The 115,343-nt window shown below is 45.3% G+C and carries 110 protein-coding genes, 4 pseudogenes and 1 riboswitch (1 of these 115 running past the window's edge); of the genes and pseudogenes, 55 read left to right on the forward strand and 59 right to left on the reverse strand.

Annotated elements, in window-relative coordinates; all coding sequences use genetic code 11:
- The 4 genes from NSQ16_RS05260 to yhaL form a co-directional block, all read left to right on the forward strand.
- Positions 1–771, forward strand: the 3' portion of a protein-coding gene (locus tag NSQ16_RS05260) for an exonuclease SbcCD subunit D (protein WP_327837783.1). 456 nt of this gene lie to the left of the window's left edge; 771 of the gene's 1,227 nt are visible here — the last part of the coding sequence; its start codon lies beyond the left edge, outside the window; the stop codon is at positions 769–771.
- A 4-nt stretch (positions 772–775) separates the two neighbouring features.
- Positions 776–3,667: a DNA repair/recombination ATPase SbcE gene (gene sbcE, locus NSQ16_RS05265; RefSeq protein ID WP_230488432.1), complete on the forward strand. Its 2,892-nt coding sequence runs from the start codon at positions 776–778 to the stop codon at positions 3,665–3,667.
- Positions 3,668–3,740: 73 nt separating this feature from the next.
- The gene (yhaM, locus tag NSQ16_RS05270; protein ID WP_003245698.1) at positions 3,741–4,685 is read left to right on the forward strand and encodes a 3'-5' exoribonuclease YhaM; all 945 of its coding nucleotides are present in this window, start codon (positions 3,741–3,743) and stop codon (positions 4,683–4,685) included.
- 124 nt (positions 4,686–4,809) lie between these two features.
- Positions 4,810–5,022 carry a sporulation protein YhaL gene (gene yhaL / locus NSQ16_RS05275; protein ID WP_003233252.1) on the forward strand — a complete coding sequence of 71 codons (213 nt, stop codon included), beginning with the start codon at positions 4,810–4,812 and terminating at the stop codon, positions 5,020–5,022.
- A gap of 40 nt (positions 5,023–5,062) precedes the next feature.
- Here yhaL and NSQ16_RS05280 read toward each other — a convergent pair whose 3' ends face one another.
- A complete protein-coding gene (locus NSQ16_RS05280) occupies positions 5,063–5,947 on the reverse strand; it encodes a peptidylprolyl isomerase (protein WP_230488433.1) in 885 nt (294 codons plus the stop codon).
- A 159-nt stretch (positions 5,948–6,106) separates the two neighbouring features.
- On the opposite strand from NSQ16_RS05280, the gene yhzE1 reads away from it, so the two are divergent.
- Both yhzE1 and yhzE2 read left to right on the forward strand, forming a co-directional pair.
- Complete coding sequence (gene yhzE1 / locus NSQ16_RS05285; RefSeq protein WP_003327753.1) at positions 6,107–6,193, forward strand: sporulation protein YhzE1; 87 nt, start codon at positions 6,107–6,109, stop codon at positions 6,191–6,193.
- Positions 6,194–6,317: 124 nt separating this feature from the next.
- Positions 6,318–6,404: a sporulation protein YhzE2 gene (yhzE2, locus tag NSQ16_RS05290; protein WP_003155248.1), complete on the forward strand. Its 87-nt coding sequence runs from the start codon at positions 6,318–6,320 to the stop codon at positions 6,402–6,404.
- Positions 6,405–6,456: 52 nt separating this feature from the next.
- Here the strand turns inward: yhzE2 and NSQ16_RS05295 are convergent, their stop codons facing one another.
- Together NSQ16_RS05295 and NSQ16_RS05300 are read right to left on the reverse strand one after the other, a co-directional pair.
- Positions 6,457–6,639 carry a hypothetical protein gene (locus NSQ16_RS05295; RefSeq protein WP_024571667.1) on the reverse strand — a complete coding sequence of 61 codons (183 nt, stop codon included), beginning with the start codon at positions 6,637–6,639 and terminating at the stop codon, positions 6,457–6,459.
- Positions 6,640–6,746: 107 nt separating this feature from the next.
- Complete coding sequence (locus NSQ16_RS05300) at positions 6,747–7,265, reverse strand: DUF3267 domain-containing protein (protein WP_003245590.1); 519 nt, start codon at positions 7,263–7,265, stop codon at positions 6,747–6,749.
- A gap of 207 nt (positions 7,266–7,472) precedes the next feature.
- Here NSQ16_RS05300 and NSQ16_RS05305 point away from each other — a divergent pair, with 207 nt between their 5' ends.
- Positions 7,473–7,814 carry a YhaI family protein gene (locus NSQ16_RS05305; RefSeq protein WP_009966921.1) on the forward strand — a complete coding sequence of 114 codons (342 nt, stop codon included), beginning with the start codon at positions 7,473–7,475 and terminating at the stop codon, positions 7,812–7,814.
- On the opposite strand, the gene NSQ16_RS05310 is transcribed toward NSQ16_RS05305, so the two are convergent.
- Entirely contained in the window at positions 7,811–8,422 is a 612-nt protein-coding gene (locus NSQ16_RS05310) for an HTH-type transcriptional regulator Hpr (RefSeq protein WP_003239501.1), read from the reverse strand. The genes NSQ16_RS05305 and NSQ16_RS05310 overlap by 4 nt on opposite strands.
- Positions 8,423–8,599: 177 nt before the next feature.
- On the reverse strand, positions 8,600–8,956 hold the full coding sequence (locus tag NSQ16_RS05315; protein ID WP_003245875.1) for a YtxH domain-containing protein: 357 nt from the start codon (positions 8,954–8,956) through the stop codon (positions 8,600–8,602).
- 118 nt (positions 8,957–9,074) lie between these two features.
- Between NSQ16_RS05315 and NSQ16_RS05320 the strand changes: the two genes are divergently transcribed.
- Complete coding sequence (locus NSQ16_RS05320) at positions 9,075–9,266, forward strand: hypothetical protein (RefSeq protein ID WP_230488434.1); 192 nt, start codon at positions 9,075–9,077, stop codon at positions 9,264–9,266.
- A gap of 73 nt (positions 9,267–9,339) precedes the next feature.
- Here NSQ16_RS05320 and trpP read toward each other — a convergent pair whose 3' ends face one another.
- The 3 genes from trpP to NSQ16_RS05335 all read right to left on the reverse strand — a co-directional run bounded on the left by trpP (position 9,340) and on the right by NSQ16_RS05335 (position 11,646).
- Positions 9,340–9,858 carry a tryptophan transporter TrpP gene (trpP, locus tag NSQ16_RS05325; RefSeq protein WP_003233236.1) on the reverse strand — a complete coding sequence of 173 codons (519 nt, stop codon included), beginning with the start codon at positions 9,856–9,858 and terminating at the stop codon, positions 9,340–9,342.
- A 124-nt stretch (positions 9,859–9,982) separates the two neighbouring features.
- Positions 9,983–11,062, reverse strand: a complete 1,080-nt coding sequence (gene serC, locus NSQ16_RS05330; RefSeq protein ID WP_327837778.1) for a 3-phosphoserine/phosphohydroxythreonine transaminase — start codon at positions 11,060–11,062, stop codon at positions 9,983–9,985.
- Between the two features lie 146 nt (positions 11,063–11,208).
- On the reverse strand, positions 11,209–11,646 hold the full coding sequence (locus NSQ16_RS05335; protein ID WP_003233231.1) for an HIT family protein: 438 nt from the start codon (positions 11,644–11,646) through the stop codon (positions 11,209–11,211).
- Positions 11,647–12,133: 487 nt separating this feature from the next.
- On the opposite strand from NSQ16_RS05335, the gene ecsA reads away from it, so the two are divergent.
- Genes ecsA through NSQ16_RS05350 form a run of 3 tightly spaced genes read left to right on the forward strand, consistent with a single transcriptional unit; the run spans position 12,134 to position 14,826 of the window.
- The gene (gene ecsA / locus NSQ16_RS05340) at positions 12,134–12,877 is read left to right on the forward strand and encodes an ABC transporter ATP-binding protein EcsA (protein WP_003233230.1); all 744 of its coding nucleotides are present in this window, start codon (positions 12,134–12,136) and stop codon (positions 12,875–12,877) included.
- A complete protein-coding gene (gene ecsB / locus NSQ16_RS05345; protein ID WP_327837776.1) occupies positions 12,870–14,096 on the forward strand; it encodes an ABC transporter permease EcsB in 1,227 nt (408 codons plus the stop codon). The genes ecsA and ecsB overlap by 8 nt, the downstream gene beginning before the upstream one ends.
- A gap of 19 nt (positions 14,097–14,115) precedes the next feature.
- Complete coding sequence (locus NSQ16_RS05350; protein ID WP_327837774.1) at positions 14,116–14,826, forward strand: EcsC family protein; 711 nt, start codon at positions 14,116–14,118, stop codon at positions 14,824–14,826.
- A gap of 17 nt (positions 14,827–14,843) precedes the next feature.
- Here NSQ16_RS05350 and sndC read toward each other — a convergent pair whose 3' ends face one another.
- The 4 genes and pseudogenes from sndC to hmoB form a co-directional block, all read right to left on the reverse strand.
- Positions 14,844–16,034, reverse strand: a complete 1,191-nt coding sequence (sndC, locus tag NSQ16_RS05355) for an N-acetyl amino acid acetylase SndC (RefSeq protein WP_230488436.1) — start codon at positions 16,032–16,034, stop codon at positions 14,844–14,846.
- Positions 16,035–16,105: 71 nt separating this feature from the next.
- Entirely contained in the window at positions 16,106–17,497 is a 1,392-nt protein-coding gene (locus NSQ16_RS05360; RefSeq protein WP_101172518.1) for a hypothetical protein, read from the reverse strand.
- Positions 17,498–17,562: 65 nt separating this feature from the next.
- Positions 17,563–17,879: pseudogene (locus NSQ16_RS05365) on the reverse strand (hypothetical protein).
- 44 nt (positions 17,880–17,923) lie between these two features.
- Complete coding sequence (hmoB, locus tag NSQ16_RS05370) at positions 17,924–18,424, reverse strand: heme-degrading oxygenase HmoB (RefSeq protein WP_024572544.1); 501 nt, start codon at positions 18,422–18,424, stop codon at positions 17,924–17,926.
- 121 nt (positions 18,425–18,545) lie between these two features.
- On the opposite strand from hmoB, the gene NSQ16_RS05375 reads away from it, so the two are divergent.
- The 6 genes from NSQ16_RS05375 (at position 18,546) to NSQ16_RS05400 (ending at position 27,424) form a co-directional block, all read left to right on the forward strand.
- Positions 18,546–20,690: a transglycosylase domain-containing protein gene (locus NSQ16_RS05375; protein ID WP_230488437.1), complete on the forward strand. Its 2,145-nt coding sequence runs from the start codon at positions 18,546–18,548 to the stop codon at positions 20,688–20,690.
- Between the two features lie 121 nt (positions 20,691–20,811).
- Positions 20,812–21,873: a uroporphyrinogen decarboxylase gene (hemE, locus tag NSQ16_RS05380; RefSeq protein ID WP_230488438.1), complete on the forward strand. Its 1,062-nt coding sequence runs from the start codon at positions 20,812–20,814 to the stop codon at positions 21,871–21,873.
- A 71-nt stretch (positions 21,874–21,944) separates the two neighbouring features.
- On the forward strand, positions 21,945–22,877 hold the full coding sequence (gene hemH, locus NSQ16_RS05385) for a ferrochelatase (protein ID WP_230488439.1): 933 nt from the start codon (positions 21,945–21,947) through the stop codon (positions 22,875–22,877).
- A gap of 14 nt (positions 22,878–22,891) precedes the next feature.
- Positions 22,892–24,304, forward strand: a complete 1,413-nt coding sequence (gene hemY / locus NSQ16_RS05390; RefSeq protein WP_003245394.1) for a protoporphyrinogen oxidase — start codon at positions 22,892–22,894, stop codon at positions 24,302–24,304.
- Between the two features lie 146 nt (positions 24,305–24,450).
- Positions 24,451–25,026, forward strand: a complete 576-nt coding sequence (locus NSQ16_RS05395) for a TetR/AcrR family transcriptional regulator (protein ID WP_014479348.1) — start codon at positions 24,451–24,453, stop codon at positions 25,024–25,026.
- A gap of 70 nt (positions 25,027–25,096) precedes the next feature.
- The gene (locus NSQ16_RS05400) at positions 25,097–27,424 is read left to right on the forward strand and encodes a YhgE/Pip domain-containing protein (protein WP_227057348.1); all 2,328 of its coding nucleotides are present in this window, start codon (positions 25,097–25,099) and stop codon (positions 27,422–27,424) included.
- A 41-nt stretch (positions 27,425–27,465) separates the two neighbouring features.
- On the opposite strand, the gene fabHB is transcribed toward NSQ16_RS05400, so the two are convergent.
- Positions 27,466–28,443 (reverse strand): beta-ketoacyl-ACP synthase III FabHB, encoded by a 978-nt coding sequence (fabHB, locus tag NSQ16_RS05405; RefSeq protein ID WP_033883065.1) that lies wholly within the window; start codon positions 28,441–28,443, stop codon positions 27,466–27,468.
- A 128-nt stretch (positions 28,444–28,571) separates the two neighbouring features.
- Here fabHB and NSQ16_RS05410 point away from each other — a divergent pair, with 128 nt between their 5' ends.
- From NSQ16_RS05410 to NSQ16_RS05425, 4 genes are all read left to right on the forward strand, one after another.
- Positions 28,572–29,348, forward strand: coding sequence for a YhfC family intramembrane metalloprotease (locus tag NSQ16_RS05410; protein WP_230488440.1), 777 nt, complete (start codon positions 28,572–28,574; stop codon positions 29,346–29,348).
- A gap of 138 nt (positions 29,349–29,486) precedes the next feature.
- The gene (locus tag NSQ16_RS05415) at positions 29,487–29,627 is read left to right on the forward strand and encodes a hypothetical protein (protein WP_172635042.1); all 141 of its coding nucleotides are present in this window, start codon (positions 29,487–29,489) and stop codon (positions 29,625–29,627) included.
- Positions 29,628–29,760: 133 nt separating this feature from the next.
- Positions 29,761–30,801 carry a M42 family metallopeptidase gene (locus NSQ16_RS05420; protein ID WP_009966936.1) on the forward strand — a complete coding sequence of 347 codons (1,041 nt, stop codon included), beginning with the start codon at positions 29,761–29,763 and terminating at the stop codon, positions 30,799–30,801.
- Between the two features lie 12 nt (positions 30,802–30,813).
- Entirely contained in the window at positions 30,814–31,221 is a 408-nt protein-coding gene (locus NSQ16_RS05425; RefSeq protein ID WP_015252434.1) for an ASCH domain-containing protein, read from the forward strand.
- A gap of 36 nt (positions 31,222–31,257) precedes the next feature.
- Here NSQ16_RS05425 and gltT read toward each other — a convergent pair whose 3' ends face one another.
- The gene (gltT, locus tag NSQ16_RS05430) at positions 31,258–32,547 is read right to left on the reverse strand and encodes a glutamate/proton symporter GltT (protein WP_003245579.1); all 1,290 of its coding nucleotides are present in this window, start codon (positions 32,545–32,547) and stop codon (positions 31,258–31,260) included.
- Positions 32,548–32,817: 270 nt separating this feature from the next.
- Positions 32,818–32,952 (reverse strand): protein YhfH, encoded by a 135-nt coding sequence (yhfH, locus tag NSQ16_RS05435; protein ID WP_003244802.1) that lies wholly within the window; start codon positions 32,950–32,952, stop codon positions 32,818–32,820.
- A gap of 158 nt (positions 32,953–33,110) precedes the next feature.
- Here yhfH and NSQ16_RS05440 point away from each other — a divergent pair, with 158 nt between their 5' ends.
- The 4 genes from NSQ16_RS05440 (at position 33,111) to lcfB (ending at position 37,221) form a co-directional block, all read left to right on the forward strand.
- Positions 33,111–33,845 carry an MBL fold metallo-hydrolase gene (locus NSQ16_RS05440; protein WP_029726303.1) on the forward strand — a complete coding sequence of 245 codons (735 nt, stop codon included), beginning with the start codon at positions 33,111–33,113 and terminating at the stop codon, positions 33,843–33,845.
- Between the two features lie 12 nt (positions 33,846–33,857).
- Positions 33,858–34,853 carry a lipoate--protein ligase LplJ gene (gene lplJ, locus NSQ16_RS05445; protein WP_029726302.1) on the forward strand — a complete coding sequence of 332 codons (996 nt, stop codon included), beginning with the start codon at positions 33,858–33,860 and terminating at the stop codon, positions 34,851–34,853.
- 64 nt (positions 34,854–34,917) lie between these two features.
- The gene (locus tag NSQ16_RS05450; protein ID WP_029726301.1) at positions 34,918–35,562 is read left to right on the forward strand and encodes an SDR family oxidoreductase; all 645 of its coding nucleotides are present in this window, start codon (positions 34,918–34,920) and stop codon (positions 35,560–35,562) included.
- A 117-nt stretch (positions 35,563–35,679) separates the two neighbouring features.
- Positions 35,680–37,221 (forward strand): long-chain-fatty-acid--CoA ligase LcfB, encoded by a 1,542-nt coding sequence (gene lcfB / locus NSQ16_RS05455; RefSeq protein WP_088467607.1) that lies wholly within the window; start codon positions 35,680–35,682, stop codon positions 37,219–37,221.
- A gap of 38 nt (positions 37,222–37,259) precedes the next feature.
- Here the strand turns inward: lcfB and NSQ16_RS05460 are convergent, their stop codons facing one another.
- Positions 37,260–37,655: a hypothetical protein gene (locus NSQ16_RS05460; RefSeq protein WP_014479359.1), complete on the reverse strand. Its 396-nt coding sequence runs from the start codon at positions 37,653–37,655 to the stop codon at positions 37,260–37,262.
- A gap of 148 nt (positions 37,656–37,803) precedes the next feature.
- Between NSQ16_RS05460 and NSQ16_RS05465 the strand changes: the two genes are divergently transcribed.
- Positions 37,804–39,084 (forward strand): M48 family metallopeptidase, encoded by a 1,281-nt coding sequence (locus NSQ16_RS05465; protein WP_160221470.1) that lies wholly within the window; start codon positions 37,804–37,806, stop codon positions 39,082–39,084.
- Positions 39,085–39,122: 38 nt separating this feature from the next.
- Here NSQ16_RS05465 and aprE read toward each other — a convergent pair whose 3' ends face one another.
- Positions 39,123–40,268 carry a subtilisin AprE gene (aprE, locus tag NSQ16_RS05470; protein ID WP_029726299.1) on the reverse strand — a complete coding sequence of 382 codons (1,146 nt, stop codon included), beginning with the start codon at positions 40,266–40,268 and terminating at the stop codon, positions 39,123–39,125.
- A 433-nt stretch (positions 40,269–40,701) separates the two neighbouring features.
- Between aprE and NSQ16_RS05475 the strand changes: the two genes are divergently transcribed.
- The 3 genes from NSQ16_RS05475 (at position 40,702) to NSQ16_RS05485 (ending at position 43,403) form a co-directional block, all read left to right on the forward strand.
- Positions 40,702–41,151 carry a GNAT family N-acetyltransferase gene (locus NSQ16_RS05475; protein WP_160221471.1) on the forward strand — a complete coding sequence of 150 codons (450 nt, stop codon included), beginning with the start codon at positions 40,702–40,704 and terminating at the stop codon, positions 41,149–41,151.
- A 71-nt stretch (positions 41,152–41,222) separates the two neighbouring features.
- Entirely contained in the window at positions 41,223–42,215 is a 993-nt protein-coding gene (locus NSQ16_RS05480; RefSeq protein ID WP_085186346.1) for an acryloyl-CoA reductase, read from the forward strand.
- Positions 42,216–42,431: 216 nt separating this feature from the next.
- On the forward strand, positions 42,432–43,403 hold the full coding sequence (locus NSQ16_RS05485; protein WP_003233159.1) for an ABC transporter substrate-binding protein: 972 nt from the start codon (positions 42,432–42,434) through the stop codon (positions 43,401–43,403).
- Between the two features lie 31 nt (positions 43,404–43,434).
- Here NSQ16_RS05485 and phoE read toward each other — a convergent pair whose 3' ends face one another.
- The 6 genes and pseudogenes from phoE to NSQ16_RS05515 form a co-directional block, all read right to left on the reverse strand.
- Complete coding sequence (gene phoE, locus NSQ16_RS05490; protein WP_088325529.1) at positions 43,435–44,016, reverse strand: phosphatase PhoE; 582 nt, start codon at positions 44,014–44,016, stop codon at positions 43,435–43,437.
- Between the two features lie 69 nt (positions 44,017–44,085).
- Positions 44,086–45,180: pseudogene (locus NSQ16_RS05495) on the reverse strand (acetyl-CoA C-acyltransferase).
- Positions 45,177–46,616, reverse strand: a complete 1,440-nt coding sequence (locus tag NSQ16_RS05500) for an acyl-CoA synthetase (RefSeq protein ID WP_327837764.1) — start codon at positions 46,614–46,616, stop codon at positions 45,177–45,179. The pseudogene NSQ16_RS05495 and the gene NSQ16_RS05500 overlap by 4 nt, the downstream one beginning before the upstream one ends.
- 6 nt (positions 46,617–46,622) lie before the next feature.
- A complete protein-coding gene (locus NSQ16_RS05505) occupies positions 46,623–47,183 on the reverse strand; it encodes a biotin transporter BioY (protein ID WP_327837762.1) in 561 nt (186 codons plus the stop codon).
- Between the two features lie 134 nt (positions 47,184–47,317).
- Positions 47,318–48,616: a heme-based aerotactic transducer HemAT gene (gene hemAT / locus NSQ16_RS05510; RefSeq protein ID WP_003245216.1), complete on the reverse strand. Its 1,299-nt coding sequence runs from the start codon at positions 48,614–48,616 to the stop codon at positions 47,318–47,320.
- 138 nt (positions 48,617–48,754) lie between these two features.
- Positions 48,755–50,284, reverse strand: a complete 1,530-nt coding sequence (locus tag NSQ16_RS05515) for an FAD-dependent oxidoreductase (RefSeq protein WP_327837760.1) — start codon at positions 50,282–50,284, stop codon at positions 48,755–48,757.
- 111 nt (positions 50,285–50,395) lie between these two features.
- Between NSQ16_RS05515 and NSQ16_RS05520 the strand changes: the two genes are divergently transcribed.
- Positions 50,396–51,253, forward strand: coding sequence for an SDR family oxidoreductase (locus NSQ16_RS05520; RefSeq protein ID WP_003245662.1), 858 nt, complete (start codon positions 50,396–50,398; stop codon positions 51,251–51,253).
- A gap of 27 nt (positions 51,254–51,280) precedes the next feature.
- Here NSQ16_RS05520 and NSQ16_RS05525 read toward each other — a convergent pair whose 3' ends face one another.
- On the reverse strand, positions 51,281–51,514 hold the full coding sequence (locus NSQ16_RS05525; RefSeq protein WP_003233142.1) for an IDEAL domain-containing protein: 234 nt from the start codon (positions 51,512–51,514) through the stop codon (positions 51,281–51,283).
- A gap of 292 nt (positions 51,515–51,806) precedes the next feature.
- Here NSQ16_RS05525 and comK point away from each other — a divergent pair, with 292 nt between their 5' ends.
- Positions 51,807–52,385 carry a competence transcription factor ComK gene (gene comK / locus NSQ16_RS05530; protein ID WP_003245329.1) on the forward strand — a complete coding sequence of 193 codons (579 nt, stop codon included), beginning with the start codon at positions 51,807–51,809 and terminating at the stop codon, positions 52,383–52,385.
- A gap of 46 nt (positions 52,386–52,431) precedes the next feature.
- Here comK and NSQ16_RS05535 read toward each other — a convergent pair whose 3' ends face one another.
- Positions 52,432–53,331 (reverse strand): SDR family oxidoreductase, encoded by a 900-nt coding sequence (locus tag NSQ16_RS05535; RefSeq protein WP_076457899.1) that lies wholly within the window; start codon positions 53,329–53,331, stop codon positions 52,432–52,434.
- Positions 53,332–53,547: 216 nt separating this feature from the next.
- Here NSQ16_RS05535 and NSQ16_RS05540 point away from each other — a divergent pair, with 216 nt between their 5' ends.
- Positions 53,548–53,817: an excalibur calcium-binding domain-containing protein gene (locus NSQ16_RS05540; protein ID WP_160221475.1), complete on the forward strand. Its 270-nt coding sequence runs from the start codon at positions 53,548–53,550 to the stop codon at positions 53,815–53,817.
- A 42-nt stretch (positions 53,818–53,859) separates the two neighbouring features.
- Here NSQ16_RS05540 and NSQ16_RS05545 read toward each other — a convergent pair whose 3' ends face one another.
- From NSQ16_RS05545 to NSQ16_RS05555, 3 genes are all read right to left on the reverse strand, one after another.
- Positions 53,860–55,329: a sodium:solute symporter gene (locus NSQ16_RS05545; RefSeq protein ID WP_122895185.1), complete on the reverse strand. Its 1,470-nt coding sequence runs from the start codon at positions 55,327–55,329 to the stop codon at positions 53,860–53,862.
- Positions 55,326–55,526, reverse strand: a complete 201-nt coding sequence (locus tag NSQ16_RS05550; RefSeq protein WP_003224377.1) for a DUF3311 domain-containing protein — start codon at positions 55,524–55,526, stop codon at positions 55,326–55,328. Before NSQ16_RS05550 ends, NSQ16_RS05545 begins: the two co-directional genes overlap by 4 nt.
- A 198-nt stretch (positions 55,527–55,724) precedes the next feature.
- Positions 55,725–56,096 (reverse strand): hypothetical protein, encoded by a 372-nt coding sequence (locus NSQ16_RS05555; RefSeq protein WP_160221476.1) that lies wholly within the window; start codon positions 56,094–56,096, stop codon positions 55,725–55,727.
- A gap of 151 nt (positions 56,097–56,247) precedes the next feature.
- Here NSQ16_RS05555 and NSQ16_RS05560 point away from each other — a divergent pair, with 151 nt between their 5' ends.
- From NSQ16_RS05560 to NSQ16_RS05575, 4 genes are all read left to right on the forward strand, one after another.
- The gene (locus tag NSQ16_RS05560) at positions 56,248–56,871 is read left to right on the forward strand and encodes a VTT domain-containing protein (protein WP_010886465.1); all 624 of its coding nucleotides are present in this window, start codon (positions 56,248–56,250) and stop codon (positions 56,869–56,871) included.
- 1 nt (position 56,872) lies between these two features.
- Positions 56,873–57,379, forward strand: a complete 507-nt coding sequence (gene lepB / locus NSQ16_RS05565) for a signal peptidase I (protein WP_003233128.1) — start codon at positions 56,873–56,875, stop codon at positions 57,377–57,379.
- A gap of 179 nt (positions 57,380–57,558) precedes the next feature.
- The gene (locus NSQ16_RS05570; RefSeq protein WP_160221477.1) at positions 57,559–59,058 is read left to right on the forward strand and encodes a monooxygenase; all 1,500 of its coding nucleotides are present in this window, start codon (positions 57,559–57,561) and stop codon (positions 59,056–59,058) included.
- Between the two features lie 76 nt (positions 59,059–59,134).
- Positions 59,135–59,662, forward strand: a complete 528-nt coding sequence (locus NSQ16_RS05575) for a MarR family transcriptional regulator (protein WP_160221478.1) — start codon at positions 59,135–59,137, stop codon at positions 59,660–59,662.
- A gap of 157 nt (positions 59,663–59,819) precedes the next feature.
- On the opposite strand, the gene glcP is transcribed toward NSQ16_RS05575, so the two are convergent.
- The 4 genes from glcP to ntdA form a co-directional block, all read right to left on the reverse strand.
- A complete protein-coding gene (glcP, locus tag NSQ16_RS05580; protein WP_327837756.1) occupies positions 59,820–61,025 on the reverse strand; it encodes a glucose/mannose transporter GlcP in 1,206 nt (401 codons plus the stop codon).
- Between the two features lie 71 nt (positions 61,026–61,096).
- Entirely contained in the window at positions 61,097–62,149 is a 1,053-nt protein-coding gene (gene ntdC / locus NSQ16_RS05585; protein WP_204551445.1) for a Gfo/Idh/MocA family oxidoreductase, read from the reverse strand.
- 13 nt (positions 62,150–62,162) lie between these two features.
- Positions 62,163–63,011, reverse strand: coding sequence for a kanosamine-6-phosphate phosphatase (gene ntdB / locus NSQ16_RS05590; RefSeq protein ID WP_038428748.1), 849 nt, complete (start codon positions 63,009–63,011; stop codon positions 62,163–62,165).
- Positions 62,983–64,308, reverse strand: a complete 1,326-nt coding sequence (ntdA, locus tag NSQ16_RS05595; protein WP_327837753.1) for a 3-dehydro-glucose-6-phosphate--glutamate transaminase — start codon at positions 64,306–64,308, stop codon at positions 62,983–62,985. Before ntdA ends, ntdB begins: the two co-directional genes overlap by 29 nt.
- 103 nt (positions 64,309–64,411) lie before the next feature.
- Here ntdA and ntdR point away from each other — a divergent pair, with 103 nt between their 5' ends.
- Complete coding sequence (gene ntdR, locus NSQ16_RS05600) at positions 64,412–65,401, forward strand: NTD biosynthesis operon transcriptional regulator NtdR (RefSeq protein ID WP_029317580.1); 990 nt, start codon at positions 64,412–64,414, stop codon at positions 65,399–65,401.
- A 213-nt stretch (positions 65,402–65,614) separates the two neighbouring features.
- Here the strand turns inward: ntdR and NSQ16_RS05605 are convergent, their stop codons facing one another.
- Both NSQ16_RS05605 and NSQ16_RS05610 read right to left on the reverse strand, forming a co-directional pair.
- Positions 65,615–66,769, reverse strand: a complete 1,155-nt coding sequence (locus NSQ16_RS05605; RefSeq protein ID WP_015383286.1) for an AbrB family transcriptional regulator — start codon at positions 66,767–66,769, stop codon at positions 65,615–65,617.
- A 106-nt stretch (positions 66,770–66,875) separates the two neighbouring features.
- Entirely contained in the window at positions 66,876–68,081 is a 1,206-nt protein-coding gene (locus tag NSQ16_RS05610) for an MFS transporter (protein WP_167560012.1), read from the reverse strand.
- Between the two features lie 113 nt (positions 68,082–68,194).
- Between NSQ16_RS05610 and NSQ16_RS05615 the strand changes: the two genes are divergently transcribed.
- A complete protein-coding gene (locus NSQ16_RS05615) occupies positions 68,195–69,922 on the forward strand; it encodes an SgrR family transcriptional regulator (RefSeq protein WP_129010185.1) in 1,728 nt (575 codons plus the stop codon).
- Between the two features lie 29 nt (positions 69,923–69,951).
- On the opposite strand, the gene NSQ16_RS05620 is transcribed toward NSQ16_RS05615, so the two are convergent.
- Together NSQ16_RS05620 and NSQ16_RS05625 are read right to left on the reverse strand one after the other, a co-directional pair.
- Positions 69,952–70,278: a four-helix bundle copper-binding protein gene (locus NSQ16_RS05620; RefSeq protein ID WP_129010186.1), complete on the reverse strand. Its 327-nt coding sequence runs from the start codon at positions 70,276–70,278 to the stop codon at positions 69,952–69,954.
- Between the two features lie 117 nt (positions 70,279–70,395).
- Complete coding sequence (locus NSQ16_RS05625; protein WP_327837817.1) at positions 70,396–70,833, reverse strand: ferritin family protein; 438 nt, start codon at positions 70,831–70,833, stop codon at positions 70,396–70,398.
- Between the two features lie 182 nt (positions 70,834–71,015).
- On the opposite strand from NSQ16_RS05625, the gene addB reads away from it, so the two are divergent.
- From addB to hlpB, 5 genes are all read left to right on the forward strand, one after another.
- Positions 71,016–74,516 (forward strand): helicase-exonuclease AddAB subunit AddB, encoded by a 3,501-nt coding sequence (addB, locus tag NSQ16_RS05630; RefSeq protein ID WP_327837747.1) that lies wholly within the window; start codon positions 71,016–71,018, stop codon positions 74,514–74,516.
- Positions 74,503–78,201 (forward strand): helicase-exonuclease AddAB subunit AddA, encoded by a 3,699-nt coding sequence (gene addA / locus NSQ16_RS05635; protein ID WP_230488445.1) that lies wholly within the window; start codon positions 74,503–74,505, stop codon positions 78,199–78,201. Before addB ends, addA begins: the two co-directional genes overlap by 14 nt.
- Positions 78,202–78,272: 71 nt before the next feature.
- Positions 78,273–79,448 carry an exonuclease subunit SbcD gene (gene sbcD, locus NSQ16_RS05640; protein WP_230488446.1) on the forward strand — a complete coding sequence of 392 codons (1,176 nt, stop codon included), beginning with the start codon at positions 78,273–78,275 and terminating at the stop codon, positions 79,446–79,448.
- A complete protein-coding gene (gene sbcC / locus NSQ16_RS05645) occupies positions 79,445–82,837 on the forward strand; it encodes an exonuclease subunit SbcC (RefSeq protein ID WP_230488447.1) in 3,393 nt (1,130 codons plus the stop codon). Before sbcD ends, sbcC begins: the two co-directional genes overlap by 4 nt.
- A 13-nt stretch (positions 82,838–82,850) precedes the next feature.
- Positions 82,851–83,153: an HNH nuclease-like protein HlpB gene (gene hlpB / locus NSQ16_RS05650; RefSeq protein ID WP_213414398.1), complete on the forward strand. Its 303-nt coding sequence runs from the start codon at positions 82,851–82,853 to the stop codon at positions 83,151–83,153.
- A 36-nt stretch (positions 83,154–83,189) separates the two neighbouring features.
- Here hlpB and NSQ16_RS05655 read toward each other — a convergent pair whose 3' ends face one another.
- The 8 genes from NSQ16_RS05655 to NSQ16_RS05690 form a co-directional block, all read right to left on the reverse strand.
- Positions 83,190–83,408: a spore germination protein gene (locus tag NSQ16_RS05655; protein WP_003233096.1), complete on the reverse strand. Its 219-nt coding sequence runs from the start codon at positions 83,406–83,408 to the stop codon at positions 83,190–83,192.
- A gap of 31 nt (positions 83,409–83,439) precedes the next feature.
- Positions 83,440–83,841, reverse strand: coding sequence for a spore germination protein GerPE (locus NSQ16_RS05660; protein WP_010886467.1), 402 nt, complete (start codon positions 83,839–83,841; stop codon positions 83,440–83,442).
- On the reverse strand, positions 83,841–84,017 hold the full coding sequence (gene gerPD, locus NSQ16_RS05665; protein ID WP_003233093.1) for a spore germination protein GerPD: 177 nt from the start codon (positions 84,015–84,017) through the stop codon (positions 83,841–83,843). The genes NSQ16_RS05660 and gerPD overlap by 1 nt, the downstream gene beginning before the upstream one ends.
- Complete coding sequence (locus NSQ16_RS05670) at positions 84,014–84,631, reverse strand: spore germination protein GerPC (RefSeq protein ID WP_003245548.1); 618 nt, start codon at positions 84,629–84,631, stop codon at positions 84,014–84,016. Before NSQ16_RS05670 ends, gerPD begins: the two co-directional genes overlap by 4 nt.
- 22 nt (positions 84,632–84,653) lie before the next feature.
- Positions 84,654–84,887, reverse strand: coding sequence for a spore germination protein GerPB (gerPB, locus tag NSQ16_RS05675; RefSeq protein WP_003233090.1), 234 nt, complete (start codon positions 84,885–84,887; stop codon positions 84,654–84,656).
- 14 nt (positions 84,888–84,901) lie between these two features.
- On the reverse strand, positions 84,902–85,123 hold the full coding sequence (locus NSQ16_RS05680; protein WP_003233088.1) for a spore germination protein: 222 nt from the start codon (positions 85,121–85,123) through the stop codon (positions 84,902–84,904).
- A gap of 423 nt (positions 85,124–85,546) precedes the next feature.
- Positions 85,547–85,717, reverse strand: a complete 171-nt coding sequence (gene yisI, locus NSQ16_RS05685; RefSeq protein WP_003233086.1) for an aspartyl-phosphate phosphatase YisI — start codon at positions 85,715–85,717, stop codon at positions 85,547–85,549.
- 144 nt (positions 85,718–85,861) lie between these two features.
- Positions 85,862–86,785: a CotH kinase family protein gene (locus NSQ16_RS05690; RefSeq protein ID WP_080529155.1), complete on the reverse strand. Its 924-nt coding sequence runs from the start codon at positions 86,783–86,785 to the stop codon at positions 85,862–85,864.
- Positions 86,786–86,939: 154 nt separating this feature from the next.
- Here NSQ16_RS05690 and NSQ16_RS05695 point away from each other — a divergent pair, with 154 nt between their 5' ends.
- The 3 genes from NSQ16_RS05695 (at position 86,940) to wprA (ending at position 91,169) form a co-directional block, all read left to right on the forward strand.
- Positions 86,940–87,845, forward strand: coding sequence for a fumarylacetoacetate hydrolase family protein (locus NSQ16_RS05695; protein WP_003233084.1), 906 nt, complete (start codon positions 86,940–86,942; stop codon positions 87,843–87,845).
- A gap of 115 nt (positions 87,846–87,960) precedes the next feature.
- Complete coding sequence (locus NSQ16_RS05700) at positions 87,961–88,317, forward strand: YisL family protein (protein ID WP_003244937.1); 357 nt, start codon at positions 87,961–87,963, stop codon at positions 88,315–88,317.
- 167 nt (positions 88,318–88,484) lie between these two features.
- Entirely contained in the window at positions 88,485–91,169 is a 2,685-nt protein-coding gene (wprA, locus tag NSQ16_RS05705; protein WP_216995886.1) for a peptidase S8, read from the forward strand.
- Positions 91,170–91,200: 31 nt separating this feature from the next.
- Here wprA and NSQ16_RS05710 read toward each other — a convergent pair whose 3' ends face one another.
- Complete coding sequence (locus NSQ16_RS05710) at positions 91,201–91,782, reverse strand: DUF2777 domain-containing protein (protein WP_230488477.1); 582 nt, start codon at positions 91,780–91,782, stop codon at positions 91,201–91,203.
- Positions 91,783–91,927: 145 nt separating this feature from the next.
- Here NSQ16_RS05710 and asnB point away from each other — a divergent pair, with 145 nt between their 5' ends.
- Complete coding sequence (gene asnB / locus NSQ16_RS05715) at positions 91,928–93,772, forward strand: asparagine synthase (glutamine-hydrolyzing) (RefSeq protein ID WP_230488449.1); 1,845 nt, start codon at positions 91,928–91,930, stop codon at positions 93,770–93,772.
- Positions 93,773–93,853: 81 nt separating this feature from the next.
- Positions 93,854–94,683, forward strand: a pseudogene (locus NSQ16_RS05720) (phytoene/squalene synthase family protein).
- 30 nt (positions 94,684–94,713) lie between these two features.
- Here NSQ16_RS05720 and NSQ16_RS05725 read toward each other — a convergent pair.
- Positions 94,714–96,081 carry an MATE family efflux transporter gene (locus NSQ16_RS05725; protein WP_014476390.1) on the reverse strand — a complete coding sequence of 456 codons (1,368 nt, stop codon included), beginning with the start codon at positions 96,079–96,081 and terminating at the stop codon, positions 94,714–94,716.
- A gap of 123 nt (positions 96,082–96,204) precedes the next feature.
- On the opposite strand from NSQ16_RS05725, the gene NSQ16_RS05730 reads away from it, so the two are divergent.
- From NSQ16_RS05730 to iolX, 3 genes are all read left to right on the forward strand, one after another.
- Complete coding sequence (locus tag NSQ16_RS05730; RefSeq protein WP_230488450.1) at positions 96,205–97,068, forward strand: AraC family transcriptional regulator; 864 nt, start codon at positions 96,205–96,207, stop codon at positions 97,066–97,068.
- Between the two features lie 17 nt (positions 97,069–97,085).
- Positions 97,086–98,099 carry a transcriptional regulator DegA gene (gene degA / locus NSQ16_RS05735; protein WP_015715647.1) on the forward strand — a complete coding sequence of 338 codons (1,014 nt, stop codon included), beginning with the start codon at positions 97,086–97,088 and terminating at the stop codon, positions 98,097–98,099.
- A 208-nt stretch (positions 98,100–98,307) separates the two neighbouring features.
- The gene (gene iolX / locus NSQ16_RS05740; RefSeq protein WP_041345119.1) at positions 98,308–99,336 is read left to right on the forward strand and encodes a scyllo-inositol 2-dehydrogenase; all 1,029 of its coding nucleotides are present in this window, start codon (positions 98,308–98,310) and stop codon (positions 99,334–99,336) included.
- A gap of 49 nt (positions 99,337–99,385) precedes the next feature.
- On the opposite strand, the gene NSQ16_RS05745 is transcribed toward iolX, so the two are convergent.
- Together NSQ16_RS05745 and NSQ16_RS05750 are read right to left on the reverse strand one after the other, a co-directional pair.
- A complete protein-coding gene (locus tag NSQ16_RS05745) occupies positions 99,386–99,895 on the reverse strand; it encodes a DinB family protein (RefSeq protein ID WP_064671447.1) in 510 nt (169 codons plus the stop codon).
- A gap of 48 nt (positions 99,896–99,943) precedes the next feature.
- Positions 99,944–100,605: pseudogene (locus tag NSQ16_RS05750) on the reverse strand (LysE/ArgO family amino acid transporter).
- 67 nt (positions 100,606–100,672) lie between these two features.
- Between NSQ16_RS05750 and NSQ16_RS05755 the strand changes: the two are divergent.
- Positions 100,673–102,127, forward strand: a complete 1,455-nt coding sequence (locus NSQ16_RS05755; RefSeq protein ID WP_085186299.1) for a PLP-dependent aminotransferase family protein — start codon at positions 100,673–100,675, stop codon at positions 102,125–102,127.
- A 7-nt stretch (positions 102,128–102,134) separates the two neighbouring features.
- Here the strand turns inward: NSQ16_RS05755 and NSQ16_RS05760 are convergent, their stop codons facing one another.
- Positions 102,135–102,773: a pentapeptide repeat-containing protein gene (locus tag NSQ16_RS05760; protein ID WP_003233060.1), complete on the reverse strand. Its 639-nt coding sequence runs from the start codon at positions 102,771–102,773 to the stop codon at positions 102,135–102,137.
- A 205-nt stretch (positions 102,774–102,978) separates the two neighbouring features.
- Between NSQ16_RS05760 and NSQ16_RS05765 the strand changes: the two genes are divergently transcribed.
- Positions 102,979–103,785: an alpha/beta hydrolase gene (locus NSQ16_RS05765; RefSeq protein WP_003245141.1), complete on the forward strand. Its 807-nt coding sequence runs from the start codon at positions 102,979–102,981 to the stop codon at positions 103,783–103,785.
- 27 nt (positions 103,786–103,812) lie between these two features.
- On the opposite strand, the gene cysC is transcribed toward NSQ16_RS05765, so the two are convergent.
- The 3 genes from cysC to NSQ16_RS05780 all read right to left on the reverse strand — a co-directional run bounded on the left by cysC (position 103,813) and on the right by NSQ16_RS05780 (position 106,401).
- On the reverse strand, positions 103,813–104,412 hold the full coding sequence (gene cysC / locus NSQ16_RS05770; RefSeq protein ID WP_003245829.1) for an adenylyl-sulfate kinase: 600 nt from the start codon (positions 104,410–104,412) through the stop codon (positions 103,813–103,815).
- On the reverse strand, positions 104,409–105,578 hold the full coding sequence (gene sat, locus NSQ16_RS05775) for a sulfate adenylyltransferase (RefSeq protein ID WP_003233054.1): 1,170 nt from the start codon (positions 105,576–105,578) through the stop codon (positions 104,409–104,411). Before sat ends, cysC begins: the two co-directional genes overlap by 4 nt.
- Before the next feature lie 112 nt (positions 105,579–105,690).
- A complete protein-coding gene (locus NSQ16_RS05780) occupies positions 105,691–106,401 on the reverse strand; it encodes a phosphoadenylyl-sulfate reductase (RefSeq protein ID WP_003244757.1) in 711 nt (236 codons plus the stop codon).
- Positions 106,402–106,585: 184 nt separating this feature from the next.
- On the opposite strand from NSQ16_RS05780, the gene NSQ16_RS05785 reads away from it, so the two are divergent.
- Positions 106,586–107,272, forward strand: a complete 687-nt coding sequence (locus NSQ16_RS05785; RefSeq protein ID WP_003233050.1) for a 2-phosphosulfolactate phosphatase — start codon at positions 106,586–106,588, stop codon at positions 107,270–107,272.
- Entirely contained in the window at positions 107,269–108,027 is a 759-nt protein-coding gene (locus NSQ16_RS05790) for a phosphosulfolactate synthase (protein WP_003233048.1), read from the forward strand. The genes NSQ16_RS05785 and NSQ16_RS05790 overlap by 4 nt, the downstream gene beginning before the upstream one ends.
- A 44-nt stretch (positions 108,028–108,071) precedes the next feature.
- Here NSQ16_RS05790 and NSQ16_RS05795 read toward each other — a convergent pair whose 3' ends face one another.
- The 7 genes from NSQ16_RS05795 to NSQ16_RS05825 form a co-directional block, all read right to left on the reverse strand.
- Positions 108,072–108,701, reverse strand: a complete 630-nt coding sequence (locus tag NSQ16_RS05795) for a YitT family protein (RefSeq protein ID WP_009966972.1) — start codon at positions 108,699–108,701, stop codon at positions 108,072–108,074.
- 95 nt (positions 108,702–108,796) lie between these two features.
- The gene (locus tag NSQ16_RS05800) at positions 108,797–109,912 is read right to left on the reverse strand and encodes a mandelate racemase/muconate lactonizing enzyme family protein (RefSeq protein WP_003245056.1); all 1,116 of its coding nucleotides are present in this window, start codon (positions 109,910–109,912) and stop codon (positions 108,797–108,799) included.
- Between the two features lie 8 nt (positions 109,913–109,920).
- On the reverse strand, positions 109,921–111,189 hold the full coding sequence (locus NSQ16_RS05805) for an MFS transporter (protein WP_003245414.1): 1,269 nt from the start codon (positions 111,187–111,189) through the stop codon (positions 109,921–109,923).
- Positions 111,190–111,300: 111 nt separating this feature from the next.
- Positions 111,301–112,149, reverse strand: a complete 849-nt coding sequence (locus tag NSQ16_RS05810) for a GNAT family N-acetyltransferase (RefSeq protein ID WP_029726280.1) — start codon at positions 112,147–112,149, stop codon at positions 111,301–111,303.
- A gap of 5 nt (positions 112,150–112,154) precedes the next feature.
- Complete coding sequence (locus NSQ16_RS05815) at positions 112,155–112,604, reverse strand: GNAT family N-acetyltransferase (RefSeq protein ID WP_029726279.1); 450 nt, start codon at positions 112,602–112,604, stop codon at positions 112,155–112,157.
- Between the two features lie 90 nt (positions 112,605–112,694).
- Positions 112,695–114,533, reverse strand: a complete 1,839-nt coding sequence (locus tag NSQ16_RS05820; RefSeq protein ID WP_029726278.1) for a bifunctional homocysteine S-methyltransferase/methylenetetrahydrofolate reductase — start codon at positions 114,531–114,533, stop codon at positions 112,695–112,697.
- 89 nt (positions 114,534–114,622) lie between these two features.
- Positions 114,623–114,740, reverse strand: a riboswitch (SAM riboswitch).
- Positions 114,741–114,846: 106 nt separating this feature from the next.
- A complete protein-coding gene (locus tag NSQ16_RS05825) occupies positions 114,847–115,338 on the reverse strand; it encodes a YajQ family cyclic di-GMP-binding protein (protein WP_014479415.1) in 492 nt (163 codons plus the stop codon).
- Positions 115,339–115,343 lie beyond the last annotated feature (5 nt).

Below are 115,343 nucleotides of genomic sequence, written 5' to 3' on the forward strand. Positions count from 1 at the left end.
CGCTATCGGAGATCAACTGACGCACCGTTTCATATCGGCATGCTCCACGGCACGCTCTCAGGATCTGAAGGACACGATCCGTATTGCCCGTTTACCCATGACGACCTCGTGAAAAGCGGGATGGATTATTGGGCGCTTGGCCATATACATAAACGCCAGGTTCTATCTGCCGATCACCCGGCAGTCATTTACCCGGGAAACACGCAAGCACGCCATATGAAGGAGACGGGAGATAAAGGCTATTATCTCGTTCATGTGACAGACGGAGATATATCTTATGAATTTCAGAGAGCGCATGATGTTCTGTGGGAAAAAGCGGCGGTTGATGTGACGGAGGCAAATAATATGACCGCTCTCTTCCAAATGGTGGAGGACACGTTTTCGAAGCTGCGGAAAAAGGGGAGCCCTGTTTGTGTAAGGCTTGTTTTACAAGGGACGGCGCCGGAATGGCTGCTGGAGGCGCCAAAAGGCACCTTGGATGAGTTTCTTGAAGCTCTTCAGGAACAAGAAGCGGAAGAGGAACATTTCGTTTGGCCTCTTAGATTGGACGATGAGACAGAAAACGAAGCAAACCTAACAAACCTTGATCCTTTTTTTGGCGGTTTATTTGAAGACATTGATCGCAGCGATCTGTCAGACGTGCTGGAAGGGCTTGAGCGGCATCCAGTGTATAGAAGGCACGCGGACCGGTTTAGCCAAGAGGAGGTAAAGGAAATAAAAGAGCAGGCACAGATATTATTGAAAAGACAGCTTAAGGTGCTTGATACATGAGGCGGTGACAGCTTTGCGAATTATATCTTTACATATCTACCAATACGGAAAATTTTCCAATCGGACCTTTGACTTTTCCGCCTCTCCTGTCCAAGTCATCTACGGATTAAATGAGGCAGGAAAAACGACGATGATGTCATTCATTGAAAGCATGCTGTTCGGTTTTCCGAAAACGAAAAAGTATGAACCGAAAACAGGCGGTGTCTACGGCGGTGTTCTTGAAGCTGAACATCCTGAGTATGGGGTGCTGAAGATCGAACGGACGAAAGGGACTGCCGAAAAACTAAGCGTGTACACAGAAAAGGGCGAAGTAAAGCAGGGAGATGTTTTAAAGCAGCTGTTCCAGGGCACAGACAGGTCGTTGTACAAAGCCATATATTCGTTCGACGTATTCGGGCTGCAGGAAATTCACGCCTTTAATCGGGACAAGATAGGGGAATTTTTGCTCTTTTCCAGCTTGTTTGGTGCTGAAGCCGTATCAAAGCTTGATTCAAGGCTGACGAAGGAAAGCGAAAGGCTCTATAAACCAAATGGGCGAAACCCTCAATTGAATCAGGAGCTGGAAACGCTTAAGCAGCTGGCAGTTAAGCTAAAACAGGCTGAAGCAGAGGAAGCGGGCTATCATCAGCTTCTCGAGGAAAAACGAACGCTTGAAGCCCGCCTTGCAGCCGCGGAAACCGAATTGAAAGAGACGGCGGGACATATCCGAATGATTGAGGGAGCGATTGAGCGAAAGCCGCTGCTAAATGAAAAAGCGACACTCGAACAGGTGATTGCAGAATTTCCGGAACACGCAGGACAATTTCCTGCTGACGGACTGCATCAGCTGGAAAAATATGAATCCCATCTTCACCCGAAATCAGCACAGCTTGAGGCGCTTCGGGTGAAGATGGCGGAGTTGGACAAACAGAGGCAAAAGCTTATCCCCGATAAAGAACTATTGGCGAAAGAAACGCTGATACAAGAGCTTTCGGCAGCGTTTCATATGTACCAATCCTGTGGAGAACAGCTGGCAGCCATTCAGGCACAGCTGCGCCAGACGTCTGCGCAGACAGCGGCAGGGCTGGAACAGCTCAATAAAACGGATGAAAATGAGCTCCTGAATATGAACACCTCATATGATTATGAATGGCAGCTTCAGCAAGCGGTGCAGCAATATGTACAGGCAAGAGACAGAAAACGGCAGCTTGACGAGACATTTGAACTTGCCCGGCAAGAGCTGGAAGACGCGGAAAAGGCCGTTCGTGCCGCTTCGTCCGCGATTCTTGAAGACAGCCAAAGAAAAGATAAAGAAGCTGCTCTTAGAGCATATGATGAAACACAGGGGCAGCACCAAGAGCAAGCGAAGCTCAGAGAACAGCTAACGTTTTTTGAAAGACAGCAGGCTAAACAGAAAAAGACTGTCATTGCAGCTGGTATGTTGTTCATCGTTCTCTTTTCTCTGCTGCAGCAATGGATTCCCGCCATAAGTTTCGGCGCTGCACTTATTGTGTATTGGCTTGTATCAGGAAAATCGTCTTCTCGAAACAGCCGAGAGACAAGACAGCCCATGACAGATATTTCACCAGCAGAAGCTGAAATGCTTAGAGAAGCGTTATGGGAGGATGACCGCAATAAGCAGCACCTTCTCACACAGCGTGCAGCGCTCCAGCAAAAAGAGGCGGCGTATGAAAGGGTCATCCAGCAGTTTGAACAGTGGGAAGCCGAAATGGCGCCGTCCTTTACACAGGTTGAGCGTTTTATGAATGAGCTCGGATTTAAGGAAGATCCATCATTTTTGCTTGATGCATACAGCTTAATGAAGGATGTTAAAAAAGAAGTGAAGAAAAAGCATGAGCTGACCATAGAAGCAGGCAGGCTGAAAAAGCACCGGAGAACATTCGAAGAACGCGTCAGTATGCTTCTTCCCGTGAATCAGAGTCAGGATATCTCCATTTCGGACGCCCTTCACACATTGCGGAAAAACATTGAACGTGAAAAAGAAATTGAGAAGCAAAAAAAGGAAATTGAAACAGATATTCATTATACAAAGGAACAGATGCTTGAACTTGAGCAAGAAATACAGTATTTCCACGCACAGATTGAACAGTTATTTGCCGCGGCTGCTGCAAAAGACAGAGATGCGTTTTTTGCCATAGCCGCCATCAGCAGGCAATTGAAGGATACGGAGAACAAGCTTCATCACGTAAACGCACAGCTTCAAGGCGGGTACCCGGAGGAACTTGAACTGGCGGATTCCAATACGCTTTCTGAATTGAAAGATAAGCAATTTGTTGAGAATGAAAGAAAAGAGCGGCTGACTGAGGAGATCGAGCGGCTCCGCAGCCAAATCGCACTGCTCTCAGTCAAACAGGAACAATTAGAGGCCTCGGGATTGGTGTCAGACCTCAAGCTTCAAACCGAAATGCAAAAAGAACGTGTAAAAGAAACGGCTAAAAAATGGGCCTCGATACAAATGATCAAACAGGTGATCAGAAACAAATTAGAGCGGCATAAAAAAATCGAGCTTCCGCGCCTTCTAGAGACGGCAGGAGAATTCTTCCGCCCTCTGACTGACGGAAACTACCAAACCATTTATTTTTCCGAAACGGATGATTCGATCATGGTTATGCATCGCGATGGAACTGTCTATCATGCGGAAGAGCTGTCACAAGGGACCTGTGAACAGCTGTATACAGCGATCCGATTTGCTTTGGCCGTTACGCGCCAGGATGGGTCAAAGCTTCCGTTCCAGCTTGACGACAGTTTTGTTCATTTTGATCAGGAAAGGCTGAAACGTGTATTACATGTTCTGTATGATTTATCCAAAGGCGGTAGGCAGATTTTGTATTTTACATGCCATGAGCACGTAAAAGATGCATTTCATAGCAGCCAAATCATCCATTTGGTGTCATAAAAGAGGTTCTATAGCTGAAAATCGGTATGTGATATACTGGTATTATGTAAGATACGGAGGGAGCTTTAATAGAATGGCTAAAGGGATTATGCTACATGAGGTTGGCGAACAGGTGGACCAGTATCTATTGATTAAATCCTCGACGAAAGGGATTGCAAGCAATGGAAAACCGTTTTTGACGCTGATGCTGCAAGACCAGTCAGGCGATATTGAAGCGAAGCTGTGGGATGCCAAGCAAAGTGATGAAGTGACCTATGCGCCGCAGACGATTGTCAAGGTCGTCGGCGATGTTCACCATTATCGCGGACGCACCCAGCTGAAGCTAAGAAATATCAGACCGGTAAGCGAGCAAGAAAACGTCAATATTGATGATTTTTTAGAAACCGCGCCGATTCCGAAAAATGAAATGATGGACACCATCACTCAATATATATTTGAAATGAAAAATCCGAATATCCAGCGAATCACAAGGTTTTTGGTTAAAAAACACGAAGCTGAGTTTATGGATTATCCGGCGGCTACGAAAAACCACCATGAGTTTGTCTCAGGTTTGGCGTATCATGTTGTCTCTATGCTGAACCTGGCGAAGGCAATAGCAGATTTATATCCTTCTCTTGATCGTGATCTGCTTTACGCCGGTGTCATCCTGCATGATCTTGGAAAAGTGAAGGAGCTGTCCGGCCCTGTTTCCACTTCATATACGGTTGAAGGCAATTTGCTTGGCCATATTTCCATCATGGTGACAGAGCTTTCAAAAGCGGCTGAGGAGCTTCAAATCGATTCTGAAGAGGTGTTAATTCTTCAGCACTTGATTTTGAGTCACCACGGCAAAGCGGAATGGGGCAGCCCGAAACCGCCAATGGTGAAAGAAGCGGAAATTCTTCACTATATAGACAATCTGGATGCAAAAATGAATATGATGGACAGAGCGCTTGAGCGCGTGAAGCCGGGCGAGTATACTGAACGTGTATTTGCACTGGAAAACCGTTCCTTTTATAAACCGACATTTCATAAATAACTTAAAAAGGACTGATGCTGACATATTCAGCTCAGTCCTTTTTGATGCGTCTTTCCCGCACATAACTCGTCTCATTCCCGCATATGGTTAAGAATAAAGAATCTATGCAAAGGGGGAGGAGCCCGTGTTATTTTTTCCATGGTGGGTGTATCTTTGTATTGTAGGCATCATTTTCAGCGCATATAAACTTGTGGCGGCAGCCAAAGAGGAAGAAAAAGTAGACCAGGCTTTTATTGAAAAAGAAGGGCAGATTTATATGGAGAGGATGGAAAAGGAGCGAGAACGCCGCAGTTCTCAGCAGCATGAAGAAGAAAATCAAAACCATTCCATCGCATAAAAAAAGCTGTGCGGCTCAATGAGCCTGCACAGCTTTTTTATTATTTAGAATTGCTTGAAGATGAAGAAGTGCTGTTGCTTGTTGAAGATGTATTAAATGTGTCTTTCAGATCTTTATCTTTTACTTCGATGTCAGCCTTCTTCATGACTTTTTGAACAGCTTCCTGAACGGCATTGCTGTTATTTAGTTTTTGTTCAAGCACTTCAGATTTCAGTTCTTTTTTCATATCATCGTATTTGCCGCGTTCTTCAGTCTTTTTGATGATATGGTAGCCAAATTGTGTTTTCACAGGATCGCTGACTTCGTTTGTTTTTAACTTGAATGCAGCTTTTCTGAATGTGGAATCCAGTTGTTCGTTATCTTTTGAAATCCAGCCAAGTTCGCCACCGTTTGTAGCTGAGCCTGTGTCTGTAGAGTATTCCTTCGCAAGGGCATCAAATTTCTCGCCTTTTTTCAGCTTTTTCTCTATTTCCTCAGCTGTCTTTTTGTCAGCGACAAGGATGTGGCTTGCGCGAATCTGGCCTTTTAAGCCTTCCCAGTATTCTTTAATTTCATCATCTGTTACTTTGATGTTATCTTTAGCCGCTTTTTGTGTCAGCAATTCATATTTTACTTGTTCTTTCAGGTAATCCTTGCCATATTGCTTTTCGAGGGCAGTATATTGATCGCCAAGCTGCGTTTTATATTCTTTCAGCTTGTTGTCAATTTCTTTATCCGAAACTTTATACTTCTTGTCCAATACTTTTTCTTGCACTAGCTGTGTCAGTACGCTTGCGCCAGCTGTTTTCTTCATGTTTGTGTAAAGCTCGCCTTTTGTTACATCGCCTGCGTCTGTTTTTGCGATGACTTCTTTGTCGCCGCTGCTGCAAGCACTGAGAGCGAGGATGCTTGTAGCAGTGATAGCTGCTATTGCGATTTTCTTCATTGTTTTCAAACACTCCTAATCATTCCAAATTAAATTACCTATGCGTATCATAACATATTGTGGCTTTCTGTAAAAAGATTTTAAATAAAGGGCATTCGTCTAGTCAAACTTTTGCTGATGACATACTTATATATTGATCAAGAAAAGGAGGTATGTAACATGAGCGGAGGATACTCTAACGGATTCGCGTTGCTCGTAGTACTGTTCATTTTGCTTATCATCGTAGGTGCAGCTTACATCTACTAAGCAGCCCGAGGATCGCTTGCAACATAAGCGATCCTTTATTTTCACTAGCGCCTAATCGTTTCAAACATGAATTGCATAACATGTAATTGGTAAATAAAGCTTATTACAGGAGGTGCTTTTTAAGATGGGTGAAGTATTTGCAGGCGGATTCGCTTTATTGGTTGTGTTATTTATTTTATTGATTATCATCGGCGCTTCTTGGCTGTACTAATCAACATAAAAAAGCATAGCTGCTTCATCAGCAGCTATGCTTTCTTTCGTATTTACACTGTAAAGGAGATCTCCACAAACGAAGAGATCAGTAAAATTAATATAGATACATTAATAAATCGGAATACCTTATCTTGCCGCTCTTCAGGAATCTCTCTGACAAGGCATAATGTATTGGTGAGCCTGTTTATGAAATATAAAATAAACACGGCAGCCACGATAAAATAGAATAAAATGATGGGAGATTCCCCCTCTCTCTGAACTGTCCCATATTACATTACCAAATATTTATTAAAAAAGATAGAATGCAAATTGAAAAATCGCCACCAGCACCAGGGTTTGACTACTTTTCAACAAGAATATCCAAGCCGTCAGCTTCCTGATCAATAAAAGCGGTTTTCGGTGCTTTTATCAGCTTGAGAGCCAGCAGGAAATCAGGCAGACAGTAGCCGGCGTGAATGCCCGAGATCATGCAGAAATAATGAGCATGATTCGGAAATGCCAGTGCTGCGTAAAACAATACCGGTGTAATCAGCAAGAACGGGCTGACGAGTGAAATCAGCATTGTTGTTTTTGGTATACGTTTCCATGTGCGCATGCGCAATATGTAAAACTTTTTTTCTATTTTTCTTTTTTTGCAGATGATTGGCAGGACATGGATGACTTTATGTACAAATAAAATAACGACGAGCAAACCGCCGAATAAAGATACATATTCATCGCTTAAGCTTGTGCCAGGCCGCAGCAGCTCAAAAGCTAAAAAGGTAGATATAAAAACCAAAATCATAAAACATACAGCAGTTAATATTATGCGAACGGCGCCATAATCCTTCATGAGATTTATGGTCTTCCAGCAATTCATCAAAGTCATCCTTCCATACATCTTGAATAGAATCTCAAAATAATTTACTCCTCCCAAGAGAAAAAATCAATGCTTTTTTAAGAAAAAATATCATCCGGCAGGTATTTTTTTGAAACAAGCAAACAAACTGCGAAATATGGGGTTAGAACTTTCTTCTCAGTGAATTATCAGCTAAAATAAGATTAAAGATAGAAAGAAGTGGTGTGGATGGATTCGATGGATCATCGCATTGAGCGATTAGAATATTACATACAATTATTAGTGAAAACAGTAGATATGGACAGGTACCCCTTCTATGCGCTTCTCATTGATAAAGGGCTGAGCAAGGAAGAAGGGGAAGCGGTTATGAGGATATGCGACGAATTGTCGGAAGAGCTGGCAACACAAAAAGCGCAAGGATTTGTAACCTTTGATAAGCTCCTTGCGCTTTTTGCCGGACAGCTGAATGAAAAATTAGATGTTCATGAAACAATTTTTGCCCTGTATGAGCAGGGGCTTTATCAAGAGCTGATGGAAGTCTTTATCGACATCATGAAGCATTTTGATTAACTGTTTACAGGTTCAAGCTCTTCAGCCGGTTCATCCGCCGCACTGTCCTTTGCTTTTTTCTTCAGTTTTCCGTTTACGCTTTCAAAGTCATTGTCAATATTGGTGAGTGACGTTTCGAAAATTTCCATAAAATCATCGCCGTAGATATGGCGTATCATACACATCATTTCTGCCACTTCAGGAAATTTTCCGAATAAATGATACAAAGGCTGTGACCCTTTAAAAACAGCGTTGCGTGTCGGATCAAATTCCTCAAGCAAGCTCCAGAATACCTCGGTACCTTCCTCAGTCAATTGGACATATGTGTTCCGTTTATCATTCAGCCGTTTGGAGAACCTTAAATATCCCCGTTCTTCCAGCTTTTTTGAAAAGTTGAATGCGGTTGATACGTGCATGACCCCGAATTTCGCGATTTCAGAAATGGAAGCTCCATTCAATTGATACGCAATCCATAAAATATGATGCTCATTAATATTCAGGTCATACGGTTTGAGCCATTGCTGCCAATCCTTCTCGATCGATTTCCAAAGAGCCTTGCTAAGCTGAGCCATTTTCTGGGTGAAAACCAGAGCTTCTTTCACATCATAGGGCGGTTCCACTCGATTCATTACGTCACCTGCTTCTCTTTTTCTTTTTCTCTATTATGCCAATAAAATAAAGATTAATAAAGATGAAAATGTAAGAATTTTTTAATAAATTCACAAACCATTGCGACGAAAGGGTTTTTCGGCCAAAAAAAATACGGGTCCAATTTTGGCCCGCATTTTTTTCTTTTGAATAGGATATTAGTTTTGTAAGGTTTTCTCCAGCTGTCTGATTTTCTCTTCGATATCGGCAATTTCTTTTTGCAGATCCTGCTGGTGAGGCTTGATCTCTTCCTGCCATTTTTTAATTGACGTTTGGAGCTCGCCGCCCACGTCTTTAATAACATCCGTGCTTTCTTTTGCCGCTTTGATCAGCTGGTCTTTTAATGCAAGCCCGTCTGACTTTAAGCGTTTGATTGTTTCTTCAAAAGAATCATAATTGGTTTTCATTTTTTCACGCAGCTGCTTTCCTGAGGAAGGTGCAGTAAGAAGAACCGCTGCTCCTCCGATGATGCCGCCTACGAATAGTCCTGTTAATAGAGAACGTCCGCTCGCCATTACAATCACCCCGTCTTTTTCTTCAAAATAGGATTCATTCAGCATGTTGAAATCCTGAACTTCTATACATAGCTTGCTTTATTTTAGCATATTTTTTAAGTGAAAAGGAGGGAGAAGGTTGTCTGTCTTTTTGATTGTATTATCCTGCATCACCTTTGCCTTCGCTTCAGGCGCTGTTTACTATATCAAACTTCTCAGCCAGGCTGCTTCTTATCCACCCAAGAGGGTTATCCGGCAGAAAGCGCTTGTTTGTTCAACCGGAACCGCCTTTACACTATGTCTTATCTTTTTCACAAAACTCCTCGCTTAAAACATGCTGACATGCTGCGGGCACTCTGTTCAAAAAAACCTCTCCCGGAAGCGGAAGAGGTTTTGTGTGACAATTATTTAGCAGCTTCCATAAAGCTTGAACGCCTTAAAATGGTTTGCACAATCGGATAAATAATGATCATTGAGATTGTATTCAGCACAGCGGCCGGCAGAACAACAGCCGCGAACAATGCGGCGAAACCGCCCGGTAAACCGACGATCAATAAAGCTGACGATAGAAACACAATTCCTGATAAGATGGTCCCGATCACTGTCAGCACAGCGGCTGCACCTGTTTTCCGGCTCTTTCTGAACAAGAGAAACAGGGAGAAGAACAGAAACGCTGATACGGGTTTATCAATGATGTTAGGGATCTGTCCGGCTGGAAACGCGGTTGTAAGCGCGGAAATGATTCCGGTCACGATCCCGATGACGAGTACATTTTGCACCCGCGGGAACAGCAGAATGCCCATGAACATCATGATCAGCATCATATCTGGTTTCATGCCGCCTAAAAAGGGCGGAATAATGGAATGAAGCGCTGCGCCGATTGCGGCAAACAGAGCCATAATGACTAACTCTTTTGTTTTCATAACTATGCTCTCCTCTGCTAAGCTTTTTGCCCTCCAATAATATGCTCATCATTTATTGCGAAGGCTTTACAGAATGTGTTATGCAAACAGTATACCAAACGGACGGTTTGCATAGCCAGACTTTTTACTCATTTTCCTGCTGGAATTTCTTCATGAACGCAGCTAATTTTTCACAGTCTTCGAGAGAGACCGCGTTATAAATAGACGCGCGGCAGCCTCCCACCGAACGGTGTCCGCCAAGGCCGATCATCTTCTCATCTTTTGCTTTCTGAACGAATGTTTTCGTTAATTCGTCATCCCGAAGCGTGAAGGTGACATTCATGCGTGAGCGGCTGTCTTTTCTGGCATGTCCTTTATAGAAGCCGTTGCTTTCATCAATACAGCTGTAGAGAACCTGCGCTTTTTGTTCATTGCGCTGTTCAACAGCTTCCACACCGCCGTTTTCCTTGAGCCATTCCAGAACAAGGCTCAGCATATAAATCGCAAATGTCGGCGGAGTGTTGTAGAGTGAATCCGCTTTGACATGCGTGGAATATTTCAGGATTTTTGGGACGTTCGCATTTTCATTTTTCAGCCAGTTTTTTTTCATGATGACTACAGTCACGCCGGAAGGGCCGAGGTTCTTTTGGGCGCCTCCGTAGATCACGTCAAATTTGGACACATCGATTTTTCTGCTCAAAATGTCGCTGGACATGTCGGCGACGAGCGGAATTGGGAAATTCGGGAACTCCTGCCACTGAGTGCCGAAAATCGTATTGTTGGATGTGATGTGTAAATATGCGCCGTCTTTTACATCCGTAAGGTCAACCTCTGGAATATAACTGTAATTGTCTGTTTCACTTGTAGCGGTGATAGACGTGTTCCCGAACAGTTTCGTTTCTGCCAGTGCTTTTTCAGACCAAGCGCCGGTCATCACAAAATGTGCGGTTTTTTCAGGTGTTAAAAAGTTCATCGGAAGCATTGAGAATTGAAGGCTTGCCCCGCCTTGAAGAAACAAGATATCGTAATCTTCCGGAATGCCCATCAGTTCGATTAAGAGGCTTTTCGCTTTTTGGTGCACCGCTTCATACTCTTTGCTGCGGTGGGAAAGCTCCATAACAGACATGCCGGATTCGTTAAAATCAATAAATTCTTTCTGTGCTTTTTGCAGAACTTCCAGTGGAAGCGCTGCAGGACCTGCGTTAAAATTCGTTGTACGTTCCATTATGATCTCTCCCTGTTTTCCACGTTAATGTATAAAATAATACAATTATCCTATCACAAAAATTCAGTTTTTTGATAAAAAATTAGAATTATCAAAAGAAATTGACGGATGTTTGCGAAATGTTCACAAAATAAAATAACCTCATCTTATGATGAGGCCAGGCGTTTTGCGATAGAGGAAGAGATGTTCTGCAGATCCTCCGGTTTATAATCATCAGCATGCGTTTTCCAAACCGCTCCGAATCCATCTCCTTTTCCGTAGCGAGGGATAATATGCATATGGTAGTGGAACACAGATTGTCCAGCTTTTTCGCCGTTATTGTTCAGCGTATTTAAGCCGATCGGTTCAAATTCATCCCGGATAGCGCGGGCGATTTTTGGAACAGCATGGAAATATTGTTTTGCTAATTCATCTGTAAATTCATATACATTCTCAATATGTGTTTTCGGAATGACAAGCGTATGGCCTTTTGTCACTTGGCTGATATCAAGAAAGGCAAGTACATGTTCATCTTCATACACCTTCGCGGATGGAATGTCGCCGGCGATAATTTTACAAAAGATACAATTTTCTGCACAATGCATGAGGGTTCCTCCTTATGAAATTGTTTAGTATGTATACACTCATCGTACCACAGAAATGCAGAAAATAGAAAACAGGATGAACGGCGAGCGTTCACCCTGAATGCAGAGGAAGAGCTTATATGAAGAAAATGTGTTATGCCTTTGGTAAGCACCTCATTTGTCAATAAAATGAAGACTTGTTTAATGCCTAACGATTCCTGCGATAAACACCTCATTTGACAATTTGCTTCATACATGAAGAATTCATCAATTCAGTGAAGAGAAATGGTTTGAGCATTGGACATGTTTATTTTCTATCCAACTGTTTCTAAGACGTCTTTGACAAACACCTCATTTTTCAGTTGATATGCTTTTCCTCTACAACTATTATGATGTCCAGAACCCTGTCTCTTTATGACAGCAAATTCATCATTTGTTAAAAGGGAATTGTTTCAAATCAGGCCTTGTTTTTGGTACTATGAAGAAAAACACTATAAGGGGAGAAACTATGTCTCTGCTATCGGTAAAAGACTTGACCGGCGGATATACAAGGAATCCGGTTTTAAAAAACGTATCATTCACCCTTGAACCGAATCAAATTGTCGGATTAATCGGGCTGAATGGTGCTGGTAAAAGTACAACAATCAGACACATCATCGGGCTGATGGACCCGCATAAAGGTTCAATCGAATTAAACGGTAAAACGTTTGCTGAGGATCCGGAAGGCTACCGTTCACAATTTACCTATATACCTGAAACACCTGTTTTATACGAAGAATTGACGCTGATGGAGCATCTTGAACTAACAGCCATGGCATATGGACTGTCAAAAGAAACGATGGAGAAAAGGCTGCCTCCGCTTTTAAAGGAATTCCGAATGGAAAAGAGGCTGAAGTGGTTCCCGGCCCATTTTTCTAAAGGAATGAAGCAGAAGGTTATGATTATGTGCGCCTTTTTGGCAGAGCCTGCGCTCTACATTATTGATGAGCCTTTTCTAGGGCTTGATCCGCTTGCCATTAACGCGCTGCTTGAACGGATGAATGAAGCGAAAAAAGGCGGGGCGAGCGTGCTGATGTCAACACACATTTTGGCAACGGCAGAACGCTATTGCGATTCGTTTATTATTTTACATAACGGCGAGGTGCGGGCGCGCGGCACGCTGTCAGAGCTCAGAGAGCAGTTTGGAATGAAGGACGCGGCGCTGGACGATTTGTATCTTGAGCTTACAAAGGAAGACGCTGGCCATGAATAATATGCTTGATATTTGGCAGTCGCGGCTGCAGGAGCATATCAAAGAAACAAGAACATACATGAAATATATGCTCAACGATCACCTCGTCATTGTTTTGATTTTTTTTCTAGCGGGCGCTGCAAGCTGGTACAGCAAATGGATACGGGACATTCCCGCTCACTTTCCGTCCTTTTGGGTGATGGCCGTGCTGTTTTCGCTCGTGTTGACAAGCTCTTATGTGCGAACGCTTTTGAAGGAGGCTGACCTTGTTTTCTTATTGCCTCTTGAAGCAAAAATGGAGCCTTACTTGAAGCAGGCGTTTATCTACAGCTATGTGTCTCAGCTGTTTCCGCTTATTGCGCTGAGTATCGTTGCGATGCCGCTTTATTTCGCAGTCACACCGGGGGCTTCGCTCGTATCGTATGCCGCGGTCTTTGTCCAACTGTTGCTGCTGAAAGCGTGGAATCAGGTAATGGAATGGAGAACGACTTTCCAAAACGACCGCAGCATGAAACGGATGGACGTCATCATTCGCTTTGCGGCGAATACACTCGTTCTTTATTTTGTTTTCCAATCTGTTTATATGTATGCGCTTCTCGTCTATGTCATTATGGCTGTTCTTTATCTGTATATGTCTTTCGCAGCAAAACGGAAAACATTTAAATGGGAAAGCCATATTGAGTCCGAATTGAGACGAAAGCAGCGTTTCTATCGGATTGCCAACCTGTTTACTGATGTGCCGCATTTGCGAAAGCAAGCCAAACGCAGAGCTTATCTCGACTTTTTGCTGAGGCTTGTGCCGTTTGAACAGCGCAAAACATTTGCCTATATGTTCACCCGCGCCTTTTTGCGTTCGAGTGATTATTTGGGCATTCTTGTCAGATTAACGATCGTTTTCGCGCTGATCATTATGTATGTCTCAGCCAGCCCGCTGATTGCCGCGGTTTTGACTGTGTTTGCCATTTTCATTACGGGCATTCAGCTTCTGCCGCTCTTCGGCCACTTTGACCATCTGGCGCTTCAAGAGCTGTACCCTGTGAAAAAAGAAACAAAGCTGAAAAGCTATTTCTCTCTATTAAAAACTGCACTTAGTATTCAAGCGCTGCTGATGTCTGTTGCATCTGCCTATGCAGCCGGCTTGACCGGTTTTCTGTACGCGCTGATCGGTTCTGCCGTTCTGATTTTTGTTGTTTTGCCTGCTTATATGACAACCAGGCTGAAAAGGCACGGAAAGCTGTGAACTGAAAAGAGGTAATCAAATGACAGATAATCAGCTGCTGATGCAGGAAGCTTTGGACTGGAAAATGCATTTTTTGCGAAAGGATTCCATGTTTGAACGCTTTTCGAAGCGTGTCCAGACGAAGGTGAATGAACGGATTCCTGAAAAAATCCATACGGTCGTCACCGAGAGTGTGAGAAAAATGGTAGAAGCGACAATGGCCGGCTCCAATATCATTACTTATAAAAAGGATACAAGTGCACTGTCGCTCAGTGAAAAAAATGAATTGGCGAAAAAAACGATTGTTTCTTATCAGAAAGTGGCAGCTGCTGAGGGAGTCGGCACCGGAGCGGGCGGCATTTTTTTAGGCATTGCTGATTTTCCGCTGCTGCTTTCAATTAAGATGAAGTGTTTATTTACCTTGTCTTCCATTTACGGCTTTGATGTGAAGGATGCACAAGAAAGGATGTTTTTGCTGCTCGTGTTTCAGCTTGCATTTTCGAGTGACGATGGCCGTAAATCGCTTTTTTCTGTCATCGAAAATTGGGAGACGGAGAAAAAGAGCATCGACTGGAGAATGTTCCAGCAGGAATATCGCGATTATATCGACGTCGTGAAGCTTTTTCAGCTTTTGCCGGGCGTAGGAGCGGCAGTCGGCGGAATTGCCAATTATAAGCTGCTTGCTCAGCTTGGAGAAACGGCAAGACATGTTTTTCATCTGAGGATATTAAAGGAAACAGCCGGAGAATAAACACTCCGGCTGTTTTTTTATAGCTGATGATAGGTGATCGCAGCGCCGGCAAGGACCTTGGCCGCTGTCAGCATGGCTTTTTCGTTGATATCAAATTTCGGATGGTGGTGGGAATAAACTCGGTCTGGCTGTTCGGGAGCGGCACCTGTAAAGAAAAAAGTGCCTTTCACGTTTTGTAGGTAATAAGCAAAATCCTCGCCGCCCATTTGCGGTTCACCGTCAATGACCTGCTGAACGCCCTCGGTATTCTTTGCGGTGCTCACCAAGTGGTTCGTTTCTGCAGGATGGTTCACAACCGCTGGATAACCCTGTTCATAGGTGTACTCATAGGACGCGCCGTGCATGCTGCATATTCCTTTTACAACCGCTTCAATTTCTTTCTCCAGAATGTCCCGGACATTTTCATCAAAAGAACGCGCTGTGCCGATGAGTACTGCTTGGTCTGCGATGACATTAAACGGATTGTCGGCGATGAAGGAGCCTGTCGAAATGACGGCGGATTGAATCGGATTGACTTTGCGGCTGACAATGTGCTGCAAAGAGGAAACGATTTGCGAACCGATCAGGACGGCGTCTTTTGTATCATGCGGATGAGCGCCGTGGCCGCCCTTTCCGAAGACTTTAATCGTAAATCGGTCCGCCGCCGCCATGACGGCGCCGGGGCGGCAAAGAATAGTTCCGAGCGGCTCAGTTGCCCAAAGATGAGTGCCGAATATCACATCCGCGTTTTCGAGACAGCCGTCATCAATCATTGGCTTTGCGCCTCCCGGATAATATTCTTCTGCATGCTGGTGGATCATCACAAATGTTCCCTTCAGTTCATGTCTGTTTTGGTGAAGGACCTTGGCCACTGCGAGAAGAGCTGCGGTGTGGCCGTCGTGGCCGCATGCATGCATGACACCAGGCACTTTGGAGGTGTAAGGGACATCTTTTTCATCTTGAATGGGGAGAGCGTCAAAGTCGGCCCTCAAAGCGACTGTAGGGCCGGGTTCGCTTCCTTCTATATATGCTAAAACCCCTCTGCCGCCAACGTTTGTGCGGATTGGGACTCCTAACGATTCATAATAGGAAGCAATAAATGCGGCGGTTTTTTCTTCTTGAAATGAGAGCTCAGGATACATATGAAAATGGCGCCTGATCTCAACCATTTCTTCAAAACAGCCGTCGAGCTGTTTGTTTATCTCTTTCTGCAGTGTGGATATGGACAAAGCCGCTTCCCCCTTTTCTATGTTTTCCATGATTGTATAGAAAAAGTCTGAATATTTCAACTCGTGCTGTTTTAAAGCATCATCACAGCTGCGAGGGTTGTCACCAAAAGGCCAATCGCGACGGGAATGAAGTTTTTTCTGGCAAGCTCAAAAGGATCAACTTTGCAAATGGCCGCGGCGGGAATCAAAGCCCATGGGACCAGTGTGCCTCCGCCCACCCAGATGGCAGAGATTTGTCCGAGCGCGGTCAGAATAGCGGGATCGGCATGGAGAGCGGACGAAAAGAGCTTTGCGATGGAGCCGGCGAGAGAAATGCCAGAAAATCCTGAGCCGTCAAGGCCTGTTATGGCTCCAGCGGCAGTTAATGCAGCGGCGGCAAGCTCCTTTGACATAGGCATCATATGGGATAAAGCAATGCCAAGATCGTTGACAATGCCGTGGGAACCTTTAGGGAGTGAAGTGCCCAGTATACTTTCATAGCCTGAGTCGCCAAGATAAAAGAAAGCGGCAATCGGGATGACGGGGCCGAAAACCTTAAAACCGAACTTAAATCCGTCAATAAAATAGCCGGTGATTTTTTCAAGCCCTTTATGCTTATACACGAAAAAATGAACGGTAAAGAGGATACAAATTGCAGACCCGCCAATTAACGCGGTTGCATCATTTCCTTGTAGGTTAAACAAGAGCATGCAGGCGATATCTGCAAGAAAGGCAAGCGGAATCAAAAAAGCCAGTATGGACCGCAGGCGTTTTGGCAAGTACAGCGAGTTGTCTTGTTCGCCGGAAAGAACGGGGGAAAAAGAAGCGGGATGCTCCTGTTTTTTGCGTTCGCGCTGAATCATGATAAAGGCAGCAGTTGTTGTTGTCACACCCATAATCAGCACAAGCGGAATACTGGCCGAGACGACATCACCGACTGGAATGCCTGCTGCATCCGCAGTCAGCTTTGGCGCCGCCTGAATGACAAAGTCTCCTGACAGGGCAAAACCGTGTCCGAATAAGTTCATGGCCATGGCCGCGGCAAGAGGCGTCAAACCGGCACGTGCGGCTGCGGGGAGCAGGACGGCGCCGATCAAGGCGACACCCGGAGAAGGCCAGAAGAAGAGAGAAATGGCGAACATCAGGCCTCCAATCAGCCAATAGGCAGTCACAGGCCCTCTCACAAGGCTTGCAAAGGGAGAAATCATCGCTTCATTTATCCCTGTTTTTGTTAACAAATCACTCATTGAAACGATAAAGCAAATGATGAAAATCGTGGGCAGCAGTTCGCCGGCCGCATAGATAAAGCTGTGGAATAAACTGCTGACAGAAGCTGAAAGTGAATGGCTGGCCCATAGCGATATGATAAAAATGCCGAATAGAGAAATAAATGTCGTGTCTTTTCTCAGCAGCATAAATAGGATAATTGCACCGATAAAAAACACATACAGAACATGGACAGACAAAATCCCGACTTCCATCATCGATCACTCCTTCCGCTTACAGATTATTCATAGGCGGGCGGAAGGTGCCGGGACAGAGGGGAGGGTTATGATGGAAGATGAACATTGATCTGTTTCAGCTGCTCAATCGATGATGCCTTAATACTCTATTCGCTTTTTGCAGATGTTTTGGGAAGCATTCAGGAGAAAAAATGACGCACCCTTCAGCAAGCCAGTTTTTTCTATAGGCGATGATGCTTTCCGATGGCTCTAAATATGAATCATCCTCGTGCTGCATCTCGTAATCATCAAATCCGAACTGAAAACCGCAGCACGGGCAGATTTCATGAGAATGATTGCCTTCATGATCATATGGCGGTTCAGCCAATCTCTTAAACCCACAGACTGGGCAAGTATGCTTCATTTTGCTTTCCTCCCAATAAAATAAGCTGCCGGACATGCCGGCAGCTATTCGACAGCGAAATATGTGGTGACATAGGAAGGCCGGGAGAAGATCGACGTTGTGTCAATTCCGGCAGATGTATCGCGTTTTTTGTGGGCTTCTTTGTAAGAACCGGACTGCTGCCAGTCTTGAAAGGCGCTTTCCGTTTCCCACAAGGTCAGAATGACATAGGTGTCACTGTCAAGCGGACGGAGCACTCGAATTGCTTCAAAGCCAGGCTCATTTTCGACTTTTCCCGCTCTGTTTTTAAATCTGTTTTCAAACAGCGGACGCCCTTCCTGAGTGACGGCAATATTGTTCAATACTGCAAAACCGGGATGTTTGATCTCTCCGACTTGGTCAATGACTTCATAAGCGTGTGGTGCCTGGAAAACGGTATCTCCGTTTGTTTCATGAATTAAAATGGCGTTTTCCTGCCCCTGCATCAAAAGGATATTTTCTGAGGGATGCTTCTCTACGATCGTTTTTAAAAAATCGGCTGTCCCATATGTAATATAAACCTTCATATCAGCCACCTCCTGCTTGCTAGTATATCAAAACAATGGTATAAGTTTCTATTGGCGAGTGCTTCGAACATAATTCCAAACAATTTTTCCCATACTACCTTTAGAAAGGCGAGGTGAGTTCATGTTTAAGATAAAGAAAAAGAAACTTTTTATACCTATCATTATTTTAGTGTTAACTGCTTTTCTCGCTTTAATAGGATATATTTCAATTATTTTTCTCGGCCATTATGTCATAGATGAAAAAAAGCTTATTCTTCATGCTTCTTCAAAAATTGTTGATCAAAACGGAGATGAGGTTGCAAGCCTGTATACAGAAAATCGCGAACCGGTCTCGATCAATGAGATTCCAAAGCAGGTCAGAGAAGCGTTTATCGCTGTTGAGGATAAAAGATTCTATGAGCATCACGGCATTGATGCAAAATCTGTCGGAAGGGCAGTGTACCGCGATATATTAGCAGGTGGTAAGGTGGAAGGCGGAAGCACAATCACCCAGCAGCTTGCCAAAAATATTTTTCTGACACATGACAAAACGTTTCTAAGAAAAACAAAAGAAGTGATCATTGCGATTAATCTTGAACGGGATTACAGCAAGGACAAGCTGCTTGAAATGTATTTAAACCAGCTTTACTTCGGACACGGGGTCTACGGCATACAAGCGGCGTCCCACTATTATTTTAATAAAGAAGTAAAAGATTTGACTGTATCTGAAGGCGCTGTTTTGGCCGCTATTCCGAAGGCGCCTTCTACTTACTCTCCGATTTTGCACCCTGATAAAAATAAGGAGCGGCGTGATACAATTCTAGGCATGATGAATGACCAAGGCTATATTAGTGCGAAAGAGGCTGTCACCGCGCAGGGCCGGACGCTTGGACTGCATGTGAAGAAACAGTCGGAAACACCTTGGTTTGACAGCTACATTGACCTTGTGATCAAAGAGGCGGAAGACAAGTATTCCATTTCCGGAGAGCAGCTTCTTCAAGGCGGATACACGATCAAGGTGCCGCTCGATTCGAAGCTGCAGAAGACGGCTTACCAGGTGATGAAAGAGGGAAGCTATTATCCCGGAACAGATCAGAATGCCGAGGGAAGCGCGGTCTTTATTAATAACAAGACAGGCGGTGTAGAAGCGGCCATCGGCGGAAGGGATTACACATCCAAAGGATATAACCGTGTCACAGCTGTCCGCCAGCCGGGTTCCACATTTAAGCCGCTTGCTGTATACGGACCGGCGATGCAGGAAAAGAAATTTAAGCCATATTCTCTATTGAAGGATGAGTTGCAGTCCTACGGAGATTATACGCCGAAAAACTACGACAGCCGGTATGAGGGCGAAGTCACTATGTCTGACGCCATTATGTACAGCAAAAACGCGCCGGCTGTCTGGACGCTGAATGAGATCGGCGTCGAAACAGGAAAATCTTATTTGAAAGAAAACGGCATTGATATCCCTGATGAAGGACTTGCTCTCGCTCTAGGAGGCTTGGAAAAAGGCGTTTCGCCGCTCCAGCTTGCCGGCGCGTTTCATACATTTGCCTCGAATGGAACGTATACGGAACCTTTCTTTATCTCGAGCATAATAGATGAAGACGGAGAAACAATAGCCGATCATAAAGAGGAAGGAAAGCGGGTTTTCAGCAAGCAGACGTCTTGGAATATGACGAGAATGCTGCAGCAGGTAGTCAAAAAGGGAACGGCCACGTCCGGCGCCTATCACGGCGACCTGGCGGGAAAAACAGGTTCTACATCTTATACAGGCGTCTCCGGCGCGACAAAGGACGCCTGGTTTGCAGGCTATACGCCGAAAATAACCGGGGCAGTCTGGATGGGCTATGACAAAACGGATCAAAGCCATTATTTGAAAGCCGGGAGCTCATACCCGACGCGGCTGTTTAAGGATATTTTGACACAGGCAGGAGAAACCGGTCATGTGTTCACAAAGCCTAAAAACGTTAAAGAACTGGAAAGCCCGATTGAGCTGAAGCCGGTCAAAACACTCACAGCCGATTACACATTTAAAGCAGCGGGGCTCTTTACTATTGAATTAAAGTGGGACGCTCAAGAGGATGATCGGGCCGTATACAGAATTTATGTAAACAAGGGCGGCGAGGAGACGCTTCTTGATTCGGTTGAAGGGAAGGGAAGCTATGAAATTCCTTATGCCAACTTATTTTCGGGCGCGTCTTATAAAATTGTGCCTTATAATACACAGACAAAAAGAGAAGGGGAAGGAACCGATTACGTTCAGCCAAAATTGTTTTCCTCTTAATGGAATTCGGCGATTTTTTGAACTTTGAGCTACATTTCTATACCATTTGCCTAAAACAAGGTATAGTGTAATAAGTCAAGAAATACGAACGTATGGTTGCCGTATGAAAGGTGGAAATCAGATGAGTAAACGAGAAACGTTTAACGAGACGTTTTTAAAAGCTGCGCGGGGAGAAAAAGCGGATCAAACGCCTGTGTGGTATATGAGGCAAGCAGGGCGCTCACAGCCGGAATACCGCAAGCTGAAGGAAAAGTACGGATTGTTTGAGATCACACATCAGCCCGAACTTTGTGCGTATGTCACAAGACTGCCGGTTGAGCAATACGGAGTCGATGCTGCAATCCTTTATAAAGATATCATGACGCCGCTGCCGTCAATCGGTGTGGATGTTGAAATCAAAAACGGGATCGGTCCTGTGATTGATCAGCCAATCCGGTCTCTGGCGGACATTGAAAAACTCGGCCAGATTGATCCGGAACAGGACGTGCCGTACGTGCTTGAGACGATTAAACTGCTTGTCAATGAGCAGCTGAACGTCCCGCTCATCGGTTTCTCAGGTGCGCCTTTTACGCTTGCAAGCTATATGATCGAAGGCGGCCCGTCGAAAAACTACAATAAAACAAAAGCCTTCATGTACAGCATGCCAGATGCATGGAATCTGCTGATGTCCAAGCTTGCCGACATGATCATCGTGTACGTGAAAGCGCAGATTGAGGCAGGCGCAAAAGCGATTCAAATCTTTGATTCGTGGGTCGGCGCATTGAATCAGGCAGATTACAGAACATACATCAAACCCGTGATGAACCGGATCTTTTCAGAGCTCGCAAAGGAGAATGTGCCGCTGATCATGTTTGGCGTCGGCGCAAGCCATCTCGCAGATGATTGGCATGACCTTCCTCTCGATGTTGTCGGGCTTGACTGGAGACTCGGCATTGATGAAGCCAGATCAAAAGGAATCACTAAAACAGTGCAGGGCAACTTGGACCCGTCCATTTTGCTTGCGCCATGGGAAGTCATTGAGAAGAAAACGAAGGAAATACTTGATCAGGGTATGAAATCAGATGGCTTCATTTTCAATCTTGGCCATGGGGTATTTCCTGATGTCAGTCCCGAGGTTTTGAAAAAACTGACAGCGTTTGTCCATGAATATTCACAAAACAAAAAAATGGGTCAATATTCCTAAGCATATCTTTTGGTATCTTAATGATATCCTGTCAAAATGTTTGTATCAGATCATTAAAGAGGGTGTAAACAGTGAGTAGAAAGAAAATGGGGCTTCTCGTGATGGCGTACGGCACGCCTTATAAGGAAGAAGATATTGAACGTTATTATACACATATCAGAAGAGGCAGAAAGCCTGAACCTGAAATGCTTCAAGATTTGAAAGACAGATACGAAGCGATTGGCGGCATTTCACCGCTTGCCAAAATCACAGAAGAGCAGGCACATAATCTGGAACAGCACTTGAATGAAATTCAGGATGAGATTACGTTTAAAGCGTATATCGGACTGAAGCATATCGAGCCGTTTATTGAAGACGCCGTAGCAGAGATGCATAAGGATGGCATTACAGAAGCAGTCAGCATCGTGCTGGCGCCGCATTTCTCCACGTTCAGCGTTCAGTCCTACAACAAACGCGCCAAAGAAGAGGCTGAAAAACTCGGCGGCTTAACGATTACGTCAGTTGAAAGCTGGTACGATGAACCGAAGTTCGTGAAATATTGGGTTGACCGAGTGAAGGAAACATATGCGTCAATGCCTAAGGATGAAAGAGAAAACGCAATGCTCATCGTATCCGCACACAGCCTGCCGGAAAAAATCAAAGAATTTGGAGACCCGTACCCGGACCAGCTGCATGAATCGGCGAAATTAATTGCTGAAGGCGCAGGCGTTTCCGAATATGCTGTCGGCTGGCAAAGTGAAGGGAACACGCCTGATCCTTGGCTCGGACCCGATGTTCAGGATTTAACACATGATTTATTCGAACAAAAAGGCTATCAAGCATTTGTATATGTTCCTGTTGGGTTTGTCGCGGATCACTTAGAAGTGCTTTATGATAATGATTATGAATGCAAAGTGGTTACTGACGATATCGGCGCAAGCTATTACCGGCCGGAAATGCCAAATGCCAAGCCTGAATTTATTGATGCTTTGGCAACAGTCGTATTAAAAAAATTAGGACGTTAAAGAAGGCGATGAACATGAGTGACGGCAAAAAACATGTAGTCATCATCGGCGGCGGCATTACCGGTTTAGCCGCCGCCTTCTATATGGAAAAAGAAATCAAAGAAAAGAATCTGCCGCTTGAGCTGACACTTGTTGAGGCAAGTCCGAGAGTCGGCGGGAAAATCCAGACTGTCAAGAAAGACGGCTATATCATCGAAAGAGGGCCAGACTCATTTCTGGAACGAAAGAAAAGCGCCCCGCAGCTTGTTAAAGACTTAGGTCTTGAGCATTTGCTTGTCAACAATGCGACCGGACAATCCTATGTGCTTGTAAACCGCACCCTGCATCCAATGCCGAAGGGCGCTGTAATGGGGATACCGACAAAAATTGCGCCGTTTGTTTCTACGGGTCTGTTTTCTTTGTCTGGGAAGGCCAGAGCTGCAATGGATTTCATCCTGCCTGCGAGCAAAACAAAGGATGATCAGTCATTGGGAGAATTCTTCCGCAGACGTGTCGGAGATGAAGTGGTCGAGAACTTAATCGAGCCGCTTCTATCAGGGATCTACGCAGGCGACATTGACAAGCTCAGCCTGATGTCGACATTTCCGCAATTTTACCAGACGGAACAAAAGCATAGAAGCCTGATTCTCGGCATGAAAAAAACAAGGCCTCAAGGCTCAGGCCAGCAGCTGACGGCAAAAAAACAAGGGCAGTTCCAGACTCTGTCAACCGGTTTGCAGACCCTTGTAGAAGAGATCGAAAAGCAGTTAAAGCTGACGAAGGTGTATAAAGGCACAAAAGTGACCAAACTCAGCCATAGCGGCTCTTGCTATTCGCTCGAACTGGATAACGGCGTCACACTTGATGCTGATTCAGTAATTGTGACTGCTCCGCATAAAGCGGCTGCGGGAATGCTTTCTGAGCTTCCTGCCATTTCTCATTTGAAAAATATGCACTCCACATCCGTGGCAAACGTCGCTTTAGGTTTCCCTGAAGGCTCCGTCCAAATGGAGCATGAGGGCACGGGTTTTGTCATTTCAAGAAACAGTGACTTTGCGATCACAGCCTGTACGTGGACGAATAAAAAATGGCCGCACGCAGCGCCGGAAGGCAAAACGCTGCTTCGGGCATATGTCGGAAAAGCCGGAGACGAATCCATTGTCGATCTATCAGATAATGACATTATCAACATTGTGTTAGAAGACTTAAAGAAAGTCATGAACATAAACGGCGAGCCGGAAATGACATGTGTCACCCGATGGCATGAAAGCATGCCGCAGTACCATGTCGGCCATAAGCAGCGTATCAAGGAGCTGCGTGAAGCACTTGCATCTGCGTATCCGGGTGTTTATATGACAGGCGCTTCTTTCGAAGGTGTCGGCATTCCCGACTGCATTGATCAAGGAAAAGCTGCCGTGTCTGACGCGCTTACCTATTTATTCAGCTAAAACCTCCGCTTTATCGCGGAGGTTTTTTTGATGTGCAATGGCAATATTGTGTAAAAAAATGATTGAATTGAACGGCAGGTTATGATACATTTGCATATGTACTTAATGACTAAAATGTTCAAACGGTCAGTTTCGAGGTGAATACAATGTCAATAGATCGAAAAAAGCTCATTTTGGAGGCGGCTACAAAGTCTTTCACGCAGTTCGGGTATAAAGCGACGACAATGGATCTTGTCGCAAAACTTGCGAACGTGGGGAAGGGAACCATTTATACTTTTTTCAAAAACAAAGAAGAGCTGTTTGACGAGATTTTCACTACTTTATTAAAGGAAATGAAGCAAAAAGCGGATGAAGCGATGGAGCCGAACCTTCCGTTCCATGAAAATGTGCACAGAGCGCTGTTTGCCATTCTGGAGTTCAGGAAAACACATCAGCTGACGATTAAAATTTTCCAAGAGAATGCCGAGATTGGTACAATGGCAGTTCAGGAAGTGATCCAGAAAATGGAGCGAGCCATCCTGTCTTATATCAAAAGCAAGATTGAAGACGGGATCAAAAGCGGCGCAATCAAGCCGTGCGACCCTGAACTGACAGCCTTTGTGATGCTGAAGCTTTATATCGCGCTCATTTTTGACTGGGAAAAACAACACCCCCCGCTTGATAAAGAGACAATTGCGGGACTGCTTGAATTGTATGTTGTCAAAGGATTGTCAGCGAACTAGATAATCCTTTCTCTTTGCAAGAAAATGACCATTTTTCATGATGAGTCAGTTTTAGAATGGAGGCATCAGGATGAACACAATACGAAGTCAGTGGAAAGACATCGTAACAAGTAAAAAATTATTGATTCCCATCATCGCCATTTTGTTTGTCCCGCTTATTTACAGCGGCGTATTCTTAAAGGCTTATTGGGACCCGTACGGCACAGTTGACCAGCTGCCTGTCGTTGTCGTCAACCAAGACAAGGGAGCAACGTATGAAGGAGAAAAACTTCAAATCGGTGATGATCTGGTCAAAGAATTAAAGGATAATAACAACTTTGATTGGCATTTTTCCAATGATCTCGACCAATCGTTAAAGGACTTATTGAATCAAAAATATTATTTAGTTGTCGAGATTCCTGAGGATTTTTCTAAGAATGCCAGCACTGTATTAGACAAAAATCCGAAAAAATTGGATCTGAAATACCATACAAATGCAGGTTCTAACTATGTAGGGGCAACGATCGGCGAAAAAGCGATTGATAAACTGAAAGCCTCTGTTTCAAAAGAAGTGACCGAGCAATATACGAAAGTTATTTTTGATAACTTTAAAGATATCGCAAAAGGTTTGAGCGACGCGAGCAGCGGCGCGAAAAAAATTGATGACGGCACAAAGGATGCGAAAAACGGAAGCGCCCAGCTGAAAGAAAATCTGGCGAAGCTGAAGGAAAGCACCGCTACCATCAGTGACAAAACAGCGCAGCTTGCAGATGGAGCGGCTCAGGTGACGAGCGGCATCCAATCACTTGACAGCTCGCTCGGTAAATTCCAGGACAGCAGCAACCAGATTTATGATAAATCTGGCCAGCTTGCAGCAGGATCAGGCGAGCTGACAAGCAAGATGAATGAACTTCTTGCCGGACTTCAAAATGTGCAGAAGGGTACGCCTAATCTTACTAACGGGCTGGATCAGCTCAACAGTAAAGCCCAAGAAGGTTCTGAGAAAGCAGCAAAAGCGGAAAAGCTCATTAATGCGCTCGATTTAACGAAGCTTGAAACTGCTGTAAACAATCTGGAAAAGTCAGAAACTGCAATGAAGGAATTCAAAAAACAGCTGACTGACTTTGAAAACAGCTTAAAAAACCGTGATCAGGCATTCAAAAATCTCATCAATTCGAGTGATTTCTTAACAGCGGAGCAAAAAAGCCAGTTGATCAGCTCTGTTGAAAAGCAGCTTCCGAAAGTTGATGCGCCTGATTTTGATGAAATTTTAAGTGGGCTTCCTTCAGCTGATCAGCTGCCTGACATCGCAACGATAAAAAGCTCTCTTGAAGACGTGAAAGCTCAGGTGGCGCAGGTGAAAGCCATGCCGGAAGCTACATCTAAGCTTTATAACGGCGCAAAAACAATCCAAGATGCAATTGACAGATTAACTGAGGGAGCTGATAAGATATACAATGGTTCACAGAAGCTGACAGATGGCCAAACTAAACTGACAGCGGGCATCGGTGAATATAATAAGCAGTTCGCAAAAGCAAAAGCGGGCTCAGAGCAATTGGTGACAGGAAGCAGCCAAGTATCCGGCGGATTGTTTAAGCTGTTAGACGGGTCTAAACAGGTCCAAAGCGGATCATCAAAACTTGCAGACGGATCTGCATCACTTGATACAGGTTTAGGCAAGCTATTGGACGGCACAGGAGAGCTGTCTAGTAAGCTGAAGGATGCGGCTGACCAAACAGGAGATATCGATGCTGATGATCAAACATACGGCATGTTTGCGGATCCGGTTAAAACCAAAGATGATGCCATTCATTCCGTTCCTAACTATGGAACAGGGCTGACACCTTATATCCTGTCAATGGGCTTGTATGTCGGCGGCATCATGCTGACGGTTGTCTTCCCGCTGAAGGAAGCGTCAGGACGTCCGAGAAACGGTTTTGAGTGGTTCTTCAGCAAATTCAATGTCATGATGCTTGTAGGAATCATTCAATCATTGATTGTGGCGACGGTTCTTCTATTGGGAATTGGTCTTGAGGTAGAGAGCACGTGGAGATTTTACGTGTTTACGATCATTACGAGTCTCGCTTTCCTGGCGATAATTCAATTTTTGGCTACAACGATGGGCAACCCGGGGCGATTTATCGCAGTCATTATTTTAGTGCTGCAGCTGGGAGCGAGCGGAGGAACCTTCCCGCTGGAATTGCTTCCGAATTTCTATCAGGTCATCCACGGCGCATTGCCGATGACCTACAGCATTAACGGATTCAGAGCAGTCATTTCAAACGGTGACTTTGGCTACATGTGGCAGATGGCCGGCGTCTTAATCGGCATTGCCCTCGTCATGATTGCACTAAGCATTACTTACTTTACAATGTTAAGCCGGAAGGAAGAAACATCAGAAGAACAGCCGGCTTCATAAAGAAAAAGAACTTGTTTCCTTGGAAACAAGTTCTTTTTTTGTTACATTCCCCATTTAATAAGCAATCCTGTATAGGTTAATCCGCCGCCAAACCCGAAAAGCAAAACGATTTGATCTTTTTTCAGCTTCCCGGCTTTCACTGCGAGATCGAGCGCCAAAACAATTGAAACCGAAGACGTGTTTCCGTAGTGCTCAACACTAGTGAGCGTTTTTTCAATCGGGAACGGTGTTTTTTCACAAATTGACTCGATCATGCGCAAGTTGGCGCTGTGAGGAACAAACCAATCGAGGTCATCGGAGCTGAGTCCTGCTTTATGTAAAAGCCGTTCAAATTCGCCAGGGACGGTTCTTGCGGCCCATTTATATACCTCGCGTCCGTTTTGCACCATTTTTCCGGAACCGACAAGCTGCACACCGTTTATTTCATTTCGCAGTCCGGCACGATACAAAATATCGCCGCCGTTCCCGCTTGTTCCTTGTACAGACGCAAGAAATCCCGGCGTCTCTTCATCTCGTTCTACTAACAGCGCACCCGCGGCATCGCCGAACAGAACGCATGTCGTTCGATCGGTATAATCCGTTACCTTTGATAACGTCTCTCCGGCGATCACGAGAATTTTATGATGAAGGCCTGATGTGATCAATCCATTTGCCAAATGGAGGCCGTAAGTCAGCCCGGCGCATGTCGCATTAATATCCAGCGCGCCGGTGCTTTCCCAGCCGAAATATTCCTGTATGCGGCATGCTGTACTCGGAAAGGCGTAATCGGATGTGGTGGTGGCAACGAGGATCATATCGACATCATCAAGTGTTCCTTTATAACGGCTCTTGAGATTCTTCACCGCTTCTATGCATAAATCAGAGGTAAATTGATGTTCATCCGCAATCCGGCGTTCTCTCATTCCTGTGCGCTGAACGATCCATTCATCAGAGGTATCAACGATCTTTTCTAAATCTGCATTGGTTAAACGTCTGCTCGGCGCATAGGTGCCGATAGCTGTAATTTTTGCTTTTGACATATGAATCACTCCTTATGGTCAGATTATAACACTAGATATTAGTATCTGGTACTAAAAAGAAGGTTTTTTTACAAAAAAAGAGAAGTGTAGAATAGGGAATCTATGAAAAAGAAAAAGGAGGCTGAAAAATGGTCAGTCAAGAAGCAGTAGTCTTTTTGGCATTATCCGGGGCTATTGCGTTTCTGTTGCCAATCGGGCTGATTGTATGGTTTAAGCGAAAGTATGGCGCCTCGCTTAAAGTGTTTTTTATTGGCGCTCTCACGTTTTTTGTCTTCGCTCAGCTGCTGGAAGGCGGCGTTCATGTTTATGTGCTGCAAGTGAATGAAATGACGAAAGAAGTGATGCAGCATCCATTATGGTATGGCATTTACGGCTGCTTGATGGCCGGCATTTTTGAGGAGTGCGGAAGGTATATGATGATGCGATTTTTTATGAAGCGCCATCATACCTGGGCGGATGGTCTGGCTTTCGGGGCCGGCCATGGCGGGCTTGAAGCCATCCTGATTACAGGCTTGTCCTCTATCTCACTTATTGTATACGCATTTGCAATCAATAGCGGGACGTTTGAACAGCTTTTGGTCAATGGCGACGTCAAACAGGCGCTTTTGCCGATACAGGAGCAGCTGCTGCATACTCCTTCGTATGAATGGATGCTGGGCGGAATAGAAAGAATCAGTGCCATTGCCGTCCAGATTGGTCTGTCTCTGCTTGTTTTGTACGCGGTTAAAAACCGCCGGCCGCTGTTTTTGCTGTATTCTATTCTTTTACATGCACTGTTTAATGTCCCGGCGGTTTTATATCAAAGAGGAATCATAGAGCATGCTGCAGCTGTTGAAATCATTGTTGCTCTTATAGCGGCTTTATCAGTTTATTGGATTGTAAAAGCAAAAAGGGTGTTTCAATAAAAGGTCCAAGCAGCAGCAATGCCCGCTTGGAAAAATGTGAATGGAAATATTCATTAAGCATGGGTCATCAGAATATTTCTGATTCAGTCTTTAGCAATGACAGCAAGAATGTCTGTGTTTTTTACAAGAGAAACAATGGTGTTTCTTTTTCTTCTTCTCGCAAGGGTCATGGCATTCTTTCTTTTTCTTGCAATGGTCGTGGAAATCTTTATCGAACCACTCGTCAAAGAACCAAAAATCATCGAACCAATCGTGACAACGACATTTCTGTTCATGTGAATGACGACAGCACATAGAAATCCCTCCTCTTCCCATGCTCTCTACAGCATATGAGAGATTGATAGGAAAAGATTGGACGGGTCCCTCGGGAAAAGAGTATATTTTAAGTAGAAAATAAAAGGAGGAATGCCCTATGACGTCCGTACGTAAAACGATGGAGCTCATTAAAGAACTTGTATCGATCCCAAGCCCGACAGGAAATACATATGAGGTGATCAATTATATTGAAAGCCTTTTAAAAGAATGGAAGGTAGAAACGGTTCGGAACCACAAGGGCGGCTTAATTGCAACGCTTCCAGGACGCGACACATCCCGGCATCGCATGCTGACAGCGCACGTTGACACCCTCGGCGCTATGGTGAAGGAAATTAAAGCGGACGGCCGGCTGAAAATCGACTTAATCGGCGGGTTCCGCTACAACTCGATTGAGGGGGAGTATTGCCAAATTGAAACCGCCTCGGGAAAAATGTACACAGGCACAATCTTAATGCATCAAACGTCTGTGCACGTATACAAAGACGCGGGAAAGGCTGAGCGGAATCAAGAGAATATGGAGATCCGCCTAGATGAACCTGTTCACTGCCGGAAAGATACGGAGGAGCTTGGCATTGGCGTCGGAGACTTTGTGTCGTTTGATCCACGTGTCGAGATCACATCAAGCGGATTTATTAAATCGCGCCATTTGGATGACAAAGCAAGCGTCGCCTTATTGCTCCGCTTAATTCATGAAATTCAAACAGAAGACATTGAGCTGCCGTATACAACCCATTTTCTTATTTCCAATAATGAAGAAATCGGTTACGGCGGGAATTCGAATATTCCTCCTGAAACAGTTGAATATTTGGCGGTTGATATGGGCGCTATTGGTGACGGGCAGGCGACAGATGAATATTCAGTATCAATCTGTGTGAAGGATGCGAGCGGGCCGTATCATTATCAGCTCAGAAAGCATTTAGTTCAATTAGCCGAGAAGCATCATATTGACTATAAGCTTGATATCTATCCGTACTACGGGTCTGATGCGTCAGCAGCGATCAAATCCGGGCATGATATTGTGCATGGCCTCATAGGGCCGGGAATTGACGCTTCCCATGCATTTGAACGCACCCATAAATCATCTCTTCGCCATACCGCTAAGCTTCTGTATTACTATGTACAGTCACCAATGGTATAAGGGGGAGGACCAATGAAGATTTATAAGCTGAAAAGCACATTCGGCTGGGAAGGTGATGACGGGTTGGGAGAACAGCTGATTCAGCAGATCCTTGCCGGAGAAAAAACCGCCACGTGCGCGCCGAAATCATTGTATTCAAAAGATGAATTGAGGGACGTTTATCAAACAGCGGGTCAGCTTGTTACCGTTTATGATAAACATGACAATCCAAGATGCAATATAAAAGTAACAGATGTCTTTGAAACCATCTTTGGTGCGCCTGATATGAGGTTAGTCAAAGGAGAGGGCAATGGAGACCGAATTGAGGAGTTTCAAGAGGATCATCGGATGGCATGGGCGGAACTGATCAAAAGCGGTGAACTGGAGCTGAATGAGGATACTGTTTTGATTACAGAGCTGTTTGTGCTTGTTAAAGATTAAAAAAGCCTGCGGGGCAAGAACCCCGCAGGCTTTTCATTAACCAGAAATGGTTGCGTTTTGTTCTGTTTTCGATTGGGACATAACAGTTTCTGCTTTCGCAGGATTAAACATGCCTTCCCATTTAGACATCACAACGGCAGCAAGCGCGTTACCAGTCAGGTTGACAACTGTTCGTGCCATATCCATGATGCGGTCTACGCCGGCAATAAAGGCAAGTCCTTCAGCCGGAACGCCGATGGTGCCAAGCGTTGCAAGCAAGACAACAAAAGAAGTACCAGGCACGGCAGCCATCCCTTTAGATGTCACCATTAAGACGAGCACAAGCGTAATCTGGTGCCAAATCGTCAAATCAATGCCATATACCTGTGCTAAAAAGAGTGCGGCAATCGATTGATAGAGAACGGAACCGTCTAAGTTAAACGTGTAACCGATCGGAATGACAAATGAAACAATGCCTTTCGGACATCCGATTTTCTCCATTTTTTCCATGATGCGCGGAAGAACCGTTTCAGAGCTGGACGTACTGAACGCCAGTAAGATTTCGTCCTTCATGTAAGCAAGGAACTTGAAGATGCTGATGCCGGCAATTTTTGCGACAATCCCGAAAATAACAATTAAGAAGAAAGCAAGCGCGACATAAACCAATCCGACGAGCTTTCCGAGAGAGATAAGAGAACCGAGTCCGAATTTAGACACAGTCACTCCGATAAGAGCGAAAACGCCGAATGGCGCCACTTTCATCACAAGGTTTACAACGTGGAACATGGCATGGGATACACCTTCAAAAAAGGCTAATACAGGCTTGCCTCTTTCACCGATTGCGGAAATACCCAATGCAAATAGTACTGTAAAGCAAATGATGGCTAGAAGATCCCCTTCGACCAATGACTGGAAGAAGTTTGTCGGCACAATATGGAGGAACGTTTCTGCCACTGATTTATTACTTTGTTCTTTTTCAGTTTCAACATATTGACTGATGTCCGATTTTTGAGCTTCGTGTATATTAACTCCTGTACCCGGATGGAAGATGTTTGCAAGGGCTAGTCCGAGAATAATGGCAAAAGTCGTGATGATCTCGAAGTACAGAATCGTTCTGAAGCCTAATTTACCGACTTGCTTTCCATTTCCTGCACCGGCTACACCGATGATTAAGCTGGAGACAACAATAGGAATCACTATCATTTTGATTAAGCGTAAAAAGAGATCCCCGATTGGCTGCAGGTAAGTAGGCAATGCTGGGTTGCCATACCAAATGACGCCAACAATGACACCTAGAATAAGTCCAACGAATATTTGTGTGGCTAATCCAAACTTAATTCTTTTCATAGATTACCTCCCAAAAAACAAAGTATCAACATATATCATGAATAGACATATATTTAATCTCACTATTAGATCAAATTATAATAGATAAGAAATCAATTCGTCTATAGTAAATTATATTTCGAAAATAAAGAATATTCAATGACATTATGATAATCACCAGAATTATCTAAAAACAGGTGAGCTTTGACCTAACCTGACTATTATTTCAAAATTAAGAGATATGTGAAAAAATAAGAAAATCCCACGCGTAAGGCGCGGGATTTTCGCTCATTACAAATCGTTTACTTTTATACAGTCATTGCAGATATTACCATAACACTCATGCTGCTCTTCTATCTTTTTTCCGCATTCCGCACACTTTTTCGAAGGCAGGTTTCTAAAAAATTCTGTGATTTTCCCCAGCATAACCAATCCCTCTTTCCCCTTTGTAGTGATTTCATTGTAATATAACAGATCACAAAAATCAATAACTGTTTTGATACAATGTTTAAAACATGCTTTTTTCAAGAAAAATGGGTATATTGAAGGAGGATCAATTTTTTTTGAAAAGATAGGAGGACATTATGAAAGTTACAGTTATCGGATGCTATGGCGGTTTTCCGGCCGCAAATGAAGCGACGTCAGGCTATTTGTTTCAGTCAGGTGATTACTCTCTGCTTGTTGATTGCGGCAGTGCCGTTTTATCTAAGCTGTTCGGATATGTGCCGGCGGAAAAGCTGGATGCGGTCGTTCTGTCTCATTATCACCATGACCATATCGCTGATATCGGGCCGCTGCAATTTGCCAAGCAAGTCGGTTCGTTTCTCGGTAAAGGAGAGCATACGCTTCCGATTTACGGACATGATGCTGATATAGAACAGTTTCAAAAGCTTACATATAAAACACATACAAAAGGGATCGCCTATCAGCCGGATCAGCCGTTGACTGCCGGTCCGTTTACGATCACCTTTTTAAAAACGATTCACCCGGTGACGTGCTATGCCATGCGGATTACTGACGGCAGCCACACTGTCGTTTATACTGCTGATTCCAGCTATCAGGATTCATTTATACCGTTTTCGAAAGATGCTGATTTATTGATCTCAGAATGCAATTTTTATGCCGATCAAGACGGAACAAGTGCAGGCCATATGAACAGCCTGGAAGCCGGGCGCATTGCAAAAGAAGCGGGAGCGGGAGAACTGCTGCTGACCCATTTGCCGCATTTTGGCGTGCATGACAATCTTCGCAAAGAAGCGAAAACCGTTTTTAGCGGAGAAGTGAATATTGCGAAATCAGGTTTTGTGTGGGAAGGATAAAGGAGGAGCACCATGTTATTTATAGACAATCAAAATATCAATGATCCGCGGATCAATCTTGCTATCGAGGAGTACTGTGTAAAGCATTTAGACCCTGAACAGCAATATTTGCTCTTTTATGTGAATCAACCGTCTATTATCATTGGGAAAAACCAAAATACAATAGAAGAAATCAATACAAAATATGTAGAGGAAAACGGGATTATCGTCGTCCGCCGTTTATCAGGCGGGGGAGCTGTGTACCATGATCTGGGGAACTTGAACTTCAGCTTTATTACCAAGGATGACGGGGACAGCTTTCATAACTTTAAAAAATTCACTGAGCCGGTGATTCAGGCGTTACATCAGCTTGGGGTTGAAGCTGAATTAAGCGGCCGGAACGACATTGTAGTGGATGGCCGGAAAATATCCGGAAACGCTCAGTTTGCAACGAAAGGCCGTATTTTCAGCCACGGCACCCTCATGTTTGATTCAGCCATTGATCATGTTGTATCAGCATTAAAGGTGAAAAAGGATAAAATTGAATCAAAAGGCATCAAATCGATCAGAAGCCGAGTAGCAAACATCAGTGAGTTTCTCGATGATAAAATGACCACCGAAGAATTCCGCAGCCATTTGCTTCGCCATATTTTTAACACAAACGACATTGGAAACGTGCCGGAGTATAAGCTGACGGAAAAAGATTGGGAGACCATTCATCAAATTTCGAAAGAGCGCTATCAGAATTGGGATTGGAACTACGGCCGCTCGCCGAAATTTAACCTTAATCATTCGAAACGTTATCCGGTTGGATCGATCGATTTGCGCCTAGAGGTCAAGAAAGGCAAAATCGAGGACTGCAAAATCTTCGGAGATTTCTTCGGTGTCGGTGATGTATCTGAAATTGAAAACCTGCTGGCCGGAAAACAATACGAACGCAGCGTCATCGCTGATGTGCTCGAAGGTGTGAATCTCAAGCATTACTTTGGGAACATTACGAAAGAGGATTTCCTTGATCTGATTTATTAAGGCAAAACACATCGTTTGAAAGAGCGGTTGTGTTTTTGAAATAATGGAGGCAGGAGGGATTCACATGAAAGTGTTTTTAATCGGAGCGAACGGACAAATCGGGCAAAGACTTGTCTCTTTATTCCAAGATAATCCTGATCATTCCATCAGAGCGATGGTCAGAAAAGAAGAACAGAAAGCGTCTCTTGAAGCTGCCGGTGCAGAAGCTGTGCTTGCGAATCTGGAGGGCAGCCCGGAAGAAATCGCCGCTGCGGCAAAAGGTTGTGACGCGATCATTTTCACAGCCGGTTCCGGCGGCAGCACAGGCTATGATAAAACGCTGCTGGTGGATCTCGATGGAGCGGCAAAAGCCATTGAAGCTGCGGACATTGCCGGAATCAAACGGTTTATTATGGTCAGCGCCCTGCAAGCCCATCACCGTGAAAATTGGAATGAGGCACTCAAGCCTTATTATGTGGCCAAGCATTATGCTGATAAAATTCTTGAAGCGAGCGGTTTAACCTATACGATTATCCGTCCGGGAGGCCTTCGCAATGAGCCTGGAACGGGAACTGTTTCAGCAGCGAAGGATCTGGAGCGGGGATTTATTTCCCGTGAGGACGTTGCAAAAACGGTCATTGCCTCTTTAGATGAGAAGAATACGGAAAATCGGGCCTTTGATCTGACAGAAGGAGATACGCCGATTGCCGAAGCATTGAAGAAACTATGACAGTATTGACACTCAGGGCTTTTTGCTCTTGAGTGTTTTTTTCTGTTTCTCTATAATGGAGGAGAAAGCTTGGCTTCAATAATGAATGACTATTCATTCACTTTAAGGGGTGGGAGAATGAATCTTGTTTCAAAATTGGAAGAAACAGCATCTGAGAAGCCCGACAGCATCGCATGCAGGTTTAAGGATCACATGATGACGTATCAAGAGCTGAATGAACATATTCAGCGATTTGCGGACGGCCTTCAGGAAGCCGGTATGGAGAAAGGGGACCATCTAGCTTTGCTGCTTGGCAATTCGCCTGATTTTATCATCGCGTTTTTTGGCGCTTTAAAAGCTGGGATCGTGGTTGTTCCCATCAATCCGTTGTACACGCCGACAGAAATTGGTTATATGCTGACAAATGGTGATGTAAAGGCGATCGTTGGCGTTAGCCAGCTTTTGCCGCTTTATGAGAGCATGCATGAATCGCTGCCAAAGGTTGAGCTCGTCATTTTATGCCAGACGGGGGAGGCCGAGCCGGAAGCCGCGGACCCAGAGGTCAGGATGAAAATGACAACGTTTGCAAAAATATTGCGGCCGACATCTGCTGCTAAACAAAACCAAGAACTTGTCCCTGATGATACCGCGGTTATTCTATATACGTCAGGAACGACTGGAAAACCGAAAGGCGCGATGCTGACTCATCAGAATTTGTACAGCAATGCCAACGATGTCGCAGGCTATTTGGGAATGGATGAGAGGGACAATGTGGTCTGCGCTCTTCCCATGTTTCACGTGTTTTGTTTAACCGTCTGCATGAATGCACCGCTGATGAGCGGCGCAACTGTCTTGATTGAGCCTCAATTCAGTCCGGCATCTGTTTTTAAGCTTGTTAAGCAGCAGCAGGCGACCATTTTTGCCGGTGTGCCTACAATGTATAACTACTTGTTTCAGCATGAAAACGGAAAGAAAGATGATTTTTCTTCCATCCGGCTGTGTATATCGGGAGGCGCGGCCATGCCAGTCGCGTTGCTGACGGCGTTTGAAGAAAAATTCGGCGTTACCATTTTGGAAGGCTACGGGCTCTCGGAAGCATCACCCGTTACGTGCTTTAACCCGTTTGACAGGGGCAGGAAGCCGGGCTCCATCGGGACAAGTATCTTACATGTCGAAAACAAGGTCGTAGATCCGCTCGGACGCGAGCTGCCCGCTCACCAGGTCGGCGAATTGATCGTGAAAGGCCCCAATGTGATGAAGGGCTATTATAAAATGCCGATGGAAACAGAGCATGCATTAAAAGACGGGTGGCTTTATACGGGGGACTTGGCAAGACGGGATGAGGACGGCTATTTTTACATTGTTGACCGAAAAAAAGACATGATCATTGTAGGAGGATACAATGTGTATCCGCGGGAGGTGGAAGAGGTGCTGTACAGCCATCCGGACGTCAAGGAGGCGGTTGTCATCGGCGTGCCGGACCCCCAAAGCGGGGAAGCGGTAAAGGGATATGTGGTGCCGAAACGCTCTGGGGTAATAGAGGAGGACATCATGCAGCACTGCGAAAAGCATCTGGCAAAATACAAGCGGCCTGCCGCCATTACGTTTCTTGACGATATTCCGAAAAATGCGACGGGGAAAATGCTCAGACGGGCACTGAGAGATATTTTGCCCCAATAAAATGAAAAAGCGAAGCGGTTAGCTTCGCTTTTTCATTTTCAATCCTTTGCTTCTTTTTTAATAATATTTAGCAGCGCCTTTGTATCATTTTTGCTCAATTTGTAGTATGTGCCATCCTTCGAAAAAACGGCTTGCTGGCTGCCGTCAATCCATAGTCTGAATGAGTCATACCGGTCTTTATGAAACTTGATTGTCCCTTCGTAATCAGGGGCTGATGTTTTTTCTGTCTTCACCTGTTTTCCCTGATTCATAATATCCAGCATATCTTTGACGTGCTGTCTTTTTTCAATCTCGATATCTTCCTGGCCGCTTGAAGACAGTGTGATCAAATCCGCGTCTACCGATTGATACACATCGCCTGATCGGCTGTAAAGATAAAAAAATGCTATAAACACAAGACCGATTACCACGATGGCTGCCACTATTTTTTTCATTTGCATCACTCCAAACATTGTTAGTTTTCCCAGCGATCGGGTTTTCCATGCTTAAAAGGATGGAAAAGTGCGGAACACAGCTTGGTTCTAAGAATTTGAATTTATGATTACAATAGAAGTAACGGGTTGATGTGAGGAGTGAGGCGTTATGCGCAAGTGGATTGCGGCAGCAGGACTTGCTTACGTGCTGTACGGGCTGTTTTTTTATTGGTATTTTTTCCTGTCGGGTGATTCCGCAATACCGGAAGCCGTGAAAGGGACGCAGGCTGATCCGGCTTCTTTCATGAAGCCGTCTGAGTTGGCAGTGGCCGAGCAGTATTCGAATATCAAGAATTTTTTGTTTTTTATCGGGGTACCACTTGATTGGTTTCTGTTTTTTGTTCTGCTGGTCAGCGGTGTTTCAAAGAAAATCAAGAAATGGATGGAAGCGGCCGTGCCTTTTCGGTTTTTGCAGACCGTTGGTTTTGTGTTTGTGCTTTCGCTGATTACAACATTGGTGACGCTGCCTTTAGATTGGATAGGCTATCAAGTATCGCTTGACTATAACATTTCCACACAGACTACGGCCAGCTGGGCTAAGGATCAGGTTATCAGCTTTTGGATCAGTTTCCCAATCTTTGCGCTTTGCGTTCTCGTTTTTTATTGGCTGATCAAAAGGCATGAAAAAAAATGGTGGTTATACGCCTGGCTGTTAACAGTGCCGTTTTCGCTTTTTCTGTTTTTTATTCAGCCGGTCATTATTGATCCTTTATACAATGATTTTTATCCGCTGAAAAACAAAGAGCTTGAAAGCAAAATATTAGAGCTGGCAGATGAAGCCAATATTCCGGCTGATCATGTATATGAAGTGAACATGTCAGAAAAAACAAATGCGCTGAATGCCTATGTTACAGGAATCGGGGCCAACAAACGGATTGTATTGTGGGATACGACGCTGAACAAACTTGACGATTCAGAAATTCTGTTTATTATGGGCCACGAAATGGGCCATTATGTCATGAAGCACGTTTACATCGGTCTGGCTGGCTATTTGCTCGTGTCGCTCGCCGGATTTTATGTCATTGATAAGCTTTACAAGCGGACGGTTCGCCTAACCCGCAGCATGTTTCATTTAGAAGGGCGGCATGATCTTGCGGCACTTCCGCTGTTATTGCTTTTGTTTTCTGTTTTGAGCTTTGCGGTGACGCCTTTTTCTAATGCTGTCTCGCGTTATCAGGAGAATAAGGCTGACCAGTATGGGATCGAGTTGACAGAGAACAGAGAAGCCGCTGTTAAAACGTTTCAGGATTTGGCCGTGACGGGGCTGAGCCAGGTTGATCCTCCGGTGCTTGTGAAGATTTTCAGAGGCAGCCATCCTTCGATCATGGAACGGATTCAACAAGCGGAGAAAGAAGAGAATGCGCCGGAACATCAGGATGCTGACAAATAAAAAGAAGCAGGTATGGAGGAACCTGCTTCTTTTTACTATTATTGTGCAGCTGCTTGTACGTTGATTAACCCTTTTCCATAGTAGAAAGAGTTTCCAAGATATGTTGCAGTGCTTTCTAAACGATCACGGACTTGCGCGTTTGTCCAAGTCGGGTGCTTAGAAAGAATTAGCGCTGCTGCTCCGGCAACGTGAGGAGTCGCCATGGACGTGCCGTTGTAAGCACCGTAAGTGCCTCCAGGAAGTGTGCTTTGGATGGATACGCCAGGAGCCATCACATCAAGCTCAGAACCTGCGCTTGAGAATGAAGCTCTTTGGTTGCTGCTGTTTACCGCACCTACCGCAATAGTAGAAGGATATTTTGCAGGGTAGCCGACTGTGCTTGAGCTTCCGGACGAACCTTCGTTTCCGGCAGCGGCAGCAACGACGATACCGCTGGAAACGGCTTTGTCAACGACTGTTTTCAGCGCTGTAGAACCAGTAGGTCCGCCAAGGCTCATGTTGATAACATCCATATTGTTGGAAATGGCCCACTCAATGCCGTTAATAATCCAGCTATATTGGCCGCTTCCTGTTGAATCAAGCACTTTTACTGCATATAATGATGCGCTTGGCGCTACGCCCAGAACACCGATTGAGTTATTAAGAGCGGCAATCGTACCGGCTACATGCGTACCGTGAGAACTGCCGTCCTGGTATGGGTTTGTTTCAGAAGGTACGAAGCTTGCTCCGCCTCTGACGTTTAAGTCAGGATGAGAAGAGTCAATTCCGCTGTCAATAACAGCTACTTTTACGTTAGAGCCTGTGTAGCCTTGAGAGTGAAGAGCCGGCGCTTTAATTTGAGAAATGCCATAAGGAACAGATTGCGCATATTCATGTGCAATATGATCTTCTTCCACATATGCAACGCTCGGATCTTTTTTCAATTCTTTTACAGCTTTTTCATCCAATGTTGCTGCGGCCGCGTTAACATACTTAAATTGCTTTTGAACCTTTCCGCCTTTTTCAGAAATAACATCCTTTTTCTTGGCGGAACTCATGGCACTCATTGTCTGCTTAAATCCGACAATGTATTTCTTTTCTGTACTGCTTTTTCCGGCAGCCTGCGCAGACATGTTGCTGAACGCCATCGTAAAGATTAACGTTAACGCAAACAACAAGCTGATCCACAATTTTTTGCTTCTCACTCTTTACCCTCTCCTTTTAAAAAATTCAGAGTAGACTTACTTAAAAGACTATTCTGTGAATTTATTGTAATAGATGGAATAATATTTTAGTAGACCCATTTTTTTGAGATGATTTTATCTCTATTTAGGTATATCATCTCTCGCTATTTCCGTAGAGACTCGAAATAACTATTTTCATATAGAAAAGAACGAAAATAGACATGAGTAAATGTTCATTATGCTGAAATGTCATGCTTTTTTAGGTTAAATGCTCCTGAGTCCCTGCAAATTCCTGTCGAAAAAATTCGTTCAAATGACCTGCATATGCTTCCGTGAGAACAATGGATATTATCGTGATATTTTTTCAAAGCATGATGATAAAAGTATTCTGAAAAATAAACTTTACAGAAAAGGGATAGAATGAAAAAATTATTGAGAGGGAGGAAGAAATAAGATGAACATTCGCCAAGCAAAGACATCAGATACGGCCGCCATTGCGCCGTTGTTTAACCAATATCGGGAATTTTATAGACAGGCATCCGATTTGCAAGGGGCAGAGGCTTTTTTGAAAGCTCGTTTGGAAAATCACGAGTCTGTTATTTTGATAGCAGAAGAAAATGGAGAATTCATAGGCTTTACCCAGCTCTATCCAACGTTTTCTTCTGTGTCAATGAAAAGGATATACATATTAAATGACTTATTTGTCGTTCCTCATGCGCGTACAAAGGGAGCCGGCTGCCGGCTGCTTTCTGCCGCAAAGGATTATGCAGAGGAAAACGGGGCAAAATGTTTAACACTTCAGACTGAGCACCACAACCGGAAGGCAAGAAGCTTGTATGAGCAAAACGGCTATGAAGAGGATACCGCATTTGTCCATTATTCTCTCAATGTGCCGGCGAAGTGAAAATGGCGGCTTGATGATTTGGTTTTTTGAACGTTCTTCGGTTACGATATAAATGAAAAGGAGTGTGCCGAATGTCAACGTTATTTCAAGCATTGCAGGCAGAAAAAAATGCCGATGATGTTTCAGTCCATGTGAAAACCATATCAACAGAGGATTTGCCGAAGGATGGTGTCCTGATTAAAGTTGCTTATTCCGGCATTAATTACAAAGATGGTCTGGCCGGAAAAGCAGGAGGCAATATCGTCAGAGAGTATCCGCTTATTTTAGGCATTGATGCTGCGGGTACGGTCGTCTCTTCCAAAGATCCGCGTTTTGCGGAGGGGGATGAGGTGATCGCGACAAGCTATGAGCTCGGTGTCTCCCGTGATGGCGGATTAAGTGAATACGCTTCGGTGCCTGGTGACTGGCTGGTGCCTTTGCCACAGAATCTTTCGTTAAAAGAAGCGATGGTGTACGGAACGGCGGGATTTACTGCGGCGTTATCAGTGCATCGGCTTGAACAGAACGGTCTGTCTCCGGAAAAAGGCAGCGTGCTAGTCACAGGAGCAACTGGCGGTGTCGGCGGAATTGCGGTATCGATGCTGAACAAGCGGGGCTATGATGTGGTGGCAAGTACCGGAAACCGGGAGGCGGCTGATTATTTGAAACAGCTTGGTGCAAGCGAAGTAATCAGCAGGGAAGATGTCTATGACGGAACGCTTAAGGCGCTGTCCAAGCAGCAATGGCAGGGAGCGGTTGATCCAGTCGGCGGAAAACAGCTTGCCTCGCTTTTAAGCAAAATTCAATACGGCGGATCTGTCGCAGTGAGCGGCTTAACCGGCGGAGGAGAAGTTCCGGCAACGGTGTATCCTTTTATTCTTCGCGGAGTAAGCCTGCTCGGAATCGATTCAGTATACTGTCCGATGGACGTCAGAGCCGCTGTTTGGGAGCGCATGTCTTCTGATCTCAAGCCTGATCAGCTGCTGACCATCGTGGACAGGGAAGTATCATTGGAAGAAACGCCGGGTGCGTTAAAAGATATTTTGCAAAATCGCATTCAAGGAAGAGTGATTGTGAAGCTTTAACAAGATCAGCTTGCAGAGAATGTTATTTTTCTGCAAGCTTTTTTGTGGACAGGCTGATCAGCTGCTGAACTGCTGTGTCGCGAAGCAAGATTTTCATGTAAGCGGAACTTTCTCTTCCCATTTTAAAAATAATTGGTGATAATGATTCTCATTCCGTGTTATACTACTCTTGGACATCTTAACCATAGAAACTACCAACAGGAGAGACTGGAACATATGAAAAAAACACTGATTATTCTTACAGTTTTACTTCTTTCTGTCTTAACGGCTGCTTGCTCGTCTTCAAGCGGCAATCAAAACAGTAAAGAACATAAAGTAGCGGTAACACATGATTTAGGGAAGACAAATGTGCCTGAGCATCCGAAGCGGGTTGTTGTTCTTGAGCTAGGTTTTATTGATACACTGCTTGATCTCGGCATTACGCCTGTCGGGGTTGCCGATGACAACAAAGCGAAGCAGCTGATCAACAAGGATGTGCTGAAGAAAATTGACGGCTACACATCTGTCGGCACTCGCTCACAGCCAAGCATGGAAAAAATCGCTTCATTAAAACCCGATTTAATTATTGCTGACACGACCCGGCATAAGAAGGTGTACGATCAGCTGAAAAAAATAGCGCCGACGATTGCGCTTAATAATTTAAATGCTGATTATCAGGATACAATTGACGCTTCACTTACGATTGCAAAAGCAGTCGGCAAGGAGAAGGAAATGGAGAAAAAGCTGACGGCGCATGAAGAAAAGCTTAGCGAGACAAAGCAGAAAATCAGCGCGAACAGCCAGTCCGTGCTTTTGATCGGAAATACAAATGATACGATTATGGCCAGGGATGAAAACTTCTTTACATCAAGACTTTTAACACAGGTCGGCTATCGATATGCAATCAGTACGTCAGGTAATAGCGATTCAAGCAATGGCGGCGACTCTGTGAATATGAAAATGACACTGGAGCAGCTGCTGAAAACAGATCCGGATGTGATCATCCTGATGACAGGAAAAACAGATGACCTCGACGCCGACGGTAAACGCCCGATCGAAAAGAATGTCCTTTGGAAAAAACTGAAGGCAGTGAAAAACGGGCATGTATACCACGTGGACCGTGCGGTGTGGTCTCTGCGCCGCAGTGTAGACGGGGCGAATGCCATTTTGGACGAGCTTCAAAAAGAGATGCCGGCTGCTAAGAAATAAAAGAAAAGACAGGCAAACGCCTGTCTTTTTCTTATTTGATAAAGCCGGATAAGTGGCTGTTGATATTATAGTCTTTTATCCGCCATTTTTCTTCTGCAAATTCAATGTTGCTGAGGCAGGCGTTGACGAGGCGCGTGCTTTGAAGCTCAGGGTCACCGCCGGATATTTCCGTCAGCAGTGCGTGAATTGCCGCACCGTGCGCCACGATCAGTACCTTCTGGTTTGGGTACGCCTGGTTCACTTTTGCCAAACCGCCCATCAGCCTGTCAGTGAGTTCTTCTAAGGTTTCCATATTCGGATAGATGTTATCTGGATAGCGCTTTGTCCGTTCCTCCAGCGGCATGCCCTCCGCGTCGCCGTAATCACGTTCCTTAAAATCATCCATCTCGACAATCGGAAGATGCAGATATTCATTAATAATTTCCGCGGTTCTTTTCGCTCTTTTCAGTGGGCTCGTCACGATAATATCCCAAGAAAAGTCCTTTACATATTCTCCGGTTTCTCTTGCTTGGCGTTCACCTGTTGTGTTTAGCGGAATATCGGTTTTTCCTTGGCATTTTTGCTGCAGGTTCCAATCGGTTTCTCCATGTCTTACTAAGCAAACGGCTGTCATAAAATCCCCTTCCTGACTTTATTCATATCGCTATTATACTAAATCGAAAGCATGCATCCTATAAAAAACCTATGCAAGAACTTCAAATAATAAAGACAGCCCGATTCCGCCGCCGCTTCCGATGGCTGCAACAGCATATTGACAGTCTGTCCGTCTTTTCGCTTCATAAAACAATCTGGTTACCAGAGCTGCACCTGATGCACCGTATGGATGGCCAAGAGCTAATGCGCCGCCGCGCACATTGATTTTTGAAAAGGGAATGCCGAGTTCATGCGAGCAGACACAAATTTTGACGGCAAAGGCTTCATTGATTTCAAATAAACCGATATCCTCAGGTGTTACATCGTGTGTATGTAAGAGGTTACGGATCGCATCAACCGGTGCCGCGGGCGGATAGTTGGGGTGAATCCCACTGACTGCGCTGCCGATAAACCGGAGCACAGGCTTAAGTCCCAGGGCTGCCGCTTTTTCTTCTTCCATTACCAAAAGAGCGGCTGCTCCGTCTGCTATGCCGCTGCTGTTGGCTGCTGTGACTGTTCCGGAGCTGGTGTCGAAAACCGGCTTTGCACGGGGAATAATCGCTTCTATTGGCCGCGTTTTCAAAAATGCTTCGTCCGTCTCCAATTCCCCGAGAGGAACAATTTCTTCACGGTAAAATCCTCCATCATGCGCGTTCCTGCTGCGTTGATGGCTGAGAAGGGCGTACTCATCCTGCATGCTTCTGCTGATGGAATAGCGTGCAGCCGTATATTCTGCCGCAATGCCCATGTCTGGATCGCCGATGGCATCTGGAGAAAAGCGGGCCCGTTCTGAAAAAGGGGATTGGCTGCTGCTTTCTGAGCCGCCCGCGATATACATCGTGCCGGCTCCCACTTGAATAAGGCTGCAGGCATAGCGCACAGCTTCAAGGCCGGAGCCGCACTGTCTGTCAATTGTCATTCCGGGAACCGATAAAGGCAGTCCGGCTTGAAGGGCTGACAGTCTGGCGAGGTTGCCGCCTCTGCCGGTAGCGTTTCCGAGAATGACCTCGTCAATTTGATCCTATAGCTTTCGGCTGAGACAGCGGATGATGGGAGCTGACAAATCCTCCGGCAGGAAGGGCTTCAGCAGTCCGTTTTGATTTCCAAAGATCGTTCGTTTTGCATCAACAATAACCGCATTCATTTATACTGTATACTCTCTTCCAGCCATTTTTTCACGCTGGAACGGGCAATTTTTCCGCTGCTCGTTTCCGGCAAGCTGTCTGCAAACACCCATTTTTTCGGAATTTTATAGGAGGCTAATTTCTGTTTACACAAGGCTTTCAGTGTTCTGGCATTAGCGTTTCCATGAATGACAGCTACAGCGATTTCTCCCCAATACTCGTCGGGAATGCCAACGACAGCCGCGCTTTCAACCTCTGGGCAGGCGAGAAGCACACGTTCAATTTCTTCTGGGAAAATATTTAATCCTCCGTACACGATCATCCCGTTTTCTCTTCCTGATATGTATAGAAAGTCCTCTTCATCAACATAGCCCATATCATCCACTGTCATCCATTCATCTGGTGTGCTGCCGTTCACATAGCCGGAAAACCTCATCGGGCTTTTGACAAATATTTTTCCGATTTCTCCTGGCTGGCAGCGTTCTCCTCCAGCGTTGCGGATTTCGATCCGGACATTATGAAAAGGGCGGCCCGCTGAATGCGGCTTCCGTTTGCTGTCTTCTGGTGAAGAAAACGTCACAAAACTAAGCTCTGATGTGCCGTAAAAATCGTACAGCTTGAGATGAGGCCATGCAGCGGCAAGCTTCTTCTTGGATTCTGCCGGCCAGTCTGCGCCGGATGAAATGATTTTGACGGGACTGTCGGGAAAACCCTCAATCCTTGCGAGGGCGTCTGTCATCGTCGGTACGGTATAGAGAACACTTATGGATTCACGGCTCAGCCATTCCTTCGTTTGAGCAGGGGAGAACTTTTTCAGTAAACAAACGGTTCCTCCGAGAAACAAAGTGCTGACAGCCCCATATAGGAAGTGAGAGGACATTAACGTCCCGGGAATCAATACCGTGTCATTTGATGAAATTGAAAAATCTGTTTCTGTACAGGTAAAGCTCTCTATCCATGAGCGGTGAGATCGCGTAAAGGCCTTCGGTTTTCCTGTCGAGCCCGACGTAAATCCCATATAAAAAGGGTGCTCCGGATCAATGGTAGGCAAGGGATCAGCGGTTGCTTCAGAAATATCTGCCATACAGTTATCCAGCAAAACAACAGGTGTCTGGCTATCTGTCAGTTTGTTTTTGAAAAAGGCTAAAGTAACCACAAGATCCGCATTGCTTATGGACAGCCGCTCCTTACATTCAGCCGGGCTCCAGCGTGTGTCGATGGGAATGGCTGTGCATCCAGCCGCTGCGGCTCCGGCAAACAGCTGTAAAAACGCCAGACTATTTGGGAGCAGGATCGCCACACGATTCGGCGTGCTCGGCTGTGACCGCAGCCAATTTGCGGTTTGAGAGACAAGCCGATCCCAATCATGGTACGTGATTTGCTCCGATTCAGTCTGGATCGCTACACGGCCGGGCGATGTTTCGGCAGTAGATGAATAGGTATGAGTAATTGTCATGTAGTGTCATCCTCCTTTTGTAAACATCGTATCAGAAAGAGACAAGGCTTGAGTGATTTTTATCGCCAGAAATGCAGATACAGCCGCTTTTATCAAATCACCAGGCACATATGCAAGGCTCATGAAGGCGGCCTGTGACAAATCAATATGCATGATAAAAGCTTGTACCGGTATACCAAGCAGATAAATAAAGATGATGCCGAATACGATATGAGTGAAAAAGAGACGCAATACTGTCACCTTCCGCAGCCTGTTAGCGGCTAAACTGATCAGCCATGAAGCGAGGGGATAAGCAATCAAAAAGCCTGAGCTCGGTCCGAAAAACACACCAAAACCGCCTCGTCCGCCGGGCAACAGCGGCGCTCCGAAGGCGACGAGCAGCAAAAAGACAATCTGGCTTAAGATAGCAGACTTTGGCCTGAGAATGCTGCCTGCCAACATGACACCAAGCGTTTGCAATGTAATCGGAACGGGTGTAAAGGATAAGAAGAGAGGGGGCATAAAGCCGAGCACTGCCATCAGCGCGGTGAAAATCGCAATATGCATCATGTCGATTAATTTCAGCATGTGAAATCCTCCAAACAGTAATCAAATATGGTTATACAATAAATGCAGGCAATTATTATGTCAACTGATTTTTGATTTAAGTTTACATAATGAACGCAGAAAAACCGGCCGTATGGCAGACCGGTTTTTGATGGTTATTCTTCTGTCAGGATGACAAGCGAATCAACGGAAGCGGCCACATGGGAAACGGCGCGGCTGACTTCCTGAAGCCCTCCAAGAAAGGCTTGCAGATCGACGTCGATTTTGCCTGATTGCTCTTTGCTGATTTTCATGCTGTGGACGATTTCATCGAATAAGCGGTTAATTTGCGTCATTTTTTCTTTACTTTCGCTGACTAGCTCATTCACGTCTTTGATATGCTTGGATACAATGTTGATTTGTGTATTCGTATTGTTCACAAGCTCAGAAACAGTAGAGACGGTTTTTTTCGTATCCTCAGAAAGCTTCCGCACTTCATTTGCCACGACAGCAAAGCCTTTGCCGTGTTCTCCGGCGCGGGCGGATTCAATAGATGCATTGAGCGAGAGAAGGTTTGTTTGTTCAGCTATGCCTGTGACGATGCCGAAGATTTTTTCAATTTGCTGCGCAATTTCATCCAGCTTGACCATTTCTTTTTCGATTTGGACAAGGCTTGTGTCAATTTTGTTCATCTGTTTTTGCTGGACTTCTAGCTCTTTTTTTCCGCCGATCGACTTTTCTTCAACAGTGCTGGATGTTACAGTGCCGGCTTTGGATGCTTGAGAAATGCCCTCAGATTTGTCCACAAGCTCTTGAACTGATCTGCTTGTTTCTGAAAACAGATTGGCAATCGATCCAGAGGTTTCTTGAATTTTCTGATGAAGAAGGTTTTTCTTTTCTTCTTGTTCATCACGGGTCTGGTTGTACTCGCTTTGAAACGCTTCAAGGACAAGCTGCTGTTCTAAGTTCAAGATTTTTGTTGTTGCTTTAATGGCTTTTAGCAGTTCTTGCTGATTTGTAATGGACGCTTCATAAATGTCAATCATTGACAAAAGAAGCTCTTGAAACGCACCCATATACCATTTTGGCAAAAGGCCGATTCTTAAATGGATGGAGGCGATTCGGTTACGCTTTTCAATGAATTCATCATCGATAACGCCTGCAAACATTTCCTGAATATGCCGTTTTAACGTTTGTTTTAAGCGGTCAACTGAGCTGTGATCATTAATGATATCCATCAATGAGCTTTCATGGTCAAGGTTTTTATAAAACGCATCAACGATATTTACGATATTTTCTTGAATGAGTGGCTGAAGCTGCTCTAACACGTAAAGCTCAGCATCTCCCAACCTGACCATTTTGAGCTGTTTTTTGACATCTGCATGTTTGTTTGTGAGCTGAATGCGGTTTTTTTGTTGTCCGTTTGAATCTGAAAAGTAAGCTGTTTCTTGTTTTCTGTCTTTTTTAAATAACAATACAATGATCCCCCTTGGGAAAAATATAATTTTTACTTTTTGGCTTTTTAAGCCTTTTTCTTTTTTATCGGCCAAGGGAAACATGAATGAAGCTGCAGATGAAAAATATTTGAAAAACCGTTCATTAAAATGAACGGTTTAATCGAGATCTATTTGTTTTAATGGTTTAATGGCCGGACCCTCTACAACTTCGCCAGATGGCTTAAAGCGTGATCCGTGGCACGGACAATCCCACGTATGCTCACTGTCGTTCCACTCGACCTCGCAGCCTAAATGGGTACAAGTCCTATCAACGAGATGGAGGCAGCCTGTCTCATCCCGAAATGCTCCCGCTCGCCTGCCGTTTATGGTGACGGCTTTCCCTTCTCCTGGCGAAATGTCTTCAAATTGGACATCAGGCTTTTCAAGCTTTCCTTTAATCAAATGCTTGGCGACATCGGCATTGTAGGAAATCACTTTCTGCAACCCGGGATTCAGATGGAAACGGGACGGAGTGAAAATGCTTTCGTATGGATTGTCTTTTTTCTCCACAAGGTCTGACAATAGAGTGGCTGCGACTGCTGAGGACGTCATGCCCCATTTTTTGAACCCGGTCGCTACTAGAATATTGTCCTCATTTTCCGACATCGGCCCGATAAACGGGATTTTATCGATCGTCACTAGATCTTGGGTGGACCAATAATATGGAATGCTTTCGATGCCGATGGTGCTTTCGGCCAGTTGTCTCAGTGTTTCATAATGTGTAGACATGGCTTTTCCCTGGCCTGTTTTATGGCTTACTCCGCTGAAGAGAATCAGCTTTTCACCGTTTACAACCGTATAGCGGAGCGCCACTGACGGCTGATCGATACTTAAATACATGCCCTCGGGATACTCGATCTTCGGCTTGATGGCAAGGACATAAGATCTGTCGGAGTACATTCTCGCAGCATATAATCCGCCTCCGTCATAAAAAGGGAAGTGGGAACAGCATATGATAAAGCGGCTCTTAATGGCGTGCCGGCTTTTTGTTACCACTTCGGGCCTTTCGCCTTTTTTGATATCAAGCGCAACGGTCTCTTCATAAATTCGGCCGCCTTTTTGAACAATTTGCTCCAGAAGCGCTTTTAAGTATTGAAGCGGATGAAATTGAGCTTGATTCTTCATGACAAGCGCCAGCTTAGAACCTAAGGGAATTGGAAGATCCTTGATAAGGTCTCTTTCAATTCCGAGCTTTGTGTATGCCTCATGCTCGGTGCGGATTTTTTGAACAGCGTTTTCATTTGCCGTATAAAGATATGCGTCTTGCTCGATCCATTCACAATCAATTTGATGTTCATCCACAATGCCTTTTATGTAATCAATTGCGTTTTGGTTTGCTTCATAATAAAGCCTCGCATGGTTTAATCCGAAATGGCGGATAAATTCGTCGTATATCATGTCATGCTGTGCGGTAACTTTAGCAGTTGTATGCGCAGTGGTTCCGTTAAGAACCTGATTTGCTTCAATCAAAACGACACGGAAGCCTCTCTTCGTAAGTTCATATGCCGTTGTGATTCCTGTAATCCCGCCTCCGATAATGGTGACGTCACATTCAGTGTCCTCTTGAAGCGCAGGAAAAGAAGGCAGGTCAGTTGATGTTTTCCAGTATGTTTCAGGTGCTTCCTTTGCAAAATGTTGATTAGCCAAGCCGTTATACCTCCAATCAGATTTATTCTTAATTTTTCCATATTCTATCTTTTCATACATAGGAAGCAGGCATTGTTCATAACATAATAAGGTTGAAAAGGAGTGATTTCATTGGCGAATCAAAAAAAGAAAACATTACCGCCTCAGCACCAGAACCAGCAGCCTGGTTTTGAATATCTGATGGACCCGCGTCCGGTTTTTGATAAGCCGAAGAAAGCGAAAAAATTAGAGGGCAAAACCGCTATTATTACTGGAGGAGACAGCGGGATTGGACGCGCTGTCTCGGTGTTATTCGCAAAAGAAGGAGCTAATGTGGTCATTGTGTATTTGAATGAACATCAGGACGCCGAGGAAACAAAGCAGTATGTAGAAAAGGAAGGGGTAAAATGCCTGCTGATTGCAGGAGATGTTGGGGATGAAGCGTTTTGCAATGATGTGGTCGGGCAGGCAAGCCAAGTGTTTCCATCCATTGATATATTGGTTAACAATGCAGCTGAGCAGCATGTCCAGCCCAGCATTGAAAAAATCACCAGCCACCAGCTGATCAGAACCTTCCAAACAAACATTTTTTCCATGTTTTACTTAACAAAGGCAGTGCTGCCTCATTTAAAAAAAGGGAGCTCTATTATTAATACCGCTTCAATTACCGCCTATAAAGGCAATAAAACGCTGATCGATTATTCAGCGACAAAAGGCGCGATCGTTACGTTTACAAGGTCCCTTTCCCAGTCGCTTGTTCAGCAGGGCATACGGGTCAATGCAGTGGCACCGGGTCCCATTTGGACACCGCTTATCCCGGCCAGCTTTGCCGCAAAAGACGTGGAAGTGTTTGGTTCAGACGTGCCGATGGAACGCCCGGGACAGCCGGTCGAAGTGGCGCCAAGCTATCTATACCTTGCCAGCGACGATTCCACATACGTCACAGGGCAGACGATTCACGTCAATGGCGGAACAATTGTGAACGGATAATAAAAAGCCAATCCTTGAAGGATTGGCTTATTCGCTCTGCTTGAGCGCTGCATATTCTTTAGAGAGCGTAAGAAACGCATCTTTATCTTTTTCGTCCAAGGCTTTGTTAATTTGGTCCGTCAGCATGGCAAGCCGACGGTTATACAAGGATTCATCGAGCACCATTTGAATGTAAATATCCGTCATTGTGACATCGAATTCTTTTGTTTTTTGCGTGTTGCGGGACTTCATGAGCTCAGTGTACGATTTTTTCTCTTTCATAAAGAATCCCCCCAATGCCTTTTTTATAGTATATGGATAACGGTCGAAAAAATCAATAAATTTTTATAATTTTTAGACAACTAATACTTGGCAATCTATCGACATATCCTGCAAAATGCCGTAAACCGGCAAGTCTTATGAAAGTAAAATCGGTTTATTACTAGTCATTTAGTACCATTAAATATCATTAAAAGATGTTTTTATCTTAAATGTTAAAAAAACCTGTCGTTTTATAAAAACAGATGATAGATTATTAGTATAAATTTTGCAGAAAAAGGATGGAGGCCATAATATGAGTCAGAAAACAGACGCACCTTTAGAATCGTATGAAGTGAACGGCGCAACAATTGCCGTGCTGCCAGAAGAAATAGACGGCAAAATCTGTTCCAAAATTATTGAAAAAGATTGCGTGTTTTATGTAAACATGAAGCCGCTGCAAATTGTCGACAGAAGCTGCCGATTTTTTGGATCAAGCTATGCGGGAAGAAAAGCAGGAACTTATGAAGTGACAAAAATTTCACACAAGCCGCCGATCATGGTGGACCCTTCGAACCAAATCTTTTTATTCCCTACACTTTCTTCGACAAGACCCCAATGCGGCTGGATTTCCCATGTGCATGTAAAAGAATTCAAAGCGACTGAATTTGACGATACGGAAGTGACGTTTTCAAATGGGAAAACGATGGAGCTGCCGATCTCTTATAATTCGTTCGAGAACCAGGTATACCGAACAGCGTGGCTCAGAACCAAATTCCAAGACAGAATCGACCACCGCGTTCCGAAAAGACAGGAATTTATGCTGTACCCGAAAGAAGAGCGGACGAAGATGATTTATGATTTTATTTTGCGTGAGCTCGGGGAACGGTATTAGAAAAATAGGAAGGAGCTGACCGAACAGGGCAGCTCCTTTCATAAAGCTATGCCGTCGGAATTCCTCCGGTGATGCCATATACCTGAGATGTCACATAGCTTGAATTCTCTGAAGCTAGAAATACATAAACATCGGCCAATTCCACTGGCTGCCCAGCGCGATTTAATGGAGCTGGCGGCGTGCCTTGTCCGAATTTCGGGATGTTTTCCGTCGGCTGTCCGCCGGAAATTTGCAGCGGTGTCCAAATTGGTCCGGGCGCAACTGAATTTACTCTGATGCCTTTGGAAGCAAGCTGTTTTCCCAGTCCGACGGTAAAGCCGATAATGGCGTTTTTCGTTGCTGCGTAATCTAACAGCATCGGGCTTGGATTATAGCCTTCAACTGAGGTAGTTGTGATAATTGAAGCTCCCTCCGGCAAATACGGAAGCGCCGCTTTTACAACCCAGTAAAGGGAAAAGACGTTCACTTCAAATGTTTTATAGATTTGTTCAGTAGGCAGATCTTCGATGTTTTCGACTGCTTTCTGTTTGCCTGCAACGAGCGCTAGCACATCAAGTCCTCCGAGCTCCTGCTGCGCCTGTTTGACCAGATCTTGGCAAAAGGATTCGTCGCTCAAGTCTCCGGGGATCAGCACTGCTTTTCGACCTTCTGCTTCGATCAGTTCTTTTACCTCTTCAGCATCTGGCTGTTCCTCGGGCAAGTAGTTAATGGCCACATCGGCACCTTCTCTGGCGTAAGCAATTGCGGCAGCGCGGCCGATACCGGAATCGCCGCCCGTGACAAGCGCTTTTCGACCCGTTAGTTTACCTGATCCTTTGTAGCTTTTTTCTCCGCAATCAGGGACAGGTTTCATGTTCTTTTGCAGGCCTGGCGGTTCTTGATATTGTTCGGGAAATTCATCATGAAAAAATGCTTTTATAGGATTCGTAAGATTTGAATCAGACATCAGCAACGCTCCTTTTCTGTTTGGTGTACATTCGTATGTGTACCCCTGAGCATAAGCAGAAAAACATGTTTTGGCAGTTTGAATAGTGAAGGAAAAAGAAAACAAGAAAAAACAAAGCCTTCTTCCATATTTATCTTGTCAAATAAGACTATATGAATTATGATAAATTCGAGCTATAAATCAACTAAATATTGGGTGTTGAGGGAGTGAATCGTCATGAAAAAAGCGGTGGCGGTTTTGCTGTCACTCGGTCTCGTTTTCGGTTTTTCATACGGAGCTGACCATGTGGCGGAAGCCAAAACAAAGGTGAAGGTCTATAAGAACTGCAAGGAGTTAAACAAAGTATACAAAGGCGGAGTGGCCCGCACATCGAAGGTGAAAAACAAAGGCGGAAAAACGAAGTACAAGCCTTACGTTTCTAAGGCACTTTATGATGCCAATAAAAAGAAAGACCGCGATAAAGATCTTATCGCCTGTGAACGGTAAATAAGAAAAAGCAATCTGGTGTCCAGATTGCTTTTTTTATGCTTAGGCCGCCTGATCGGCCGCAGCGCTTTTCGCCTTCCTTGTCATAAGGCTGACTGCCGTCATGACCGTGATATTCAAAAGCAGGGCGACGATGCCTACATTCAAGTCTTTTGCGGCTTGCGGCAGAGCCGGAAATAAAGTGCCGATCGTCGTTTCCGTCATTGTAATATAAGTAACTGCTCCGACACCTGCAATAATGCCGGCGAAGGCCCCCTGTTTTGTCACCATATTATGCTTGAACAGGCTGAACAAAAGGGCGGGGAATAGCTGTGTGACAAGGCTGTAGCCCATCAAAAGCAACGTAACGATGGTATTCCCGCCTTTGAAGGTAAAATACACCGAAATCAACGCAATCACCGGCACTAAAAACTTAGCAAGAGCCGATACTTGCTGTTCTGTCGTGCGGGGCGCAATTACCTTGTACACATTTTTTGCAAACAGCGTGGAGGCGGACATTAAGATCATAGACCCTGGCACAAGTGCTGTCAGCAGTCCGGCAGCACCGATAATTCCGACAAACCAAGGGTCAAATGCTTGCAGAGACAGTCTCAAAAGCGATAGATCCCCGTCTGCGCCTTTCAGATCTGGAACTTGCAGGATAGCCGCGAAGCCGACGAAAAGGACAAAGAGCAGGACCAGCTGGTACAAAGGCATGATGATGGCGTTTTTACGAAAGACTTTTGGGTTTTCGGCTGAATACGAAGCGGAAAACGTGTGAGGCCACATGTAAAAACCAAGCGCTGTCAAGAGTACGGTTGAACTGAACCAGGCCACACTTTGTCCCGATTCGGGGAGCGTAAGAAAGCCAGGCTTTGCCGTTTCAATCTGCTGAAACATGTCTTGAAATCCGCCGTAGTAATGAATTGGCAAATACACACCTAAAAACAGAACGACAACCAGAATCATGATGTCCTTCACAACCGATATCCAGGCAGACCCGTGAATGCCTGAAACCATAACATAAACCGTGATGGAAACAGCGCCGATCCAGATGGCAGCGGTCGGGGTGATTTTGCCGTACGAGGTTTCCGATACAATCAGCCCGAGGCCTTTCAGCTGCAGTACAAGATAGGGAATGAGTGCGGCGATGCCGACCAGTGAAACGAGAATGCCAAGCAGCGGACTGTTGTATTTTTTTGTGAAAAAATCAGACTGCGACATTAGTTTATGCTGTTTCGCGTACGTCCAAACTGCTGGAAGAAGCCAGTAAGAAAGGATGTAGGCCAGACATCCGTAGGCGATGATATAAAAGGCTGGACCGCCTTTTCCGTAGGCCCATCCGCTGCCGCCGAGAAACGTAAAAGTAGTATAAATTTCGCCTGCCATCAAAAGGAAGACGAAAACAGTTCCGAAGCCGCGCCCTCCGACCGTCCACTGCTCCAGGTTCATGTCTTTTCCTTTTTGGGCGCGTATACCGAGAAAAATACTCAAGAGCAGGACACCGAAAATGATGATGAGAGCTGCATTCATTCTGCTTCCTCCTTTTTATTTTCCTTGTCGAGGACATACACAATCGCCATCAGCGCAGAGGTCAAAAGAGCCCACATCACAATATAGGCAAGAATAAACGGCATGCCGAACACATAGGGGGTCACCTTATTTGCAAAAGGGATGCCGAGTAAGATTCCGATAAAGGGCAAAGCGGCAAGAACGTGAATCAGTTTCATAGAATCCTCCTTCTATTTAGGATTGGGGTGTACAAGCCCAAGCGTACTGAAAATGATGTCGCAGATATGGCAGCACATGTCACTTTTTAGGGTGAAAGGCTGTGGTTCGAATTATAAATAAATTTATTTTGTTTGTATAGTGTGAATTGTCTGAAATTAATGATCTGAATCGCCCGAAGAGGGAACGGGCAGTGTGATTCAAAAGGCTCGGAGTCTGTCCGGGGCAAATAGATAGTATGTTAATAATTCGCTGACCTGCTCACGGATTCGCGGATTAAAATAGCGGTGCTTTTCTTCATAACCGTCGATCACAAATGTATAGAGCGTAAAGGCCTCATCGCGTTCCGTCTCGCGGATTGCAATTTTTCTTTTCCTCAGTTCTTTTCTGACCTCCATCAAATCCTTTTGTGCTATTTTTAATGATTCGCCGATAAGCTGTTTATAAGGATGCTTCAATTTTAATGTGCTTTCTTCAATTCCGGCGAGATCACGGTTAAAAATCGTAATGGCCATGGGTAAAAAGAGAGCCCGTTCAATTAAATCGTATATTTCCTCCTGCAGATTTGGCATGTTGACTCCTTCTTTCTAAGGGAACGTTTGTTCTATTTGTATTCTATATCGGCTGGTGAAATGTTTCAAGACAGAAAAAATCACCAAAACTTTTTAGTTTTCTGCTGATAATGTGTAGAATAAGGATAGACAAACCCGGTAAGGAGTATAAATGTTGGAGCATTTTTTATCCTATTTGACACAAGAACATTTAACTGAATTATTTCAAAGCTATAGGGCTTTCGGTCCGCTCATTGCTGTGCTGCTGCCTTTAATTGAAGCATTTCTCCCGTTTTTGCCGCTGATCGTGTTTGTGGTGGCGAATACGAACTCGTTTGGCTTGTGGGAAGGATTCATCCTGTCCTGGGCGGGATCAACTGCTGGTTCCATTCTCGTCTTTTTGATTGTCCGTCAATACGGACAGAGAAAATTGCTTGGATTTATCCGCAGTCATCCGTCTGTCAGAAAGCTGATGTTATGGGTGGAAAGACACGGCTTCGGTCCCATGTTTCTTCTGCTTTGTTTTCCATTTACACCGTCAGCCGCGGTGAATGTTGTTGCCGGTTTGTCAAGGATCGGAACGCGGCCGTTTATTTTGGCGGCAGCCTCGGGGAAGCTTGTCATGATTTTTATGATCAGCTTCATCGGATATGATCTGCACGCGCTGATTACACAGCCGATTCGAACGGTCATCGCCGTATTGGTGATCACTGTCTTATGGTATGTCGGCAAAAAGGTGGAGCGGTATCTGCATGTAAGAGCCAGTCAGCGTGAGCATGATGGAGGGAGACAGTAACATGAAAAAACGGTTTTGGTTTCTTGCCGGTGTAGTGTCCGTTGTTCTCGCCATTCAGGTTAAAAATGCTGTCTTTATTGATTACAAGGTAGAAGGCGTCAGTATGAACCCGACCTTCCAGGAAGGAAACGAATTGTTGGTCAATAAATTTTCGCATCGATTTAAAACCATCCATCGTTTTGACATTGTCCTTTTTAAAGGCCCTGATCATAAAGTGCTGATTAAACGGGTAATCGGCTTGCCCGGTGAAACGATCAAATATAAAGATGATCAGCTGTATGTGAACGGAAAGCAGGTTGCTGAGCCATTTTTGAAGCATTTGAAATCTGTTTCTGCCGGCAGCCATGTAACGGGTGATTTTTCTTTGAAAGATGTGACGGGAACAAGCAAGGTGCCGAAAGGAAAATATTTTGTCGTTGGAGATAATCGCATATACAGCTTCGACAGCCGGCATTTTGGTCCGATAAGAGAAAAAAATATTGTCGGTGTGATTTCTGATGCCGAATAAAAAGACGCTAATGGAAGAGGCGTCTTTTTGTATGCCGTTTGGAAAAATGTGTTGAAGAAAAATTTGTAAGGAGCTATAATCAAAATTGTTACCTACGTAACAAAATTTATATATTTTTTGATTGGAGGGCCGTTTTTATTGGTTTTTGTTCGTTTTTCATGAAACAAAAGGAGTGGTGAATGATGATGAAATATGAAGCAGTGATTATAGGAGGAGGACCGGTTGGATTTATGCTGGCTTCTGAGCTTGCGATGGCCGGAGTGGGAACATGTGTGATTGAACGGCTTGAAAAACCTGTTCCGCATTCCAAGGCGTTGACGCTGCATCCCCGAACGCTGGAGCTCCTTGAGATGAGAGGGATTTTAGAGCGGTTTGTATCCAAGGGAAGCAAGATACCTTCCGGACATTTTTCAATGCTGGATACCCGTCTGGATTTTTCAGGCTTGGATACGAGCTGTCCTTACACGCTTTTGCTCCCGCAGTCAAAAACAGAAAAACTGCTTGAAGATCATGCACGAAGCCTGGGAACAGAGGTGTTTCGGGGTGCCGAGGCGCTGGCGGTTACGCAAAACGGGGAAGCGGTCCAAACGATTTTTAAGGATCGGGACGGCAGTGTACGGACGATCACAAGCAAGTTTGCCGTTGGTGCAGATGGCGCCGGGAGTACCGTCCGGAAACAGGCGAAAATTGAGTTTCCGGGAACAGACAGCACTGTCACCGCTGCGCTTGGGGATGTGGCGCTCCTTTCTCCGCCGGCGTCAGGCGTGCTGTCCCTTTGCACAAAAGAGGGCGGTGTTATGATTGTTCCGTTATCTTCAGACCGATATCGTGTCGTTGTGATCAGCCCTTATCGCACGCAAACGCCGAAAGATGTGCCTGTGACTGAGGAAGAGCTGAAAGCTGACCTCCTGCGAATTTGCGGAACTGACTTTGGTTTAAGCGACCCTTCGTGGATGTCGCGGTTCGGGAACGCCGCGCGCCAAGCGAAACGGTATCGGGACGGCAGAATCTTTCTTGCGGGTGATGCCGCGCATATTCATTTTCCAGCGGGCGGGCAAGGACTGAATGTTGGCCTTCAGGATGCAATGAACCTCGGGTGGAAACTGGCGACGGCCATCAAAGGCTCTGCGCCTTCATGGCTTTTGGACAGCTACCATGACGAGCGGCATCCGGCAGCTGAAGGGCTCCTGAGAAACACGGAGGCACAGACAAAGCTGATCGATTTCACTCAAGCAGGCCTCCATTTGCGAAGCATGATGTCGGAGCTGCTGGCCTTCCCTGATGTCAATCGATATGTAGCGGGGCAAATTTCTGCGCTCGATGTCAGATATGAAGCTGATCGTACCATGCCGCCGAATCGTTTGAACGGGGCACGGCTCCCTGACATGAAGCTGATTCTTTCCGACGGCAGTTCGGAATGGCTGTACAGCTTTCTCCAAAACGGGTCATTCGTTTTGCTGTCATTGAGGCAGGAAGCTGATGAGCATATCGAAGTGAAAGGCTTACGTACGGTAACCGCCTCGCTTGCAGAACCGAATGAAAAGTTGCGGGATGTGCATACCATATTGGTTCGTCCCGATGGACATGTAGCCTGGGCGGTGGATGCATCAGCGCCCGATTGTGCCGAGGTGATTCAAAAAGGGATCAGCCGCTGGTTTTCCGTCACCAGCCGAATATAATTCAATTCGATTGTTTCATCTGTAACAAAACGGTATGATAGAAGAAACAATCGAATGAAAAAGGATGGAAAACCCGATGAACACAGATCATACAAAACGCAATCTTTTTGAATTGTATGCGGAGCTCATTCATCAGCAGGAGAAATGGGAGGGGCTTATTAAAGCCTTTTTATCTGACGAATTGAGGAAGCTGGATGTAGAGCACGGGAGTAAATCTCAATTGACGATGACAGAAATTCATGTTCTATCTTGTGTCGGGGACAATGAACCAATTAATGTCACGTCGATAGCAGAAAAAATGAATACGACAAAAGCGACTGTATCACGCATCAGCACAAAATTGCTCGGCGCAGGCTTCCTTCGCAGAACACAGCTCAGCGATAATAAAAAGGAGGTCTACTTCCGATTGACGCCTGCTGGAAAAAAGCTGCACAGTTTGCACAAATATTATCATCAGAAGGCTGAACAGCGTTTTTTGTCATTTTTTGACCGCTATACCGAGGAAGAGATTCTTTTTGCGGAACGGCTGTTTCGGGATCTGGTGACAAAATGGTATCCGTCGTCAGAAGAAATTGAAGGGGGTCTCCCGAGCATTTTTAAATAAAAAACACGCACTGCGGTGCGTGTTTTTCGCTTTGTTTCTATCTTTTTCAAGGCTGTAACGTAAATCAGATTTCCTCTTGAAGAATGAAATTCAAGATGTTCAGGAATTTGCACTGCTTATACGATATGTCTATTAGTATCTTTATTTTATACGTTTTCTACTGTGTTTTTGATGCTTTGTTTTCAAGTGAAATAGGGTCTTCTGTTTTAGTTCTCCTAATCTTTACAGAAATACCTACTAGAATGACCGCCATAGTTGTAAATATTCCCATGGTTAATAGGATCGTATCCTGATTTAAACTCCATCCAATTAAGAAAGAGATGATCGCTCCTCCGAAACTTGCCGAGGCAATAAATAAACTTGTAACTTCGTCAACGTACTTCTGAATAATGATTGATGCTAGTGTTAAAGCAATGGGAAATATCCCCGCTATACTTAGGCCAATCAAAAATGTACCACCCAATTGAAGTATTGGGTTACTTATATAAGAGAAAGCAATCAACAAAACAATTAAACAACTACAACTAAAAAGGAGGTATTTAGAAAAATCAAGCCTTCTGCTCATTAAACCAATCAGTATTCTTCCTATGATGATCCCTACCCAGAAAAAGGAGACACTTATAAGACTAATTTGTTCATTGTCTTGGTTTATCATGATTGAAGGTAAAAAGTTGGCAAAATTTGTTTCGATTCCAGCATATAGGAAAGCAAAAAATACAAAAAAGCCTAATTGCTTTGATTTTTTTCTATCTCCTATAAAGTATTGAAATGCTCCTCCATCTGGAAAGGTCACTTGTTGGTTGGCATTCTTAGCGTACTTTCGGTTCTTGGACAAGAAAATTAACCACCCTACAAATAGGACGAATAAAAAGGTGAATATACAGTAATACGGTAAAAACCAGTTATTGATATCTATGAAGGAATTAATTAATAATGGGAAAGATAAAGCGCCTAATCCAAAGAGAACTTCCAGCTTACTCATTTTTTCTGCATTACTTTCGAAATTAGCAATAACAAACGAACCAACTGTCGTTTCTAATGTGCCTGCCCCATATCCTAAGAGAAAAGCCATTACAATAATATAATACCAATCCTTGGTTAGAAAAAAGATACTTAACGCTACAAGCATTATTGTCAAAGCTAAAGTAAGTGTCCTAAAATGACTGTATTTCTTAATCATTAAAGGTGCGATTAATACTCCGCTTAGAAATCCGGTAAACTGAAAAAAGATTATGACCGAAATATCATCTGTTGTCTTGTTAAAAGCCTCTAATAGAAATGGCGTCAAACTCCCTGTTGATATATGGATAATACCTACTGTAAAAAAGAAAGCATATCCAAATAAATATGTCCCTCTTAACATTCATTACACCCCTATATGAAAAAGCAGGAAAGTAAATTCCTGCTTTTTTAGTAACTTCTCTCTTTGAAATACTAGTTGACTGCTGAAACAGACATGGGTTGAGAGTTGCTGTCTTTCTCAAAGAACATTTCTAATACTTCCTGAGATCTAAAACCATCACTAAAAGAAGGGATCTCAACCCAATCATTCTGAGTTGATGCAATCCAATTGATTAACTCGCTTCTAAAAGAATCAGCCCATCCATAAAACTCGTTTGGCGGATCGTTTAATAGGCTTTGCGGTACTGGGCAGTCTACCACGTTCAAGCCATCTATGAGTTTGTAAACGTGAGGATTACTTGTGTGGTATTTAAACTCTTTTTTGTGTCCAACTACCTCAATGCTAAAACCACAGTCTTCAGGTACAGAACATTTTGATGTGATGATATTTACAAATACCTTGTTCTTCAGCTGGCCATAAATTTCTGCATAGTCATCTACAAGTACCTGTTTATCCTCTTTTGTTTTTACATTTGTGTTCATCTTTGCCCTTACTGATTCTGTGATGAAATCACTCTCGAACAAATACCATACCATGTCAATAAGGTGAATACCCAGATCCCCCAATGACCCGCTGGTTTTCTTACTATTGGCGTCATCTCTCCAAGTAAACTTCTTACGTCTAAGTGCACTATTTTTCTTGAAGTGTACTTTTATGGACAGTATGTTACCTAGTTCATTATTGATAATTAAGCTTTTTAAGATATTTACGTAAGATAAATATCTATAATTAAATCCCATACTGGCTCTTACGCTCAACCTTTCAGCGGTATCTTTCATTATGCTTGCTTCTTCAAGAGAAATAGCCATAGGCTTTTCACACAATACATGCTTATGTTTTCCTAATGCTTGCAAAGCATGTTCTTTATGGCAAAAGTTTGGTGATGCTACAATTAAACCTTCTGAGGCATCAATTAGTTCATCTGCGTTTTCAAATGACTTCCCGCCGAAAGTTTTCACAAAGCTTTCCGCATTTTGTTGATTTATGTCATATACCCCTACTAACTCTGCATTTTTTATTGTAGATAAAGCAGTTGCATGCGCTCTTGCAATACCACCTGCACCTATGATTCCTATCTTCTTCATTTTTATTTCCTCCTCATGATCCAATTAATTTTTTTAAGGTATTAGTAATTCCTTTTGAGTACTCACTATCAGTTATAAGGTTGTGCAAGTTTTTGGCTTCCTGTGTTGCATTTTTTAGCAGATATCCATTCCCTACTGTCTGTAACATACGAACATCATTTCCACTATCCCCAAATGCGATAGCTCTTTCGGTATTTAGGTTGTATTTCTCTAACATAAACGTTACAATTTCATTCTTTCCTGTCCCTATGGGGATAAAATCTACATCATAGCTGTCTTCTGGATCGCCTGCTAAGGGATTACACCGATTTATATTTACTGAAACGCCATATTCCTCGCAGATTTTTTCAATTGCTAATAGGTTTTTCTTGTCGTTTATTTCATCTTGTTCCTGATAGTAGAAGTTATGCTTATACCGTGACTTTCCTAATTGAGTTTGAGGATTCAAAAGAATGTTATGATTTTCATGCAGCTGTTTCACAAGTTTTTCAACCTTTTCTTTACTAAACCCTTCATTAATGCGACTGTTCCACTTGTTATCTTGCTGACCGAAGTTATGCTCTGAAAAGTACGTAATTTCAGTTCCAAGATCACTAGCTATAAAATGCGGAAAATATCTAAATTTTCCTCTTCCCATTTTATCGAGAATAGATTCTATACTGCTCCCAGTAACCCATCCGATTATTAGCTTCCCATCTTTACTTTTTTGTTCTAGATAGTCTTCGAGTTCATAGATGTCTTGTTGCTTTTGTTCGTCGATTGTATGCGGAAAATACGTTTCATCAAAATCACAAAAAACAATATACTGAGGATGTTCAACCGTGGATAACGTTTTATACTCCGATTTCTTGCTTAATAACATGAAACAGTCCCTCCATTACTCTGTCTTGTTCTTCTAAAGTAAATGACGGATATAAAGGCAAATGCAGTACCTGACTATGAGCCTTTTCCGTATGAACCAATTGGAGTCCTGCATACTTGTCCTGTACTAAAGGAGTTTTTTGCATATGAGACAGTATTGGATAATATACATCTGTTTGAACACCAAAATCTTCATTTAATTTAGTCATGATATCTGCCCGATCTTCTGTTCTTACCTTAATAGGAAACAGATGCCATACATGATCTTCACTTAATTCTGGTAATTCAATAAAGCCTTTATTCTGCAACTCTGCTAATTGGGTAATGTATCTATCCGCCAAGAACAGTCTTTTGAAGTTGTTTAATGAAAGGTACTTCATTCTCTCTAAACCAATTGCTGCCTGTAAATTGTCCATTTTTGAATTAAATCCAAAATTGATGACTTTCTTATTTTTCACATTTACTTCAAAACCATGATAACTAAATTGAATGCATTTTTTAGCGAGTTCTTCATTATCAGTTGCTATTGCTCCAGCCTTGCCACATACACCAAAATTCTTATAGGGATTAAAACTTAATGTAGTGATGTCTGCATACTTTCCTAAGTCTGTCAGTCCAATTCCTTGGCAGGCATCTTCAATTACTTTTAATTTATAACGATTTGCGATTTGACGGATATGCTGCATGTCTGAATGTTTTCCGTATAAATGCACAGGTAGAATAAACTTTGTATAAGGAGTTATTGCTTCTTCAATTTTGTCAGGATCGATGCAGAATGTTTGCGGGTTAATATCTACATAGATAGGAACGCCTCCCAAAGCTAACACAGCATTTTCAGTAGCTGAAAAGCTATTAGCCGGCATGATAACTTCATCCCCTGGGTTTAACCCTAAAGCCAATAAACCTATCATAATAGCATCGGTTCCACTGCTGGTTGCAATTACATACCTTTTATGTAAATATGTAGATAAAACGTTTTCGAATTGCTCTAAATAGGGACCACTCGTAAATTTTCCAGTTGGCAAAACTTCAGTTAATGTATTTAAGATATCTTCCACTTCATCATTGGTTATTAATCTGTCTACAGGCAAAAAAGGGACTTTACTGATTTCACGATTTTTTTGATAGTTGAAAAGATCATGTTCAATATCTATCTTTTCTTTTAATACTTGTTTCCAGCGCTCGTTTACAATACTGTCTTCAATAACAAGTTCTTTTCCTTGTATGTCACCTTTTAAGTGTTTTAGTAGTGACATGTTTTCTTTGCTTTTACCTGAAATCTTAACCTGTTTTTGCATGAACAGTACCTCCAATGATTTTATAATCTAAAAATTTATTACAAATTTATCCTAGTTTCTGAAATCGGTAACATGTCAACAACTTTTTTAAGGAAGGGAAAATATGCCTACAATTGATGAAATAGCAAAATTATGCAATGTGTCTAAAACCACAGTGTCAAGAGTATTGAATAATCATCCGTATGTATCGAAAGAAAAAAGAGATATGATCTTAAAGGCAATTAACGAACTTGACTACACTCCCAATTATTTAGCTCGGAATTTTAGGAGAAATAAGACACAAACGATAGCTTTATCGGTTCCGAGTATCGACCATCCATTTTTTGCTCAATTAATAAAAGGGGTCTCTCATGAAGCACTGTTTAAGAATTACAAGGTAATTGTATTTCAGACCTTTTATGACAAACAGACAGAGCTAGAATTGTTAGAGTTATTGAAGCATAAAGAAGTGGATGGTATTATTCTTGGAACTTTAGAAAATGAATGGGATCAGATATCCCCTTTCTTAAAGTATGGTCCTATCTTATTATGTAATGAATATCATCACTCAGCGGACATCACGATAATTGGGTATGATGAATTTGAAGCCGCATACATGGGGGTAGTACATTTAATTGAAAGAGGGCATGAAAAAATTGGGTTTTGTTTTGATACTCCATATAGCGAAGCTCAATGTCAGAGGAAAGAGGGTTACTTGAAAGCTTTACAAGATTACAATTTACATCATAGAAGCGAATGGATATTCGGCGAAATGTTTAATATCGAGGATGGCTTTCGTGTTTTTCATAAGATAAAGGATCTAAAGGACAGACCCTCAGCAATATTTACAGGAAATGATCAAGTCGCCGCAGGGATTATTAAACAGGCGATGAAAAATGGCTTTAAAGTTCCAGAAGACTTAGCTGTAATTGGTTTTGACAACCAATTGATTTGCCAAGTCGTTACTCCGACCATAACAACAATTGATATCCCCGTAATAGAATTAGGCCAACAGGCTGTGTTGAAAATCATCGAGTCCATTTCGGGTAATGCCTCATTAAACAGAAGAATTATTAAACTGCCAACAAAGCTTATTATAAGAGAATCAACGTAACGATAGATTTCCCTTTATTATTTTATATCTTTATATAAGAAAAAGAGGTTATTCATTTTAACCTCTTTTTCAATCGTAAGTCGTCAATTATTTCTTTCATTTCGGCCTCTGGCAGCACTCACTTCAAATCTGATCCATTAACAACGAAATATCCGCTTATATTTCCCCATCTCGATGGTTTGCGAATTAAAAGTTCTTGAACCCTTTTTTCAACTAGGCATTACTGCCGCTGATTGAGCTCTTTTTGTCTTTTTTTTCACCATGAAGATGGTGAAGCAGGCGATAAAACGGCGGCAGCAGGGCAATAACCAGAATGACGCGAATGACCTGAACCGCAACGACAAAGGTGGAATCAGCATGTAAGGTAACTGACGTCGTCGCCATCTCTGCAATCCCGCCGGGCGCAAATGCCAGAACAGAAGTGATGAGCGAAATTCCTGTCAGCTCGGAAACGATCACGGCGCTCAAAAACATTGCTGCGATTAAACCGACGGACGAGACAAACCCGACGATGATAATACGGGTGACGCCGGCAAACATGCTTTTGTACATCTTAGAGCCGATCGTTGCCCCGAGAAATACTTGTGATACATGGTTAGCTTGTGACGGCCACCATGCCGTCATGTCGTGCCCTGTCACCGCAGCTCCGCCAACATGTACAATTGCTACACCGAGCATGCTGCCGAGCAGCCATGGAGCTGGAAATTTTAAAAATTTCGCAGCTTTGCAAGCTCCCCAGGCAGCGAGAATAAGAATGACGGTCCACAAAACGGGAGCGAGCCTAAAATCTGTCGTTGCAGAAGAAATCGTCTCTGCTGCGGCACTTGCGGTACGATCTTGTTTTGTATAGATCAGAATGACTAAAAACGGAATGGAAAGCACCACGAGCAGCACACGCATCATTTGAACGAGGCTGACTATAGCGGTATTGGCGCCTACTTCCTGTGCGATGCTCGGCATGGCGGAAAGCCCGCCGGGAGCGGTGCCGACAAAGCTAGTCATCATATCCGTTTTGCTGAAACGCCAAAGCACATATCCTGACAGCATGGCCAGCAGGATAGACAATATCAGCATAACGCCGACTGAAAACCAATGGTCTTTGAGAACAGAGAGAACGGATAAATTCAGCTTTTGGCCCAATTCGATGCCGAGGATCATCTGCCCGAGGGCGAGCCATCGTCGGTTAATTCCTTTTTGGTCTGGTGCCATCATCAGCCATGCCGGCCGTATCATGGCGAGGCAGCAGGCGACAATCAGTGTTCCGATCATCCATCCAATTGATATTCCGGTTAATGAAAGAATAAACCCCCCGGCTGCACTGATTGCGATAAACCATAGATCTTTGAGGAGATTTTCGTCTTTCTTCAATGTAAAACCCTTCTTCCTTTTTCACGTAACACTCCAATTGTTCACGTAGTGAATGTATTTATTACTATAGTATATTTTTGTTGATAAAGAAATTATGAATTATTTTCTATAAGCGATTCACTTTTCTTATGACCTTGTGTTCGAGCTTTTCTATTGTGTAAGTCAGAGATAAACCCGCTGTCAGCAGACATACGGCAAGAGCGTAAAAAATCACTTCTCCGCCAAATGATGTCAGGATCAGCCCGCCTGCCAGCGGTCCGATTGAGCGGGATATATCCCAATGCAGACCATAGACAGCATAAAACCGGCCCAGCAAATGAGGCGGCGCCAATTTCGATATGAAGGTCTGGATGTGGGTTAGCCCGATGCTTTCGCCAACCGTCATCACCGCTGCCGTCACTAAAAGCATTGTCAGAGAGGTTGAGCATGCAAAGCCGGCTGCCGCAAGGGAGTAGCAAATATAAGTAATGAAGAGGATCGTTTTCATTGAAAGCTTTTCGGTCCCTTTGACAAGAGGTACTTGGAGAACACAGCTGAATAAAGCTTTTGCTGCTGAATAGATGGTCAGCATGGACAGATAATCAGAAAACATGTTTTTGCTGAACAGCCTGTATGTTGTTTCTGTTTGTGCATATAACATGCTGATGGGGAGAGAAAGCAGCAAAAGAAGCAGGACAGGCCTGTATATCATAAAGCTCGCGGATATTTTCGGGGTAACAGCTGGGTGTAGCGGCTTTGTCTCAGGCAGTTTCAGTGCAGCGATCAGAAAGTAGATAAACAATGCTGCAGCATCTAATGCGAATATCCACACGGGGTTATGATTGTACAGAAGCATCCCCACTAGCGGCCCTGCCGTCAGACCCGCCGAATAGATCGCATTGATGACCGCAAATACTTCCGAACGTCTGCTTTCCGGCGTGCTTTCAGCGATTTGGGCGCGGGAAGCGGGAATGTACAACGATCTTCCGATGCCATTCATGACATAGAGAATAGCGAAAACATACGCATGCTCAGCAAATACAAACCCTGTCATTGCCGCTGATTGAAGAAGCAATGCGGTCAAAATCGCTGTGCGCCGCCCAATCCGGTCCGCCGCCTTTCCTGCAGCGAGCGTCAGGAAAATATCAGCAAATGGCTGAAGGCTGATGATCAGCATTGGCATCATGATACTGCCGTTTAATTGTTCATGCAGATACAGCACCATAAAAGGTCCCATCATTGCACCTGTCAGGCTTGTCAGCAATTCGCCGAAAAAGCGGAGCCGAACGGGAGCGGTATATCTCGATTTTATAGAGTGAAAACTGGCCAACATGTGATCGCCGCCTTTCGCTGTTTGATATAGTAGTAGTGTATAGAAGGGGCGGCGGCCCAAAAAGTGAAGAAAAGAAGAGATAAAAGTTCCCCTTTTGTCGGGAGGTGCGGGGATTGAAGCTGATAGAGCACTACGTGGCGCTTGTAAAAACAGGCTGCGCCGAGTATGGGCAAATGAACGAAATGACGCTTACTGAGATTGCCGACTGTTTATTTTGTACAGAAAGAAATGCAAAGCTCATTTTACATAAGCTGGAGAACAGCAATTGGATTATCCGGGAAAGCGGGGCGGGGCGCGGCCGTAAATCTAAAATCGCGTTTCTTCGGAGGCCTGAGGAACTGCTTCTTCAAACTGCAAAGGAATATACCATGTCAGGAAAGCTTAAAAAGGCAAAGGAGCTGCTTCAGCAGTATCAGTCCGCGTTTCCAGGGCTTCAAAACGAATATAACATGTGGCTTTCAGAGGTATTCGGATTTGTGACGGAGACAGGCGAGAATGGGGCGAAGGATGTCCTGCGGCTGTTCATTACGCCTGAATCTGTCAGCAGTTTGGATCCATGCCAAATATTTTTGCGGTCTGAGGGCCATTTCGTCAAACAGATATTTGATACACTCTTCACGTTTGATTCGGATATGCAGGAGCCGAAGCCTCATTTGGTTCATGGATGGGAAGAGGTCGGAAAAAAACAATGGAGATTTTTTCTTCGAAAAGGTGTGTCATTTCATAATGGACAGCCGCTGACATCGCGGGACGCTGCGTTTACATTTCAGCGCTTTTTGGAACTGGCTGACAACCCGTATAAATGGCTTCTGCACGGAGTGAAACAAGTCTTAGAAAAGGGCCCTTATTGTGTGGAACTCATACTCGATAAGCCGAATGCGCTTTTGCCGTATGCTCTTTGTGATGAACGGCTGTCCATACTGCCGGCAGAACAGGGCGGCGGGAAAAATGGAACAGGGCCTTTTCAGGTGAATCAGCAACACAGCGGGATGCTTGTGCTTGAAGCCAATGAGCGCTACTTCAAGGGACGCCCCTATTTGGATCGCGTTGAGTTTGTGTTTTCTGAGCAAGCCGGAGAGATGAACGGTTTTACCATTCAAGAAAAACAAACATGTCCTGAGCAGCAAACTGTTTTTGATGAGCGGCATGTTCAGTATTTGTCGCTTAATCTAAAAAAGAAGGGGCCTCTTCAGCACCGAAGCTTTAGAAAAGCGCTCCGGCTGCTGATTTCCTCTGAACGGCTCGTTCGTGAAGCGGGAGGGCACCGAAGAATCCCGGTTACGTCCTTTTTGCATCCGAGTTCTTTTGAGTGGGAGGGCGTTTCGCCATCTGAATTGTTGAAGAAAAGCGGATACGAGGGCGAAACAATCGTGCTTTATACCTTTTCGGAAACAGATCATCGTGAGGACGCCGAATGGATTCAAAATATTTGCGCCCAGCACGGTATCAGGCTTACACTTCAATTCTGTGATGCTGCTGATCTGCGACGGCCGGAAACCGTGCAGATGGCGGATATCATTCATGACAGTGCGACGTTTTATCAAGACAGCGAGTTTGGTTTTCTGCATTTGCTGCTGTCGGAGAACAGTTTCTTGTATCAGCATCTATCTGAAAAGCTGACACAGATATGCTCAGGAATGACAGAGCAGATGTTTTCCATGCCTGACCGTTGTTCGAGAATCAACATCTTACGTGACATTGACCGGCAGATGATACAGGAGCTGAATGCGATTCCGCTGTATCAAAATGTGCTCCAGGTGACATCAAGTAAAAATGTAAAAGGCCTGGTGCTTGATGAAGAGGGATGGATTGATTTGTACTCCGTATGGCTGTCCAAATAAAAAGAGGGTTCTTTTTTGAACCCTCTTTTTTACGCTGCCATGCTGCGGCATTGTTCAACACAGGTGAAGCAGGCTTTCGCACATGCTTGGCAATGATCATGATCGTGCTTTCCGCATTCAGTGCCGCATGCTTCACAAATATCGGCGCAAAGTGCACAAATTTCTTTCATAAACGGGCTGTCCGTTTGCATGGCTTTGACCGCCAGCGCGCAAATATCCGCGCATTCCCTGTCAAGCCGGATGCATCCGCTGAGATGATGCTGCACGCTTTCTTCCAAGCATTTAGTGAAACAATGATTGCAAGCCTTCATACAATCGATGCAAGCCTCAATACAAGCTTCAGAATATTGCTCCATGGTGGATTCCCCCTGTATGACAGTATATGGTTTTATGTTTCCCGGCTGCATTTGAAAAAAACAGGGGAGTGTGTTTTTAGCTAAGGGGATATGTACATATACCCTGAACGGGTATATCTAACGTTCCATCAGATAGTATAGGAACCAGACAGCGTGATTTTGTTCATCACGTGCTGCGCGCGTAAAGACGCCTTTCGCTTTTAGGTTTGACGTTTCCTCGGCCGCACGCAAGTAAAAGTCGACGGTTTCTTGTTCATCTTTAAAAGCGGCATCCAGTCCTCTTGTGAAATTGTCCGGGCATTCTTCCGTTTGTTTCGGCATGATGTGTTTGCCGGTAATTGAACCATACAGTGTGGAAAATTCACGGAGGTGGCGAATCTCGTCACGCCTGATTTCTTCAATCTGTTTTCTGACCTCATCGCTGTGGGCGAGTTCGGCAAACTTGCGGTAACATTGAATGGCACTGAATTCTCCGTTGATGGCCTTCTGCAAATTCCGAATCAAAACAGGATCCTCCCTGTATGGCACCGGATAGGGATAGTAGCTGTAATGCAAGGGATTCAACTCCATTCTTAGGAATTGGGCTTCTGTAAAAGTATATGTTGGGCAGGGAGAGATGTGCGGAGATAATCAGCTTTTTATATGTGAAAAGGCCGTTTTTACCAATAGATCAGATTGGTCATTTTCGTCAACATTCGATAAAATATATAGAGATAAAAAGAGAGGGGTCTTCTAATTTGGGAGCAGAGTTTTTAGTAGGCAGGTCCGGGAGTGGAAAAACGAAGCTGATCATCAACAGCATTCAGGATGAATTGCGCCGGGCTCCATTCGGGAAGCCGATCATTTTTCTAGTCCCGGATCAAATGACGTTTTTAATGGAATACGAGCTTGCTAAAACGCCAGATATGGGCGGGATGATACGCGCTCAAGTGTTCAGTTTTTCACGATTGGCCTGGCGCGTCCTCCAGCATACGGGAGGAATGAGCAGGCCGTTTCTGACGAGCACCGGCGTACAAATGCTTCTGCGGAAGCTCATTGAGGAGCATAAACAGGAGTTCAAAGTCTATCAAAAAGCGAGTGACAAAAGCGGGTTTACCGCACAGGTTGAGCGGATGCTGACAGAGTTTAAGCGCTATTGTCTGGAACCGGAGGATATCCGCCGGATGGCGGAAAGCGGAACGGCTTCCGAGTATCGCGGAGAACGTGTTTTATCTGAAAAGCTCCATGACTTATCAATTCTGTATCAGCAAATGGAAAAAAGCCTCGCAGATCAATATCTTCACTCTGAGGATTATTTGACATTGCTGGCAGAGCATATCCCGTTTGCGGAAGATATAAAAGGCGCCCATATCTATGTGGATGGCTTTTATCAGTTTACCCCGCAGGAATTCAGGGTGTTGGAGCAGCTTATGGTTCATGCGGAGCATATCACGTTTTCGCTCACAGCGGACAAGCCGTCATATGAGCGGGAGCCGCATGAACTGGAATTGTTCAGAATGACGGGGAAAACCTATTACCGCCTGCATCAGAAGGCGAAGGAACTGAATTTGGACATTACGTATAAAGAGCTGAGCGGGACTGAGCGGCATACAAAGACGCCGGAATTGGCGCATCTAGAGGCACAGTATGAAGCGCGTCCGGCCATTCCATACGCAGAAAAACAAGAAGCCCTTACTGTGATGCAGGCCGCAAACAGACGAGCTGAGCTGGAAGGAATTGCCCGGGAAATTCACGCCCTAGTCAGAGAGAAGGGATATCGCTATAAGGATGTAGCCATTCTTGTGCGCCAGCCGGAAGACTACAAGGATATGGTGAAGGAAGTTTTCGCAGATTACGAGATTCCTTATTTCATTGACGGAAAAGCATCTATGCTGAACCACCCGTTAATTGAATTTATCCGGTCAAGCCTTGATGTTCTGAAAGGGAATTGGCGTTATGAAGCGGTGTTTCGCTGCGTGAAAACCGAACTGCTATTCCCGCTCAATGAACCGAAGGCCAAAGTGAGAGAACAGGTCGATCAGCTCGAAAATTACTGTATCGCCTATGGTATTAAAGGCGACCGCTGGACAAAGGGCGATCGGTTCCAATACAGGCGTTTTGTGTCATTGGATGATGATTTTGCGCAGACTGATCAGGAAATCGAAATGGAAAACATGTTGAATGACACCCGCGATTGGATTGTTCCGCCGCTTTTTCAGCTTCAAAAACGCATGAAAAAAGCGAAGACGGTTCAAGAGAAGGCGGAGGCGCTCTATCGTTATTTAGAAGAGACGGATGTGCCGCTGAAGCTGGATCAGGAAAGGCAGCGTGCTGAGGATGACGGCAGAATCATTGAAGCACAGCAGCATCAGCAGGCGTGGGACGCAGTCATTCAGCTGCTTGAGGAGTTTGTTGAAATGATGGGAGATGATGAGATTTCTCTTGATTTGTTTCAGCAAATGATAGAAGCCGGCGCGGAGTCGCTTACATTTTCTCTAATTCCGCCTGCGCTTGACCAGGTGTTTGTCGGCAATATGGATTTGTCCAGAATGTATGGCACCTCCTGCACCTTTGTGCTCGGGGCAAACGACGGCGTTCTGCCGGCACGCCCTGATGAAAACGGGGTCCTGTCGGATGATGACCGGGAATGGCTGAAAACGATTGGGGTTGAGCTATCCTCAGGCGGACGGGAGCGTTTGCTTGATGAGCATTTCCTCATCTACATGGCGTTTTCAAGTCCGTCTGACCGGCTTTACGTATCGTATCCGATTGCTGATGCGGAAGGAAAAACGCTTTTGCCGTCGATGATCGTTAAGCGGCTGGAAGAACTGTTTCCGCATCATAAGGAGCGCCTGTTAACAAATGAACCTGAACAGGTCAGCGATGAGGAACAGCTGATGTATGTCGTGAATAAAAGCGTGGCACAGTCCTTTACCGCGAGCCAGCTCAGGTTATGGACTCGGGAATACGACATCAGCGACGTCTGGTGGAGCACGTACAATGTGCTGATGAGTGAGCCGGACATGCTGCAATCGAAAAAGCTGTTCTCAAGCCTGTTTTTCCGGAATGAAGTGAAGCAGCTTGAACGCAGCGTGTCGAGACAGCTCTATGGTGAACGCATTCAGGGCAGTGTCTCAAGAATGGAAACCTTTAACGCGTGTCCGTTTTCCCATTTTGCGTCACACGGGCTGCATCTGAAGGAACGGCAATTCTTCAAGCTTGAAGCACCGGATATCGGCCAGCTGTTTCATTCCAGCTTAAAGCTGATTTCAGACAGGCTACGTGAGAAAAAGCTGGATTGGCGCGATTTAACGAAAGAGCAATGCGAGCTGTTTTCCTATGATGCGGTAGAGCGGCTGGCACCGAAACTGCAAAAGGAAATTCTGCTCAGCTCAAACCGGCATTATTATGTGAAGGAAAAACTGCAAAAAATTGTGACACGTGTGTCCGGCATTTTAAGCGAGCATGCGAAAGCGAGCGGATTCGTACCGATCGGGCTTGAACTGGGCTTTGGAGGAAAAGGGCCGCTTCCGCCGCTGACCTTTCAACTGAAAAACGGCTGTACGATGGAACTCGTCGGGCGAATTGACCGTGTTGATAAGGCTGAAAGCTCAAAAGGCCTGCTCCTCAGGATTGTCGATTATAAATCAAGCGACAAAGGCCTTGACTTAGCGGAAGTATATTACGGATTGGCACTGCAAATGCTGACGTACCTTGATTTATCGATCACACATTCAGCTGACTGGCTCGGGATGAGGGCGACGCCTGCCGGAGTGCTGTATTTCCATATTCATGACCCGATGATTCAATCTAATCTCCCGCTTGGGCTTGACGAGATTGAACAGGAGATTTTTAAGAAATTTAAAATGAAGGGTTTGCTCCTCGGTGATCAGGAAGTGGTTCGCCTCATGGATACAACCCTTCAAGAGGGACGGTCAAATATCATAAACGCCGGCTTGAAAAAAGACGGATCTCTTAGATCAGACTCGGCAGCAGTCGGTGAAAAGGAATTTGATCTTTTGACAAAGCATGTGCGCCGCACCTTCCAGGAAGCGGGCGAACAAATCACCGACGGACGCGTATCCATTGAGCCGTACAAAATGAAGAACAAGACGCCGTGCACATACTGTGCGTTCAAATCAGTATGCCAATTTGATGAATCACTGGAAGAAAACGAGTATCGCCCATTAAAGGCTGAAAAGGACAAGACAATACTTGAGTGGATAAAAAAGGAGGCGGATGGCAATGAACATTCCTAAACCGGCAGACAGCACATGGACAGATGACCAATGGAATGCCATTGTTTCAACCGGCCAGGATATTCTTGTGGCAGCGGCTGCGGGCTCTGGTAAAACCGCTGTGCTCGTTGAACGAATGATTCGGAAAATCACCGCGGAGGAAAACCCAATAGATGTAGACCGTCTTCTCGTTGTGACATTTACAAACGCCTCAGCGGCAGAGATGAAGCACCGAATCGCAGAAGCCTTGGAAAAAGAGCTTGTACAGCGCCCCGGCTCGCTGCATATTAGACGCCAGCTGGCTCTTTTAAACCGGGCCAGCATTTCGACGCTCCATTCCTTTTGCCTGCAAGTGCTGAAGAAATATTACTACTTGATCGATCTTGATCCGGGCTTTCGGATAGCTGATCAGACGGAAGGCGAGCTGCTCGGGGATGAAGTGCTTGACGAGCTGTTTGAAGACGAATACGCAAAGGGTGAAAAGGCGTTTTTTGAGCTTGTTGACCGCTATACGACAGACCGGCATGATCTGGATCTGCAATTTCTCGTTAAACAGGTGTACGAGTATTCCCGATCCCATCCCAACCCGGAGGCGTGGCTGGAAAGCTTTGTTCATTTGTATGATGTATCAGAAAAGAGCGCCATCGAGGAGCTGCCGTTTTATCAATATGTCAAAGAAGATATTGCAATGGTGCTTAACGGGGCGAAGGAAAAGCTCTTGCGCGCGCTTGAGCTGACGAAAGCGCCGGGCGGCCCGGCGCCGCGTGCTGACAATTTTCTTGATGATCTTGCGCAGATTGATGAACTGATTCAGCATCAGGACGATTTCAGTGAACTATATAAGCGGGTGCCCGCCGTCTCTTTTAAGCGTGCCAAAGCAGTAAAAGGGGATGAGTTCGATCCAGCGCTCCTTGATGAGGCGACAGATTTGAGAAACGGCGCAAAAAAACTGCTTGAAAAGCTCAAAACCGACTACTTCACGCGAAGTCCTGAACAGCACTTGAAAAGCCTAGCCGAGATGAAGCCTGTCATTGAAACGCTCGTACAGCTTGTCATCAGCTATGGAAAACGATTCGAAGCTGCGAAACAGGAAAAATCAATCATCGATTTTTCTGATTTGGAGCATTACTGTTTAGCGATTTTGACAGCTGAGAATGACAAAGGTGAACGTGAGCCGAGCGAGGCTGCAAGGTTTTATCAGGAACAGTTTCATGAAGTGCTCGTTGACGAATATCAGGATACCAACCTTGTGCAGGAATCGATTCTGCAGCTCGTCACAAGCGGGCCGGAGGAGACTGGCAACCTGTTTATGGTAGGAGATGTCAAACAGTCGATTTATCGATTCAGGCTTGCGGAGCCGCTTCTTTTCCTCTCTAAATACAAACGGTTTACAGAGAGCGGAGAAGGCACGGGGCGGAAAATCGATTTAAATAAAAATTTCCGAAGCCGGGCTGATATTTTAGACAGCACAAACTTTTTATTTAAACAGCTGATGGGCGGCAAAATCGGTGAGGTCGATTATGACGAGCAGGCTGAGCTGAAGCTTGGTGCAGCGTATCCGGACAATGACGAGACGGAAACAGAGCTGCTGCTGATCGACAACGCAGAAGATACGGATGCAAGCGAGGAAGCAGAAGAGCTTGAAACGGTGCAGTTTGAGGCAAAAGCCATCGCTAAGGAAATTCGCAAGCTGATTTCATCGCCATTTAAGGTGTATGACGGAAAAAAGAAAACACATCGCAATATTCAATACCGAGATATCGTGATTTTGCTCCGTTCGATGCCGTGGGCTCCGCAAATCATGGAGGAGCTGAGAGCACAGGGCATACCGGTTTACGCCAATTTAACGTCAGGCTATTTCGAAGCGGTCGAAGTCGCCGTCGCGCTTTCTGTGCTGAAGGTGATTGATAATCCGTATCAGGATATACCGCTTGCCTCTGTGCTGCGCTCACCGATTGTCGGAGCAGATGAAAACGAGCTGTCTTTGATCCGGCTTGAAAATAAAAAAGCGCCGTACTATGAGGCGATGAAAGACTACCTGGCTGCTGGTGACCGGAACGATGAGCTTTATCAAAAGCTAAATACGTTTTACGGACATCTGCAAAAATGGCGCGCGTTTTCGAAAAACCACTCAGTATCTGAGCTGATTTGGGAAGTGTACCGCGACACCAAATATATGGATTATGTCGGCGGCATGCCGGGTGGAAAACAGCGCCAGGCCAATTTGCGTGTTCTTTATGACAGGGCGCGTCAATATGAATCAACAGCATTTCGAGGCTTGTTCCGCTTCCTGCGGTTTATCGAACGCATGCAGGAGCGGGGCGATGATCTTGGTACGGCGAGAGCGCTCAGCGAACAGGAGGATGTTGTCCGCTTAATGACGATCCACAGCAGCAAAGGGCTCGAATTTCCAGTCGTGTTTGCAGCAGGTCTCGGCCGGAATTTCAACATGATGGATTTAAATAAATCGTACCTGCTGGATAAGGAGCTCGGGTTCGGCACGAAGTATATTCATCCGCAATTACGCATCAGCTATCCGACACTTCCGCTCATTGCGATGAAGAAAAAAATGCGCAGGGAGCTGCTGTCAGAGGAATTGCGTGTTCTCTATGTTGCATTAACGAGAGCGAAGGAAAAGCTGTTTCTGATTGGCTCATGTAAGGATCATCAGAAACAGCTTGCAAAATGGCAGGCATCCGCGTCCCAAACTGATTGGCTTCTGCCGGAATTTGACCGCTATCAGGCGAAAACGTATCTAGATTTCATCGGGCCGGCTCTTGCCAGGCACAGAGACTTGGGGGATTTGGCTGGTGTGCCAGCACACGCTGACATCTCAGGTCACCCGGCTCGTTTTGCCGTTCAAATGATCCATTCCTATGATTTGCTTGATGATGATCTGGAAGAAAGAATGGAAGAAAAAAGCGAGCGCCTAGAAGCGATCCGCCGAGGTGAACCAGTTCCCGGCTCGTTTGCGTTTGATGAAAAAGCCCGCGAGCAGCTGAGCTGGACATACCCGCATCACGAGGTGACGCAAATTCGGACAAAGCAATCGGTTTCTGAGATCAAAAGAAAAAGAGAGTACGAGGATGAATACAGCGGCAGGGCCCCTGTAAAACCGGCTGATGGAAGCATTCTGTACAGACGTCCCGCTTTTATGATGAAAAAAGGCCTGACAGCGGCAGAGAAAGGGACTGCCATGCATACGGTTATGCAGCATATCCCGCTGTCACATGTGCCGTCGATAGAAGAAGCTGAGCAGACGGTTCACAGGCTTTATGAAAAAGAGCTTCTCACTGAAGAACAAAAAGACGCTATTGATATAGAAGAAATCGTGCAATTTTTCCATACAGAAATCGGCGGACAGCTGATCGGTGCTAAGTGGAAGGACCGGGAAATACCATTCAGCTTAGCGCTTCCGGCCAAGGAGATCTATCCTGATGCACAGGAGGCAGATGAGCCGCTTTTAGTGCAGGGTATCATTGACTGTCTCTATGAAACTGAGGACGGATTATATCTATTGGATTATAAGTCGGACCGGATTGAGGGCAAATTCCAGCATGGATTTGAAGGAGCGGCCCCGATCTTGAAGAAACGATATGAAACGCAAATTCAGCTGTACACGAAGGCAGTGGAGCAAATTGCAAAAACAAAGGTAAAGGGGTGTGCGCTTTATTTCTTTGACGGGGGGCACATTCTGACATTATAGCGAGATCCATAAGCTCCGGGATTTGTGGCGGAGCGGATCTCGTTTTCTATATAAAAGAGAGGTGAAAGCATTTGCGGATTTTACATACAGCTGACTGGCATCTTGGAAAAACGCTTGAAGGAAGAAGCAGGCTGAGTGAGCAGGCCGATGTGCTGGATGAATTGAATACGATTGTAAAGGATGAGCAGATCGATGCCATTATAATGGCGGGGGATGCATTTGACACCGTAAACCCGCCAGCTTTAGCCGAGCAGCTGTTTTATGAAAGCCTGTCTGCGCTTAGCGACAGAGGAAAGCGCCCGATCGTCGTCATTGCCGGAAACCACGATAATCCTGACCGTTTGTCCGCCGCTTCACCGCTGACACATGAAAACGGCATTCATTTAATCGGTTATCCGACAACAGAGCCGATTCATATTGAAGTGCCTTCAGCAGGAGAGCTTTTGGCGGTTGGAGCACTGGCGTACCCATCTGAAGCGCGGTTAAATGAAGTGCTATCCGATACGTTTGATGAAAAGCTGCTCCGTGATCACTATGATGTGAAAATCAGGCAGGCGTTTGAGCATATGACAAGCCGGTTCCGGACCGATGCAGTGAAGATTGCCGCCAGCCATATTTATGTGGCAGGCGGAAACCAAACCGATTCAGAGCGGCCGATTGAAGTCGGCGGTGCATACACGGTGGCTGCTGAAAGCCTGCCGGCAGATGCCGCTTACGTTGCGCTCGGCCATTTGCATCGCCCGCAAACGATCAAGCGGGCGCGGACGCTTGCGCGTTATTCAGGATCTCCGCTCGCCTACAGCTTTTCTGAAGCGGGCTATGCTAAATCAGTGACGATTGTGGACGCAAAGCCTGGGGAAGAGGCCACTTGGCAAGAGGTGTTATTATCAAGCGGCAAGCCACTTGTGAAGTGGAAAGCGGCAAATGGATTAAGTGAGGTGTACAGCTGGCTGGATGAAGGCAGAGATCAGAATGCTTGGATTGACTTGGAAATCCGTGTCGCGGACCAGCTGTCACTTGAAGAGATTCACAGGCTGCGGAAGGCGCACCCGGGCTTTATCCATATCAGGCCGGTTTTTGAAGAACAGAACAAAGAGCGGGAACGGATCGAGGTTAAACATGTCTCAATCGAGGACCGCTTTAAGAAATTTTATGAAAAACAAACTGGCGGTGCGGTGCCGGATGAAGAAATGGTGAAGCTGTTTTTAGAGCTTGCATCAGGCGTTGAAGAGGAGGATGCGAAATGAAGCCGATCGCCTTAAGCATTAAGGGACTCCACAGCTTTAGAGAGGAGCAGACGATAGATTTTGAAGGCCTTTCCGGTGCCGGTGTTTTCGGCATTTTCGGCCCGACAGGAAGCGGTAAATCCTCTATTCTCGACGCAATGACGCTTGCTTTATACGGAAAGGTGGAACGGGCGGCGAATAATACGCACGGTATCTTAAACCAGGCGGAAGATACGCTGTCTGTTTCCTTTACCTTTGCGCTTCAGACGAATCACCAAATCTCATACAAAGTCGAGCGTGTGTTTAAGAGAACGGATGAAATGAAGGTAAAAACGGCACTTTGCCGCTTCATCGAAATCAAGGACGAGCATACGGTGCTGGCTGATAAAGCCAGCGAAGTGAATAAAAGAGTTGAGGAGCTCTTAGGGCTGACGATCGACGATTTTACGAGAGCGGTGGTGCTGCCCCAAGGGAAATTTGCTGAATTTCTGTCTTTAAAAGGGGCAGAGCGCAGGCATATGCTTCAGCGTTTATTTAATTTGGAGCAATATGGAGACAGGCTTGTGAAAAAGCTGAGACGGCAGGCGCAGGAAGCCAATGCGAGAAAAAATGAAATGCTTGCTGAACAGTCCGGTCTCGGTGAGGCGAGCTCAGAGGCAGTGGAGCAGGCTGAAAAGGCTCTCGAACAAGCTGAAGCCCAGCTGGAAGCGATGAGGAAGAATCGTGATCAGGCGAAGGAGCGGTTTACAGAGCATCAGGAGATATGGAATGTCCAAAAGGAAAAATCCGCTTATGAAGAAGAGGAAAAACGTCTCGCAGAAGAACAGCCGCATATAGACAGCATGCAAAAACGCCTGCTGGAAGCAGAAACAGCAGCAGCCCTTAAGCCCTATGCGGACCGGTACGCAGAAGCGATCCAGCATGAGGAGCAAGCTGAAAAGGAACAAACGCTAGCCCAAAAGGATTTAGCAGACCGGACAGCTTTCTTTCAGCAAAAACATGAAGAGTATGAAGCGTGGCGCCAGCATAAAAGCGAGAAAGAGCCTGAGCTTTTAGCTAAACAGGAACAGCTTTCACGCTTGCAGGAAATCGAAATCAAACTGAGTGAGGCCAAGCAAGAGGAAGAGCGCAAAAAGGCTGACCTCCGGCAGAAAGAAGAGGCTCTTCAATCTGTCATGAATGAATTAGAGACCGTAACAGACCGCCTGACACGAGGGCAAAACAGACAGACAGAATTGAAGCAGCAGCTCAAATCCCTGCAGGTGACATCAGATGAGCGAAAAAGCTGCCAGCAGGCCGCAGAAATGGCATTGCGCATCAGACAAACCGAGGAGCAAATCAAAAAAGAGAAAAAACGAAGTGACGAATTGAACCTCGTGCTTCAGAAGATGAATGAAGAGAAGAATACACTCGTTCGAAAGACGGAAGCGGAAGAAAACAACATCATTCAGGCATATGAGGCTGTACAAACTGTGTACCATTTGGTGTGCGAAACGGAACGCTCATTAACACATATGACGGAAGAGGCTAGAAAGAGTCAACACACGCTTCACTTACAGCGTGAAAAAGCAAGGGTGGCACTGCTGACAAAAGAGTTAGCCCAAAAGCTGACTGCCGGAAAGCCTTGCCCGGTATGCGGTTCAACCGATCATGATCCATCTGCCTCAGTACATGAAACGTATGAAGCCGACAGCCATCTTGAAGAGGACATCAAACGGACAGATGTGTTATTGACGGAAGCTGCAGCTCTCAGCCAGGAGATTCTTTCAGCCAAAATTACGCTTGAAGAACAGTCCGCGCGCTTTATTGAACAGTGTCCGTTTTTGCAGACAATTCAAACACAGAACCTTGAAGCGGCAGCTTCCTTCGAACATCAGCCGGTGTATGAAGCATTTGAAACTGCCAAATTCGAATGGAAACGAATCAAGCAGGACATTCTTTCTGTTAAGACACGAATGGCACAAATGATTGGCGCCTATCAGGAGTCTTTAAAAAAGGCCGAGCAGCTTAATGAAAAAATCGGTTTTGAAAAAAGAGAAGCTGACCGTATTGAAAGCATCATCAGCGAGCTTCAATCCTCAATGGACAGCAGTCTGAACATGTTTAAAGAAGCATTTCAGAATCAATCTGTGGACGAAGCAGAAAAATGGCAGCAAGCCATTGAAGAAAAGGACCGGGCTGCAGAAGAATGTGAAAAACGAATTGAGAAGAGTATCGCGTTTCTTGCTGAGCATGAAGCACAAAAGGAAAAACTGCGGGAATCTGGACACCGGCTTGAACGGGAAAAGCTGGAGCTTCACTATGCGGCTGAACGCATCAAGAGCGTGATAGCTGATTATGAGCACGAACTCGGAGATTATGCAAAAGGAGATTCGATTCAAATCAAACTCCGCTCTGTCCAGCAGGATCTAAAGCTGTTAAAGGAAAAAGAACAATCTTTATATGAAGAACTGCAAAGCGCCCAAATGAAGCTCAACCAAGCGAAAAGCCGCGCTTCTGCAAGCGAGCTCACTCTTCAAGAGGCGAAGGGCAGATTGGAAAAAGCAAAAGCTGCTTGGCTTGAGAATACAAAAAACACCTCCATTACCCGGACTGAGGAGGTTGAACAAAGTCTCATCCCAGCTGATGAACTTGAAAAGATGAAAACCGGCATAGACCAGTTTATGGATAAACTGAAGCAAAATGCTGCAAACTTAAAACGAGTAGCAGAGATACTTGCCGGCAGAGCATTATCAGAGAGCGAATGGAACGAAACCGTTGCAGCATTACAAGAAGCTGAGGACGCATTTGGCGCTGCTATAGAGGAAAAAGGCGCGGCAGCAAAAGCACTGGCTGTCATTCGCGACCATCATAAACGGTTTAATGAAATTGAAGCTGAACTGAAAAAATGGCAGACGCATATCGACAGGCTGGACAAGCTGCAAGCTGTGTTTAAAGGCAATACCTTCGTCGAATTTTTAGCTGAGGAGCAGCTTGAAAGCGTTGCGAGGGACGCCTCAGCAAGACTCAGTATGCTGACAAGACAGCGCTATGCTATCGAAGTAGATTCAGAAGGCGGCTTCGTGATGCGGGATGACGCGAATGGAGGCGTACGACGCCCGGTTTCCAGTTTGTCTGGAGGAGAGACCTTCCTCACCTCGCTTTCACTTGCTCTTGCGCTGTCTGCGCAGATTCAGCTTCGGGGGGAATACCCGCTGCAGTTCTTTTTCTTAGATGAAGGCTTCGGCACACTGGATCAAGATCTGCTTGATACGGTTGTAACGGCCTTGGAAAAACTTCAGTCAGACAATCTGGCTGTCGGTGTCATCAGCCATGTGCAGGAACTGCGTGCACGGCTTCCGAAAAAGCTGATCGTCCATCCGGCTGAACCGAGCGGCCGCGGTACGCGGGTATCACTTGAGTTGATGTAAGGGAGGAGCGGATATGGCAAAGCAGACTGCCGGAATATGTGAGCTGTGCGGCCGGAGCAATGTCCAGCTGACAGAGCATCATCTCACACCGAAAGAGGAAGGCGGAACGTTTTTGCCGACAGCGATGCTCTGTATTCCTTGCCATAAACAGATTCATGCCTTATATACCAATCAAGAGCTCGCCGTACGTTTAAACGGAATGGCTGGACTCAGAAGCGATCCAGAGCTTGCCCGGTTTGTCAAATGGATCAGAAAACAGCCGCCTGAGAAGCTGATCAAAACAAAGAAATCAAATGAACGAAAAAAGAAAAAATGACTAAAAAGCAGCCCTCTCTTTGCAGAGCGGCTGCTTTTATCCGTTTCCAACCATATCCTGATCGTTGACATCGGGGTCTATATAATTTGTCGCGTTGACTGCATTATTTAATAGAAGGAAATCTCCCGTGTTTCCTGCTCCCGAACCGAGCGCAGATTTTGAAGAGCTTTTCGGAGAAAGGTAAAAGGAATCACCAAAGTTTACGACTCCGCCCGATATGGAATTGATAGCTATAGGCCCGACAATTGCTGGCATAAACGACACCCTTTATCGAAGTCTCTGTTTATTATATGTTCTTGGCGGGCGATTGTGAGCGCGGAGACTGAATCTGTCTGATATGTTTGAGTCTCGCATCACCGCGAATAAGCGAAGCTGATCCGGCATGTAAAACAGAAGAGGCTGAGACCCCTTGAATTTTGATGCTGCGAACATAAATAGCCGGCACCTCGTGGCAAAACGCGCTTTGTACACCTGTTTCGGGGAGCGGCTTCACGGCCTGCTGCTGAAAGATCTGATACTCCTTTTTGTTAAATGAGCCTTCATTATGGTAAAACGTGGACAGAGAACGCTGCACAGCAAATACTTTTACACTCATATCGATTTCATTTGTGTCGCCAACTTGAAACACACTTGCGATCCCGAGAGAATTAAACTTAACTAGTCTGATGCGCGATATGCGTTTAAGCATTATTCTGGCGCAAGCGGAGCAAACGGCCCAATAATAAGAGATTCAGGTGGTGTATCAAAAATAGAAGACAGGTAAATGGATTCAGTGTCTCCGATGTGGAAAACGGAGGAACTGGACACACCGTTCATCCGGATGTCCCCGACTTCCAAGCTGCGGTTGATGACTGTAAAGATCATGCTTGCTCATCTCCTTTCATTTCTGATGGAATATGCTCCAGAAAGTGTTCTACAGCGCGGATGACATCACGCTTCACATGCTCAGCGATATGTTCTGCATATTGTGCAGGCGGTGTATTTTCTTCTTTTTTGATATGGGACATATAATAGTGAATCCTGCTGTCCATTTGTTTTCTGATGTCTTCAATAACATGATGTCTGTTTGTATCGTCAAGTCTGCTGTCATATTGATTTTCAAGCTGTTCCAAAATATCTGGGATTTCCTCGGTTAAGTACATGTCGACATTCTGGCGGATCTGCTGCATGAGCTGAGCGCTCTCTTCCTGCTGCATCATCCCGATTTGCGGTGTCGACTGGCTGACGTCAAAGTTTTGGACGCTGTTCGGGTCAGTCGGATTTAAACCGATGTTCAAAGTCCCGTCGAGCCTTTCGATTTTCAACTGATCAAATTTATACTCCACACGCTCAATGGTAGTGGCCGGCCGCTGTTTCATCGTATTCATTTCAGTTTGAATCTCTTTCAGCTGACGTTCGAGCTGCTGAATGTGAATCGCCTGCTGCTGAACGAAGGAATTCAAGTTTTGCAGGTAAGAGGAAACAGATTGATCATACATGTTCTTCACCTCTTTCATATGATTAACGGCCAGGAGGCTGGAGCGGGACCAATGAACCTGTGTCGGGCTCCTGCAGCTGGAGCGGTTGCCCTGAGCCAGAAACTTCTGGTGCCGGTTCTACATAGCTTCCTGTATTATACAAATTTGACAGTGACTTGATTGATCCGGCGCTCCCGATTTGCAGAATGGAGGAGTTGCTGATTGATTCCAGCCGGAGATAGTTGATTTGAATGGTTTGATTAATATAGAAGTTCATGAGCCTCACTCCTTTTACGCATTGGCCACGATCGGCTGATCAACCGCATCATTGTCATACACATTCGTCGCGTTTTGATAATTCATCACCTTGAGGCTGTCGCCGGTATTAAAGCTGCCAGCACCGGCAAACGTTCTGACCTGAGCCTGAGGAGAAATCGTAATGCAGTCCCCGATGTGAACGACTCCGCTCGTACCAATCGCATTAATTTTAAACGCTCCGACAATGGCCGGCATACGAGCACATCCTTTGTTGAAAAATTAAAAAAAGACAGGTAAAGTGAAATGACAATTCTGATTTCAATTGGGCTATTCACGATAGCTTATGACAAACGCACATATGTGTGAGAGAAATTTAAAGGGGACATATCGGCTCTTGATGAAAGCGTTTTATTTTTTTCGGGCCGTTATGTTTAAACATGGCAAAAGAGGATGTTGGGTATAAATTGAGCGGAAATGCGGCGAAGGATGCCGCTATCCGCCTAGGGTGATTTTTGTTTATTTCTTTGGTGTTTTTGCGTGTAGAATGCTTTTTGGAGTATGTCGTGCTGCGGTATTCGATTTTTGGGCGGGCACATTCTCGCCCTGAGGTATATCCCAGAAGTGCTGAGCAAAAAGCGGAGTTACATGTGGTGTATTCTAATTGTTATAGAAAATGATTTACATACGGGAGTTTTCAAGATATCTCCCAAAAATCATTTCTTCTTTAATCCGGGTATTCAGCAGGATATCCAGCTCTTGGCTGCATTGAATCGTTTCTTTTGAATTCATGCCGTATTTTTGTGCGGTTTCAATTAGTGTGATCCTCATTTCTTCAATTTTACTGTTCATTACGCTATCTCCAATTCTAGATTTTATTTTGATATAAATACAGGATATCGTTAGTATAACCTATTTTGGCTCAAAAGGTTGCCTTTCGTCAATTTGACTAAAAAAGCGACAATTTTTGCTGCGGCCTTTTTAATGGAGAAAGGACTAAAGTCTTGCTAAGTGTGCTTGCAAAAAGTCCTGCCGTTCCTCAATTTCTCTAAGTATGTTTGTCTGCTCCTTTTCGATCTGAAAGGGGCTTTTTTTGATAAAAGGATCATCAGCAGCACTTTGACAAATGTCAAGGTGCCATTCGTTGATGAGAGGAGATAATCGTTCAATAGTAAACGACCGCTTCAGCACGTTTTTCATTAATGTGTGATATTGCGACCGGAAGGCGGGAATGGATAGAAGCCTTGACGAAAGCGTCTTTCCTTTTGTCAGAAGCGGGTCTTCGTCATACCATTCTTGTACGGCAAGCGATCTTGTCTCTATCGGGGAAACGTAAAGCCGGCCGGATTCGTTTAAACAAAATGTGTAGTAAAAGCCTTGATTGGTGCAGGCGTTGCCGATCAGCCACAAAAAAAACAGCTTGACATCCAGATACAATTTAATCCTTTCAGCCAATTCGTCATCTCCGGCTGTGCGGATCAGTATGAAAAATTCATGTAAGAATGCCGAGGAATCATTGTTAAAAAGGGACAACGGAACCCTTGGATCGGCCGTCTTCACTCCGTAACTCGTTTTACTGGCTGGCTGATGGTTATTGATGTTCAAATAAATGCCTTCAGGCTGGCCATTGATGGTCAGAAAGCTGTACGAGGCAGCGGGAGCAGGTACGCCGATCTGGTCAAAAAAACAATAGGCGAGTCTGCGCCGCATCAGGGACGGATCATCCTGTTCTGCATTCAAAAAAAGTGTCCTTTCACCAAGCAGAGACTTTTCCCAGCTGATTTCATAGGATGCCTTTTCCGCTCTGTCACGCTGTGTGAGAAGAATGGGAGAAACAGATCGATCTGTTACGAAAAGCCCCTTGGCAGTACCTTTCCTTTTCAGCTGCTCCCGGTGAAAAAATAAATGCACGCGCTCCATATTCTTTCCTCCTTCTCAAAACGACATTTGTATGATATGTAGAGCAAGCTCGTCCTGAAACGAAATGAAAACGGAAAGGAGAAAAAGGGATTTCAGCATTCGACAGAGAATACATGAAGGAGCATTCTGATTTAAAAGATGATGGAGGAATAACATGAAATTTGCGACAGGGGAACTTTACAACCGAATGTTTGTCGGCCTGATCATTGACGATGAGAAAATTATGGATTTGCAGAAGGCTGAAAAAAAACTGTTTGAACTTGAGACGATTCCGGGATCGCTGATTGAATGTATCGCAGAAGGGGATAAATTCGTTGCGCATGCAAGGCAGCTGGCCGAGTGGGCAAAGAAACCGAATGATGAGCTGGGATCATTTATGTATTCATTATCTGAGGTGAAGCTCCATGCACCCATTCCGAAGCCATCAAAAAATATCATCTGCATCGGCAAAAACTATCGGGATCACGCGATTGAAATGGGAAGCGAGGCTGATATTCCGGAGCATCCGATGGTATTTACAAAATCACCGGTAACGGTTACGGGGCATGGTGATATCGTAAAGAGCCATGAAGAGGTTACCTCTCAGCTTGATTATGAGGGAGAACTTGCTGTCGTGATCGGAAAAAGCGGGACTCGCATTTCAAAAGAAGATGCATATGACCATGTTTTCGGATATACGATTGTGAATGATATCACGGCGCGTGATCTGCAAAAAAGGCATAAGCAGTTTTTTATCGGAAAAAGCTTGGATACGACATGTCCGATGGGGCCCGTGCTTGTACATAAATCAACGATTCAGGAGCCAGAGCGCCTCAAGGTTGAAACAAGAGTCAACGGCGAGCTGCGCCAATCCGGTTCGGCAAGCGATATGATCTTTTCCATTCCGGAATTAATTGAAACCCTCTCAAAGGGGATGACGCTTGAAGCGGGCGACATTATTGCCACCGGTACGCCGTCTGGTGTCGGCAAGGGGTTTACGCCTCCAAAATTCTTGCGGTCAGGTGATAAAATTGATATTACAATTGATCCGATCGGAACGCTGTCAAACCAAATTGGCTGAATAAAACTGGAGGGCGGACCCGGACCCGCCCGTTTTTTCTGATAATCATCTTTGTGACAGAGGACAAGTTCATGGTACTATAAGTGGGGTAATTTATCTGATAGGGGGAACATATATGACACACCTACATATTACGACATGGGTGGTAGCGCTGATTCTGCTTTTCGTCAGCTACTCGCTGTATTCGTCAGGAAGTGCAAAGGGCGCAAAAATCACTCATATGATTCTGCGGTTATTCTATATCCTTATTATTTTGACAGGAGCTGAGCTGTTTGTCCGTTTCGCCAACTGGAACGGAGAATACGCCGGCAAAATGATTCTGGGCATTATCACCATCGGCCTGATGGAAATGCTCCTCATCCGCAAGAAAAAAGAAAAATCAACAGGAGGCCTGTGGGTCGGCTTCGTCATTGTCCTTTTGCTGACAGTGCTGCTCGGTCTGCATTTGCCAATTGGTTTTCAATTGTTTTAATAGAAAAACCTATGAACCCGGCTCTTTGATAGAGTTGGGTTTTTTTATATTTATCCCCTCATATTCCAAATCATTTAAAATAACCTTAAAATTCCCTGTAAGCGGTATCTCGTCCTATGAAATTATGATACCTTCAAGGAGATTCATTATTTTGCAGGAGGGATAACATGAAACGCAGAAAATTCAGCTCGGTTGTGGCGGCAGTGCTTATTTTTGCACTGATTTTCAGCCTTTTTTCTCCGGGAACCAAAGCTGCTGCGGCCGGCGCGATCGATCAGGCGGCTGCTCTGGAAAACGGCAAAGAACAGACAGGCGCCATGAAGGAGCCGGAACAGGTGAAATGGTACAAAGTGACTCCGGGAGCAACGGATATTCAGAAACACTCACATATGGCACTGACCGTAAAGAGTGATTCAGTACTGAATGTATCTGTATATCCAAGTAAGGAAAAAGCGCTTAAAGATGAAACGTTTGAGATGTACCGTTCTTTCACAGCGGAGGATGGAAAAAGCGAAGTCATTTTTCCATACGCGTGGAGCGGCCCTTACTATGTAAAAGTTGAATACCTCGGAGAAGAAGAGCCAGAGGACGGCGGAACGGCAGAAGCAGCTGCAGAAGCCAAGTATACGATCGGGTATAAAGGCACCAAAAAACAGCCGTCAGATTTAGAAGAGGAAGAAGCTTGTCCGGTTGAAATGAGTGTCGATCAGAAGAAATCAGGAAAAGGCATACTGGATAAGCTGAGAGCGATTCGTGATGAGCAGCTGAGCCAAACAGCAGAAGGCAAAGAACTGACAAGCCTTTATTACAAAGCAGCACCGTTTATCGTTGCAAAGCTCGCACTCAATAAAACAGCAAGAAATGAAATCTATCAGGATCTTGTGACATTAAAGCCTTTATTTGACGATGTGTCAGAAAACGGAGCATCATCCTCGTATAAGATCACTGAAAAGGATCAAAAAGCGATCAACCGGCTATATGATAAAGCTTTACAATCAGTCCCGTCATTCCTTAAAGAGGAGATAAAGAAACAAGCGGACCGACTAAATATGAAGCAGCTGCAAGGCAAAACAGCCGGAGCCATTTTAACAGAAAACAATATTGCAGCAAAAAGTGAAGTTCAGACAACAAAGGTTATTTTCAAGGTGAAGGACAATAAAAGCCTCTCATCCGTACATAATGAAATGAAGGGCTTTTCTGCAAGCGCGCAATCGAAAAAAGACATATCTAATGTGAAAAAGGCAAAGAAACTGTTTGACAATCTGTATTCATTTGAACTTCCGAAAGACGAGAAACAGAACGGCGCATATACGGCAAGCGCCAAAAGGGTCAAAAGCGCTGCTGCGACACTATCCAAGATGTCCAATGTAGAGTTTGCGGAACCCGTGCAGGAATACAAAAGCCTGGCAAACGATATTCAGTACCCTTATCAATGGCCGCTTAAAAACAACGGTGAAAACGGCGGTGTCAAAAACGCGGATGTGAAATATGAGCCTGCCAACACATTGCTGTCCAAACGCAAGCTTAACGATACACTCATTGCAGTAGTAGACACAGGCGTAGACAGCACGCTTGCTGATTTAAAAGGAAAAGTAAGAACAGATCTCGGACACAATTTTGTCGGACGAAATAACAATGCAATGGATGATCAGGGGCATGGGACGCATGTCGCAGGCATTATTGCGGCCCAAAGCGATAACGGCTATTCAATGACTGGATTGAATGCCAAAGCAAAAATCATCCCTGTAAAAGTGCTTGATTCCGCAGGTTCCGGAGATACTGAACAAATTGCTCTCGGCATCAAATATGCTGCTGACAAAGGAGCAAAGGTGATTAATTTAAGTTTAGGCGGAGGCTACAGCCGCGTGCTTGAATTTGCTTTGAAGTACGCAGCTGACAAAAATGTGTTGATTGCCGCAGCCAGCGGGAATGATGGAGAAAATGCCTTATCTTATCCTGCATCTTCTAAATATGTGATGTCAGTCGGCGCAACGAACCGCATGGATATGACCGCTGATTTCTCTAACTATGGAAAAGGTCTGGACATCTCTGCTCCAGGGTCTGATATCCCGAGCTTAGTGCCGAACGGAAATGTCACGTACATGAGCGGAACGTCTATGGCGACGCCGTATGCTGCCGCTGCTGCAGGATTGCTGTTTGCTCAAAATCCTAAGCTGAAAAGAACAGAAGTTGAGGATATGTTGAAAAAGACGGCAGATGATATTTCCTTTGAAAGTGTCGATGGCGGAGAAGAAGAGTTGTATGACGATTATGGCGATCCGATTGAAATTCCGAAGACACCTGGTGTAGACTGGCATTCAGGCTACGGGCGGCTGAATGTCATGAAGGCTGTCAGCGCAGCTGATTTACAGCTTAAGGTCAACAAGCTGGAAAGCACTCAAACAGCTGTCAGAGGGAACGCGAAGGAAGGCACACTTATCGAGGTGATGAACGGCAAAAAGAAACTCGGCAGCGCCAAAGCCGGAAAAGACAATGCGTTCAAGGTTAATATCGCGACTCAAAAACAGGATCAAGTACTGTATGTGAAAGCAACAAAAGGCGATGCGAAAACATCGTATAAAGTTGTCGTCGTCAAAGGAAAACCTTCCGGCACACCGAAAGTAAACGCGGTGAAAACGAAGGATACGGCAGTAAAAGGGAAGGCAAACAGCAAAGCGATGATCAGAGTGAAAAACAAATCAAAGAAAGTCATTGCTTCTGCCAAAGCTGACGCAAAAGGAACGTTTTCGGTGAAAATCAAAAAACAAAAAGCCGGAACGGTGCTGTACGTCACGGCTGCGGATACAGATAAAAAAGAAAGCAAGGAAGCAAAAGTTGTTGTTGAAAAGTAACCAAAAAGCGGTGCCTCGATGCACCGCTTTTTTATTTGCGCCCCCGTTGGACTGCTGAATACATAATGGATCGCTTTCCGTTTGAAGCCGTCCATTCAAAACGGTCTCCTGTCCCTTCGCTGCTGTAGTGATGCTGCATCGCGCATTGTGCGGTGTCATTTGAAAAGTGATAAAAGGACACACCCTGCCCCGCTGAAGTATTCGAAAAGACTCCTTTATTATAAGAAAAGACGCAATCGAATACCGATAAGCCGAAGCTGTGCAAGTGCTGCAGAAATGCGAGAAAGGTTTCGTCGTCAAGCGAATCCAAAAGCGCCATGAGCGGCCGCTTGACTGATTTCTCATAGCGGATGCGTTCTCCGCCGGAAAGGGAGATGTTTTCTGCACCGCATGCCAAAACCAACTTGTCCTGAAAGCCGGCTTGCTCCCACTTTCCTTTATGATGGATCCAGATTGGGCTGTGTTGGAGACTGTCCGCCAGCAGTATATCGCCTTCACCGTTTTCGATTAAGCAGATGCCTTCTTCAATGAGGATGGTGCCGTATTCCCACTTTCGTTCCTCTGTATATAACAATTGTTTCCGTTTCATCCATGCTGTCTCCTTTTTCTTCATTCCTCTCTTTTCTTTCCAATTCAAGCCTGTCCCATACAACTCTTTTATGGACAAATCAACTATCTGCCTATAGATGCATAAACTTACTAAGGTGCTGAAAGAAACGAAATTGTTACGAAAGAAACGGGATTGGAGCTGATGTCACATGTGTGGAATTACGGGTTGGGTCGATTTTAAAAAGCAGCTCGTCCAGGAAAAACAAACGATGGACAGAATGACAGACACTCTTTCCAAACGAGGGCCTGATGATTCAAACGTTTGGGGGGAGCACCATGTTTTATTCGGACATAAAAGACTTGCGGTTGTTGATATTGAAGGCGGACGCCAGCCGATGGCGTGTACCTATAAAGGGGATACGTACACCATTATTTACAATGGCGAGCTTTATAACACGGAAGATTTGCGCAAAGAATTGCGGGCGCGGGGCCATCAATTCGAGCGTACGTCAGATACCGAGGTGCTTCTGCACAGCTACATCGAGTGGCAGGAAGACTGTGTCGACCATCTCAATGGCATATTCGCTTTCGCTGTGTGGGATGAAAAGCGTAATCTGCTGTTTGCCGCGAGAGACCGTCTCGGTGTAAAGCCGTTTTTTTACACGAAGGAAGGCTCTTCATTTCTCTTCGGGTCGGAAATCAAAGCAATCCTCGCGCACCCTGATATAAAAGCGCGAGTGGACAGAACGGGACTTTCTGAAATTTTCGGTCTTGGACCGTCCAGAACCCCGGGCACTGGCATATTTAAAGGTATAAAAGAAATCCGCCCGGCTCACGCGCTGACATTTTCCAAAGACGGACTTAATATTTGGCGTTATTGGAATGTTGAAAGCGAAAAACATACGGACAGTTTTGATGACACGGTTGCCAATGTCAGATCGTTATTTCAGGACGCGGTGACGCGGCAGCTTGTGTCGGATGTGCCTGTTTGCACATTCCTATCAGGCGGTCTGGACTCAAGCGCGATTACAGCGATTGCGGCGGGCCATTTTGAAAAGGAAGGAAAAGCACCGCTTCATACTTATTCGATTGATTACGAAGAGAACGATAAATATTTTCAAGCAAGCGCTTTTCAGCCGAATGATGACGGACCATGGATTGAAAAAATGACAGAGGCTTTCGGCACAACGCACCACAAATGCGTCATCAGCCAAAAAGACCTCGTTGATCATTTGGAGGAAGCTGTACTGGCCAAAGACTTGCCGGGAATGGCGGATGTCGACTCATCCCTGCTGTGGTTTTGCCGGGAAATCAAAAAGGACTTTGTCGTCAGCCTATCGGGAGAGTGCGCGGATGAGATTTTCGGCGGGTACCCGTGGTTCCATACGGCAGATGTTGAGTCTGGCTTTCCATGGATGAGATCAACGGAGGAGCGGATCAAGCTGCTTTCTGACTCATGGCAGAAAAAATTGAATCTGAAAGAATACGTAAATGCCAAATATGAAGAAACCTTGGCAGAAACGCCATTATTAGATGGTGAAACGGGTGTGGATAAAGCAAGAAGACAGCTGTTCTATTTAAATATGCTTTGGTTTATGACGAACCTTTTGGATCGGAAGGATCGCATGAGCATGGGGGCGAGCCTGGAAGTGCGGGTGCCGTTCGCCGATCACCGGCTTGTGGAATATGTTTGGAATATTCCGTGGGAAATGAAAATGCATGATAATCGGGAAAAAGGCATTTTACGCAAAGCGCTTGAAGGTATTTTGCCTGATGACATTCTGTATCGCAAAAAAAGCCCGTATCCGAAAACACATCATCCGGAATATACAAAAGGCGTCAGCGAATGGCTGAAAACGATCAGAAGCCAAAAGGACTCCGTGCTCCATACCTTGCTGGACAGAAAACAATTAGATCAGCTTTTAGAAACGGAAGGCTCCTCCTTCAAGGTGCCGTGGTTCGGGCAGCTCATGAAGGGGCCTCAGCTGATCGCCCATCTTGCTCAAATTCATACATGGTTTGAAGCGTATCGCATTGATATTGATGAAGGATAAAGAAAAAGCCGATTCTGCTCAAAGGAATCGGCTTTTTCTTCATATACAATTGCGAGAAAACATAATAGACTTGAAGAAGCAGTGATACATAGGAGTGAAAAGAAATGAAAGAGATAATAGAAGCCTATCAGCAATGCGGCCAGATCGTCAGCGCCCGCGAACCAGCCTGTTACAAAGCATTTTCGTTTCTTCCTCTGAAGCAAAGGCAGGCAGCTTGGGCGGTTATGGCGTTTTGCCATACGGCAGCCAATGCGGATGAGAAGGCGTTATCTGCCATTAAAGCTGAGGCGGAAGATGTTTTTTCCGGTACGTATAACGGGAATCATTTTTTGTGGAAGGCTTTCGGCCATGCCTACCAGACATTTACACTGGACAGCGAGCCATTCCGTGAGTTCATTGCCGCACAGAAAGCGGAAGATAAACCGTTTGGAAACCTTGATGAATTGCTCATGCACGCATACCAGACAGGCGGGGCAGCCGGATTGATGCTTCTCCCGATTATGGCGCGCCGGCATCAGAAACAGCTGACACATGCAGCCGGTTCTCTCGGTTTAGCGATTCAGCTGATTCGAATTCTGAGAGATATCGGCACTGGCCAACAGCAAAAAAGCCGTATCCCTCGGGAAGTAATGCAGCAATTCGGCTATACAGAGGCTGATCTCCAAAAAGGCACCGTGAATAAGGCGTTCACAATGACGTGGGAGTATATCGCTTTTGAAGCAGAAGCCTACCTTGAAGAGTGTCAGGATGCCTTGCCGCTATTTCCGCAGTATTCTCAAAAAACGGTGAAAGCCGCTCTTCATTTGCACCGGGCTGTTATAGAAAAAATCCGGGCGAAGCAGCACGATGTATTTCAACATCACTTCGCTCTCACAGAGACCGAAGTGAAGCAGATTCTCTCTGATATCTAAAAAAACACCCGGCCTTGATTGAGCCGGGTGTTATGCCATACCTTTTTGAATCCAAATACGTGAGCGCCATCTTCTGTACATTAAGATTCCCCGGACCCATTCATCCGCGATAAAAGAAATCCAAATGCCGGCAAGACCGAAACCGAGGTGGATGCCGAAAAGATAAGCAAGCGGGAGGCCGATGCCCCACATTGAAATCATTGCCATGTAAACCGGGAATTTCGCATCCCCCGCGGCCCGCAGAGAGTTAATGATAATGACATTAAACGAGCGGCCTGGTTCAAGGATAATGGTCATGGCAATCAATAGGCTTGCAGTTGCTATAATGTCAGGGCTTTGTGTGAAGAGTCCGATCAGGTCTTTTGAAAAGATCGTCATCAAAACAGAGGTAGCCGCAGCAATTCCGAGTGCCCAATATAAGCTCTTCATGCAGCGCTCATAAGCGGCATCAAATTGTTTGCCGCCGATATAACGGCCGATTAAGATTTGTGTACCCTGGCTGATCGCAGTGCCGAACAGCAAAATAAACATCGTAATATTTTGCGTATACACTTTTGTTGTCAACGCCTGCGCGCCCATGATGGCGATAAAATACGTGACAATCATTTGCGAAAGGTTGTATGAAAGCTGCTCTCCCGCAGAAGGAATGCCGATTTTCAGCAGCTTGCGCAAATGCTCTTTATGCATATGAAAGACTTTTTTCAGCGACATCTTCAGCTGGATGCGTTTGTTGACAATCACAATCATCGCGATTAATCCGATGACGCGGGCGATAGATGTGGACATGGCCACACCGGCAACGCCGAGAACAGGAAAGCCGAACAAACCGAAAATCACAACAAAGTTTCCGGCAATGTTTAAAATGTTCATGCCGATAGTGACAAACATTGTATCTTTTGTGTAGCCGTAGCTTTTTAAGATCGCGCTGAATGTCATGATTAAAGCCTGAATAAAGGACAGACCTCCGACAACTTGTAAAAAGACTTTCGCATCAGGCATCAGTGCGTTTGATAATCCCATCATATGAAGCAGAGGGACAGCCGCGAAAAAGACGACGGCGCTGATGGCCAGGCTGATGAAGAAGTTGGCGCCGATTGACACATAAGCGACTTCCATGGCTTCTTTCTTTTGCCGTGAGCCTAGAAATTGCGAAATGATAACGGTCGTTCCTGTTGCGATAAAGCTGAACATCACGATAATTAAATTTAAAATCTGGTTGCTGACGCCGACTGCTGCCACGCTGTTATCCGAGTATTGGCTGAGCATCAGTGTATCGGCATTACCCATAAACATATATAATGAGACCTCAATGAAGATCGGCCAAGTAAGCGAAAATAATGAGAACGTTTTGTCAGCGGGTTTTTTCAAAGCAGTTGATTTGAAGACAGCTTGTTTCATAGTGTCTAACCCCTTTCGTAAATAAAATCAACGTTTTAAAGTGTACCTCCATTTCCTTATAATAAAAAGGGATAGAAACGATACTTCTTGTAAAAATCCGACTTAAAAAGGAGGATGATTCAAATGCCTCGCATCCTGTTTACAGTCCCGCCTTTTCCGGTATTTATCGCAGCCGGGGAAGGGGTTTTTAAAAAAGGAGAAACCCATGTGAAACGTGTATTCTCCGTGTTTGATCTGATATATGTCAAACAGGGAACGTTATATATAACGGAAAATGAAACATCGTTTTCTGTTGAAGGCGGCGAGTACATCTTGCTTTCTCCCGGTCTTGAACACTACGGGACGAAGGGCAGTGATGAAGCAACCTCCTACTATTGGCTTCACTTCGATGAACATCGTTATGAATTTACGACAAAGGGAGGCAGCAACTGGTCTGAGCTTCAGCAGGAAAAAGGGAGCTTCGAAGAGCCGGCCCGCTACGGATTGGCCTTGCCGAGAAAAGGCAAGGTGCAGCGCCCGCAGTTTATGGCGCAGCAGTTTGAAAAGCTGATCGATTACTCCGCGGAAAACTCTGATTTGCCGCTCAGAAAGCAAATTTTATTTGAGGAGCTGATACTGCATCTTCAAAAAGAAGCGTTCCAAATACCGTCTGCGAAAGAGCGGGTAGCCTGGGAGGCGGCCCGGTACTTACAGGAGCACTATAAGGAAAAGACGACAATCAAGGATCTGTCGCTCGCTCTTCACTATCATCAGGATTATGTGAGCCGCTGCATGCAGCAGGTGCTCGGCGTAACTCCGGCACAATACACGAACCGGGTGAGAATGACGGAAGCGAAGCGTCTTTTATCCTCTACAAATGATAAAATGGGCGTTATTGCGGAAACGGTCGGAATGGAAGATCCGACATACTTTTCAAAACTCTTTAAGCAGATAGAAGGCATTTCACCAATTGAATACCGGAAAATTGTCAGCCGGAAAGTTCAATAACCAGACGAGGGATGAACATGAAAACAACAATTTACGATGTGGCAAAGGCGGCGGGTGTCTCGATCACAACTGTGTCCCGTGTGATAAACAATACGGGGAGAATCAGCGATAAAACAAGGCAGAAGGTCATGAATGTCATGAATGAAATGGCATACACGCCCAATGTCCACGCCGCGGCGTTAACGGGAAAACGAACGAATATGATTGCTCTCGTGGCGCCTGATATTTCAAATCCGTTTTACGGCGAACTGGCCAAAAGCATTGAGGAAAGAGCGGATGAGCTCGGTTTTCAAATGTTGATTTGCAGCACCGATTACGATCCGAAAAAAGAAACAAAGTATTTTTCTGTGCTGAAACAGAAAAAGGTGGATGGCATTATTTTTGCAACAGGGATTGAAAGCCATGACAGTATGTCTGCTTTGGAGGAAATCGCCAGTGAACACATTCCGATTGCCATGATTTCTCAGGATAAGCCGCTTCTTCCGATGGATATTGTTGTGATAGATGACGTTCGTGGCGGATATGAGGCTGCCAAGCATCTTCTGTCACTCGGCCACACGAACATCGCCTGCATTATTGGAGACGGGTCAACGACAGGCGAAAAAAATAGAATCAAAGGCTTCCGTCAGGCGATGGAGGAAGCGGGCGTGCCCATTGATGAATCACTTATCATCCAGACGCGGTTTTCCTTGGAAAGCGGCAAGGAAGAAGCGGGAAAATTGCTCGACAGAAACGCTCCGACTGCTATTTTTGCCTTCAACGACGTATTGGCTTGTGCCGCCATACAAGCTGCGAGAATAAGAGGCATAAAAGTGCCGGATGATCTTTCTATCATTGGTTTTGATAATACGATACTCGCAGAAATGGCGGCTCCGCCCCTGACAACCGTAGCCCAGCCGATAAAAGAGATGGGGCGGAGCGTCATCGAACTGCTGGCAGAAGCAATAGAGGGAAAACGAAAGGCGAAACAAAAAATAGTGCTCCCGCCTGAGCTTGTAGTCAGACATTCTACATCACCGCTCAACACATGAGCCCGCTAATGAGCGGGTTTTTTCATTATGACAGTTGAAGCCAAAAAAACATATTGCGTGTAAACCAAAGGCAGTGTAAAATGAAACCATCTTTTGAGAAAGCGCTTGCACAAAATGGTAGAGCGGATAGAACCGCTGTTTTTTTAGCTGTTAAGAGAAAGCGCTTTCCCGAAGCGAGCCCGAAATGAGATAAAGGAGAGGATGGGACGTGGAACATCAAGTAAGGTGCGCAGTATTGGGATTAGGAAGGCTCGGTTATTATCATGCGAAAAATCTCGTCACCAGTGTGCCGGGGGCAAAGCTGGTTTGTGTCGGTGATCCGTTAAAAGGGAGAGCGGAGCAGGTTGCCAGAGAACTCGGTATCGAAAAATGGTCAGAGGACCCGTATGAAGTGTTAGAAGATACCGGCATTGACGCTGTCATTATCGTAACGCCGACAAGCACACATGGTGATATGATCATCAAAGCTGCCGAGAACGGCAAACAGATCTTTGTTGAAAAACCGCTGACATTAAGCCTTGAGGAATCTAGAGCAGTTTCTGAAAAAGTGCAGGAGACAGGTGTCATCTGCCAAGTCGGCTTTATGAGACGGTTCGATCCAGCATACGCAGATGCCAAACGGCGGATCGACGCTGGAGAAATCGGCAAACCTATCTATTATAAAGGCTTTACGCGCGACCAAGGCGCGCCTCCCGCAGAATTTATCAAACACAGCGGTGGGATTTTTATTGACTGTTCCATCCATGACTATGATATTGCCCGTTATTTGCTAGGGGCGGAAATTACTTCTGTTTCAGGACACGGCAGGATTCTGAACAATCCGTTTATGGAGCAGTACGGCGATGTGGATCAGGCGCTGACGTATATTGAATTTGACTCCGGCGCAGCGGGGGACGTCGAGGCAAGCAGAACCTCTCCATACGGACATGATATCCGGGCGGAGGTGATCGGGACAGAGGGCAGTATTTTCATTGGGACATTGAGAAATCAACATGTGACCATCCTTTCGGCTAAAGGGAGCAGTTATGATATCATTCCAGACTTTCAAACTCGTTTTCATGAAGCCTACTGCTTGGAGCTTCAGCATTTCGCCGAGTGTGTCCGTGATCGAAAAACACCGATTGTGACAGATATTGATGCGACGATCAATTTAGAAGTGGGTATCGCCGCAACCAATTCCTATAAGAGCGGCAGGCCCGTACAGCTTGATGTGAAGCGCGCTTATACAGGTATGTAAAAGCTAATGTGTTGCATTTGAGGCTTTCCGCAAAAAAAGCAAGGACATTTTAGCCCTTGCTTTCTCTTTTCTCATATAAATAGTACATATAATCAGTAGGTACGCCTGAATGGCCCAGCTGTCTCAGCATGGCGGTTACGTTCCCTCTGTGGTAAGTGCCGTGATTGACGACATGCAGGATGGTGTCTGCATAGGTTGATTCCAGTGTACCTAGTTTCGGATGCTGCATTGTGAAGGTCTGTTCTAAGTCCGTCTGGCGGCTGAAGAAATCATGATACTGTGACTCCAGCTCGGCAGCGTGCTGTTTAATCGCTGCCATATTACCTTGCGCGGACTCTAATTTGCCTGCGCTGTCTATAATCTCTTGGTAGGCCACTCCCGAAAGAACATTCAGCCAAATGTAGTCAGCCCTGCACATATGAAGCAGCACGTCGCTGACAGAAGGAAATACGCTCTTTACTTCTTGATAGGCAGTTTCCTCCGGCAGATTTTCGATATGGGTAAATATTTTCTTGTTTGCCCAAGAATGATAGTCATAAAACTGTTTTGCATCAGTCATCAGCATGCCCCCTTTTCTAAGAAATTCGTTTTTTCATCTGTTTCTCCTTCAATTGCAAAAGAGTGACACCCCAAAATATCCTGCCGCTGCCCACATTACCGCTGCAGAGCATTTGTTTACGATCAGCATAAGCCTGCCGCTCGTATCTATCGTCTGAAACAATCGGCCCGCTATTGCAAGGCTGATAAACCAAATCCAAGACACAGCGATGCAGGCGGCCATAAAGAGCCATTTCTCAAGCCCCGAATATTGAAGAGAGCTCGTGCCGATGACGCCGATCGTGTCCAGAATGGCATGCGGGTTTAAAAGAGAAACAGCGGCCGCAAATGCAACTTGCTTTTTTGGTGTGAACGTATGTTTCTCATTTTGGCTTGTGTTCGGACGGCTGTTCCAAGTCACCCAGCCCATATAGAGCAAAAATAAAAATCCGCCGGCCATCATGACTGTCTCAAACACAGGCAGCTCCTGCACAATGACAGACACGCCCGCAACGGCTAATACGATTAACAAGGTATCGCAGACTGAAGCACTGATGACAGCTGGGAGAGCCCGCCAAATATGCTTTTGCCACGCGCCTTGCTGAAAAATAAACACATTCTGCACTCCCAGCGGCAAAATTAAGCCAAACGCGAGCACAATTCCGTGAATGATTGCATTCATGCTGAAAAAGCTCCTTTCACATTTTTTTCAATCATAAGAGAGATTGTCACTAAAGTCTCCAGCCATTTGGTTGGGTTAGAAACCAGCCAAATGTATAATGTGTAAAAAAGGGGGGGCATGACCTTGTCGCAATGGCAGCCAAGCCGAAAGTCGGATGTTCCGCTGCATCGGCAGATCGAACAATATATGAAAGACAAGATTCTTCACGGAGAGTGGGCTGTAGGGACGAAAATCCCCTCACAGAGAACGCTGGCCGACATATTTCAAGTCAATCGCAGCACAGTCACAGCAGCCATAGATGAACTCACGTCTCAAGGCTTGTTAGAGGGAAGAAGAGGCGGCGGTACGAAGGTTGTAAACAGTACTTGGAGCATGCTGGCGGCTGAGCCTCCGCTTGATTGGAGCGATTACGTCCGTTCGGGCATTCATCGCGCCAATTCTTCCATCATTCAAGCTATTAATCAGAACGAACCAAGAGCGGATATCATCAGATTAGGAACTGGAGAACTTTCACCGGATCTTGTGCCTGCTGACACAATTGGACGGATGTTTCAGCAAATCAATCCGGGCGCCCTGTCTTTAGGATATGAGCAGCCGAAAGGAAACCGTCAGCTGCGGGAGGCAGTGGCCGACCATTTAAAAGGAAAGAAGATCCATGTGTCACCGTCTGCAATTTTAATTGTGTCCGGTGCACTTCAGGCACTTCAGCTCATCTCAATTGGACTTTTAAAACGAGATTCTGTCATTTTGACGGAGAAGCCGTCCTACCTTCAATCCTTGCATGTATTTCAATCAGCTGGGATGCGGCTTCGCGGCTTGCCGATGGATGATGAAGGGGTCAAAGCGGGGCTTGTTTCTTCTAATCGAAAACAATATGGAGGACAGCTGCTTTACACGATTCCGTCGTTTCATAATCCGACAGGCACAGTCATGTCAGAGCAGCGAAGGAAAGAGATCATCAGCCTGTCAAAAAAAGAGCAGCTGCCCATCATTGAGGATGATGCGTACGGTGATTTATGGTTTGAAGAAAAACCGCCGCAGCCGTTGAAAGCCATGGATCATGAGGGCAATATTCTGTATCTGGGTACGTTTTCAAAAACGGTTAGCCCCGGTCTGCGAATCGGCTGGCTTGCAGGTCCGGAGCCGGTTATTGAAAGGCTGGCGGACATTAAAATGCAGACAGACTACGGATCAAGCGGCCTGTCCCAGTGGGCGGCTGCCGAGTGGCTGTCACAGGGATATTATGAAGAGCATCTGACTTGGGTACGCAGGAAGCTTAAAGAAAGGAGAGACGCCGCCGTTCATTTTCTCGAGCGGTATGCCGGGGACATTGCCACGTGGCGGATTCCCGCAGGCGGCTTTTATATTTGGGTGACATTTCACAAAAACCTGCCTGTTAGCCGTTTCTTTTATGGATTGCTGAAACGGCAGGTGCTTGTGAATCCCGGCTACATTTATGACGGTGAAGACCGAAACAGCATCAGGCTGTCATATTCCTATGCATCTCTTGGAGATTTGGAAACTGGCATTAAAGCGGCAGCTGAAACAGCACGCCGCCTGATGATGTCCTAGGCTTTGGTTATACGATGACAGCTCCCAGTGCCCTGGCGAAGGCAATCGCGTGCTCAGGTGCGATTTTGCAGCCTTTCAATTTGTCGAGGGAGACATGAAGCTGTTCAAAACGGCACGTGCTGATGTCCATGTTTTGAAGGGACGTGCCGGTAAAGCTGGCGCCTTCCAATTCGCATCCGTCAAAGTGTGTCTGCTGGAGCACCGTATCGCTGCATTCACTTTGCATAAGAGCACAGTGATCAAATCGAACTTGTTTCATATTTGAGTACGAAAATGAGCTGAAATGTCCGTGGCATTCCTCGAATGAAACATTCCGCAGCGTTGCTTCCGCCACATTCATTCCAACCATTTTTGACTGCTTAACTGAAGTTCTGTGAATGACAGCCCCGCTGAAATCGGCGTTTGATAAATCGCATTTTTCAAAGATCACATCGGTCAGTTCAATATGCCGAAAAGACACATCGATAAAGACGACATTTCTGAATACCGTTTTTTCAACACATAGTCTTTCGATATCTTCGCCGCAGATGGTGCAATCTTCAAACAAATGCATGCTGATTACATCATCCTGTGTCACGGCATCATGAAAATCTGCGGTTTGCAGGTTTTCCGGTATGTTCGGTTTTTGAATTGCGATTTTATTCATGTGATGACATCCTTTGCTGCCCGAAAAACAGAGGCTTCCGGGTTCAATTTAATAGATCGTTAAGGAAATTGATACATATAGTAAATCGTGAAGAGCCTTTTCTTGGTACAGCAGCCCGCTTGTTTTGTAAGCATAAATGGAAAGCTTCCTATACGTCAAGGCGTTTACAGGCCGAAAAAGCCAAAGGGAACAGGAGGAATGCGGAATGGGGCATTACATCAAAACCGAGGAGCATGTGACACTGTTTGTAGAGGATATCGGACATGGAAGGCCGATCATCTTTTTGCACGGGTGGCCGTTGAATCATAAGATGTTTGAATATCAAATGAATGAGCTTCCGAAAAGGGGATTTCGTTTTATCGGCGTTGATTTGCGGGGATATGGGCAATCTGACCGCCCTTGGGAAGGCTACGATTATGACACGATGGCCGATGATGTGAAAGCAGTCATTTATACGCTGCAGCTTGAGAATGCGATTCTTGCCGGTTTTTCAATGGGCGGCGCAATTGCAATCCGTTATATGGCAAGGCATGAAGGAGCCGATGTTGATAAGCTGATTTTACTGTCTGCGGCGGCCCCCGCGTTTACAAAACGCCCGGGTTATCCGTACGGGATGAGGAAGCAGGATATTGACGATATGATTGAATTGTTCAAAGCTGATCGGCCCAAAACACTGGCTGATTTAGGGAAACAGTTTTTTGAGAAAAAAGTGTCTCCAGAGCTTAGGCAGTGGTTTCTCAATCTGATGCTGGAGGCTTCCTCCTACGGGACGATCCACTCGGGCATCGCATTAAGAGACGAAGATCTCAGAAAGGAACTTGCTGCAATCAAGGTGCCGACGCTGATCCTGCACGGGAGAAAGGATAGAATTGCGCCGTTTGATTTTGCGAAAGAATTGAAGCGCGGCATCAAACAGTCGGAATTGGTTCCGTTTGCAAACAGCGGGCACGGAGCATTTTATGAGGAAAAAGAGAAGATCAACAGTTTGATTGCGCAGTTCTCCAACTCATAAGAAAAAACCCGACATTGATCGGGTTTTTTATATAATTCCTCTGTTTTGCAGTGCGTTAATGATGAGATCAGCTCCATCGGAAATAGAGGTCTGGTCAGACTCAATGATGAAATCGGGTGAAAGCGGCGCTTCATACGGAGAATCGATCCCGGTGAAATGTTTGATCTCTCCGTTTCGCGCTTTTTTATAAAGCCCTTTTGGATCGCGCTGTTCACAAACATGCAGCGGGCACTTCACATAAATTTCGAAGAACTCACCTTTAGGAAAGAGCGCTCTAACCATGTCCCGATCCTCTCTGAATGGAGAAATAAAAGCCGTTAAAATCATTTGCCCGCTGTCGACAAACAGCTTCGCCACTTCTCCGATCCGGCGGATGTTTTCAATCCTGTCACCAGTCTGAAATCCAAGATCTTTGTTTAAGCCGTGGCGGATATTATCACCGTCAAGCACGTAGCTCTGAATGCCCTTGCGGTAAAGCTTTTCATCGACAGCATTGGCCAGCACCGATTTTCCGGAGCCGGACAAACCTGTAAACCAAAGGACGCAGCTTTTGTGTCCGTTTAAGGACTGTCTGTCAGACTTTGAGATGGCAGCGGGATGCCAAATGATGTTCGGATTGTGTGTCATTGCAATTCCCCGCTGTTTTGCTTGATGGCAACAGGCTGTTGGTGAAGTCCCTTGATCAGCACGGCTGCGACCTCAGGCCGGCTGAATTCTTTAGGCGGCTTTTTGCCTTGGCGGAGAAGCTCTCTCACTTTTGTGCCTGATAAGTGGATGTGGTCTCTCGGGCTGTGCGGACATGTTTTGGAGGTGCCCATGTTTCCGCATTTTCGGCAATAAAAGCTGTGCTCAAAAAACAGCGGCTTGATGCCCAGCTCTTCCTCTGTGAATGATTGAAAAATATTTTGGGCGTCGTATGTTCCATAGTAGCTGCCGACACCCGCGTGATCACGGCCTACAATAAAATGGGTACAGCCGTAATTTTTTCGGACGAGCGCATGGAAAATCGCTTCCCGCGGACCTGCATAACGCATGGCGGCAGGGAAAACCGATAACATGACACGATCCTTTGGATAATAGTGATTAAGCAAAGCCTGGTAGCTCTCCATTCTGATATCGCTGGGGATATCGTCTGACTTTGTTTCTCCGACAAGTGGGTGAAGCAGCAGACCGTCGACCGTTTCTAACGCTGTTTTTTGAATGTATTCATGCGCTCTGTGAACAGGGTTCCTGGTTTGAAAGCCGACAATCGTCTTCCAGCCGAGTTTTTGAAAGGCCGCTCTTGTTTCAGCGGGCGTTGCATAAAACTGTTCGAAAGATTTGTCAGGCAGGCTGCTGACCGTGATAGGCCCTCCGATATAGTAATCCGGGCGCGCCAGCAATTTTTTTACGCCTGGGTGGGCAGGATCGTTTGTTTTAAAAACAGACAGTGCTTCTTGTGTTTTATCAGGCTGGTATATATCGGTGACTGTGATCATGCCGTAGGTAACACCGTCTTTCACAAGCTTGACGTGATCTCCGGCAGACAGCTGTCTTGCTGTTTTTTCTCCGACAGGCAGCGTAATCGGCAGGCTCCACGGCAAGCCGTTTGCCAGCCTCATCTCTTTCACAACGGAATGATAATCTTTTTCTCCCAAAAAACCTGTTAACGGGCTGTAGCCGCCGATCGCAATAAGCTCCAGATCACTCAGTGCAAGCTGATCCAGCTCTGCTTGGCACGCGCACCCTTCAAAATGGCATGCGGGATCACAGCGGTTGATTAATACCCCTCCGTGGGGTTCGTTTCCATTCAACGTGTTCAACCTCCATTTATACGTTTCCTTGTTTTCTTTTCTGCACTTAATGAAAGTTTGACATCAGCGCCTTAACATCATTTCGATTCTCACATCAAGAACCTGCCATCCGCTATTCTTGATGCAGGCCGCATTCTGTTTTCTCCCGTCCGGCCCATCTTCCAGCCCTCTCATCGTTCGGGTCCGGGGAAGGCAGTGTACACATTTCACAGCCTATGCTCGGATAATGTTGATCGTGCAGTTTGTTATAAGGCAAATTGTGCAGGCGGATGTACGTCCAAACGTCATCCCATGTCCAGTGGATAAGCGGGCAAATTTTGATGAGCTCAAACTTCTGGTCCAGGTTTACGTATTGAATATGCTTTCTCGTTGGTGACTGATCCCGGCGCAGTCCTGAAATCCAAGCTGTCATGCCGGACAGGTGCTTTTTGAGCGGTTCGATTTTCCGCAATTGGCAGCAGAGGTTCGGGTTATGCTTCCACAGCTCTCCGCCGTACTTCGTCCCCTGTTCTGTTAAGCTCAGCTCGGGTTCGAGCATCTGGATTGCAAATCCCGGATATCGTTCTTTGACGGTCTCGATCAGCTCATATGTTTCCTGAAAATGAAGCCCGGTATCCAAAAAGATGATGTGTGCGTTTTTGTTGATTTTTGATATTAAGTCGAGAAGCACCATTCCTTCTGCGCCAAAGCTGCAGGCGTACACAATCTTTTCTCCGTACGTTCGGTAAGCCCATTTCAACACATCGAGCTCATCGATCAATTGATCCGTTATCTGTTTGGACAGCATGTCGTTCCAAGTGTCATATGTGATGGTTTCGTTCAATGTTTTCCCCCCGTTTGCATCTGCTTTTTTTATCTATTGATCGAGTTATAGGCAGACTATTCATTTTTTGCATAAAGGTTCAGGTTTTAGGTGCCGCGCCCGCCTAAAATGAGGTGCGGAACCATTAAGAGCCCGGCTGAATATGCTTTTTAGCAAAATGGTTTTATGCCCAAGGAGAGGTAGTATGCCGATTGCCATTTATCAGGGGCATCATCATTCGCTTGCCCCGGCGGACATTAACATCGTCATTGATGTCATCAGAGCCTTTACGGTCGCCCATTATGCGTTTATCGGCGGGGCGAAAGAGATTTTGTTGGTCCGGACAGCTGATGAAGCCTTTGCGCTGAAAGACACCTATCCGGATTATGTTTTGACGGGAGAGGAAAAGGGGGTCGGTATCAGCGGATTTGATTTAGATAATTCTCCAAAACGTATGGCTGGGCAGAATATGACGGATAAAAGCCTGATCCAGAAAACAACAAACGGCGTCACAGCAGCATTGGGGGCGCTGAACGCAAAGCATCTGTTCGTAACTGGATTTTCCAATGCCAAAACAACGGCACAGCATGTGAAAAAGCTCGTCGCAAACGATTGTGTCATAAACATAGTGGCTTCCCATCCATCCGGTGATGACGATATGGCATGTGCGGAGTATATCAAAGGCATCATTGAAGGGACAAATGTGGTAACGGCTGCGGAGGCGATTGAAAGAATAAAAGGCTCTTCTGTTGCGGAGAAGTTTTTTGACTGCCGCCAGCCATTGTTTGATTCGGAAGACATCGTTTACTGTACAAAAGAACTGACGGGCGATTTCGTGATGAAAGTGAAACAAGATGGAGAAGTTCCAACGATAGAGAGGGTCATAATATGAATGATTTTTCACTAGAATTGCCAGTGAGAACAAACAAGCCGAGAGAAACCGGGCAGTCCATTTTAATTGATAACGGCTATCCCTTGCAATTTTTCAAAGATGCGATAGCCGGAGCGTCCGACTATATTGATTTTGTGAAATTCGGCTGGGGCACATCATTACTTACGAAAGATCTTGAAGAAAAAATCAGCACACTGAAAGAACATGACATTACATTTTTCTTTGGCGGCACACTGTTTGAAAAGTACGTAAGCCAGAAAAAAGTGAATGAATTTCATCGGTACTGCACCTATTTCGGCTGTGAATATATTGAGATTTCAAACGGTACGCTCCCGATGACAAATAAAGAGAAAGCGGCTTACATTGCCGATTTTTCTGATGAATTTCTTGTGCTCAGTGAGGTGGGCAGCAAGGATGCGGAATTAGCAAGCCGGCAAAGCTCTGAGGAATGGCTTGAATATATCGTTGAGGATATGGAAGCGGGCGCGGAAAAAGTGATTACAGAAGCCAGAGAAAGCGGAACGGGAGGGATCTGTTCCAGCAGCGGCGATGTCAGGTTTCAAATTGTTGACGACATCATTTCCTCGGATATTGATATCAACAGGCTGATTTTTGAAGCGCCTAACAAAACGCTTCAGCAAGGGTTTATTCAAAAAATCGGGCCGAATGTGAATCTTGCCAATATTCCATTTCATGATGCCATCGCGTTGGAAACGCTGCGTTTAGGGCTAAGATCCGATACCTTTTTTCTGTAAAATAGCGGCTGCGGGGCTCTCGTCGTGAAGAGAGCCTCTGCCTATTATTTTTTATGGCGGTACATAGGCGTGAGATAGGGAAGTGAGGTCAGGCGGATGTTGTAGATGAAGTCGATGACTCTTGTCGATATCACCTGGCATATGAGGGCTTGAATGACGATGCCCCAGTCAATAATAGACGCGGTGACCATAAAAATGATGCAATTCATGATGAGCAGGATCGTTCCAGGATTCCCGCCGCGGTAGATAGAAATCATCAGAGCAAGGGCTCCGAATCCTCCGTTCGAAATTTTATATTTGTATAAAAGTCCGATTCCGAGTCCCAATAACACTGCGCCGCTTGCCAGATCAAGCCACAGGTTAGATGTGATATCAGGAAAAACTGCATCAAAGATCAATACCGAGACAGAGGTGACGGTGATAGAAGCGAGGGTGCCGGTGAATGTTCTCATCTCCAGCCATTTTAAAGCGGTAAAAAGCATTGATACATTCACAGCCCACACTGAAAATCCGTGGGGGATTTGAAACAGATAATGCAATAGCACCGCAATACCTGCTGCACCGCCTGTCGGAATATCATGCGGAAATAAAAACAAGGACATGCCGAGTCCTTGTAGTACGCCGCCTACGACAATCATAAACGTAAGTTTTGCTTTCATCAGCAGTTCAGCCATTAAGTCATTTGCTCCTTTATGAAAAGACTTGTCCGCTGTTTTCATTTTATGAGGCTGTCCATGATTTATGTCTCAAAATAAAGAAATGGCCCAGCTTAATAGGCTGAGCCATCCCACTTGTAGCGATTGACGATCTCCATATTGATCTCTGTGCCAATGCCTTTTCCTTTCGGGATGTGGACCATTCCTTTTGAAGGCTGCAGGCTGACGAGATCTGTAAAAGGATTCTCCATGACGTCCCACTCGATCGGTTCAATGTGATCGTTCTTCATTTTAGACCATGGGGGCAGACAGGCTTGTGCAAATAAAGCATAGAGCCGTGAGAGCGATCCGTCATATGCATGGGCGGATGCTCTGACGCCGAAATAACGCGCGAGCTGGAGGCAGTCCCGAAACTCATCAATTCCGTTGACATGCATGACATCGGGCTGAATGATATCCAAACAGCGCTGTGAAAGGAGAGGCACATATTGCGCCGGGCCTTTCATGTTTTCTCCGCCGGCAACAGGAACAGACAAACGGCTTCGAAGCATAGCGTAATCCTGCGGCTGATCAAAGGGCAAAGGCTCCTCAAGCCAGCCAATGTTCGTCCATTCGGAGAAATAGCGCTCCCATTTAAAAGCCGCAGCGGCATCGTAGCTTTGGTTTGCGTCCAGAATCATCGTAATGGAGCTGCCTGCTGTATGCTGCAGCGCATTGATGTGCCGGACATCCTCCTTGAATGAAGTCCCGCCAATTTTGACTTTGATTTGCTCAAAACCTTTTTTCAACTGGGCTTCAACATTGGAGACTGAGCGGCTGATCCATTGCGGGGAGTCTGAGTACGATTGAAAAGACGCGTACACAGGAATCTCCTCTCTGTATCGCCCGCCCCATAATTCGCAAACCGAACAATCCGCAGCTTTGGCTGCAATCTCTGTCAGCGCCATGCTTACAGCGGAGGCCGCCCGCTGGTGCCATTTTTGAATCGTGCGCACTAATGACAGGCGGCTGCCAGCCTGTTTTCCTAATAGAAATGGGATGATCCGCTTCGTAAAACCGACATGGAGAGCAGGGAGCCAATCAACGCATTCTCCCCAGCCGTCTATCCCGCTTTCGGTGATAATCCTGATGAGATAACAAGTCCGATATCGTTTAAACCCATTGGCATCTCCGTATGGCTTTTCTAATCGATGAAATAGCGGAAAGGTTTCAATCCGTACAATTTTCACACTGGGTGCTACCTTTCCTCAGCGGGCTGGAGCCGATTGCCAGCCATTTTAGGGTCTTCTTTTTCTTTTGTTTCTTCATTGTTTTGCTTCACATGGATGAGCATCATCACAAGAATCCCGACAACGAGAGTCAATCCCGCGATGCTTAAAAACATGCCGGGTCTGGACCATTGCATCAGGCGGCCGAAAATCGGAGGACCGATCGCTACCCCTAAGAAACGTACAGAGCCGTACAGCGAGGTGACAAATCCCCGTCTTTCTTTGCCGACAGCCCCGGTAATGAAACTGTTCACACAAGGAAGGACAAGACCTGAGCCTATACTGCTCAGTACAAGAACACTGATAAAAAGGACAAGATTTTCAATGAATGACAGTGCCGCGTAGGATACGGTCATGAACGCCAATCCAAGTACGATCAGCTTTTTCATTAACGATTGCTTTTGCCCGATTTTGCTTCCTGTTGTATAGGACGTCACACACATAACCAAAAGCGGGATCGCTAAAATTAAGCCTTTTTTCACGCCGTCGGTGTCGTATGTTTTTTCAAGAACATCTGAGAGATAAAACAGGATGCCGAATAAAGTAAACAAACAGGTCGCACCGGCTAAATAAGCGGTAAACAGCCATCTGCCTTCATGTTTAAAGACACTTAACAGCCCTTTTGCATATTGTCCGATTGGTGGCGGTTCTTTTTCCTTTTTCTTTTCTTTAATAAAAATCCAAGTCAGTACGATCGAAATGATACAAAACACAGGAAAGGCAAAAAACGCGCCATACCAGACAAGCAGGGCGATCAGCGAGCCAATGATCGGCGATAGCACTTTCCCCATGCCGTTTGAAGCTTCAACAAGGCCGAGCACCTTGCTCTCCTGGGCGCCTTTAAACAGATCTCCCGTCAGTGCCATGGCAATTGGGCCGGTTCCGGCTGCCCCGATTCCCTGTAACGCTCGTCCTGCCATGACCCAAGGATAGGCATTGTCAAAAAAACCTGCCGCAAACCCGGCTAACAAACCGCCGGCACCATACAAAATTAAGCAGGGAATAATGATGACTTTCCTTGAGAATCGGTCTGCGAGATAACCGACAATCGGAATCGCAAATGCTGCAATCAAGGAAAATACTGTGATCACGAGACTGACTTGAAATTGTGATAAATGAAGTTCAGATTTCATTTTTGGCAAAATCGGAATAAGCATCGAGTTTCCTAGGGTTAATATTAAAGGGATTGAACCGATTGCCACAATCGTCATTCCGTTATTTTGTTTTGATGATTCCATCTCAGAGCACACTCCTTTTCTTCTGCTTAGAATGTCCCTGATGGCTTCGTTTATTCAGCGATCAGACAGCAAAAAACCGAACAGAAGATACCTGTTCGGGAAAAAAGAGGGTTAACCGAGAGCCTGTGAAATCAAAGCATATAAGTGTCCATTTTGAATAGGCGCTTTTTTCTGATAGAACAAAATCGGAGGTTCATCATCTTTATGAAATCCCATTTCTATCAGGCTGTCATGCAGAGACGTGTGTTCACTCGGTATATCGATTCGCATCGGCCCTTGTTTGCCGGCCGCCAGCCTTGTAATTATCTGTGCTGCAACATCTGATGATGGAGCGATGATAGGGCCGAATTTCAAATTGGCCGGTGTCTGTACAGAAAGTCCGTAGCCAATGAGCTGTCCGTCCTGATTTCTGGCGATGATACATTCGCATGAAGCAGAAATAAGCTGCTGCAAAAGGTTTGATCGATCTCCGCCAAAGGCAGCCAGATCCGCCGCGGTTAAGTCGTGAAAGTCTTGTTCTCTAAAGGATGTCAGTTCAGCATCAAGCTTTTTTGTATAAGGTTGAAAACTGTGACAGCTGTACTTTCGCACTGAACCTGCCGTATGAAAACCTGCTTTTTCATAAAGCGGCAAACCTTCTTTTGTGGCGCAAAGCCTGATGGCGGTGTTTTCATCCGTTTGGGTAATACAGGCGTTTACCATACGCCGGCCAAGACCGAGCCGTTGATATTCTTTGTCAACGATCACGAGGCCGATAGAAGCAAGCCGGCCAAACAAAAACAAGCCGATGCAGGAAATAATATCACCGCTGACATTTTGATAGCCGAAAAAGCGTCCTTGCTGGACAAGCAGTGCCAGCTCTTGTTCGCCGTAATCCGGCCACCCGGCTTGCCTGCAAAGCCGCAATAGACTAGGGATATGTTCTTCATGAAGCTTAATCAGCTCATCGATTACCCTCATACAGATCACCTGCTTGTTTCGAGTTTTTTATACATGATGATATGTGTGCCTATGCCGGGAATCTCAAACGGTTCGCCGAGTTCTTCCCAGCCAAGCTTTGAATAGTAGCCTTTCACATGGCTTCTGGCATTGCACCAGACTGCCTGAACGCCGTTCTTTGCCAGTTTCTCTTCCGCGTGTTTGATCAGCGTGCTCCCGCCTTTTTGATCACGATATCCTTCAAGCGTTGCCATGCCTCTCAGCCGATATGCTGGGGATTCTGTTATTAATGGCTGATTTTGCGGGGAAAAAGAAGCGATGCTGATCAGCTTTCCTTCAAAAAACGCGCCGAGATGAAAGGAGCCTTTTGCATGATCCTCTTCATATTTGCATTGTTCAATGGATTGATGGGGACGCAGAATGCGGTGCCGAATTTCATATGTATCTTCCGCGGAAATGGTTTTGACTTCGAGCATAATGTTCCTCCTCATGACTGTTTTTCTATATCGTAACACGAATCCCGTTGAAAAAGACCGCCCGATTGGATCAGACAGTCTTTTAAGGGATTAATGCAAAAAGATATTTTGGCGCTGCTCATCTTTTTGCTGAATATATGAAGTGAGCTCAGCGGTTAAGTCAGATCTGAGGAAAGGCGTTATCAAGTAGATGCCGTTAAACAGCTCGCATGCCGTATCCAGCAGGGAGCGTGCAATTGCAAGGCCTTCCGCCTTTTGCTTTTCTTTATCTTCACCGGCATGGGCCATTTTTTCGCGAATCGTATCAGACAGCTTAATGCCGGGAATTTCATTATGGATGAATTCGGCATTCCGGCTGCTTGTCAGCGGCATGATGCCGATATAGATCGGCGTCTTCAGATGTTTTGTTTCGTTATGGATATCGACAAGCTGCTGCTCGGAATAGACAGGCTGAGAAACAAAATAATCTGCGCCGCAATCTATTTTTTTCTCAAGCCGTTTTACCGCTTTATCCAGATGGCGGACGTTAGGATTAAATGCGGCGGCAACTGAGAAATTCGTTTTCTTGCCGAGCGGTTTTCCAGACAGAGACAGACCTTCATTGAATTGTTTGATCAGCCTGATTAAATCAAAAGATGTTAAATCATATACAGACGTCGCACCAGGAAAATCCCCGATTTTAGAAGGGTCACCTGTAATAGCAAGCACGTCATTCAGCCCTAGCGTATCAAGGCCCATTAAATGTGACTGTAAGCCGATAATGTTACGGTCACGGCACGTAATATGGACAAGGGAACGCATATCGAGCTGCTGCTTGACAAGGGCACCGCAGGCAACATTGCTGATCCGCGGGGTCGCCAAAGAATTGTCGGCGAGTGTCAGGGCATCGATTCCCGCTTCTTTTAATTCAGCAGCAGCGGACAGAAATTTGTCAAAGCTCAGTTTTTTCGGCGGGTCCAGTTCTACGATAATAGAGCGTTTTTTCGCTGCGATCTCATCCAGGCCGGGCTCGGTTCGCTCGTGATGAACAGAAATGAATTCTTTGGCCCGGGTTTTGACTTCTTTTTCCGTAATCGGAGCCAGTCCGCCAACTGCTTCCGCCATCGCCCTGATGTGATTCGGCGTTGTGCCGCAGCAGCCGCCGATAATCCGCGCACCTTGCTTACGGAATTCTGACGCGCTGTTTTGAAAATACGTGCCGTCTGTTTCATAGACGAGCCGTCCCTCTTCAAGCGAAGGAAGACTGCTGTTCGGATAAACGGATAAGAATACGTCATCAAAAATTGGCACTTCGCTAAGCGCTTCAATCATGTGATAAGGCCCGAGCCGGCAGTTAATGCCGACGATATCAGCCCCGAGATCCGCAATCGATCGCAATGCTTCAGAAAGAGGTGTTCCGTCCTGCAATACGCCTTGCTCGTGCATGGAGACATTGAGCATTATCGGAAGATCAGTCTCTTTGCGCGCGATTTTCAGCACTTCACGGGCTTCTTCCAAATCATAATATGTTTCTAACAGCAAGCCATCCGGCTCTTCATGCAGCAGCAGATACAGCTGCTCGCGGAAGCTGCGCTTAATTTCGTCAAGACTGTACGCGTTTTTATTAAATGTGCGTATGCCGCCCATCGTTCCAAGCACGTATGCATCGCCTGCTGAAGCCCGCGCGATCTTTACGGCCTCCTGATTCATTTTTTTGATGTCATCCTCAAGCCCGTGTCTGGATAATTTAATATAGTTGGCCCCGTACGTATTCGTTTGAATAATGTTGGCTCCCGCTTCAACGTACGCTTTATGTATGCGCTGAATTTCCTCCGGCTTTGAAATATTGAGCTCCTCAAAACACCTGTCAATGCCATAGGAGTAGAGGAGCGTCCCCATGGCGCCGTCACCGATTAACACCTGTCTTTGCAAATCTTCTAAAAGTCCCATTGTCTGCCTCCTTTATTCACATCAGCAAGGAAAAAAGAGAAATAAAAAAAGTCCTCTTAAGAAGAAGACTTTGTCAGTGATTTTGTCTCTTCTTATCTTCCAAGCTGTTCGAGCTTGCTGGATTTAGCACCTTGGTCATGGCTGATCGCCATTACACCGGTTGCTGAAGCTTCGTCGGGCCAGTCCCTCTGCTTCTCTTGATAAGAACGGATATGAAATTTTCGTGTCAGGAAGTGCCAAAAGATACCTGGCGTTTTTCCCTTTCTCCAAATTTACCGAAAATAAAGACAATAATCAATAGGAATCAGAAAATTTATCTGAAATTTATAAATTGAACGTCAATTGGCAGATCTGCTCCCCGCACAGCTGAGATAATCTGCTGCAGGTCATCTTTGTTTTTTCCGGTGACACGCACTTGATCATCCTGCACCTGAGACTTTACTTTCAGTCCGGAGTTTTTGATGATCGTATTGATTTTTTTTGCGTTGTCCTTGTCAATGCCTTGAACAAGCTTTGCACGCTGGCGTACCGTTCCGCCTGACGCGTTTTCAACCTTGCCGTACTCAATGTTTTTTGTCGGTACGTTTCGTTTAATCAATTTGCTGACCAGCACATCTTTCAGCTGGCTTAATTTGAATTCGTCATCGGAAACGAGGACGAGCTCCTCTTTATCTAAAGAAATGTCGCTTTTGCTGCCTTTAAAGTCATATCGGGTACTGATTTCCTTCAGTGCAATTTGGATTGCGTTTTGCACTTCAGGCAATTCCACCTTGGATACAATATCAAATGAGCTTTCTTTAGCCATATGAA

The sequence above is a fragment of the Bacillus sp. PS108 genome (assembly GCF_037963335.1).
Classification (GTDB): domain Bacteria; phylum Bacillota; class Bacilli; order Bacillales; family Bacillaceae; genus Bacillus; species Bacillus subtilis.

What these genes read in the sequence shown, in the direction of transcription:
- yhaM (WP_003245698.1), top strand. Translation starts at nt 3,741, where the DNA reads ATGGCTAAAGGGATTATGCTACATGAGGTTGGCGAACAGGTGGACCAG.
- NSQ16_RS05280 (WP_230488433.1), bottom strand. Translation starts at nt 5,947, where the DNA reads ATGAAGAAAATCGCAATAGCAGCTATCACTGCTACAAGCATCCTCGCT.
- yhzE1 (WP_003327753.1), top strand. Translation starts at nt 6,107, where the DNA reads ATGAGCGGAGGATACTCTAACGGATTCGCGTTGCTCGTAGTACTGTTC.
- yhzE2 (WP_003155248.1), top strand. Translation starts at nt 6,318, where the DNA reads ATGGGTGAAGTATTTGCAGGCGGATTCGCTTTATTGGTTGTGTTATTT.
- NSQ16_RS05300 (WP_003245590.1), bottom strand. Translation starts at nt 7,265, where the DNA reads ATGAATTGCTGGAAGACCATAAATCTCATGAAGGATTATGGCGCCGTT.
- NSQ16_RS05305 (WP_009966921.1), top strand. Translation starts at nt 7,473, where the DNA reads ATGGATTCGATGGATCATCGCATTGAGCGATTAGAATATTACATACAA.
- NSQ16_RS05310 (WP_003239501.1), bottom strand. Translation starts at nt 8,422, where the DNA reads ATGAATCGAGTGGAACCGCCCTATGATGTGAAAGAAGCTCTGGTTTTC.
- NSQ16_RS05315 (WP_003245875.1), bottom strand. Translation starts at nt 8,956, where the DNA reads ATGGCGAGCGGACGTTCTCTATTAACAGGACTATTCGTAGGCGGCATC.
- trpP (WP_003233236.1), bottom strand. Translation starts at nt 9,858, where the DNA reads ATGAAAACAAAAGAGTTAGTCATTATGGCTCTGTTTGCCGCAATCGGC.
- serC (WP_327837778.1), bottom strand. Translation starts at nt 11,062, where the DNA reads ATGGAACGTACAACGAATTTTAACGCAGGTCCTGCAGCGCTTCCACTG.
- NSQ16_RS05335 (WP_003233231.1), bottom strand. Translation starts at nt 11,646, where the DNA reads ATGCATTGTGCAGAAAATTGTATCTTTTGTAAAATTATCGCCGGCGAC.
- ecsA (WP_003233230.1), top strand. Translation starts at nt 12,134, where the DNA reads ATGTCTCTGCTATCGGTAAAAGACTTGACCGGCGGATATACAAGGAAT.
- ecsB (WP_327837776.1), top strand. Translation starts at nt 12,870, where the DNA reads ATGAATAATATGCTTGATATTTGGCAGTCGCGGCTGCAGGAGCATATC.
- NSQ16_RS05350 (WP_327837774.1), top strand. Translation starts at nt 14,116, where the DNA reads ATGACAGATAATCAGCTGCTGATGCAGGAAGCTTTGGACTGGAAAATG.
- NSQ16_RS05360 (WP_101172518.1), bottom strand. Translation starts at nt 17,497, where the DNA reads ATGATGGAAGTCGGGATTTTGTCTGTCCATGTTCTGTATGTGTTTTTT.
- hmoB (WP_024572544.1), bottom strand. Translation starts at nt 18,424, where the DNA reads ATGAAGGTTTATATTACATATGGGACAGCCGATTTTTTAAAAACGATC.
- NSQ16_RS05375 (WP_230488437.1), top strand. Translation starts at nt 18,546, where the DNA reads ATGTTTAAGATAAAGAAAAAGAAACTTTTTATACCTATCATTATTTTA.
- hemE (WP_230488438.1), top strand. Translation starts at nt 20,812, where the DNA reads ATGAGTAAACGAGAAACGTTTAACGAGACGTTTTTAAAAGCTGCGCGG.
- hemY (WP_003245394.1), top strand. Translation starts at nt 22,892, where the DNA reads ATGAGTGACGGCAAAAAACATGTAGTCATCATCGGCGGCGGCATTACC.
- NSQ16_RS05395 (WP_014479348.1), top strand. Translation starts at nt 24,451, where the DNA reads ATGTCAATAGATCGAAAAAAGCTCATTTTGGAGGCGGCTACAAAGTCT.
- NSQ16_RS05400 (WP_227057348.1), top strand. Translation starts at nt 25,097, where the DNA reads ATGAACACAATACGAAGTCAGTGGAAAGACATCGTAACAAGTAAAAAA.
- fabHB (WP_033883065.1), bottom strand. Translation starts at nt 28,443, where the DNA reads ATGTCAAAAGCAAAAATTACAGCTATCGGCACCTATGCGCCGAGCAGA.
- NSQ16_RS05410 (WP_230488440.1), top strand. Translation starts at nt 28,572, where the DNA reads ATGGTCAGTCAAGAAGCAGTAGTCTTTTTGGCATTATCCGGGGCTATT.
- NSQ16_RS05420 (WP_009966936.1), top strand. Translation starts at nt 29,761, where the DNA reads ATGACGTCCGTACGTAAAACGATGGAGCTCATTAAAGAACTTGTATCG.
- NSQ16_RS05425 (WP_015252434.1), top strand. Translation starts at nt 30,814, where the DNA reads ATGAAGATTTATAAGCTGAAAAGCACATTCGGCTGGGAAGGTGATGAC.
- gltT (WP_003245579.1), bottom strand. Translation starts at nt 32,547, where the DNA reads ATGAAAAGAATTAAGTTTGGATTAGCCACACAAATATTCGTTGGACTT.
- yhfH (WP_003244802.1), bottom strand. Translation starts at nt 32,952, where the DNA reads ATGCTGGGGAAAATCACAGAATTTTTTAGAAACCTGCCTTCGAAAAAG.
- NSQ16_RS05440 (WP_029726303.1), top strand. Translation starts at nt 33,111, where the DNA reads ATGAAAGTTACAGTTATCGGATGCTATGGCGGTTTTCCGGCCGCAAAT.
- lplJ (WP_029726302.1), top strand. Translation starts at nt 33,858, where the DNA reads ATGTTATTTATAGACAATCAAAATATCAATGATCCGCGGATCAATCTT.
- NSQ16_RS05450 (WP_029726301.1), top strand. Translation starts at nt 34,918, where the DNA reads ATGAAAGTGTTTTTAATCGGAGCGAACGGACAAATCGGGCAAAGACTT.
- lcfB (WP_088467607.1), top strand. Translation starts at nt 35,680, where the DNA reads ATGAATCTTGTTTCAAAATTGGAAGAAACAGCATCTGAGAAGCCCGAC.
- NSQ16_RS05460 (WP_014479359.1), bottom strand. Translation starts at nt 37,655, where the DNA reads ATGAAAAAAATAGTGGCAGCCATCGTGGTAATCGGTCTTGTGTTTATA.
- NSQ16_RS05465 (WP_160221470.1), top strand. Translation starts at nt 37,804, where the DNA reads ATGCGCAAGTGGATTGCGGCAGCAGGACTTGCTTACGTGCTGTACGGG.
- NSQ16_RS05475 (WP_160221471.1), top strand. Translation starts at nt 40,702, where the DNA reads ATGAACATTCGCCAAGCAAAGACATCAGATACGGCCGCCATTGCGCCG.
- NSQ16_RS05480 (WP_085186346.1), top strand. Translation starts at nt 41,223, where the DNA reads ATGTCAACGTTATTTCAAGCATTGCAGGCAGAAAAAAATGCCGATGAT.
- NSQ16_RS05485 (WP_003233159.1), top strand. Translation starts at nt 42,432, where the DNA reads ATGAAAAAAACACTGATTATTCTTACAGTTTTACTTCTTTCTGTCTTA.
- phoE (WP_088325529.1), bottom strand. Translation starts at nt 44,016, where the DNA reads ATGACAGCCGTTTGCTTAGTAAGACATGGAGAAACCGATTGGAACCTG.
- NSQ16_RS05500 (WP_327837764.1), bottom strand. Translation starts at nt 46,616, where the DNA reads ATGACAATTACTCATACCTATTCATCTACTGCCGAAACATCGCCCGGC.
- NSQ16_RS05505 (WP_327837762.1), bottom strand. Translation starts at nt 47,183, where the DNA reads ATGCTGAAATTAATCGACATGATGCATATTGCGATTTTCACCGCGCTG.
- NSQ16_RS05525 (WP_003233142.1), bottom strand. Translation starts at nt 51,514, where the DNA reads ATGAAAGAGAAAAAATCGTACACTGAGCTCATGAAGTCCCGCAACACG.
- comK (WP_003245329.1), top strand. Translation starts at nt 51,807, where the DNA reads ATGAGTCAGAAAACAGACGCACCTTTAGAATCGTATGAAGTGAACGGC.
- NSQ16_RS05535 (WP_076457899.1), bottom strand. Translation starts at nt 53,331, where the DNA reads ATGTCTGATTCAAATCTTACGAATCCTATAAAAGCATTTTTTCATGAT.
- NSQ16_RS05540 (WP_160221475.1), top strand. Translation starts at nt 53,548, where the DNA reads ATGAAAAAAGCGGTGGCGGTTTTGCTGTCACTCGGTCTCGTTTTCGGT.
- NSQ16_RS05545 (WP_122895185.1), bottom strand. Translation starts at nt 55,329, where the DNA reads ATGAATGCAGCTCTCATCATCATTTTCGGTGTCCTGCTCTTGAGTATT.
- NSQ16_RS05550 (WP_003224377.1), bottom strand. Translation starts at nt 55,526, where the DNA reads ATGAAACTGATTCACGTTCTTGCCGCTTTGCCCTTTATCGGAATCTTA.
- NSQ16_RS05555 (WP_160221476.1), bottom strand. Translation starts at nt 56,096, where the DNA reads ATGCCAAATCTGCAGGAGGAAATATACGATTTAATTGAACGGGCTCTC.
- NSQ16_RS05560 (WP_010886465.1), top strand. Translation starts at nt 56,248, where the DNA reads ATGTTGGAGCATTTTTTATCCTATTTGACACAAGAACATTTAACTGAA.
- lepB (WP_003233128.1), top strand. Translation starts at nt 56,873, where the DNA reads ATGAAAAAACGGTTTTGGTTTCTTGCCGGTGTAGTGTCCGTTGTTCTC.
- NSQ16_RS05570 (WP_160221477.1), top strand. Translation starts at nt 57,559, where the DNA reads ATGATGATGAAATATGAAGCAGTGATTATAGGAGGAGGACCGGTTGGA.
- NSQ16_RS05575 (WP_160221478.1), top strand. Translation starts at nt 59,135, where the DNA reads ATGAACACAGATCATACAAAACGCAATCTTTTTGAATTGTATGCGGAG.
- glcP (WP_327837756.1), bottom strand. Translation starts at nt 61,025, where the DNA reads ATGTTAAGAGGGACATATTTATTTGGATATGCTTTCTTTTTTACAGTA.
- ntdC (WP_204551445.1), bottom strand. Translation starts at nt 62,149, where the DNA reads ATGAAGAAGATAGGAATCATAGGTGCAGGTGGTATTGCAAGAGCGCAT.
- ntdB (WP_038428748.1), bottom strand. Translation starts at nt 63,011, where the DNA reads ATGTTATTAAGCAAGAAATCGGAGTATAAAACGTTATCCACGGTTGAA.
- ntdA (WP_327837753.1), bottom strand. Translation starts at nt 64,308, where the DNA reads ATGCAAAAACAGGTTAAGATTTCAGGTAAAAGCAAAGAAAACATGTCA.
- ntdR (WP_029317580.1), top strand. Translation starts at nt 64,412, where the DNA reads ATGCCTACAATTGATGAAATAGCAAAATTATGCAATGTGTCTAAAACC.
- NSQ16_RS05610 (WP_167560012.1), bottom strand. Translation starts at nt 68,081, where the DNA reads ATGTTGGCCAGTTTTCACTCTATAAAATCGAGATATACCGCTCCCGTT.
- NSQ16_RS05620 (WP_129010186.1), bottom strand. Translation starts at nt 70,278, where the DNA reads ATGGAGCAATATTCTGAAGCTTGTATTGAGGCTTGCATCGATTGTATG.
- addA (WP_230488445.1), top strand. Translation starts at nt 74,503, where the DNA reads ATGAACATTCCTAAACCGGCAGACAGCACATGGACAGATGACCAATGG.
- sbcC (WP_230488447.1), top strand. Translation starts at nt 79,445, where the DNA reads ATGAAGCCGATCGCCTTAAGCATTAAGGGACTCCACAGCTTTAGAGAG.
- hlpB (WP_213414398.1), top strand. Translation starts at nt 82,851, where the DNA reads ATGGCAAAGCAGACTGCCGGAATATGTGAGCTGTGCGGCCGGAGCAAT.
- NSQ16_RS05655 (WP_003233096.1), bottom strand. Translation starts at nt 83,408, where the DNA reads ATGCCAGCAATTGTCGGGCCTATAGCTATCAATTCCATATCGGGCGGA.
- NSQ16_RS05660 (WP_010886467.1), bottom strand. Translation starts at nt 83,841, where the DNA reads ATGCTTAAACGCATATCGCGCATCAGACTAGTTAAGTTTAATTCTCTC.
- gerPD (WP_003233093.1), bottom strand. Translation starts at nt 84,017, where the DNA reads ATGATCTTTACAGTCATCAACCGCAGCTTGGAAGTCGGGGACATCCGG.
- NSQ16_RS05670 (WP_003245548.1), bottom strand. Translation starts at nt 84,631, where the DNA reads ATGTATGATCAATCTGTTTCCTCTTACCTGCAAAACTTGAATTCCTTC.
- gerPB (WP_003233090.1), bottom strand. Translation starts at nt 84,887, where the DNA reads ATGAACTTCTATATTAATCAAACCATTCAAATCAACTATCTCCGGCTG.
- NSQ16_RS05680 (WP_003233088.1), bottom strand. Translation starts at nt 85,123, where the DNA reads ATGCCGGCCATTGTCGGAGCGTTTAAAATTAATGCGATTGGTACGAGC.
- yisI (WP_003233086.1), bottom strand. Translation starts at nt 85,717, where the DNA reads ATGAACAGTAAAATTGAAGAAATGAGGATCACACTAATTGAAACCGCA.
- NSQ16_RS05690 (WP_080529155.1), bottom strand. Translation starts at nt 86,785, where the DNA reads ATGGAGCGCGTGCATTTATTTTTTCACCGGGAGCAGCTGAAAAGGAAA.
- NSQ16_RS05695 (WP_003233084.1), top strand. Translation starts at nt 86,940, where the DNA reads ATGAAATTTGCGACAGGGGAACTTTACAACCGAATGTTTGTCGGCCTG.
- NSQ16_RS05700 (WP_003244937.1), top strand. Translation starts at nt 87,961, where the DNA reads ATGACACACCTACATATTACGACATGGGTGGTAGCGCTGATTCTGCTT.
- wprA (WP_216995886.1), top strand. Translation starts at nt 88,485, where the DNA reads ATGAAACGCAGAAAATTCAGCTCGGTTGTGGCGGCAGTGCTTATTTTT.
- NSQ16_RS05710 (WP_230488477.1), bottom strand. Translation starts at nt 91,782, where the DNA reads ATGAAGAAAAAGGAGACAGCATGGATGAAACGGAAACAATTGTTATAT.
- asnB (WP_230488449.1), top strand. Translation starts at nt 91,928, where the DNA reads ATGTGTGGAATTACGGGTTGGGTCGATTTTAAAAAGCAGCTCGTCCAG.
- NSQ16_RS05725 (WP_014476390.1), bottom strand. Translation starts at nt 96,081, where the DNA reads ATGAAACAAGCTGTCTTCAAATCAACTGCTTTGAAAAAACCCGCTGAC.
- NSQ16_RS05730 (WP_230488450.1), top strand. Translation starts at nt 96,205, where the DNA reads ATGCCTCGCATCCTGTTTACAGTCCCGCCTTTTCCGGTATTTATCGCA.
- degA (WP_015715647.1), top strand. Translation starts at nt 97,086, where the DNA reads ATGAAAACAACAATTTACGATGTGGCAAAGGCGGCGGGTGTCTCGATC.
- NSQ16_RS05745 (WP_064671447.1), bottom strand. Translation starts at nt 99,895, where the DNA reads ATGACTGATGCAAAACAGTTTTATGACTATCATTCTTGGGCAAACAAG.
- NSQ16_RS05755 (WP_085186299.1), top strand. Translation starts at nt 100,673, where the DNA reads ATGACCTTGTCGCAATGGCAGCCAAGCCGAAAGTCGGATGTTCCGCTG.
- NSQ16_RS05760 (WP_003233060.1), bottom strand. Translation starts at nt 102,773, where the DNA reads ATGAATAAAATCGCAATTCAAAAACCGAACATACCGGAAAACCTGCAA.
- NSQ16_RS05765 (WP_003245141.1), top strand. Translation starts at nt 102,979, where the DNA reads ATGGGGCATTACATCAAAACCGAGGAGCATGTGACACTGTTTGTAGAG.
- cysC (WP_003245829.1), bottom strand. Translation starts at nt 104,412, where the DNA reads ATGACACACAATCCGAACATCATTTGGCATCCCGCTGCCATCTCAAAG.
- NSQ16_RS05785 (WP_003233050.1), top strand. Translation starts at nt 106,586, where the DNA reads ATGCCGATTGCCATTTATCAGGGGCATCATCATTCGCTTGCCCCGGCG.
- NSQ16_RS05790 (WP_003233048.1), top strand. Translation starts at nt 107,269, where the DNA reads ATGAATGATTTTTCACTAGAATTGCCAGTGAGAACAAACAAGCCGAGA.
- NSQ16_RS05795 (WP_009966972.1), bottom strand. Translation starts at nt 108,701, where the DNA reads ATGGCTGAACTGCTGATGAAAGCAAAACTTACGTTTATGATTGTCGTA.
- NSQ16_RS05805 (WP_003245414.1), bottom strand. Translation starts at nt 111,189, where the DNA reads ATGGAATCATCAAAACAAAATAACGGAATGACGATTGTGGCAATCGGT.
- NSQ16_RS05810 (WP_029726280.1), bottom strand. Translation starts at nt 112,149, where the DNA reads ATGAGGGTAATCGATGAGCTGATTAAGCTTCATGAAGAACATATCCCT.
- NSQ16_RS05815 (WP_029726279.1), bottom strand. Translation starts at nt 112,604, where the DNA reads ATGCTCGAAGTCAAAACCATTTCCGCGGAAGATACATATGAAATTCGG.
- NSQ16_RS05820 (WP_029726278.1), bottom strand. Translation starts at nt 114,533, where the DNA reads ATGGGACTTTTAGAAGATTTGCAAAGACAGGTGTTAATCGGTGACGGC.
- NSQ16_RS05825 (WP_014479415.1), bottom strand. Translation starts at nt 115,338, where the DNA reads ATGGCTAAAGAAAGCTCATTTGATATTGTATCCAAGGTGGAATTGCCT.